Origin of the sequence: Lysinibacillus sp. FSL M8-0216, from assembly GCF_038595555.1 — a bacterium.
In the GTDB taxonomy this organism is placed as follows: domain Bacteria; phylum Bacillota; class Bacilli; order Bacillales_A; family Planococcaceae; genus Lysinibacillus; species Lysinibacillus fusiformis.
Window position 1 is genome coordinate 3,343,650 of the sequence record NZ_CP152007.1, and the last position, 115,343, is coordinate 3,458,992.

Genomic DNA, 115,343 nt, shown 5'->3' on the forward strand with positions numbered 1-115,343 from the left:
TACTATCAGACTGTAATTATTGCTCTTCTAAGATGTTCGATTATTGTAATAGAAATGTTTAAACTTGATGGAAAGATTCTTTACTAAAACTAAAAAACTCCGAGTGGCTCCTAACCACTCAGAGTTCTTATAGTTCGTTTAATATATCTTCAACGTACACCCATTCTTCATCTGTTTCTATTGGTAATAGCTCTTCGATGGAACCGTCATTTCCAGCCAGATATTGAGCCGCGAAAATTTCACGCTCATCCATTGGCTCATCTGTTGCAGGCACATATAATACATACGATTTACCAAATTGCTCGGATGCAAAAGTATGAATTACCTCACAAACTTGATCCGTTCCATCTTCATTTGTCACGGTAATAAGCTGCGGATCTTCTTCAAATTCATCTAGAAGTGTTAATACCACCTCATTAATCATTTCCCATTCAGCATCCGTTTCGACAGGCTGTAGATTGGTCATTTCGCCATTGTTATCGTCATAATCGAAAGTCATCGCTGATAGATCTCCTGGAATTTCTTCACCATTGGCATCCAACAAAGAGAATAGCACATAGGATTTATCCTCTGCATCAAATGTAAAGACCACATGGCAACGTTGTTCCTTTCCATTTTCATCAATTATCATAAATTCTTGTGTTTCTTCATTCATTCGATTATCTCCTTCTGACAGTATAATGTCATATACTAAGTAGTTACTTCTACACGTACTAAATATCTTCGAGCAGATTCTCACCATTATTCGGATATTTACATACTTTCAATAAAAAAGGAACAAGGACTGCAAGCTGCGATCCTTGTTCCAAGCTTTAAGAAAGAAGATTATTCTTATTCTTCGTCTTCATCTTCTAAAGCGTTTAATACGTCTTCTACCATATCCCATTCTGCTTCCGTTTCGATAGGTGTTAGTTCACCATCTTCACCGTTATCAGACGGTACGAATGAAGAAACGAAAATTTCAACTGAGCCATCTTCATCCTCTTCTGCGCCTACCATTGAGTAAAATACGTATGATTTTCCAAACTCTGGAGATTCATGTACGTGAATCACTTCACAAAGCTGTTCATTTCCGTTTTCATCAATCACTGTAATGTGTTGAACGTGTAATTCTTCTTCATGGTTATGCTCGTTTGCCATGTATAGTCACCTCTTCAATTAATTTTTGCTATCTAAATAGCCTTGTAAAATCATCACAGCTGCCATTTTATCAATGACTTGCTTGCGCTTTTTGCGACTCACATCTGCTTCGATTAGCATACGTTCCGCTGCCATCGTTGTTAAACGTTCATCCCATAATTTAACCGGTAGTGAGAACGTTTCTTCCAATAACGTTTTATAGTTTTCAGAAGCCTCTCCACGCGGTCCAACCGTATTATTCATGTTTTTCGGGAAGCCTACAACAAATTCTGTTATTGCATATTCCTTTACTAGCTCAGCGATACGATCGATACCGAACTCGCCATTAGCCTCATCAATTTTTACGGTTTCAATACCTTGGGCAGTCCAGCCAAGTGCGTCACTGACAGCAACGCCAACGGTTTTCGACCCAACGTCTAATCCCATAATTCTCATTTCTAATCCTCGTTATTCTTTTTGATATAAAATTTAACAAGCTCTTCTAGAATTTCGTCACGCTCAAGCTTGCGAATTAAATTACGAGCATCCTGATGGCGAGGAATATACGCCGGATCACCAGAAAGTAAGTAACCAACAATCTGATTGATAGGGTTATATCCCTTTTCCTCTAATGAAGAATGAACTTTCAACATTACCTGCTTGACTTCCTGTTCCATTGATTCTTCTGGAAAATTAAATTTCATCGTTTGATCAAATGAACTCATGACCAGCACCTCGCTTTCAGAAATAAGGAGATGTGCGAACAAGCTCATCTCCAATTTCTCTTTATTATAACATGTTTTGGTGAATTAATTAAATGGATTTAACATAATCATACACAGAAAGTAGTGCTTCATCAAGTTTTGAAGCTTCTTTTGCTCCTGCCATCGCCATATCAGGACGACCGCCACCTTTACCACCACAAGCTTCTGCAACCATTTTCACGATATTTCCAGCATGGTAATTGCCACCAACTAATTCTTTGGATACTCCAGCACATAGCATAACCTTATCACCATCCACTGCTCCAAGAACGATAACAGCCTTTGACATTTTCACCTTCAAATCATCCATCATCTGACGCAGTTGGTTATTGTCTTTTGCTTCTACCTTTGTAGAAAGAACTGTGACATCTCCAATTGTTTGTGCTGCATCAACAATTGCCCCAGCCTGAGCATTGGCAATTTTTTGAGATAATGCTTCATTGTCACGTTGTAATTCTTTGTAGTCACCTTGTAAGGCTTGTACTTTTGTTACGATATCTTTAGGGTTTGCTTTTAACAATGCTGCCGCATCATTTAAAAGAGCTTCTTCTTCTTTGACTACTTCATAAGCCACTTTACCTGTAACTGCTTCAATACGACGAGTACCCGCACCAATTCCACCTTCTGAAACAATTTTAAAGAAACCAATTTCAGAAGAGCGTTTTACATGGATACCACCGCATAGCTCGATGGAATAGTCTCCGATTGAAACGACACGTACTACATCGCCATATTTTTCGCCGAATAACGCCATTGCACCCATTTCTTTCGCTTTATCGATAGCCATTTCTTCAATAACGACCTCTATATCATCCCACACTTTTTCATTTACAATACGTTCAATTTGCTGTAATTCCTCTTTAGTCACTTGACCAAAGTGAGAGAAGTCAAAGCGTAAACGATCAGGGCCTACATATGATCCAGCTTGGTTGACATGATCACCTAATACATCTTTTAACGCACGTTGCATAATATGTGTCGCTGTATGGTTTTTAATAATTAAATTGCGATCATCACGATTAACAATTGCTTGGACAGCATCTTCCACATGCATTTCACCTGATTCAACAACTACTGTATGGAGCGGCTGACCATTTGGTGCCTTTTGAACATCCTTTACTACAGCAGTGAAGCTATCATTAGAAATGATACCGCTATCGGCAATTTGACCACCCATTTCAGCATAGAATGGTGTTTGAGCTAAAATAACTAAAGCTTCTTGGCCTTCAGATGCTACTTTTTCTACTTGACCATTCACAATCATTGCAGCAATTTCAGTATTAGCTACTAATGTGTCAAAGCCAACAAATTCACTGGCAACCGTTAAGTTTGCTAATACTTCATTTTGTACTTGCATAGAGTCAACATCTTGACGAGCCGCACGCGCACGTTCACGTTGTTCCTCCATCGCCGTTTCGAAGCCTTCATGATCGACTTTCATTCCTACTTCTTCTGCATATTCTTCCGTTAACTCGATTGGGAAACCGTAAGTATCATATAAACGGAAAGCATCTGCTCCTGGGATAAAATCATGACCAGCCGCTTTTTGTGATTCTGCTACTTCATTAAAGATTGCAAGACCACCATCTAATGTTTCATGGAAACGAATTTCTTCATTCTTAATAACGCGTTGAATAAATTCACTTTTTTCCGTTACCTCTGGATAGAAGCCTTCCATGATTTTGCCCACTGTTGGGACCAATTTAAACATAAATGGTTTCTCAATACCAATTTGTTTTGCATAGCGTACAGCACGACGTAGTAAGCGGCGTAATACATAGCCACGGCCTTCGTTTGAAGGAAGGGCACCGTCACCAATAGCAAACGCTACCGTACGAATGTGGTCTGCAACAACTTTAAATGGCGTATTTATATCTTCTTCAGAGCCGAAGATTTCATTTAAATCTACTTCACTTGGGCGTTTGTATTTACGGTTGGCAAATTCCTCAATTTTTTCAATGATAGGCATGAATAAATCCGTATCGAAATTCGTTGGTACATTTTGAACCACGGAAACAATACGTTCTAGTCCCATACCAGTATCAATATTTTGCTTTGGTAGTGGTGTATACGTTCCATCAGGATTATGGTTGAATTGAGAGAACACTAGGTTCCAAATTTCTAGATAACGTTCATTTTCCCCGCCTGGATACATTTCTGGGTCATTTTCGTCAGAGCCATATTCTACGCCGCGGTCATAGAAAATCTCTGAGTTTGGACCAGATGGACCTTCTCCAATATCCCAAAAGTTCCCCTCTAAACGAATTAAACGTTCTTCAGGAATACCAATTTCTTGATGCCAAACATCATACGCTTCCTGATCTTCAGGATGGATTGTGATAGATAGTAATTCAGGATCAAAGCCCATCCACTTTTTATCCGTTAAAAATTCCCAAGCATAATGAATAGCTTCTTTTTTGAAGTAATCCCCAATAGAAAAGTTTCCTAGCATTTCAAAGAAAGTATGGTGACGCGCCGTTTTACCTACATTTTCAATATCGTTAGTACGAATTGATTTTTGTGCATTTGTAATTCGAGGATTGTCAGGAATAACACGACCGTCAAAATACGGTTTAAGTGTAGCAACACCTGAGTTAATCCAAAGTAGGGATGGATCATTGATTGGCACTAGAGGCGCAGACGGTTCATGGTGATGCCCCTTTTCTTTAAAAAATTCCAAATACATTTGACGAATATCTACTGCTTTCATTGGATAAATTCCTCCTAGTTTATATTGTAAAATCACGATATGAATCAGACCTTGACGCCCCATCTATTCCCTGCAAACAAACATTGGTACCAACCACTATAAATGGAATTATTTTACTAAATGAAAATAAAAAAGCCCTCATCCCCAAAAAGGGACGAGGACTTATCATCTGTCTCGCGGTACCACCCTAGTTGTAAGTAAAAATTCTTACTTACCTCTTTAGCACTTGTAACGTCAGTGAACGGCAGGGATTAACTGCACTCCGGAGTAGCTTTCGGTATTTGCACTGTGAGGATTTTTTCAGCCAAGAAATCCTTTTCTTCTACACGTGCAATTACGTACTTTTTCCATCGTCGTGTTTACTTTTTCTAACGAAATTATAAGAAAAATCTATTCACCTGTCAATTGGCACTAATACGACAAATCATAACTAAGCAATCATTCTTCTGAAGTATGCCCACATTCCCCAAGTAAATAACACTAAAAAGGCACTCAGTGCAATCGTTGTAATAGGTGAATCTTGATAAGGTAATGGTACATTCATGCCAAAGAAGCTAGTAATAACAGTTAAAGGCAACATAATTGTAGAAATAACGGTTAATAAGTTCAGCTTTTCAATAGACTTGCCACTAATAATCGAGTAATACGTATCTAATGTGCTATTAACTAAGTCTCGATACGTTTCAGTGGAGTCGACAATCCGTTCAAGATGATCATTTAAATCCTTATAGAAAGGGATATTTTCCTCTTGTATATCAAATTTCCATTGTCCATTAATTGTAGAAAAAATTCTTCGTTGCGGCATGATAGCCTGACGAATTAAAATAATTGTTCGTTTTAATGAAAGGAATTCTTCTGTAACTACTTTCGGTTGATAATCATAAACTTCTTCTTCTAGCTCATCAATCCGTGCCCGAATTCGCTCTAATACAGGGAAATACTCGTCTGTAATTCCATCAATGATCGTATGCAATAAAAAATCAGTGCCTTTTTCCAAATATTTCGCACTATTTAAACAAACTTTTTCTATATGGCCAAGCCATTGTAATTTTTGTTTATGGACGGTAACAATATAATTGGGTCCCATAAAAATATTTAACTCGACCGTTGTAATTTCATTGTTACTTTTTTCATTGTAGATAGGTGCATGGAAAACGAAAAATTTATAATCCCCATAACTATCCATTTTCGGGCGTGAGCCTTCATGTAAGCAATCTTCCACTGCTAGTGGATGAAAGCCAAATACATCTGCTATATTATTTAATTCATTATGACTATACGCATATAAATCCACCCATAATAAATCCTCGCTATGAATGGGAAGTCTTAAATCATTCATTTTGAAATCGTGTTGAACTGTTTTGCTATTGTGATTGAAATAGTGAATTTTAATCATGTTACTTCACCTCGTGTTTTATTATAAAAAGTAACAAAAGGTCATTGTTTAAAACCTTCTGTCGGTGCCGGCGATAAGAAACGACGGCTGTCTCCATAAATGCTGACTATCTACCCCATGCTTACTCGGTTCAGGACTACTATCCATTTCTCATCACCTTCCTTTCATAACAAAAACACGCCTTCTACGAATGAAGGCGTGTTGAATACACATATCAAAAAATAGCAAAAAAACTTTGCATTTTTGTTACCTTCAAACGTTGAGTTTTAGCACTATGCGGCATAGGAAATTATCCAGCTACGTTAAAAAACACCTTATTTCGATGATTTCTGTTGACCCATTGGCGTCTCTCGACATTTTTGGGTAGTAGCGTATCTCCACATAGGAGCCTCACCTAACGAAGGGAGTCTTATTTTTTTATTCCTGTACATAATAACGGATAGTTTCACAACTGTCAAACTTTTAATCAATCATTTTTCAAAAAGTCTTCTACTCTTTGTACTAAATGATCGCGCTTATACGATTGATAGAGTAGGCTTGACAGACGAACAGGATCGCCAAAGAAAAATCGTTCATATAGAGTTTGCCTTGTGCCAAAATTGCTCATCGTTAAATCCCAAGCTAAACGGAACTTTTTAACTCGTTCCTCCCCTTTATCTTGAAATGATTGCAGATAATGATCAAGATCTCCATTATCCGTTGCAAAAGCTTTTGCACTCGGGATGGACATTAATCCACTTGCTCCAAGTAACTGGATGATATCTGTAAAGGTAGGATATACTTTCGGAAAAATATGAATAGCAACCTGTAATGTCGATAGGTCTGGTCTTATAAAGCCAAAGGAATCCCTTTGTGCCTCAATCTCTGATTTTAATTGCAGTGCTTTCATCGTTTCTAATGCTACGATGACATCTACCACTTTTTGATGGACATGCTGGTAATCCCCGATATTTATGGTATCCACAATCGTTTGTACAATCCCTAGGATGAATTCGGTCTTAGCAATTTGACGTGACAGCACATGATGCAATGTATACGCTTGGAAGCCACTAACATTCATAAATTGATTGGCTACTTCAACATTTTCAAAATAAAATACACGCTCCCACGGAACAACTACATCATCAAAAACAACAATTGCATCCATTTCCTCAAAGCGTGCACTTAAAGGATGATCAAACTTAGAATCCCCTCCGACAAAAGATTGCCGACATAAAAACTTTAAGCCCTTTGTGTTACTCGGTATAGAAAAGCCAAAACCTTTTCCTTCATCATAGCCATTTGTTGATAGAACAAGAAGTTCATCCGTTATTCCTCCCTGTGTGGCTAGTAATCTAGCTCCTTTAATGACTAAGCCCTCGCCCGTTTTTGCAACAATTTTAGCAGCTATTGTTACTTCTTCATCCTCATAGTAATAACGCTTGCGGTTTACTTGCGGCTCTATAAAGGTATGTGTCATGGAAATATCATTTTCACGGGCATATTCATAAAACTTCAGCAAATGGTCTGGAAAACAATTTGGCTTATCTTTCAAAAAGTTCGATGCTGATGCCAAAGCCATCAATGTCGTATTCATGTAGTCAGGACTTCTTCCCATCAAACCGTTTGTTTGTAAAGCCCATTCTCTTGCGGCCATACGTCTTTTTACTAGATCCTCAGGACTCATGACTTGAAGGAAAGACATGCCGACTCTCTCTTTGCTAGTTGGCGATTCATATGTCATTTTTTCAAGATATGCTTCTTGATGTTGTAAATCAAAGAGCTTTGCTTGACTTTGCATGATTCCCTTAAATGCAGGATGTTCTGACACCTTGCCCGTCACAACTTCCCCATCAATCGAAATATACGTGTTTAAAGCATCGATACGTTCCATATACTGCTGTCCTGTCATTATTGGCATGTTGTCACTCCTAAACATTTCCTATGTTTTTGTACTTATGTAGTATATGAAATGTCAAAATATTAGGTGACGATACTGTTAATTAGAAAAACCCGATTAGCAACAAATCTAATCGGGTACAATCTTTACTTTTCCAAAAAATCATAGGGGGAGACATCATCCATACCAATCATTGGATGAATATAAGGAGCTGTTTCTACTGTTAATTTATGGTCCTCGATAGCCGCTTCTTGCACAATCTCTTGTTTTACTAGAACTGCCTCGACTTCAACAATGACTTCTTCGACATCCATTGGATTTAATCGAGCGCGCAACGAAGTAAAACGCTGTAAATCGTCTGTGCGCTGCAAGCCCTCTGCCAGGACATCTGGTTCCCCACATAAAATCAAAAAGTTTTTCGCTCTTGTAATCCCTGTGTATAAAAGATTACGCCGCAGCATTTTTGAATACCCTTTGACAACAGGCATAATGACGGTTTGAAACTCTGAACCTTGAGATTTATGAATGGAGCAACAATAAGCTAGGGTTAATTGATTGAGGTCACTTCGTTGATAGGTCACTTCAATGCCATCAAAGGAGACAATCAGTAAATCTTGTTTTTCTACTGTCTCTTTTGCCTTAATAATACTAATGACTTCTCCCATATCACCATTAAAAACATTACTTTCAGGTTGATTAACGAGCTGCAGAACTTTATCCTTTATTCGATATGTTACGTCCCCAAAGACAAGTTCCTTTCTTGTCCCTGTATCATTAGGATTAATAAGCTCTTGAATCATTTTATTTAAATTATCAATGCCAGCAGGACCTTTATACATCGGAGCTAATACTTGTATATTACGAATTTCTTGCCCCTTAGCAACAGCACTTTTTACTACCTGTGTCACAACATTTCCAACCTGATTGACGGATGATTTAATAAACGAGCGATCAGTAGTTTTCGATGTTAAATCTTTCGGAATGGTTCCTTTTTTGATTTGATGGGCTAGTTCAATAATTGTAGAGCCCTCTGCTTGTCGGTAAACATCTGTCAATTCCACCGTTGGAAGCTGCTTGGATGCTAATAAATCCTTTAACACCTGTCCTGGTCCTACAGGCGGTAATTGGTCCTGGTCCCCTACAAAGACAACCTGTACATCCTCATGTAAAGCTTTTAATAATTGATGAGCAAGCCACGTATCCACCATTGACATTTCATCTACAATAATAAGCTTACCTGTGACCTCTCGTTCAGTCTCTTCTTCTTTTTCTTGACCAGTAAAGCCGAGTAAACGATGAATAGTCATAGCTGGTAGTTCAGTCGATTCAGCTAAGCGCTTAGCAGCTCGACCAGTAGGTGCACAAAGGATAATAGGAAAAGGCTCCTCTTTTTGAGCATACTCTTTTGGATTTAATGATAAGCCATGAAGCTTCGCATAAACTTCAACAACCCCACGTACAACAGTCGTTTTACCCGTACCAGGGCCACCTGTTAAAATCATTACGGCTGAATTTAAAGCCTGTTCAATGGCATTTGCTTGTGTTTCAGCATAAGTCACTTGGAGTAGTTCCTCAGTTTCACCAATCGCTTTACGAATCTCATCTTTGCTAAAATGTTCAGCCTTGCTATTTCGTTCAACAAGCGTCAATATTTTGGAGGCAATTCCAACCTCTGAAAAATAAAGAGAGGGTAAATATAATCTTGTTTCTTCCCCACAAATTTTGCCTTCTTCTCGTAGCTCGATACATGCTTTTGAGATGTCTTCAAACGGAATTTCCTGACGTTGGCTTTGTTCAAGCATTTCCTTTACAAGTGGTAGAACATGCTCCGCATCTAGATAAACATGCCCGTCAGATAGTGCAGCCGTATTTAAAATATGGAAAATCGCTGCTTTAACACGATCAGGATGTTTTCCGGTAATGCCTAATTTGGCACCAAGCTCATCTGCTCGTAAGAACCCTACCCCTTCCACATCTTCTATCAAGCGATATGGGTTTTCGGTTAGTAATTCAATGGCTTCAGTTCGGTAGGTTTGATATATTTTCATTCCAAGCTGTGGACCAAAGCCCCATTCATTTAGCTGGATCATTACCCGTTCTAAACCAAGATTTTGCTCAATCGTGCGATGGATCACTTCTTTTTTTTCAGATGATAAACGTGGAACAGCATCCAGTGCACTTGGATCTTCTAATATAAGACGTAATGCATTAGCACCTAGTTTTTCAACAATGGTTTCAGCCGTTTTTTTCCCGATTCCTACAAATAAGTCACTAGATAAATAATGAATAATTCCTTGTTCAGTAGCGGGTACCTCTTTTGTAAATGTCTCGATTTGGAATTGTGCACCATATTTAGGATGCTGTTTTAATATACCTGTAAAACGGTATTGCTCATCCATTTGTAACGGTGGAAAATAGCCAACAACAATAATTTCTTTATCTTCATACTGTAAGTTTGTCTCTTGAATTTTTACTCGTATAATGGAATACATATTTTGTGTGTTATGAAAAATAGAGACAATCGGACGTCCGAGAATAAAAAATTTATTGAGTTCAAATAAATCGAGATGATCTGTCATATTCGGTCCGCCCTTTCTAATTGTTTTCAATCTTTTTATTTTACCATAGACCTTTCGAAATATCGTTGATAAAAATATTTCCTCTTTATTATTTTTACATTATTTCGACAAATGACAATTCTCAGCTTTTATCCATATTTCCATGCTATGATAAATAAGAATTAGTGGCACGGAAGGATCGTGAAGTTATTGGAATTTAGACCTTGCATCGATTTACATGAAGGCAAAGTAAAACAAATTGTCGGGAGTACTTTAGGTACTACCAATCAAACAGTCGTTGAGAATTTTATTTCTAGTTATGATTCTAGCTACTATGCACAAATGTTTGCACAGGATCACTTAACAGGTGGACACGTCATCATGCTTGGTCAGGGAAATGAAGATGCTGCCCTAGCTGCTTTAGCTACATTTCCACAAGGGTTACAAGTCGGTGGTGGCATTACTGCTGCAAATGCCCAAAAATATATTGATGCTGGTGCCTCACATGTGATTGTCACTTCCTATATCTTTCATGATGGCAAACTCGATTTAGAACGTTTACAACATTTAAACAAATTGATCGGTAAAGAACATCTTGTCATTGATCTCAGCTGCAAAATGCGAAATGGTAAGTGGTTTGTCATGACGGATAAATGGACAAAATTTAGTCACTTCGAAGTCAATGCGGCCTCTATTCAAGATATTGAAAATTATTGTGATGAACTGTTAATTCACGCAGTCGATGTGGAAGGAAAAAAAGGGGGGATGCAGGAAAGTTTGGTACGTGATCTTGCAGCCTGGACCTCCATCCCAACCACTTATGCAGGAGGCATTCGTTCAATAGAAGACTTAGAAAAGTTTAAACAATTAGCCAACGGAAAGCTTCATATCACAATCGGGAGTGCTCTCTCTATTTTTGGAGGAGAGTTGCCCTATACAGATGTCGTGAAATATTGTAAAAAAGGCGGGATTATGTGAACCTCATTTATAAAGATTATGTTTTTCCATTTCAAGAAACGAATTTAGAACGTATCATTGATGGCAAGTATTTCAAAGTAAATAAAAAAGATCATTCTCTTGCAATTCATGTTCAACTTGATAATGAACAAATGCTACTAGAGTTTTCTAAATCGTTAAAGGCAACTTGTGGTTTCCTACGCGATCAAGAAACAGAGCCCTATATAGGAACCTCTATTGACTTACAAATATTTGTGGATGAGTTTAATAAACGGTATAACTTAAATGCTGAAATTATTAGTTAACACAAAGGGGTAGTTTTCTCCCCTTTGTTTGCAACAATACTCCCCCTCCTTCACCTTTTACAATCCATTTTAGCCTTTTTGAAACCTTTTACCTCTTATGTGAGTTATATATGATGTAGAAAGGTTTTATCCTTATGAAAAACTATCCTAACATTTAAACCATGCCAATTCTTTGGCTGCTATTTTATTGAGATGAAGGACTATTCTACATAGAATGAGAAGTGGAACATAATTAAGTATCGACAGACATAAGGGAAAGGATTTTTTAAATATGAAAACCGAACTCGAAGTAAACTCTTTAAAATCATTTCAAACTGAGTTAACACGCTTCTTTTTAGCTTATAAATTTGCTTTACAGGAAGTGGAAACTAAAATTAATATTTTGCAAGAAGAATTTAAGCTTATTCATGAATATAATCCCATTGAGCATATTTCAACACGCGTAAAGTCACCAAAAAGCATTTTAACAAAGATGTTAAAAAAGGAACTTCCTCCTACGATGGAAGACGTACGCGAAAACATTCGTGACATTGCAGGTGCTCGCATTACTTGTTCATTTGTCGAGGATATTTATAAAGTTAGTGCCATGTTGCAGGCACAGCATGACATTGAGGTTGTACAGGTGAAGGACTATATTGCTAGTCCTAAAGACAATGGCTATCAAAGCTTACACCTTATTATAAAAATCCCTATTTTCATGTCAGATCATATGGAGAAGGTCTATACAGAGATTCAAATCAGGACCATTGCGATGGACTTTTGGGCCAGCCTGGAACATAAAATTTATTATAAATATAATAAAGAAGTGCCAGAACATATTCGTGTTGAATTAAAAGAAGCCGCACTACAAGCTGCTGAGTTAGATCGAAAAATGGAGCGACTCAATAAAGAGATTAATATATTAAAGGAAAATGAGGCCGAGCCCACTTTATTAGATAGTACACCTATATCACAGCTAGCTAAATATTTTGCACAACTTCCAAACCTGAATCATAATGATTAAATCCTCTTGAACAAAAAAATCCACCTTGCTTGGAAGCAAAGTGGATTTTCATTCATAATCAAGCCTTTTCTTTGGATTTCGTCACAATAAAGAAAGATAAAATAAGGGCACAAATGGCAAATACTAAAGTTGTTATATATACATAGCTTACACCATTCGCAATGGTTCCCTTTAAAAAGCTTATTTCTTCTAGACTAAAGCCACCTTTTGCAAACTCACCATTAAGCTGAATTTCTCCTTTGCCTAATGAAGCCATTTTTTCACTCGTCGCAAGGTTAAAAACCATACCAAATAGCGCTGCACCTACCGCTTGACTAAATGTATTGGTGAAGGAATTGAGGCCAATTGAAATACCAAGTTGCTTCGGATTAGCCACCTTTTGAATGGAAATCATCAACATTGGCATTATAAAGCCCATACCAAGCCCGATTAATGAAGAGCCAAGATACACGCTTAAATCACTAGAGCCTGAAGATAGTCTAGCCAGCATAATCGTTCCCGTAACTAATAAAATCGTCCCCATTTGGATAATTCGTTTATTCGTTAAACGTCCGATTAAATAGCCAGCTGCAATGGAATTCATCGTCCAGAAAATGGACATGGGAGTTAGAAGTAGGCCAGCTTGCGTGGCATTTTTTCCAAGAACACTTTGCGCATATATCGGAATATAGACCGTCACACCAATGACAATTGACATCGTACTTAATGTGAGTGAATTAATCACCATAAGACGACCATTTTTAAACAATGTTAACGGAATAATTGGCTCTTCTGCACGTAGCTCCACCCAAATAAAAACGCCTAAAAATACAGCTGCAACGGCATACATAATGAGCGATTGACTCGATAACCATGCTTGTGTCTTACTGTTTTCGATAATGACATATAAGAGCGAAACCATTCCGACCGTAAATAGGCCAGCACCTAAATAATCAATTTTCCGCTTCACTGCTTCAAGCTGTTCTTTGTAATGTTTAACAATTAGATAAATAGAAGCTAAACCAAATGGTACATTAATGAAAAAGATAAAGTGCCATGATACTTGGTCAACAATAAAACCTCCAAATAGTGGTCCAACTACGCCTGATACGCCCCATACCATGCTTAAATAGCTTTGTCCTTTAGCACGTGCTTTTTCAGTCGTAAATAGTTCACCAACCATCGTTAATGTAATTGGTAAAATCGAGCCTGCACCTATCCCTTGGATCGCACGAAAGACAATTAATTGTTCCATTGACTGTGCTAACCCACATAACATGGAACCTAATAAAAAAATAATAATACCCGTAATAATCATCCGTTTACGCCCAAATAAATCGGCTAGCTTACCAAAAATAATCGCAGCGATAGCAGAGGCTAATAAATAAGCGGAATAAATCCAGCTTATTAAGTCTACGCCTAACAAATCTGCCGTTATACTTGGAATAGCTGTACTAACAATCGTTCCTTCAATTGCCGCAAGCGCTGTTACAAGTAATAGTGCCATAAATACTTTATTCATCGTGTCACCTATTCCTTTCCTGCATGACATACACTAACAAATTTAACCTGAAAATAAAAGAGGATGGTTAATTTTTATAAAAAATATCGAATGATCATAAAAATTTGATCCACAATACATCGACACCCTACTATAGAACTGCATAAAAAAGCAGCAAGTTCATCCAATCACACTTGCTGCTTTTATCTATTAGTTAAATCGCTGAGCAATCATATCATAAATATAACGAGCTTGATCGTATTCTGGCTGTAAGGTAAAGGCCTGTTTTAAATGATACATCGCATCCTCTGTTTGCTCTGTAGACACTGCATACAGTACACCTAAATTATAGTGGGCATCTGCATTGTTCCAGTCCTGTTCAATTAAAAGATCCAGTTCCTTCTTCCCTTGCTCAAACATCTCTAATGCACATAGTACAATTGAATAGGCTAATCGAATCTGTGTATCTTCAGGAGCAATTTCCACGGCTCTTTGTAAATAAGGCAATGCTAATTTTGGATTCTCCATACGCTCAAAACATTTCCCCATCATATAGTACACATCTGCGCCTTCGATATGATGCTTGAGTGCTTGTTCATAAAGCTTTACAGCCTCAGCATAGCGTTCCGCATTGTAATAAAGGTTTGCTAAGCCATAATAAGCTGTAGCTGCTGTCTCATCTACCGTAATAGCCTTTTGGAAAAAACGCTCTGCACGTTCTGTATCCTCTAAGACTGCTAATAAATTGCCGAAGTTTACATAACCAATAGCATTTTCTGGCTCAGCTTCTATCGCCTTTGTAAATAGTTGTGCAGCCTCTTCATAACGCTTATCTTGAAATGCTTGAATGCCCTGTTCATTATAATTCATTATTTCTTCACCTCTATGTAGCGAAAGACTGCTTCCATGAAGCCATACGGCAATAAAAGCAGTCTTAGCGCAAGTTATCCAACATATGTTAGTTTTTCATTACTTTTAAAGACTTCATCAATCGTTCCGCCACCAATACATTCTTCTCCATCATAGAGAACAACTGCTTGTCCTGGAGTGATAGCACGGACAGGCTCTGCAAATGTAATATGAGTACGTCCATTTGCTAATATTTCAACTTCTACTGGTGTATCCGTTTGACGATAACGGAATTTCGCCGTACAAGAAAATTTCCCAGGCAATTTTTTTGTCGAAGTATAGTTCATTTTTACAGCAGATAATGAAGTAGAATATAAATGCTCATTGTCAAAACCTTGTCCAACAAGTAGAACATTACGCTCTAAGTCTTTCCCTAACACAAACCACGGCTCACCATCTCCACCAATACCAAGACCATGTCGTTGCCCAAGTGTATAATACATTAAACCGTCATGTTTTCCCATGACAACGCCATCCATTGTTTCCATATTGCCTGGTTGAGCTGGTAAAAATTGACTTAAAAATTCTTTGAAATTACGTTCCCCAATGAAACAAATCCCTGTAGAATCTTTTTTCTTCGCTGTTGCCAATCCTGCTTCTTCAGCAATTTTACGTACTTCTTTTTTCTCAATATCGCCAATCGGGAACATCACATGAGCCAATTGCTCCTGTGATAGTTGATTTAAAAAGTATGTTTGGTCTTTGTTATTATCCACACCGCGTAACATTTGCACTTCTCCATCACCGCTACGATCGATACGTGCATAATGACCTGTTGCTAAATAATCAGCGCCAAGGCTCATCGCATGCTCTAAAAACGCTTTAAATTTAATCTCTTTGTTGCACATTACATCAGGATTTGGTGTACGTCCTGCTTTATATTCTTCTAAAAAGTATGTGAAAACTTTATCCCAGTATTGCTTCTCAAAATTCACAGCATAATAGGGGATGCCGATTTGATTACATACTTTTATGACATCATCATAATCTTCTGTTGCTGTACAAACACCATTTTCGTCAGTATCATCCCAGTTTTTCATAAAGATCCCGATTACTTCATACCCTTGTTGTTTTAACAAATACGCAGCCACCGACGAATCTACCCCACCAGACATGCCGACAACAACGCGAATTTGAGAGGGGTCACGTGTTTCTTTCATTGTGGTCACCTTTTCTTTTATCTATTTACAGTTAATGCTTCATAAATTGTAGAAACCTAACATGTTCTTCACAAATTATCTTTTAGCTAGTTTTTTCACGATTTGTGCTGTTTTTTCAGCTGCGTCACGTATATCTTTTTCCGTTAAATCCTGACCAAAGCTAAATCGGATCGAGTTTCGTAATTCCTCTGTACCTTGCCCAAACATCGCTACTAACACATGTGATGGATCAATCGACCCAGCGGTACATGCAGAACCACTAGATACACAGATTCCTGCCATATCAAGATTCACTAAAAATGATTCTACTTCCATGCCCTCAAAGCTAATATTTAAAACATGTGGCAATGACTGCTCTTCATCACCATTAACATGGAACGCTAATTTTTCCTGTGAAAATACATCCAGCATAATTTGCTTAAAGTGATTGTATAGTGAACGCTTTTCTTCACGCAACTTATTTGCAACTTGTATAGCCGTCGCAAAGCCAATAATTGCTGGTATATTTTCAGTTCCTGCACGACGTTTTTTTTCTTGTGCACCGCCTAATGCATAAGTAGCTAAAGGTGTTCCAGCCTTTTGGAAAAGGAACCCAACTCCTTTAGGCCCATTAATTTTATGAGCGGACACACTCAATAAATCTACTTTTAATTGAGCCACATCAATTTGTTCTAAACCATATGCTTGAACGGCATCTGTATGGAAGGTAGCTTGATGTCCTTGTAATAGCTCACCAATTTCTGCAATAGGCTGAATAGTACCCACTTCATTGTTCCCATACATAATTGTCACTAAAATCGTATCATCACGAAGTGCTTTTTGGACATCCTCTACAGCTACACGCCCTGCCTTATCCACGGGTAAATAAGTCACATCAAAGCCATCTCGTTCAAGTTTCTCACATGTATGTAACACCGCATGATGCTCTACTTGTGTTGTAATGATGTGCTTTCCCTCTTTAGCTCGTGCATAGACAGTCCCCAGAATGGCCGTATTATCAGCTTCAGTACCACCACTTGTAAAGATTATTTCTCCCGCATGAGCACCAATAGACTTGGCTAAAATGTCGCGAGCATCATCAAGATATTTGCGCGCCTCTCGACCTGCCCCATGGATACTGGATGCGTTGCCAAATACGTGTTGCATAGCAGACGTCATCGCTTCTATAACTTGGCCATTCATCGGTGATGTGGCAGCATGATCGAGATAGATATATGAATTCATGTTGAAAACTCCTTTTTAATAAAAAACGCTGGAACCCACATTATTTATCATAATTTTATGAAAAACATTCAGCATGAAATTCAATACAAACAGCTAAGTGTTTGATTTCACCGTTTATTTTTCAACTCAACTATGATACGTATGGGGAGCAGCGCTTTAGCTTAAACATTTTAAATATAGAACATATAGCCTTCCGCTACATTTTCTTCTGTGTATTGTGCTAAATCTTCAATTGTTGTTGTATCTAACACATTTTTTACTGCGTCACGAATGCGCAACCATAACTCACGTTGTGGTGCTTCCTCGTTTTCAATACCCTCTACTGGCTGAATTGGCCCTTCTAGTACACTAATAACATGGGCTGCAGAAATTTCGCTCGGTGGATTTGCTAGCATATAACCACCATAAGCGCCACGTACACTTTTTACTAAGCCTGAATTACGAAGCGGTGACACTAATTGCTCTAAATACGCCTCTGAAAGCTCCTTTTCGGCAGCAATTTTACGTAAAGGGATAGGACCCTCTCCGTAATGCTTTGCTAATTCAATCATAATCGTAAGCCCGTAACGGCCCTTTGTTGAAATTTTCATTTTATCACCCTCAATTAGTCTAGTCAAAATTACTACCAACAGTATATCATAATCTCCTCTTGATGAACTCGGAAATACACCTAGAAGGATATGATATACTAAATAATGCGATTCAACATTGTTCAACGATCCACTAGTAGCGCTGAATTTTAGTGCAAAAAAATGGATAAATAAAAAATGACAACGACTGAAAGGGGGATTTATTTTGCACAATGAACCACTTGCTTTTCGAATGCGTCCTTTAACACTTGATGAAATTGTAGGTCATCAAGATTTTATTGGTCCAAACACAGCTCTATATAAAATGATTCAAAATGAACATGTCCCTTCCATGTTGCTCTACGGAGAACCCGGCATCGGCAAAACCTCTATTGCAAATGCAATTGCAGGAAGCTCTCAGCTCCCTTTCTTTGCACTCAACGCGACACGAGCTGGCAAAAAAGATGTGGAAGATATTGTCCAAGAAGCTAGAATCTCAGGAAAAGTTCTACTTTTTTTAGATGAAATTCATCGCTTCAATAAATTACAGCAAGACACTTTGCTACCACATGTGGAAAATGGCTCGATTGTCTTAATCGGTGCAACAACTGAAAATCCTTACCACGATGTCAATCCAGCGATTCGCTCTCGCTGTGGTGAGATTTATCAACTTAAACGATTAACGAAGGAAAATCTAATGGAGCTTGTAGAAAAAGCACTTGCAGATGAAAAACGAGGTTTAGGTAAATATCATTTTGTCTTAACACCTTCACAAATTGAGCATATTGCAGAGGCAGCTAACGGAGATGCCCGAAAGGCATTAACGTTACTTGAATCCATTTACTACGCAAGTGATGAAGTAGAGGGGCAAACGATTGCAGCTGACCATATTATTGATCACTTAATTAGTCGAATTGGTGTTTATGGTGATAAAAAGGGCTCACATTTTTATAATTTACTTTCTGCCTTGCAGAAGTCTGTCCGTGGCAGTGATACGAATGCCGCGCTATATTATTTAGCACATTTATTAGAAACGGGTGATTTAGTGGCTGTCAGCAGACGTTTACTTGTCATGGCGTATGAAGATATTGGCCTTGCCAACCCTGAGGTGGGTTCTCATATGCTCGCCGCGATACAGGCAGCAGAACGTCTTGGATTACCAGAGGCACGCATCCCACTTGCAAGTGCAGTTATTGAAATGTGTTTAGCATCAAAATCTAATTCAGCTATCCTGGCAATCGATGACGCGATAAAGGCGATTCATGATGGTAAAACGGGTGATATACCTCATCATTTGCGTGATGCTCACTACGCTGGGGCAACAGATTTAGGTCATGTTGGATATCAATATCCTCATAACACACCAATCGGGACATTTGGCGGCTGGGTAGATCAGCAATACTTACCTGATGAGCTGGTAGGAACCGAGTTTTATAAACCCGTTATTGCTGGTGAGGAAAAACGTATGGCTAGTATCTATGAAAAACTTAAATCTTTTCATCAAAATATAAAGTAGTTTTCCTAGAGCAAAGTCATTACTTCTACCATTAGAAGAGACTTTGCTTTTTTTAGCGATACCATAAAAAAGAACCCACGAAACTTTAATGGGCAAATACATCCACTTTCCAACACTTACCACGGTTGAAAAACTAGAAATAATTACAAAAGTTCACGTAGATTCCTATTGTATAGTCTATTTTCAGACAATAGAGTGTCTTCCACTGTCTAGACTTTCATTTCATGATCAACAAATAATTTAAACTGTTGAAGACATTGCTTCACATCACCCTTTTGTACAAGCACTTCATTGCGCAACGTAGTCACTTTTTCTTTATCCTCTACGACTTCAGACATGAGGGCAAAAATATCTGTTAATAATTGCTCATTTTCCTCTTGATCGATACTAGGTAAAGAAGTAGCAGCAATATGTAATAACTTCTCGATTTTGTCTGGCGTCTTTTGTAAAGCATTAGATGAATAGAACGTTGAAGCCGCTAAAAAATAACATAACTTGGCACTACAGTCGATAAACAAATGCCAATACGTATTTGCACTAGGAATCTCCCCTGCCCGATGATCGATATATTCCTTATAAAAAGTTGTTACTTGTATATATAAAGGATTTAATTCTCGCATCGCTTTCGGATAATTATCAGATGTGTCTAAGTAATCAAATACAATGGCATTCATTTTCTCTTGAAGCTTGACAATATCTAAATGATCTCGAATAATTTGAATTTCCATTTTCCCACTCTCCCATTTGTCATTTGTTGATTCCGCACTTAATGGCTATTTTTGATTAGCTCAAAGCATCCCAAACAAACTGATCGATTATCTATTGGAATTATTCAAATTATAGCAATAAACCAATTAGAGTAGTGGAGACATGAAAAAAATAAGACAATTTCGTGAATTAATAGCATTTTATGCACATAAGAAGAACTATTTTGGTAAAATTATACCCTTTGTACATAATCGTCAAATAACGCTTGTTCCATAGTTCGATCAACAATTTCCACAATGCTTCCCTGGACATATTTTTTAATACGCTTATTAGGGATATAAAAATAAGCATTGTTTTTTATTAACCATTCACTTAATGTTAGGTCGCTATCAGCTTGTTGATTCGTTAATATGTTCTTATGCCGCAAAATATCGGCCATTTTATAAAAGCCATCTGACAATTCATAGGCAGATACATCAAAATTAAAAATGGGGCTTACAACCTGTCCAATATCATAAATATGTATCGTTTGCTTTTCTTCATCTATAGCTAACTCGACAGTGCTTATTTCATCGAAAAGGTTTAAACCTCTATACTCCATTTGATAAATTTTATCCATCTGTATACGCCTCCTTTTTATAACGGTCTTATTGTAACATAGAAAAAGTAGCCCCCCTACAAACAATAAAGGCGGCTACTTCTATGAATTTGATTCATTATGCTGTTTTGTGAAATCCTATAGACTAATAACCTTGTACGCGTGTGATTTTCACATCTTTTAAAATCGTATTAACAACCCAGCTTGCTGCAATTAATCCAGCTACTGATGGCACAAAGGCATTGGAAGAAGGCGGCATCTTCGCTTTACGAATTGCAGCATCCGGCTTCCCTACATGTTCAACAACATCTGGACGTACAACAATCGGACTTTCATCTGAAAACACAACCGTCACACCTTTATGAATGCCTTCTTTACGTAACTTTGTACGAATAATTTTTGCTAGTGGATCTGTATGTGTTTTAGAAATATCTGCTATTTGGAAGCGAGTAGGGTCCATCTTATTCGCTGCACCCATACTAGCAATAATAGGAATATTACGCTTTAAGCATTCCTTCATAATATGAATTTTATACATGACTGTATCACTTGCATCGATTACATAATCAATGCCTTGTGCAAAAAATTCTTCATACGTTTCTTCCGTATAAAACATATGCATATCAATGACTTCACAGTCAGGATTAATATCTGCAATGCGCTCTTTCATAATAGCTGATTTAGATTGTCCAACTGTAGATAGATACGCCACTAATTGTCTGTTCACATTAGTAATATCTACATTATCCTTATCGACTAATATAATTCGGCCGATACCACTTCGTGCACATGCTTCAGCAGCAAATGAACCGACGCCACCTACACCAAGAATAGCAACCGTTGTATTTTTTAATTTTTCGAGACCCTCTGTTCCTATAGCGAGCTCGTTACGTGAAAATTGATGTAACATCCTGACACTCTCCATCTATGAAATTTTATTAGTAAACCTAGTTAAATACTAAGATAAAATCAAAACCTATATTACATTTTATCATGTTATTCATCAAGTGAAAATTATAAAGAAAAAAATAGAGCAATTGAATCGATTCAATTGCTCTATGCTTCATTATACATAATTTTTTTGAAAGGTCTCTACAAAAGAACTACTAAATTGGACGTTCATTTGTTGAAGTGCCGCAATAACAGCTCCTCCTATTGGGGGTAATACAGGGGTCTTAAAACGGAACGGTAATGTTTCCTCCCTTGCCATCGCTTGAAGCCTTGGAACAAAATAATTTTCATTCGTAAACACGCCCCCACATAGGACGACAGGCACTTTTTCCTGCCCCCACACCATTCTTAAATAACATGCTTTAATGGCCTTAAAATAGTTTTTACAGGCTTCTTCAATGATTCTCTTAGCTACTAGATCACCATCCTCAGCCGCTGCAACAATATAGGCACTCAATGGCGCGATAATTGTGCGTGGATGCTCTTCTCCATAAACAGAGGCGATTAATTGTGGCACATGTTCTACAGAGAAATGTTTCAGCACAGCTTCTGTCAATATAGTACTTGGTGCTCTGCCATCATAGCTTTGTAGCACAGCCTTTAGTAGCTGAACGCCTAAATCATAGCCGCTTCCTTCATCATCAAAAAGATACCCCCAGCCACCTACTCGATGAAAATGCTGCTGCTTATCATATCCCATCGTTATAGCGCCTGTCCCCGCGATTTGCACAATTCCTGCCTTTCCAAGTGTACCCGCATAAAGAGCGATCAACGCATCATTATCGACTGTAATGGACGCGGAGCTACATACATATTGCCGCAATATAGATTCCACAATGCTCTCGGCTTGAAGCTCCTTGACACCCGCCATACCCGCAAAGCAGCTAGTAATCTCTGCCACTATTTGATGGTTTTGTTGCTGCAAGCTTTGCATGATTGAATGGATAGTTGCTTCGAAATATGGTTGATCCATAGCTGTAGGGTTACTGCGAGTCGTTTCGATTTGGGCAAAACATTGACCTTTTTCATCACAAATAACCGCCGCCGTTTTTGTGCCACCACCATCAATGGCTAAAACATACATAACACCATATCCTTTCTCATAAAGAAAAAGAGATTGATGACTCAATCCCTTCCTCTCTTATTTTCATTTCGTAAACCCAAATGACGACCACGGTTGAATGTGTGCTAGTAAAAACTGTTCTTCTTCCACAACACTTGCAACAACATTACTTGACCCAGCATTCGGGATTTCCTTTCGTACAATTTGTAGCTCTCCTTTATAACGAACATCCAAATTATTATCGATCGTGACATCGCCCACCTTTAATGGTCGTGTATCATGTACAGGAAAGTCCCCATTTTTATATTTCACGCGAGATTGTGTACTCCGAATCACATATTCAGATACATCCCCTCGATTAAAATGTGGTTCCTTATAAAGGATTGTTTCCTCTAAAATACTCGTGTCAGCTGACTGAACAAGTTTTAATTCAAGCTTATGGCGATTTAATTGTCCTAAAGCTCGTATTTCTTCCTCCGATGCATACATATTACCAATGATGCAATCATCGATTAACCCCGTGTGCCATAAATCTTTTGCTTGCACCGTAATAGAAAGGTGACGGTGCTCCTCCAATGTTGGTAAACCTTGTTCCGTTACTTCCCATGGTCCAAACTTTCCATACTGTGAGGAAATCATTGCAGCCGTTCGAATATTGTTTGCTTTAAACTGTCGAGAGGTTTGTAAAAAATGCTGACGAGATAAGCCTGTAAATTGTCTTGGATAAAAATTATGACAGCCGATAATATTTTCTTTATTTGGACGGTAGGATAAAATGTTGTCTACATATTTCGTACCATTGCTTATATTTAATTCAATTTTTAGATTACTTTCATCAAGTGACATGAATGCTTCTTCCTGACCTGAGAAACCCATGTCTAAACGTAATGCTGCCAAATGATAATGCTCTTTCAAATACCCTATATCTCTATAGGTTAAATTTAGCTCTTGAAAAACGGCTGGCGCAATATCGGCAGAGATGTCAAACCCTAACTGCTGTGCGAATTGATTAATTTGCTGTAATTTCTGCCGTTCTTCTTCCTGCTTTAATGACATCAAACATGTAAAAATACGATCAAAACCGTTGTCATGAGCTAGCTGAACATAGCGCTTCATTTCGTCTAATGTACTATGCTGTGGATACAGCGAAATACCTAATCTCTTCACTTCAAACCCTCCGTTAGTAAACGCTTATACTTCTACCTTTTGACCTTCTGATTGGGCTACAGTTGATTGTTCATTCTGTGCCGCTAAAGCAGCTTTTTGCTCGTTTTGCTTCGCCATGCGATTTGCCATAGACAGGAATGGCAGGTAAATGCATATAGCTACTAAGATTAATACGATACTCAATACTGCTCCACGCCAAGATTGTGTTACTAAGAAACCATTAATAATCGGTGGTGTCGTCCATGGGACCGCAATTGTTGCTGCAGGCACAAACCCCCATTTTGTTGCAAAGAATGCAATCGTCACATTGACCATTGGTGTTAAAATAAATGGTACAAATAAAACTGGATTTAATACAATTGGTAAACCAAATAATAATGGCTCGTTAATATTAAATAATCCAGGAGCAGCTGATAGCTTACCTACTGTATTGTACTGTTTGTTTTTACGAGCAATAATGAAGATGGCAATAATTAAGGCAATCGTTGTACCTGAACCACCCATATTAATAAATGCATCAAAGAACGGTTTATTAATAATATACGGTGCTACTTTGCCAGCAGAAATAGCTGCAACATTCGCATCGATTGCTTGAAGATTAATGGATTGCATAAATGGCTCGATAATATTTGCGCCATGTATACCAAATGACCATAAAAACGTAGGAATGAAAGCTAAAATAAGACCAGCTACCCATGTATTTGTTAAGCCCATAAATGGCTCTTGAATTGATGAATAAAACGATCCAATAATATCTGGTACATCAAAGCCAGCCGAAATGATCGTCCGAACTAATGCAAATAATCCAATCGTAATAATTGCAGGCAGTAAAGCAGCAAAAGATTTGGATACAGCCGATGGTACACCTGCAGGCATTTTAATCAATAGTTTAGAGTTGCCAGATAATCGTGAGAACAGCTCCGCGGAAATTAAGGCCGTTATGAGGGCAACAAATATTCCTCCCGTACCTGTCGTTAATCCCGTTAAACCACCTTCCCCAAACGTACCAAATGTCATATAACCGGCAAGTCCGATAACCCCTCCGGATAATGCATCCTTGTCATAACTTTTTGTCAAATGGTAGGCAACGGAAAACGCTAATAATAGTGAGATGATTCCAAATGTTGCGCCCCAGACATTGCCTCCAAACTGTGTCCATGTCTCATGTTTCCAAATGGCATCGAGTGCATTTTGATAAAATTTGATAGGCAAATTATTAATAAGTACAGCCAGTGATCCTACAATCGTCAAAGGCATGATCGTAATAAATCCATCACGAATGGCAACTAAATGACGCTGATTCCCAACCTTAGCAGCAACCGGTACAAATTTTTCTTCTAAAAAACGGAACATTCTCATACACTCCCTTTGCTTTTTATTGTGACATCAAAATTTGATGTTACTCCCCTTTGATTCGTTCATATAATTCGATCATTTCCTGCGCTAGATCACGAAATGTAATAGCGTTCATTAAATGATCTTGCGCATGAATTAATAACATCGATACTTCGACTTTTTCTCCCCTTGCTTCCTGCGATAATAAACCTGTTTGAGAATGGTGTGCTTCGATTAATGCCTCATTCGCTAATTTAATTTTTTCCTTTGCTGCGTCTATCTGTCCCTTTTTTGCCAATTGTAGAGCTTCCATGCATTCACTTTTTGTATGTCCACTATGAACGATAAGCCCCATAATGGATTCCATTAATGCAGTTTCTTCCATCCCCCTTGAGCCTCCTTTAACCTATTAATTGTAATGCTTGCTGTAAGACTTTTTCGCCATTCATCATGCCGTAATCTGCCATATTAATAACATCGATTGGGAAATCCATGTCCTTGAATTTTGTTTCAAATGAGCCCTTTAAATAGCGTACTTGAGGACCTAATAACAGCACATCAGCTTTTTTAGTCGCTAGTACTTTTTCAACCTCGCCTTCTGCAATTGCATAAATATCTGCCTCAATATTTTGCTCCTGTGCAGCTTTTTGCATCTTGGATACTAATAAACTAGTACTCATACCAGCTACACACACTAACATAATATTTTTCATTTCAAACACTCCTTTTTTTCATTTTCCAACAGTGTAATCGCTTACTTAATCTGAGAATAGCACCTATTGGTATATACCACAATATATTTTTTACAGTAATTTTCTCCTTATGAAAGTGTTTACAAAATTGGGCTATTGCACTTTTATAGAAAAATAAACGATTCTACTTAACTGGTATAGTCCACAAAAGAATTCAAAAAAATTTTAATTTTCCTGACTATTCATTCCTTAAAAATACTCATAAAACGCTGGTTTTTCAGTAGGTAATGCCCACTGCCATTGCTGGATAATCTTCTCTTCTATAGGTTGATTGGCATATATAACAGCATCTTTTACTGACAGATAGCCAACCATCATTGCAGAAAAAAGATTAATAGGTAATGTTAACATATGCATGTCACTGATCGAATTTGTCTCAATTATTGAGACATGGCCACTTTTATTTATTTGATAGATCTGTTCATTCCAAGGACAATACTTATCTTCAATACAGACATACAATGTTTCTTGAATATCCTTCCATGGATATTGCTTCATAAATGCATGAGCATCTACTACTCTGACCATCACATCCTGTTTAACTTCCTTTTTAAATTGTGGCTCTTCGAAATAAAAGCCAAATGGCCTATGATTGGAAGTAACCCCTTTCATACTACTGACACTCGCTGCATGAGATGTCATGTAACGCCACATAGCTTGTTCTGCTGAATAATTTGCTACGATAAAATCTTGAATGTCAAACGTACCCTGCTGGATCGTATAACGGATATATCCCTCTAAATGACCCTCGTTAAAATAGGCAGCAAAATGACTATCAGGGTTCCTTCTTTCAATTCTTTTCCACCATGCATCATCACGAATCATACCACCATTTTGAGCAATAGCCATTGCCTGATGAAATTCCTTGATCTTTTCGAAAAGCTCGGAGTCTGGCCATTCAAAGCTCATACGTTTGACGACATCTAATTGCTTCCCAAATGAAGGGAACATCGATTGTGGTATTGTGTAATATAATTTCTCAAAGAACAACTCCCATCCGAAATGACGATAGAAGGACACAGAAAATGGTGCTAACACAGAAATGATTTGCCCATTTTCACGCATATTTTGTAGAGCTTCTGTCATCAATTTTTTTATAATTCCCTGCTGACGATACTCAGGATAGGTAGCGACAAACCCTATGCCTCCCATCTTGTAGCTAATACCATGCACGGTCATATTGAGTGGTAGAATTAATAGCTGCCCCACTACCTTTTTGGCATCATAGGCACCTAGTGTTGCACTATGCTCAATCCAATAGTGAAAATCCTCTCTACGTGGCCCAGTGTATTTATTTGGAAAACAATAATCTCGTAATTGATGGATCTGCCCATAATCGTTCGGTGAGACGATACGAATGTCCATATAACCACCCCTTTTAGAACTGAATATTCTTATAATTAAATAGCTAAAAATCTGTTAAAGGAGATTCAACTGCAGTGGTTTGTAAATCAACCACTGCTAGAATCCTTAAAGCATTTCCCCTATTTCCTTGGATACCATAATATCTGTTATAGTTTGAAATACTTTTTCAACATCTGGTCCATCCGCTGATATTTCCACTACACTTCCTGGTTTAACCCCTAATGACATAACACCCATAATAGACTTTAAATTTACGGCCTTCTCTTGAAAAGTTAAGGTAATATCACTTTCGAATGGTGTAACCGCAGTGACTAGTAATGCAGCGGGTCTTGCATGTATTCCTTCGGGTGTAGTAATTTTATATATTTTCTTCATTCATAATGCCTCCATTTTCATGTAAAATCTATTCGATCTTGATAATTGGCAATCATTATCTCATTATGTGACCAATCGGAGTCTACATTATTGCTAACAAAAATGGGCAGCTCGGTTGAAGTCTTGGCAATTTCCTCAATAACTTCGCTGAATAAAGCATTCAATAGCAGCGAACCGATCACTGTCGATGCAGGTGCATATTGCATGTTTTGAGCATGTGCATGTAGAACTCCATCACCAATAGGTATATGAGTGTTAATAACTAGATCTACCACTTCTTCCAGTCGTAGTCCACAATGATGACGTGTTGCCTGCTCCCTATAATCAAGTGATTGGAGAGATAGGACAAATACGTTTGCATGTTTGGCTAATAAAGCTGCATCAATCGGTGCTGCATTTCTACCAGAAGTTGAAATCACAATACAAATATCATTTTCACGAAAGTCAAATTGCTCTTTATGTTGTTCAATAATTGCTGGGTCCTTTTCGTTAATAGAAGAGGCTATAGCTCCTGCATGTAATGCTAGAGGTTCAATAAAAATCGGACGTACAGGTACTAAACCACCCGCACGATAAAATGCCTCCTGTGCTAATAGCTGTGAATGACCACAACCGAATAATTGGATAATCCCACCTTTTTGAAGGCGTTGCACAATAATTTGTGCCGCTTCCTTTATACAAGCAGACTCCTGCTCCTTCACAACCTGGATCAGCTTTTCAATTTCAGAAAAATATGCATCCATATAATCACCTTTTTATTTCACTTATAAATTTGTAACGATCCGCACGATACGTACTACGTACAAGCTCAAATGGCCGACCGTCAGATAGATAACTCGTACGTTTAATAATTAAAACAGGCGCTGTTTGATTAATTTGCAAAAACTTTCCATCCTCTTTCGACACAATCGCTGCTTCCATTTGTTGGACGGCATTACCAATTTTCTGATGGAATTTTGCTTCGATTAATGCATATAACGAGCCCATTATTTGCTTCTCATCCAACTCTGGATATACTTTCACAGGTATATACGTTTTTTCAATCGCCATTGGCTTGGAATCAGCATTTCTTATTCGCACGACAAAAAACACTTCTTCTCCGGGCTCCATCATTAAATCCCTTGCAATATCCACTGGCGGTATAATTTTTTCAAAACGTAATACTTTACTACTCGGTTCCATTCCTCTTGCTCGCATATCCTCAGTAAAACTTGTTAAGCCTTTTAACGGTTGCTCTAATTTTGGATTGGCAACATAAGTACCTCTTCCTTTTTCACGATATAGCAAACCGCTATTCACTAGATTGGTAATGGATTGACGAACAGTCATTCTACTAACATCAAACTGTGCAGAAAGCTCTCGTTCTGAAGGTATTGTTTCTCCAATTTTGTATTCTTCTAAATAAATTCGTTGTTTAATAATCTCTTCTATTTGTATATAGATAGGTATATGAGAATTTTTCTCTAACAATTCTTGCACCTTCCTTATCGCCTCATTTATGATTTCTCAAATACAACTTTACCTCGACAAATAGTTTTTTGCACATTTAATTTTTGATCAAGCAATACAAAATCTGCATCAAAACCTTCTTTGATTCGCCCCTTCTTGGACAACCTTAACTGCTCCGCAGCATTTGTAGAGGACATGGCGACTATTTCTTGAAGTGAACAATTTGTAACAGCCTTCATATTTTTTACTGCCTGTTCCATCGTTAAAATACTGCCAGCTAATGCACCATTTGCTAAATGAGCACCTTTTTCACTCACAGACACTGTTTGCCCGCCTAAATCATATTCGCCATACTGTAATCCTTTCGCGCGCATCGCATCCGTAATAAGAATAATGCCCTTTGCACCTTTCAAACGATAAGCCAACATGACTGATTGAGGATGACTATGCACAAAATCGACAATGAGTTCAACTTTAATCTTTTCATCTAGTAAAGCCCCACCGACAACACCAGGGTCACGATGATGAAAAGGCCGCATTTGATTATATAAATGAGTGGCCTGATTTACTCCTAAAGCTACTGCTTTATGGACTTCATCTATTGAAGCGTCAGAGTGACCAATAGATGGAATGACCTGAAAGTCTCTTAGTGCTTCAAGAAATGTAAAGCCACCCTCTATTTCTGGTGCTATCGTGATTTGTCTTATTTGATGGTTACTAATATTTTGCCAATGGGCAAATTGCTCTATCGTAGGCTAATCATGTAAGCTACTGGCTGGGCACCAGCGCGAATTTTCGAAACAAATGGACCTTCCACATGTATACCCAATACATTGGCTTCTCCTTCATGACATTGGAATTCCGCTATATTCAATAAAGCGCTTTCAATTTTACTGACGGATTGTGTCATTGTCGTAGCAAGAAAACTTGTAACACCTTCTTGCACTAAAGAGCGAGCCATCGCATGTAAAGACTGTTGAGTAGCATCCATCGTATCATGGCCTGCTGATCCATGAATATGCATATCAATATAACCTGGAAGCAAAAACCAATCCTGATCTGTACCTTCTATATAGTGAGCTGCCTCGATATTTAAGTTACGGCCTATTTGAGCAATTTCTCCGTCCTGAATAAAGAGATCACCCTCAAATGGTTTCCCCTCAGGATTAATCATTGTGACATGGGAGATTAATAGCGTATCCTTCAAAATTTCACCTCCAGCTAAATTTTTAAAGCTTTGAGGAATTTTCACCATTTCTTATAAGGTATAGTTGTCTATACCAATTATATGCTCATTTACCAAAAATAAAAAGCTATTTTTTCTATTTTCTAAATTTTTCATACATTATTTTGTCCTTTGAAATAGTTCTGAATAAAAAAGCTAAAACACGTGAGGGGTTGGTATATATTCATTTGCACATAAAAAAGGAGCTTTTTTTATAAGCTCCTTTTCACTCCTATGTATAGGACGAATCCCAATTGTGCCGTAATGCCAAGAAACATTCGTTTTGAACCCGCAATTTGCAGGGGGGTGCCTGCTTTGCAGCTTTAAACGTCCCGCTCCGCTAGGGGCATGTTTGCGACCACAAAATGAAGGCTCCCGATTCGATAGTGTTCGGTCAAAACTGTGAAGTAGAATTAGCAGTTAGACAAACACATCAGGATTCGTATTACAGTTATCATAGCACCACTTTTCTGATAATTCAAACGATTTTATCTAATAATCTATAATTTCTTGAGAAAACGCAAAAAATACCTAGATTCCCAACAATTTTTGCTAGGAAATCCAGGTATTTTGCATTATAAATTATTTTCTAAAAGGTTTAATTGCCAAGCTTAATTCGCTAAGTTGCTCAGTAGATACTTCACTTGGTGCTTCTGTCATTAAGCAGCTTGCACTTGCTGTTTTCGGGAATGCAATTGTATCACGTAAATTGTGACGACCTGCTAATAGCATCACAAAGCGATCAAGACCAAATGCAAGTCCAGCATGTGGTGGCACACCATATTCAAATGCTTCTAATAAGAAACCGAATTGGGCTTGAGCTTCTTCTTCGGAGAAACCAAGTAATTCAAACATTTTTTCTTGTAGGTCACGTTCATAAATACGTAGTGAACCACCACCAAGCTCATAGCCGTTTAATACGATATCATATGCCTGTGCACGAACAGCTCCTGGATCTGTATCCATTAACGGAATATCCTCGTCAAACGGACGTGTAAATGGATGGTGAGCTGCATAATAACGACCGTCCTCCTCAGAGTATTCAAATAATGGCCAGTCTGTAATCCATAGGAATGCAAATTGTGATTCGTCGATTAATTCTAAGTCTTGACCTAATTTCGAACGAAGTGCCCCTAAAGAAGCCGCTACAACAGATGCTTTATCCGCAACGAATACTAGAATATCGCCAACTTCTGCACCCATTCGTTCGATTAATGCTGCCGCTAACGCTTCATCGAAGAATTTTGCGATTGGGCCATTTAAGCCTTCCTCTGTTACCTTTAACCAAGCAAGTCCTTTAGCGCCGTAAATACCAACGAACTTAGTTAGTTCATCCATGTCTTTACGAGAGTATTTGTCAGCCGCACCTTTAATATTGATACTTTTAACTTGTTTTCCTTGTGCCACTGTATCAGCGAACACTTTGAAACCACAGCCTTCAAAAACTTCATTTAAAGCTACTAATTCTAATCCAAAGCGTACATCTGGTTTATCAGAACCATAACGATCCATTGCTTCCTGATACTTCATACGTTGGAATGGTGCAGGAATATCAATCCCTTTTACTTCTTTCATGACTGCTTGGATTAATCGCTCGTTCATTTCTAAAACTTCTTCTTGTGTTAAGAAGCTTGTTTCAATGTCCACCTGTGTAAACTCAGGTTGACGGTCAGCACGTAAGTCTTCATCACGGAAGCAACGTGCAATTTGGAAATACTTCTCAAAGCCAGCAACCATTAATAATTGTTTAAATAGCTGAGGTGATTGAGGTAAAGCATAAAATTCACCTTCATGGACACGTGATGGTACTAAATAGTCACGAGCACCCTCTGGCGTTGATTTTGTTAAAATCGGAGTTTCAACCTCTAAAAAGCCTTCGTTTTGTAAGAAGTTACGGATTGTACGCGTAACGTCCGAACGCATTTTGAACGTATCGAACATAACTGGACGACGTAGGTCAAGATAACGGTATTTTAAACGTAGATCTTCTGATACGTCAGTGCGATCTTCAATTTGGAATGGTGTAGTTTTTGCTGTATTAATGACGACTAAATTCGTCGCCTCCACCTCGATTTTACCATTTGGTACATTCGGGTTGATTTGGTCCTCTGTACGTAGAATAACTGTTCCTTCTATTTCAATTACGTACTCACTACGCACTTTATCCGCCAATGCATGCGCTTCTGCAACGTCTGGACTAAAGACTACTTGTGTAATCCCTGTACGGTCACGTAAATCAATGAAAATTAATCCACCTAGGTCACGACGACGCTGTACCCATCCTTTTAATACGACTTTTTCGCCTTGTAACGTTTCTGAAAGCTCGTTACTAGCATGTGTTCTTGTAGCCATTGTTAAATTCCTCCAAAATATATTCAATTTATGTAGCATTTAACGAGAAATGCCATATCTTTGTTTAGGATTGTTGTGATAAATGATTGACTAACTCTGAAAATGCAACCTTGTGCTGCTCACCAGATTCCATATGCTTTACGGCAGCTGCTTGCTCTTCAAGCTCTGTTTCACCAAGGACAATTGTATACTTGGCCCCTAGACGGTCGGCTGATTTCATTTGGGCTTTCATTTTACGATCTAAATAATCCATCTCTGTTGCAAGGCCCTTTGCACGGAAAGTACTAGTTAACTCTACCGCCTTTTGCTTTGCATCATCGCCCATGGCAATAATATAAACGTCTAATCCAGAAGCCGTATCTAATTCAACACCTTCTGCTTCAAGCGCTAATAACAAACGTTCAATACTTAAAGCGAAACCAATACCAGGAACATCTGGACCGCCTATTTCTTGCACTAGACCATTGTATCGTCCACCACCACAAAGTGTTGTAATAGCTCCGAAGCCAGATGCCGTTGACATAATTTCGAAGGTCGTATGGTTGTAATAATCCAGTCCTCTTACAAGGTTTGGATCAACCTCATACGTAATGCCAAGAGTATCTAAATATGATTTCACTTGGGCAAAATAAGCAGCCGATTCCTCTGTAAGGAACTCTGTTAATGCAGGAGCTGTTTTCATTAGTGGGTGCTCACGATCCACCTTACAATCTAAAATACGCAATGGGTTCTTTTGTAAACGATTTTGGCAATCTGAGCAAAATTCATGAATATTTGGCTCAAAATGTTGTAATAAAGCTGTACGGTGCGTATCACGTGTTTCTTTATCACCTAGTGAATTGATCACTAATTTTAAATCCTTTAAGCCCGCTGATTCATAGACATCCATTGCAAGTGCAATGACTTCTGCATCAATTGCAGGATCTGCTGAACCAATTGCCTCTACACCAAATTGAACAAATTGGCGATAGCGACCAGCTTGTTGACGCTCATAGCGGAACATAGGCCCTAGATATGAGAGCTTAACAGGTTGATCTGGAGCGCCAAACATTTTATGTTCCACATATGCACGTACAACACCAGCTGTATTTTCAGGACGTAGTGTTAGTGAGCGACCGCCACGATCCTCAAATGTATACATTTCTTTTTGAACAACATCCGTTGTTTCCCCTACACCACGTGCAAATAAATCAGTCTGCTCGAAAATCGGTGTGCGAATTTCGTTGTAGCGATAGACGCGACAAATATCACGAATAATCGCTTCAACCTTCTGCCATTTTTCAGATTGACCTGGCAAAATATCTTGTGTCCCTCTTGGCACTTTAAAACTCATGTAATTCCCTCCTATATTGATTGCCTATGATTGAGCCATTTTCATCGAGACTAAGTGGGTTCTACTTATGTTGAGCGAGGTTCCATCTGACCCTCCTCCAACGTAAGTGGCGGACATCCTCATATTAAGTAAGCTGCCTCACTACTAGCATTCCATGTTTTTGACAACACAAAAAAGCTCCCGTCACCTTGCCTATGCAAGGGACGAGAGCTATATAAGCTTCCGCGGTTCCACCCTAGTTGACACAAATTTTTACATGTGTCCTCCTCGTAATCGGATAACGGCCGATTCCGTTTTTTCCTACTAAGCACTGCTTTTCAGAAAAAAGCCTCTCAAGTGTTATTCACGTTATACATTTTTGTAGGAAAGATTGCAGCCTAAGTCTTTCCTTCTCTGTTCCAATAGAGGTACACGCTACTTGCTTGGTCATAAGCGATTAATCATTTTTCGATTACCCTTTATGTTAGTCACTAGCTAACCCAATGTCAACTATTTTTGTATTTTTCATAAGAGAGTAACGAAAATAACAAATTCCATTACCTTTTTACCACGAATTTTAATACAAAAGCATGGTAAAATAGCACAAGGAATAGGAGGAATCTGATGAGGACAAAAATTTTACATAGTATTATCATCTTCGTACTAATAGTAACAATTGCGATTCCAAATAAGAACTTTATTCAATATGCTTCCGCTGATACGAGTGATCTAAAAGTATCTGGTACGATTCTTCATTTACGTGAGGGTCCTGGATTGTCTTATCCAATTATTACGACTTTAGATGAAGGTGATCCTTTAACTTCAATCGCTCGTGAAGGTGATTGGATACAGGTAAAAGCAGGTAGCTATGAAGGCTGGGTAGCATCCTGGTTAACTACCTCTACAAGCACTCAAAAAACCATTGATAAAACTGTTATTTCACAGGTTGACCGTTTAAATATTCGCACTGATCCAGATATATCTTCTGCTGTTCTTGGACAGCTTTCTACGGGCAACCAAGCAAACCTCCTGGAGGAAAATAATGAATGGGCTAAAATTGATTGGAACGGATTATCTGGTTGGGTTTCTAAGGATTATGTAACGATTAATGACAGTCCTAAAAAAGAAAAAGAGCCAAAAGAGGATTCTGTAGAAGTATCTACAACTACTACACCTGTTAATAAAGATACTACTTTTACGATATTGGTGGATGCATTGAATGTTCGTAAAAAACCTGATTTGAATGCCAAAAAAATTGGCACAGTGACAAAGGGAAAGGCTTACAAGGTCCTTGCACATGAGCACAATTGGGTACAAATTCAGTATAATGATAAAAAAGCTGGATGGGTTTATAGTTTTTACGGTACTTTTTCAAATAAAGTAAAGAGCACATCTAAATCGTCCTCTTCAAAAGATTTAGAATCCGTTACTATTATTTATAATGGGACAAACTTACGAACTGATGCGTCAACTGCTGCTGAAGTTGTGGAGCGAGTAGACGCTGGTAAAACCTATCCTATTGTCGGCGTAAAAAATGATTTTTACGAAATTCAACTAGACAAAGAAACAGCGTTTGTTGCGAATTGGGTTGTTACAACGAGCTCCAATAAAACTTCTATCCCACAAAAGGATCAACAAGAGCCTCGTAAAAAGGGAACATTAAATGGATTAACCATTGTTGTAGATGCTGGGCATGGAGGCAATGACCATGGAACAACAGGTCAACGTGGAACAGAAGAAAAAGGGATTACTTTGAAAACAGCTACTCTCCTTGCTTCTAAGCTAAGTGCAGCGGGTGCCAATGTTGTTATGACAAGAGAGTCTGACGAATATGTGGCATTGCGGAAGCGTGTCTCGATTGCCCACCAGTATGAGGCAGACGCTTTTATTAGTCTTCATTATGACGCTACCGATGATAGCTCTATTAACGGCTTCACATCCTATTATATGAATAGTAATCAAAAAGGGCTTGCGGAGGCAATACATGATGGACTTTCGAGTAAAATTGATTTGAGAGATCGTGGAACCCAACAAGGCAACTATTTAGTACTACGTGAGAATCGACAAAGAGCCGTGCTTATTGAGCTGGGTTACTTAAGTAATGCTAGTGAAGAGCGGGCCATCACCACGGCTAAATTCCGTGAACAGGCTACTCTTGGTATTTATCAAGGCATCTTAAATTACTTTAATGCGAATGAAGAATAATACAAAAAAGCTGTGGAATGATCATCATTTTCCACAGCTCTTTTCATGTTTTAAGAAATACCTAATGCTACTGCAGCTATTAATGCTACACATGCAATCAATGCCCAGCCAAGAATCATCTTCCAAATGAATTTAATCCACTTTTCATATGGAATACCTGCTACGGCTAAATACGCCATTAATGCAGATGAAGTAGGAATAATGGAGTTTGTTAATGAATCTCCGTACTGGAATGCTAAGACTGCTACTTGTCGTTCTAATCCTAATAAATCAGTAATCGGAATCATAATTGGCATGGTTGCTGCCGCCTGTCCACTACCAGATGAAATAAATAAATTTAAAAGGGCTTGAATAAACAGCATACCGATTGCACTAATAGCATGCGGTAAATGTCCGATTGTCTCTGATGCTGCATAAACAATTGTATCTATGATTTTCCCTTGCTCTAAAACGACTGTAATAGCACGTGCAAAACCTACGATGAGAGCACCGAATGTTACAGCCTTTGCCCCATCAATAAAGGAGTCGAAAATAGTGCCAGGTTTTAAACCGCCAATTAGGCCTGCAAGTAAGCCCATAATTAAAAATGAAGCCGTTAATTGTGTTAAAAACCAATCCCAATTAAAAACACCATAAATATTAAATCCAATGCCACATGCCATTACAATAAATACTAGCTTATGTTTTCCTGTTAATGAAGGAATGTCAATCGCAGATACATTGGATTTAGCCTGTTGTTCAATTTCATAAATCACACTTGCCTGCGGGTTCTTTTTCACCTTAAAAGCATAGCGAGACACATAGAAGATAGCAAAACTTAATACAAAAATATAGACAACTGCACGGAAACCAATCCCTGAGAATAAAGGTACATCTGCTAATGATTGAGCAACGCCAACCGTAAAGGGATTAAGCATCCCCCCAAAAAATCCACTAGCTGCTCCTAGTGTAATCATGGCAGTTCCTGTAACCGCATCAAAGCCCATAGCACGAGCGATTGCTACGCCAATTGGTACGAAAATAATCGTTTCTTCCGCCATCCCCATTGTAAAACCACCAACAGAGAATAGAATCATAGATAGTGGAATTAAGAGCTTTTCTCTACCCTCTAATGCTTTCACACCTTTATAAACACCAGCTTCGATAGCACCTGTCGAACGAATAATACCAAATACACCACTAACTAAGAAAATATAGAAGATAATTTGAGCACCTTTTTCAAGGCCCATCGGTACTGCTGTAAACATTTCAAAAATGGAAACTGGATTACTGTCAATATGATGATAGCTTCCATCCACAACGAGCATACGTCCTTCTGGATCTTCTACTCGGTCAAACTCACCTGCTGGAATAATATAGCTTGCAATACCTGCTAGAAAAATAATAGCAAAAATAATCGTATATGTATGAGGTACTTTCAGCCAACTCTTCTTTTTTACACGCTGTTCATTTTCCAAAATATCACCAACCTATTGATAGATTTTGACACTAGCAAACTCTATCAAAGCCCCCTTCCTACTTTGTCGCTATATGTCGTTAATTGAAAATAAATATACATTAGTTCAAATTTATTGTAAAGTATTAATTTTCTATTATTTCAGATTTCCCATTTTGTCGTTGCCTTATAAAGCTTCCTAGGACGGCCCTGATGATAAGGGTGCTCCTCCCCTGCAAACGTAAAATAGTTCTGTTCAATTAAACGATTAATAATGCGCTCAGCAGATCTACGTGACAGATTCATATAGTCTGCTAATTCAGCAGCGGAAAAAGGACGATTATTGGTTACCAACATGAATTGCTTCATAACGTTAATATTTTTAGCACTCATTTTCACTTTTTCAGCAATCTCTAAAATATGTTTATTATTGCTACTTAAAGCTACTTTATTATTATTTTCAAATAATGGTCCATATAATCGATTCTGTTCATCCACCAAGCACATTACCGTAGAAGTCTCGCTATATTTGGTTGTAAAAAACAAAGCCTGTGATGAATGTGCCTCCGCCTCATGTAAAGAATAGCCATAGCCAACACCCACTCTGAAAATAGTACCAAATTGCTGTTCATACTGTTCTTTTAGGGAACGTAAATAAGAAGGTTCAAGCTTTTCAATTACCCCTCTTGTTGAAATAATTAAATAAGGCTCCTGCTGTGCTGGCATGACCTTTGCATGCAAACGATCGCTTAATGTTTCTAAAGTACTTAGAAATACTGGATGAAGGTGTGATAAATTTTCTTGGCAATGAATGGAGACAACGGCAATTTGCGAGGACGCCAATAATTGATGATGATACGCATCTAAGGCTCTAGTAACCGCCGCTGCAAACGTTTGTTTGCTTTCAACCATATACTTCGCAGGTATCCCTAATTGTTCAAGCTCTATAAAAACAGCATGAAGGCTAGTAAGAGCTACTTTAGTCTTTCCAGCTTCGTATAACTCCTTATGATAATGAACATAATCAGCCATATTTAAATTTGCTATTTTTTCAGGTTTTTCATGGACCCATGCATAATCTTTTACATACACATCTGTAGATGCAATTCCTGCCTCCTTCATCACTTGATAAAAGCTATTCATTTTAGGCAAATCTATCGATAATTCGCTCAATCCTACTCGTTCATGATGGTGTAGGGATAATAGCGAAAGGGCTAAAGTCAATTCATCAAAAGGGAGATATGTCGCTTGTATAGATAATGCCTTTATTTTTTCGTAGCAATAGTAATAGGGAATGGAGCCAGCAAATAATACAATATCCGATTGAGATGCGGCTTCTTCAATAAAATCCACACACTGTTCAGGATGCGTATATGGAAAATGAATAAATTGTACGTGAGGAAATACTGCGAAATGCTCCTTTATATTATTCCAAAAAAACAAAGAACCTAAAATTGCTATTGTTTGCATAATTTTCAACCTCTCTAATAAATCAAATATTCTAATAATTAAGTTCATTCATTATAACGTAAATATATAAAAAAAGAACCTTCCATCATCGAAGGTTCACACATACTCATTTTTTGGTTGTTTCCAATGTAACCCACACAATTTCCTCCAACTGTATGAAGAATGGTGTACGACTAATCTCTAAAATAATATGGTCAGGTAATATTGATAATAAAATACCTTGTTGAATATTTTTTTCTGTTTGCACTACAATAGCCTGACCAACCATCAATTTAAGAGTTTCGTATAAATATGGATTGGATATACTTCCTATCTGCGCCATGTTCTTGACACTCCCTCCTATAAAACTAACCATACTCTTAAGTATATGAAGGAATGATAGGAAATGTACCATTTATTTTGACTCTAGAAGTATTGTTACTGGCCCATCATTAATGAGTGCAACATCCATCATTGCACCAAAAATGCCTGTCTCCACATGTAAACCGTGTTCCCGTAATGCTTGATTAAAAGCTTCCCACAGCGGCTCTGCTACTTCTGGTCTTGCAGCACTTGTGAAACTTGGACGATTCCCTTTTTTTGCATCCCCATATAACGTAAATTGCGAGACGGATAAAATAGCGCCACCTTGCTCCAAAATAGAATGATTCATTTTTCCATCAGCATCTTCCCAAAGGCGTAAATTGGCTACTTTTTTCGCTAAGTATTCGACATCTTCCTGCGTATCTTCATGTGTAATACCAACTAGAAGAACATAGCCACTATCGATGGCTCCTGTAACAGTTCCGTCAACTGTTACAGAAGCTGTTTTACTACGCTGTAATACTACCTTCATACGTCAATAACCCCAATTCTAACTATTGCTTAATTGATAACTCGTTGCACCGAATAAATATCAGGTGTTTGTTTAATTCGCTCCACAACCTTATGCAAATGCGAAATATTCGAAATAGAGATTGTTAAATGAATTGTGGCCATTTTATCACGATCAGCACGGCCACTTACCGCTAAAATATTTGTTTTAGTTTCACTAACAATTTGCATAATCTCATTTAAAATACCAGGTCGATCAAAAGCAGAAACCTCAATATCCACTGGGTATTCCTTTTTCTCAGGGATGACACCATGCTCCCACTCGACTTCAATTAAACGCTCCTGCTCATCCTCAATTTGAATATTAGGACAGTCTGCACGATGCACGGATACACCACGACCCTTTGTAATAAAGCCAACAATGTCATCTCCTGGAACAGGCGTACAGCAGCGCGAAAGTCGAATGAGCATATTATCAATGCCCTTCACAATGACACCTGATTCCGTACGTTTTTGTGGGATCGGATTTTTCATTTTTTGTTCGATTTTTTCTAAGGCTTCTTCCTGTTCACGCTCTTTTCGGCGTTTTTCAGCTAAACGATTCACAACTTGTTGTGCCGTTATTCCGCTCACACCAACAGCTGCATATAAGTCCTCTTCATTCGTATAATTAAACTTATCGCATACTCGTTTTAGATTTTCAGCTGACATTGTTTCCTTTAAATCGAAATCCTGTGCACGGATTTCTTTTTCAATCATCTCTTTACCTTTGACAATATTTTCCTCACGTAAATGACGTTTGAAAAATTGCTTTATTTTATTTTTTGCCTGTGAGGATTGTGCTATTTTCAGCCAATCTCGGCTTGGTCCAAAGGATTGCTTAGATGTTAAAATTTCAATGATGTCGCCCGTTTTCAGCGGTGTATCAAGCGGCACCATTTTGCCATTAATTTTCGCCCCTATTGTACGATTTCCGACCTCAGAATGGACACGATAGGCGAAATCAATCGGGACTGAACCAGCAGGTAATTCAATGACGTCACCTTCAGGGGTAAAGACGTACACCATATCTGAAAACAGATCAAATTTTAAGGATTCCATAAACTCTTCCGCGTTGGAAGACTCATTTTGGAATTCTAATATTTCACGGAACCATGTTAATTTTTGGTCGACATTTTGCTTTTGATGGTCAACCTTCCTACCCTCTTTATACGCCCAGTGTGCCGCAATCCCGTACTCAGCAATCTTATGCATTTCCTTTGTACGAATCTGTACCTCTAATGGATCTCCATACGGACCAATAACGGTTGTGTGTAAGGATTGATATAGATTTTGTTTTGGCATAGCAATATAATCTTTAAAACGTCCTGGCATTGGCTTCCACAACGTATGCACAATCCCTAATACGGCATAGCAATCTTTAATACTATCGACCAATACACGAATGGCTAACAAATCATAAATTTCATTAAACTGTTTCTTTTGTAGCACCATTTTTCGATAAATACTGTAAATATGCTTTGGACGTCCATATACATCTGCATCAATTTCAACTTCATTCAGCTGTGATTTCATTTCAGCCATAACATTGTCTAGATATGCCTCACGCTCATCTCGCTTTTTCTTCATCAAACTGACAATACGATAATATTGCTGTGGGTTTAAATAGCGAAGTGCTGTATCTTCAAGCTCCCATTTGACAGTCGATATTCCAAGACGATGTGCAAGCGGTGCAAAAATTTCTAAAGTTTCTTTCGAAATACGTCTCTGCTTTTCGGCAGGCAAATGCTTTAGCGTACGCATATTGTGAAGACGGTCTGCTAGCTTTATTAAAATGACACGGATGTCCTGCGCCATGGCTACAAACATTTTTCGATGATTTTCTGCTTGCTGCGCCTCTTTTGATAAATACTTAATTTTCCCTAATTTTGTAACTCCGTCCACGAGTACTGCTACTTCTTCGCCAAATTCCCGTACCAAATCATCCCGCGTAAAATCTGTATCTTCGACAACATCATGTAAAAAACCTGCCGCTACAGTTTCTGGGTCCATTTGTAATTCAGCTAGAATACCCGCTACTTGTACTGGGTGAATAATATACGGTTCACCAGAGCTACGGAATTGCTCAATATGGGCATCCCTTGCTAATTCATATGCTTTTTTCACGAATGCGACATTTTCATCATTCATGTAGGATTTGACTAACTCAAAAACGTCCTCAGGAGTCAAAATTTGCTCTTTCGCCATAACATGTCCACCTTGCTCGTCAAATTTTTCAGATTAGATATAAACTTAATTGTATAAAATTTTGTAGCCTATTGTAAAGAGACTGTGTCATTTAGTTTAGTTAATCTCGTGAACAGCATTAAAAATGGAAAAAATATTCTTCTTTTTAATAAAAAAGACCCTCTGCGACGTTATGTCACAAAGAGTCTTTGTTTCGACAAGAGAATTAGTGTAATTGATTGAAAGCTACAGCAATTTTCGCGCCCACTACTGCATTGTTTTTCACTAATGCAATGTTGGCATCAAGGCTTTTACCTTCTGTTAATTCTTTTACTTTACCTAGTAAGAATGGTGTCACGTTTTTACCTTGAATACCATTTTCTTCAGCTTCAGCTAAAGCTTTTTCAATTATATTCGTAATAAACGCATGCTCTAAAGCTTCAGCTTCAGGGATTGGGTTAGCAATAACAGCTCCACCTTTTAAACCTAATGCCCATTTCGCACTTAGCATTTCTGCAATTTCTTGTGGTGTATCAAGCTGGAAGTTTACATCGAATCCACTTTGACGTGTGTAGAATGCTGGTAATTCATCCGTACCATAACCAACTACAGGTACACCTTTTGTTTCAAGATATTCTAATGTAAGGCCGATATCTAAAATAGATTTTGCACCAGCACAAATGACAGCAACATTTGTTTGTGCTAATTCTTCTAAGTCAGCAGAGACATCCATTGTCGTTTCAGCACCACGGTGAACGCCACCAATACCACCTGTTACAAAGATTTCAATACCTGCTAGCTCTGCACAGATCATTGTAGCTGCAACTGTTGTCGCTCCAAGTTTTTTTGTAGCAAGTAAGTAGCCTAGGTCACGGCGTGAAGCTTTAGCAACACCTTGTGCATTACCGAACATTTCAAGCTCTTCATCTGATAAACCAATTTTAATTTTCCCATCAATTAATGCAATTGTTGCAGGTACCGCACCATTATCGCGAATAATTTGCTCAACCTCGCGAGCAGTTTGTACGTTTTGTGGGTATGGCATCCCGTGTGAAATAATCGTTGATTCTAAAGCCACGATTGGTAAGCCCTTTGCTTGTCCTGCTTTTACTTCTTCTGATAATACGATGAATTCTTTCATGTTGTTATTCCTCCATTTCACTTTTTAACAAATCTACAGATAATTCAGGTCTCACTGTATAAGGAGATGCTAAGGTATTTTTTGCATTGGTTAACCCTGCATCAAGACATGACGCAAAGGATTGTCCTGTCAGCCAGCCGTGAATAACGGCACTGACAAAGGCATCTCCAGCACCTGTCACATCTTCAATCTTATCAATTACTTTGGCAGCAAAATGACTAGGCGCAATTGTTGTTGAAGCCGCATATACGCCCTTACTGCCAGCTGTGATAATTACATGCTCAGCACCTAATTGTAGGAGCTGTTGTAATGCTTTTTCATAATGACTCACGTTTTCAATTGTATGTCCTACAATTGTTTCTGCTTCATCCGTGTTACAAATAAACCATGTTACGCCTTGTAATGTTTCAGGTAGTCGATTCATTTTAGGCGAGGATACTGGCACAATAACCAGTGGAATTTCACGAGCAATAGCTACTTGCTGGATATAAGCCACTGTTTCTTTCGGACAGTTTAAGTCCAAAATAAAGCAGCCAGCGTTCACAAGCATCGTCTCATGCTTTTTTAACAAATTAGGCAATAATAAGTCATATACTTCCATATTGGCTACAGCTAGTGCTAGCTCGCCCTGCTCATCCATAATGGCTGTATAAGAACCAGTTGAAGCTTCAGGTAACTGCTCCACATATCGTAGATTCATAAACGATTCTGAAGCATCTTGGATCACTTGCCAATCCGCATCTTTACCAGCTGTTGTGAGCAATGTCACTTGATGGTTTAATCGGCCTAAGTTTTCAGCAATGTTTCGACCGACACCACCTACACTAAAGGAAGAACTAGCAGGGTTAGATGTTCCAAATTGAACATTGCCCTTCACGTGGAATTTTCGGTCTAAGTTAGCTCCACCGATACAAATAATTTCATTTGCCTCGGGTAAAATATAAGCACGACCTACTATTTTTCCTTCCTTCGTTAAACTAGACACTAAATTAGCAAGTACGGGACGAGATAAATTCATGGCATCCGCCATCTCTTGCTGAGACATAAACGGATTTTGGCGAATTAAAGCAAGCACCGCCTGTTCTCTTTCATTCATAGCATCACCTTTTATTATATTTGTTTACATTATAAACTTTTGTTTGAGTTTTGTCAAAAAAAAGTTGAACCTTTCATACAGAGGTTCAACTTTTCATGTTTAGTTCGTTTGTGCTTCTGGAGAAGCTTGTTTTTTGACGATGATAACGAATAGGCTCGCCAATGCACAAAAAGCCCCTGCAAGAAAAAAAGCCCATGTATAGGAATTGAAAAATTTATAAATCAACCCACCACCATATGCAGCGACTGCCGCTCCCGCTTGATGAGAGGCAAAAATCCATCCGTAAATAATACTACTCTTTTGTACGCCAAAAGTTTGTCGGGCAATACTAATCGTAGGTGGCACTGTTGCAATCCAATCAAGGCCATAAAAGATAGTAAAAATAGTTAATAAAACAAAGGAGCCCTGTGCCAAAGCATATGGGAGTAACAGGAGGGAAGCTCCTCTTAACAGATAATACCAAAATAATAACCAACGATTATCAAAGCGATCTGATAGCCAACCAGATGCAGTAGTACCTAGTAAATTAAATACACCCATAAAAGAAAGGAGCGATGCAGCGGTTACTAATGGAATACCAAAGCTAATGCAATAAGAGACAAAATGAGTACCGATTAAACCACTCGTTGAAAGACCGCAAATGAAAAAGCTCCCTGCTAACAGCCAAAAAGTTTTGACTTTAACCGCTTCTAATAAGCCATTGAAGGCCATACTAATTGGATTTTTCTTGAGCTGCACATGGGGATTTTCAAATATCTCATCCTGTCCATAAGGCGTTAAGCCCAAATCCTGCGGTTTGTTTTTGATAAAAATAGCAATTATGATTAACATCACTATACTCAAAAGTAGAATAAAGCCGATTGCCCATCTCCATGAATAGTGGTCAATGATAATAGCAAGCACTGGCAATAAAATAAGCTGACCCGTGGCTGTACTAGCCGTTAAAATCCCTACTGCCAGCCCTCTTCTTTTGACGAACCAATGATTGGCTACATAAGGACTGAGCACCGTTAAAAAGAGGCTTGCGCCGAGACCAATGATTCCACCCCAAATAATGATTAATTGCCATGATTGATTCATGAAAAATGTTAAAGACATTCCTAACACTAATGTAGACATAGCACTTATCATCATCTTTTTTAAACCTATCACTTCAAGCAAAGCTGCCATAAATGGTCCAGAGATGCCATATAAAAATAAGCTGACGGCAAATGCTAGCGCAATCGTCGATCGATCCCATTGAAACTCCCTTTCTAAAGGTTCAATAAACACACCAGATGATGACATTGTAATTCCAGCAACAATAATGGAGAAAAACGTGACCACTAAAATAAACCAACTGTAATGAATCCGCTTCATTATTCCACCTACTTTTCTTGTCAAAGTCACTCTAAAAGCATGTATATACATGTTTTAGAGTATATTCGTTCATTTATATGTATATACATGTATAATGATAGTAACCATTCCATTAGATAGCTGTCAATAAGTATTTTTTAGCGCTTAGGTGTATACTTAAAATTAGTAGAATCCCTCAAAGGAGTACTGACCATGAAAAATCAACAGAATACTATCGATTACACACAAATATGTGTTTGTGCAAACCTTCGAAAAAAAACAAGGGTCGTGACGCAGTTATATGATAAATTACTTCAGCCTACCGGTTTAAAAGTGACTCAATATTCTATGCTGGCACATATCGACCTCCAACAAGCTGTTTCCATTAGTCGTTTAGGTGAAATTTTATTGCTTGACCAAACGACCGTGACACGTAATATCAATCTATTAAAGCAATATGGCTACGTCGAGTTAAAGCGTGATCCCCATGACGCTCGCACTAAAAATATAATGCTCACTGAAAAAGGGTTAGAGAAGCTGCATGAGGCTGCACCCATTTGGAAAACGATTCAAGATAAAATCGTTGATGATATTGGTGTCGAAAAATATGCTGATTTCTATGATACTTTGCGAACAATGCAAAAGATCATTCAGTCCTACGATGAACAATAAAAAAGCGCCCATGTGATGGCGCTTTTTTTCAATGCTCTTAATATTGAATAAGAGTTTTAATATTTAAGTCGCCCAGCTTGTCACGACCATTTAATTCTAAAAGTTCAATTAAGAAGGCACAACCCACTACTTGACCACCTAATTGTTCCACTAGACGAACAGTGGCTTCTACCGTACCGCCTGTTGCTAGTAAATCATCACAGATTAGTACCTTTTGACCAGGCTTAATGGCATCATTATGCATAGTTAATGTATCTTTGCCATATTCAAGACCATAGTCTGCACTAATAACCTCGCGTGGTAATTTACCCGGTTTGCGAACAGGTGCAAAGCCGATTTCAAGGGCATAGGCAACTGGGCACCCAATAATAAAACCACGTGCTTCAGGACCCACTACAATTTCTGCACCTAGTTCTTTTGCATATTCTACAATTTGATCTGTTGCATATTTGTATGCCGGTCCATGATCCATAATTGTAGTTATATCTCTGAATGTAATACCCTCTTTCGGCCAGTTTTCAACCGTTGTAACGTATTGCTTTAAATCCATTTTATTGCTCCTCCTACGAAACGTATTCGTCTAGTCATGTATTCGTTCATCAAACCATTGTTTTAATTCTATATAAGGAGCATAGACAAGCATTTGCTCCATTTCAATCTGTTCTGAACGTTGTTTGTACGACGGTGCCTCGGTCAATGCTTGTTTTGGAGCATCCACGTTGACAGTCGTCAGTCCACTCTCCATTTTAACAAAATCAAGCTCAAAAAACACCTGTGTCATAAATTTTAATGTTTCTAATGGCCATCCAGTATGCTTAGCTATGTCCGCTACATGCATATCAAGTGGAAATGCTGGTCGATTTTTCAAGAATTTATAATACCATGCAAATTGCTCTCGGGTAGGTAAAACATTAAAGTATTGTGAATCTGGCATATAAAAATGCGCATAGATGCGTGAAGGGGCTGTCTTCTGTAAAACCTCTTCTAGCTTTTGAATGTTTTCAGGCAAATCTAAAAGAACAATATATTCACTTTGTCCGATGTTTGAAAGAGTTGGATCAACGACTATTATAGGAACATCAATTAACGATTGATAATAGGTCAGTGTTGTTGGACGAAAGGCTATAAATGTCGCCTCTTCCTTTGGCACTGTATTGAGCCAGCGAGCCGTTTGACGAATACCACGAATATCAAAAAGCTGCCATTCAGTGGTTTGAACATCTTCAATCATAAATTGAGCTTTTTTACGACCCTGCCACTCGTTAATTTGCAAATCACCAATAAAGGACACTTTTATGCCATACGTTAATTCATCATGTAAATGGCCCTTATGGAAACCAACACTATCTAATTTGTCATAGCCATTCGTTAATTCCATTTTTATATGGTTCTCAGCTGCTCCAATTTTTCGCATCGAAGATATTTCAACGTCCTCAAGCACATAAACTGGCTTCGGAAAATCGGTACCATACGGGCCAAGTGTTGATATTTCTTCAATAGCATCTGCAGAAATTTCATCTAGGCTTAGAGGGATATCGATGTGTACCACAGGTGTTAACTGCTCTTCTGTTAAACATGCTCTTGCCTGTGTATCCAAGCGTGACCGTAGTTCATCCACATGCTCAATTGATAAAGTCATCCCCGCTGCCATCGGATGGCCCCCAAAATGAGGTAAAATATCACGATTTTTGGCCAATTCATTATATAAATGGAAGCCTTCAATACTGCGTGCAGAGCCTTTTGCTGTGCCTTTATCAGGGTCAAGTGAAAGGACAATCGTCGGACGATAATATTGTTCAACAAGACGTGAAGCAACGATTCCTACAACCCCTGCATTCCAGCCTTCTCCTGCTACAACAAGGACTAAAGAATCGCTAATTTTCTTCTCTGCTTCAATTAGGGCAATGGCTTCATCCGTTATACTTTTGACAATATCCTTACGCTCGGTATTGCAGGCATTTAGCTGTTTGGCCAATGCTGTTGCCTTTGCGCTATCCTCTGCCATTAATAATTCGACACCTGGCGATGCATCACCGAGACGCCCCACTGCATTAAAGCGTGGACCAAAATAAAAGCCAATCGTTTCCTCATTAATTTTTGCTTGCTCCGTACTCGCAATATCACACATGGCTTGTACCCATGGACTAAGAGAACGACGCATTTCCTCTATCCCTCGTTTAACGAGATAACGATTTTCATCCACTAATGGCACCAAATCAGCCACCGTGCCAATCGCAACATATTCTAATAAATGAGTTGGTAGTTCTCCGTATAGAGCATGTGCAAGCTTAAAAGCTACACCTACACCAGCAAGCTCTCCAAAAGGATAATGCCCTTCAGGTATACGTGGATGTAAAATGATATCTGCTGGTGGTAATTCCTCCCCTGGTTCATGGTGATCGGTCACAATGACATCCAGCCCAAGCTCCTTCGCTACACGAATAGGTTCAATCCCCGAAATCCCATTATCCACAGTGATAATTAACTGCACACCCTCCTCATATGCTTCCCTGAAAAGAGCCTCATGTGGCCCATAACCATGAATAAAACGATTCGGTATTTTAAACGATACATCAGCACCAAGATTTAATAGAACATTTAGCATGACCGTCGTACTTGTCACACCATCGGCATCATAATCGCCGTAGACTAAAATTTTCTCTCCATTATCAAGAGCTTGCTCAATTCGTGCCACCGCTTCCGTCATACCGTGCATGAGAAAAGGGTCATGGACATTCGCTTCTGTCATATTTAATAAGCTTTCTGCATCAGCTGTTGTTTCACAGCCTCGCGCTGCTAAAATTTTTGCTGCAATCGCAGAAAGTTGTAAGTCATTTTGTAATGCTTGTACAAGATTTACGTCTGGGCGCTCCACTTGCCATCTTTTTTTCGATAGAATCATCTTCTCACTTCCTTACGAAAGCTATTATACCGAAATTCTACACGATACGCACTATCCGTAAGATTGATAGTTTTATCCAAGTAAGGCTATGTCTCTGTTTCAGCATGCTATCCATCACTTTGCTCCTGCTATCCGTCACTTCCCCCTTGCTATCCGTCACTTTGCTCCTTCTATCCGTCACTTTCCCCTTGCTATCCGTCACTTTGACCCTTCTATCCATCACTCCCCCCCACGCTATCCACTACACAGCAAAAAAGCCCACTCTAGTAAAGAGTAGACTTTTCATAAATGCCTTTTGAAGCGGCTATTAATGCTTCTATTGCTTCCATCCTGCCTTCATGTAAGGCTGTCACAACGGCACTTCCAACGATGACCCCATCTCCCAACATTCCCATACTTTTCACTTGCTCTGGCGTTGAAATGCCAAATCCCGCTAGTACTGGGATTGGACTTGCCTGACGCAAGCTTGCAAAATGTTGTTCTAAATTAGTAGCAAAATTGGATCGTTCCCCTGTAATTCCATTTACAGTGACTGCGTAAACAAATCCTTGGCTTGCAGCAGCAATACGAGTAATGCGTTCAGGAGGACTTGTTAATGATATAAGCTGGATGACATCAATGCTATGTGGATTTAAGGCCTCTCGTAAAATCCCACTTTCCTCTAATGGCACATCGGGTACGATTATTCCTTTGACTCCTCCAGCTACACAAGCTTGAGCAAAAGCCTCCAAGCCATATGCTAATACGGGATTAAAATAAGTCATGATGACTAATGGGACAGTTATTTCCTCTTTAAATGAAGCGAGAGCTTGTAATACTTTCCTCAACGTTACACCCGCTACTAATGCTCGTTCTCCAGCCCGTTCAATTGTTGGACCATCTGCAACAGGGTCTGTAAAGGGAATGCCTACTTCAATAGCTGTTACACCCAGCTGCTGTAGCTTTAAGATCGTTGGCTTGACTGTTTCTAATCCCCCATCGCCTGCCATCATATACGGTATAAAAGCCTTATGTCCTGCAAGCTTTGTCTGGTCAATCGCCTGTTGTAAAGTCGTCATTTCAGATCCCCCCCTAGTGCCGCACGAACCGTGTGTACATCTTTATCCCCTCGGCCAGATAAGCACACCACAATAATGCTGTCATTCGGCATAGTTTTAGCAAGCTTTGCTGTATAAGCAATAGCGTGGGAACTTTCCAGTGCGGGAAGTATGCCCTCTGTTCGACTTAATAATTGTAAGCCTTCTAATGCTTCAGCATCTGTGATAGAGTCAAATTGCGCTCGACCCATCTCATGTAAATAACAATGTTCCGGCCCTTTTCCTGGATAGTCTAATCCTGCTGAAATAGAGTGTGCTTCTTGAACAAAGCCATTTTCATCTTGTAATAAATACATGTAAGCACCATGTAATACACCCAATTGTCCACCTGCAATGGCTGCAGCATGCCGCCCCGTTTCAAGACCACTTCCTGCTGCCTCTACACCATATAAGGCAACTGATTCATCGTCAACGAATGGATGAAACATGCCAATTGCATTACTACCTCCACCAATACAAGCTACAACTGCATCTGGTAAACGACCTTCCTTTTGCAAAATTTGTGTCCTTGTTTCTACCCCGATAATACGCTGAAAGTCCCGGACAATTTTTGGAAATGGGTGTGGGCCTAACGCAGAGCCTAAAATATAATGCGTATCCTCCACATTTGTTACCCAGTAGCGCAAAGCAGCATTTACAGCATCCTTTAAAGTTTTTGACCCGCTTTCCACCGACTGAACCTTCGTTCCAAGTAGCTCCATACGAAAAACATTTAACTGCTGACGTTTGATGTCTTCAGCGCCCATAAAAACTACACATTCAAGATTTAATAAGGCACAAGCGGTAGCCGTTGCTACTCCATGTTGCCCAGCTCCTGTCTCCGCAACAATTTTCTTTTTCCCCATTCGTTTGGCAAGGAGGGCCTGGCCGATCGCGTTATTAATTTTATGAGCACCTGTATGATTTAAATCTTCACGCTTTAAATAGATTTTCGCTCCACCAAGCTTCTTTGTTAAATTTTCTGCGAAATAAAGCGGGGTTTCACGTCCCACATAGTCCTTTAAATAATAGGATAGCTCCTCTGTAAACGCTGCATCTTTTATCGCTTCCTCATAAGCAGTCTCTAATTCTAGCAAGGCTGTCATTAATGTTTCAGGTACAAACCGCCCACCAAATTGGCCGAACCGCCCATCCTTTGTTGGTACACTATTGGCTATCGAAACTGTCATTATCTATGCCCCCTCTTTGCCATTTGTAAAAATGTCCGTATTTTTTTATGATCCTTTATGCCATTTGTTTCTACACCACTGGATACATCCACCATGTGAGGGTCTACATCTGTAATGGCTCCTTCAATATTCTCCGCCTTCAATCCACCAGCAAGTATTAATCTTTCTCGTGGAATTCCCACTTCATCAAGTAAATTCCAGTCAAAAGTTCGACCACTTCCACCCTTAAAATCAGTCCCAGGGGCATCGAATAAATAATAGTCCACCTGATAATTAGCAGCGGCTTGCACATCCTCTTTTGTCCGTATAGATAATGCTTTTATAGCCGGATAACCTTGTTCAGCAATGAATGCTGCTGTTTCCTCTCCATGGTATTGCACGTAATCTAAAGGCACTCGCTCAACCGCTTCCTGTAATTCAGCAGGAGTTGGATTGACAAAGACACCAATTTTCAAAATACCTTGTGGCACTTGCTTTGCTAACAGCTGTGCTTGTTCAATGGATACACGACGTTTACTTGGTGCAAAAACAAAGCCCACAGCATCTGCACCAGCATGAATTGCTGTTTGGATATGTTCTAATTTTTGTAATCCACAAATTTTAACCTTTGTCATACTGACGTCTCCTCGGTTTGAACTTGTAAACGTCTGAGTGCTAGCCCTACATCTCCGCTCCGCATTAATGCTTCTCCAACAAGAACGCCACTAGCGCCCATAGCCGCCACTTGTTTCGCATCGTCCTGCGACCAAATACCACTTTCACTAATTAATAGATGTTCCTCATCAAACGGAAAGGCTTCTGCAATCTCCTTTGTTCGCTGTAAATTGACTTCAAAAGTGCGTAAATCTCGATTATTAACGCCAATCAATTTCGCATCGACTGCAAGGGCACGTTCGAGCTCCTCACTATCATGCACTTCCACTAAAACCTCTAAGCCTAAGCTCGTTGCGTAGCTATATAAATCACGTAAAGCTTCATCCGTTAATGCTGCCACGATCAATAAAATTATTGATGCGCCTGCTGCCTTCGCAAATCGAATTTGCACTCGATCCACCATAAAATCTTTACAAAGAAGTGGCGTATCCACAGTACGAGCAACTGCAGCTAAATCTTCAAAGGAACCTTTAAAAAATTCCTTGTCCGTTAATACAGAAATAGCTGCTGCTCCTGCCTGAGCATAAACTTTTGCTTGGGCAACTGGGTCTGCCCCACCAGCAATTAACCCTTTGGAAGGTGAAGCACGTTTCATTTCAGCAATCACTTGCAATGTGTTTGCTTGCCGTAATGATTGGAATAACGAAGGGCGTTGCTGTTCTGAAAAATTCGCTAAAGGATCAGGCTGCTCTAATAATGCTCCTACCTCTATCCTCTTTTGCTGAAGTATTTTTTGAAGAATATTCATTGTCCAACCTTCACTCCTTTTAATTGCTCACTATAAGCTACAACCCTTGCTAATTTTTGTAGGGCTCGCCCACTGCTAATACTGTCTTTCGCCATAGCCACACCCTCTTTAATCGTTTCTGCCTGACCATAACCGAATAATCCAATTCCGGCATTTAACAATACCGTATTTAAGTAGGCACTCTGCTCCCCAGCCAATAATTTTTTCATTATTACCGCATTTTCATCAGCATTGCCACCACGAATGGCCTCTAATGGTGCCGAGCGAAGACCGACATCCTCTGCGGTCAATGAGAATGGAATCAAATCTCCTTTATCTAGTAAAACCAATGTATTTTGCCCTGCTAAGGAAGCTTCGTCTAGCCCTTGAGGACCTGATACTACAATGGCACGCTCCCGTCCTAGCATTTGTAGAACAGAAGCATACTCCATGACAAAATGGGGACGATTAATGCCTGTAAATTGTGTTGAAAGGGTTACAGGATTTGTTAAAGGGCCAACTAGATTAAAGATGGTTGGTCGACCTAGTGCACGTCGCACCTCCCCAATCCTTCTTAGTTTAGGATGGATATTCGGTGCATATAAAAAAGCAATGCCTTCTTTCTCCAATAAATCTACCGTTTGTGGAATTGTCATATCTGTATGAATGCCTAATGCCTCTAAAACGTCCGAGCTGCCAGAGGAAGACGAAATTTTACGATTTCCATGCTTGGCGATTTTAACACCAGCTCCCGCTAGCACGAATGCAGAGGCAGTACTGATATTAAATGTATGAAGACCATCACCACCAGTACCGCAATTATCCATGTAATCCCCTTCTTTTACCGGGACATCACGGGCAAATGACCGCATAGTTGTTGCTAATGCCGCTACTTCATGAGCCGTCTCCCCCTTTATAGATAGGGCTGTTAAAAAGCTTGCGATTTCATCTTTAGGGGTGTCATCCTGAAATATCCATTGCGCCACCTCCAGCATTTCTTCATACATTAAATGCTCTCCTTGCAACACTTTCCGCTGTAAATGCTTCATTCGTTTTGCCCTCCATTATTCGCCAATAACTGTAAATATACTCGTTCTTCCTCTTCCACCTGCTGTAAAACTCTTAATACGTCCGTATATTTTGTAACCGCAATGGTCGATTGCAAATGCATCATTGTCTGTTTCACCACAATGGATTGCCCAGCTAAAGCAAAATCCAACTGCCCATTAAAATCAATGAAGCCGAGAGCTCCGCCAAAAATACCCGCATTATGATGCCATTTTTCCAAATAATAGGTTTCCTGTTCCTTAGGTATCCCTGTAGTTGAATATGGTGGTAGCATTGCTGCTAATACATCAAGGGCATGAAGCATTGGCAACAGACGTCCCTCTATTCTAGAAGTCATGTGTAAAGCTTGCTTCGATCTCTCAATACGCATAGCATCAATCACCTGAAGGGAATCCCGAAAACAAACTGACTGTAGCTCTTTCTGCACTGCGCTCACAAGGAGGGCATGTGATTTTCTAATCTCTAGATGATTACATAGTTTTCGTTCATTTTCTAAGTCGTCGCTTTTCGTTCCTCCTCGTGGGTATGTTCCCTCTGTCGGGGTTGCAATTACTCGTTCTCCTGTCACTCGTATTAGACTTTCAGGAGATGTTCCTAAAACTACATAATCTTCAAATTCTACATAATACATATAGGCAGCTGGCTTTTTTTTACGGAGCTGTCTATATAACGAAAAAGCGTCTCCTTGAAACTTTGCCATATAGCGCTTCGGTAATACGACTCTTGTCATTTCCCCTTGTAAATTACGTTGAATGTTTTGTAGAGCATTTGTAAATTGATCCTGTGTAGAAGTATCAAGCGTTTGATAGATGTAAGTTGCTTCTTCACTTGCATGCCCCTGTAACAACTGTTGGGCTAAATCCTCCAAGTCAGGCTCTTGTTTTTCCACATCTATATTTGTATGAATCAGTGTCACTTCATCCGTTACATGGTCAAACATAATGATTGTTTCATAGACATGAAAATGAACATCTGGGAGATCCTTTTCATCGGTTGGCAGCATCGATGTTCCTCCATGACCTATATAACCAACGGCACCACCAGAGAACGGAAATTCAGTCGTATGGGAAATGCGTGGCATGAGTCTTTTCAGTAGAGCAAAGAGCTCACCTTTATGGACATAGGTTTTTCCTGTTTGATAGGAATACTCCTGAATTTCTTGCCCGACACCTTTATATGTTTTTCTTGGATTCGCACCGATAAAGGAAAACCTTCCCGCACCCTCATGCTGGGCTGAACTTTCCAGCAGAAATTTATGCTTACCTTGTAAACGTCTAAAAATTAAAATCGGTGTTAAAGAATCGCCATTGATGGTTTTCATTTTTGTTCTTGAACTCATTGTTTGCATAGCTTTCAATCTCCTTCTCCAAAGATTTCCTTTAGCTAATGTCTAGTCGAATGAAGAAAAATTGCACTGTTGAATGAAAATAAAAAAATCCCCTGCAAAAAGGATTATTCCTAATTGCAGAGGACGATCATGACCGCGTTGCCACCTCATATTAGAGCATATTGCTCTCACTTTAATGCCTGCTCCTGCTACGTCCATAGCTAATCAGTTAGATAGCTATAGCCATATATCGTTCAAGCATTCCCTATAACGTGGGGATTCACGTTCGCTTTTTTAAAGGCGACTCTCATAAGTCCATTCACATAAGCTACAAATCAGTTCTCACCAGCCACTGACTCTCTATATTGCACACCTATGCTACTACTCTTATTCAACAATTTCTCAGCTATTCTCATCTAAACTCAGCTCATCTGTTCTTAGGCTGACCACGCTCCCGTAGCCTTCTACCTTGACCGAACAAAAAGTTAGCCTTAATTCTATGACAAACAAATACAATTGTCAATCAATTTTGAAGAACCAAGTGGTTGACATGGATTTCAGAAGCTTTTTATATAGGTATATAACCCTTTTGAAATTCCTTAAAAAGGAAATACCACTCCTGCTATTGAAAATTTTCTGAGTATTGACCTTGTAAAAATATCAAGCTATAGTAATTTCAGAACATTTATTTTTTCTATATAACAAAAGAAGGTAGGAACGTCTATGTCCGTTCGTAAAAAACTAAATCTGGGCTTCATTTCATTAACATGTTTACTCTTCATTTCAAGCATTGTGAGCTTTCTTCAATTTAAAGCTACGCAAAATGATCTAGAAGAAGTGCTGCAACATCGTATAGTTCAAATGCAATTAACAGTGAAAATTCAGCAAGAACTCGCATCGCAAGGTTTATTTTTACGTTCCTATATTTTAAATCAAAATGATGAGACAGCTAAAGCTAATTTAGAGCGCTATGAAAAGCTATTACCAGAATCGGTGAATGAACTTTCTACGCTTGTTCGTTCTGATTACACAAAAAATATCATGCAGCAAATCACAGCACTACAAAAAGATTTACTTACTCATTCCGAAGAGGCGGTCCAAGCCTTCAATAATGGGAATGTAGATTTAGCACTCTCTTACATAAATAATGATGTGACAAAAGATAATAAGGAAATCTTCCAATTGACGAAGGAAATGTTAGAGTATCATAATGAACAGCTTCAAAAGGTTGATGCTGAAGTTAATCAAACGGTTGCACGAGCAATTATTATTTCCATCACGCTACTATTGGCTAGTGTCGTTATTGGCGTATACTTTATGTTTTTTGTTAAAAGATCGATTGTCCAGCCATTGCGTCAGGCTATTGGAGCGGCTGATACATTAGCACAAGGAGATTTAACGATTGATGAGCTGACTCACCAATCAAAAGATGAAATTGGTACACTAGCCGTGGCTGTCAATACGTTAAAGCACAATCTAACAGGATTAATGTCAAACATCCAAGATAGTGCCTCCCACCTATCAGCTGTCTCTGAAGAGCTATCTGCTAGCACGGAGGAAGTGACGGCGACTTCTGATGATATTGCCCAACGAATTCAAGAAAACTCAACACATATCGTTTCATCCGCTAGTGCTTCACAGCAAAGTGCTGTAGCAATGGATGAAACAGCAGCCGGTGTCCAACGCATTGCAGAAGCGACACAAAGCCTTCATTCCAATGCAGAAAGTATGACTGAGCTCGCACAAACAGGAGGAACAACTATTTCCATAGCGAAAGAACAAATGTCTATCATTTCTGTGGCTACCTCTGAAATTGCTACATTAACCGAAAAGTTAAGTAAACAATCAGAAGAAATTGGACAAATTACAACCGTTATCACAGCCATTTCAGAGCAAACAAATTTACTGGCATTAAATGCGGCAATTGAAGCGGCAAGAGCTGGGGAACACGGTAAGGGCTTTGCAGTAGTAGCTGATGAAGTACGTAAACTTGCTGAGGAATCTAATCAGTCTGCCAATCAAATAGTTGCCATTACAAAAGAAATTCTGACAGATACACGCAATGTTGCAGTTGCCGTCGATCATGGACTAGCGTCTGTAAAAGATGGCGTAAATAAAATTCACGAGGCAGGGGATGCTTTCTACTCCATCACATCAGCCGTGACTGCATTTACTGAGCAAATTGAAGAAATATCTGCTACATCTGAGGAAATTTCCGCCAGTGCTGAACAGGTTGCAGCCTCTGTCACGGAAATAGCTAGTGTATCAAATCAATCAGCCAGCAATTCACAAATAATTGGTGAGTCTGTTGATGAACAAGTCGCAACAATGCAGCAAGTGAACGCGGTCGCTGAGGAGTTAAGTCAACATGCCCAGCAGCTACAAACATTACTTCAACAATTTAAAATATAAGAAAGAAAATCTGCTGCTTTTTAGAAAGCCAGCAGATTTTTTTGCATCATAAAAGCAGGGTATAGAAAACAATTTGTTTTCTACCCCTGCCCATTTAAATTATACAGTAGGTTCGTCTGTACCCCATTGTTTTTTCTCTTTCTTGTGTAGCTGCCCATCTGATTTTTTCATTTCACGAATTTTTAATGAATACCAGATTTGAGCTGCGATACAGATGGAAGAATACATACCTGTAATTAAACCAATCAATAACGCGATCGAGAAGTTTTGAATAGATGGTGCACCAAAAATTAATAAAGCTATAACAACAATAATAACTGTTAGGACTGTATTAACAGAACGTCCCATTGTTTGGCGTAATGATTTATTTACAATGTTCGCCAATACTTCACGGTCATTAATTGTATCATAACGATCTAAGTTTTCACGCATACGGTCAAAGGTAACAATCGTATCATTAATGGAGTAACCAACAATGGTTAACACAGCCGCAATAAATGTAATATCTACCTCTAAACGCATGAAGCTAAAGACGGCAACGATTAAGAATACATCATGCAATAATGAAACAATTGCACCGATGCCCATGCGCCATTCAAAACGAATTGCTACATAAATGATGATTCCTAGTGCTGAAAGTGCCAATGCTTTAATAGCATTTTTCACCAATTCCTTACCAACTGTTGGCGATACCGTACTTACAGTAGGTTTATGACCATATTTATCAGTTGTTTCTTTTTGGAATTTTAAAATATCTGCTTGTGATAAATCGGATTTATAACGTACAACTGCAGATGTACTCTTTTCTCCTGAAAGGACAATATCCTCCGAAGGGAAACCAATGCTATCAACGAATTTTGCTACTTCTTCTTGTGTTAACGTTTGTTCTGCTTCAATTTGAATACGTGTACCACTAGAGAAATCAATACCAAGGTTTAGACGGAAAATACCCATAACCACTATCCCAGCCACTAAAATGGCTAAAGAGAATGTATAAAATTTCTTACGGTTGTGAACAAAATCGAAACGATCAAATTTCGTTGATAAATCTAATGTGCCAATGTTTTCATCTAAACTATGTTGTTTTGATTTGGCAATACCATACCATGCTGGATTATTGAAATAGCCACTGTTAACAAGGACTCCTAATAGAACGCGAGAACCCCAAACTGCTGTTAAGAAGCTCAATAAAATACTAATAATTAATGTAGTTGCGAATCCTTTGACAGAGCTTGTCCCGAAGTAAAATAGAATGCCCGCTGCTAATAGAGTCGTCAACTGTGCATCGACAATCGCTGATAAAGATTGTTTAGACCCAATTTGGAACGCCTGTTTAGCAGAATACCCTACTCGAAGCTCTTCTCGTATACGTTCTGCTGCTAGAATGTTGGCGTCCACAGCCATCCCTATACCGAGTACAATAGCAGCAATACCCGGAAGCGTTAATACGGCGTTTATCCAATCAAATACAACCAAGACTAAGAAAGTGAATACAACAAGTGTAATGATGGAAATAAAGCCTGGTAAACGATAGTAAAATAACATGAATAAGAAAATAATTACTACGCCGACAATACCTGCAAAAATGGTACTTTTCAGTGCTTCATCACCAAACTGAGCACCAACAGAAGTGGAGTAAATTTCATCAAGCTTAACAGGTAGTGCCCCTGCATTTAAAATTCCTGATAAATTTTTTGTTTCATCAACAGAGAAATTACCACTTATCATAACGTCTGTAGTATTTAACGTTTGACTAACTGTTGCTGCTGATGAATAGCGAGGCTTCGCTTTTTGTGATTCCGCTTTATAGGAATCAACACCCTCTTCAAAGTCTAACCATACAACTAATAAATTTTGTCCTACAGGTTTCGCAGCAATTTTACTTGTTACATCTGCAAATTTTTTCGCATCTTTTAATTTTAAAGATACGATTGGGCGATTTTGCTGGTCAAAGGAAGCACTAGCTCCATTTTCCGCTAAATCATTCCCATCTAATAATAAATTATCATCCACATCACGGAATGTTAAATTCGCAGAAGTAGATAGTAACTTACGTGCAGATTCCTGATCTTCAACACCAGCTAATTGCACACGGATACGGTTTTCTCCCTCAACCTGAATGCTTGGTTCACTAACACCAATCGCATTGACACGGTTACCAAGGGCTGTTGCCGTAGCAGCCACAACTTCCGGCGTGATTTTTTGTCCTTCTTTTAATTCATTTACCTCGTAAAGAACCTCAAACCCGCCTTGTAAGTCAAGACCAAGCTTAATGTCCTTTAAGACGCCGTTTACAGTCGTACTAATTCCTGCTACCAAAAGCACAAGAATTAATAGGAATGCAACTATACGACTTTTTAGTTTCATTGAAAATCCTCCTCGAAATGGTGTAAGGGTTGTCCTTACACGCCAAACAAGTAACTAGCAATACCTTTTGAAACGATTAATCCTCCTTTTTCTTAGAATCATGTTACCTGTGTCTCAAAAAGGTAGCTTCACTTATTTCATTCGTTCATAACGCGCAAGTTTATCTTTGTATTATTAGGTACTAACCTTCCTAATGCAAGTAACATCGCATGGGCGGTTTATGTAAGTAAACAGTTTTTCAAAATAAAAAAAGCGCAACACACTTATTATGAAACAGGTTGCGCTTGGTGTCAATTCAACACATATAGGTTTCTTTGAATTCTTGCAAAATTTGACACATCGTCATTTATGTTCTGACTGGACCAAGCAGTAATTGTAATTCTTCTGTATTCAGTTCTTCAAACCAATTATCACTTTGTAAAAACTCTACTTGATTAAATGAGACGATATCAGATGGTGATACCGAGAATATGGTCGCAATCACCTCATATAAGCGTAGTTGATCTACTTTCTTTTTCCGCCATTTTTTTTCAACACAGTACCGCCAAAGCTCTTCTGCCGTTATAGCATCATAATGAAAATACTTGAACTCTGCTATCTTACTATCAATTGCAGGACGAATTTTTTCAAATAGTTGCTCATATTGCATACTCATTTTGAATCATCTCCAATCAAAGTCGTAACGTAAGACATGCTTGCATACAAATAGTGTAAATGAATTTTTGCGGCTTGAGAAGGGACGGATGGCATGAGTTCTTTTGTACGGGGTACTTTATTTTTAATGTTTGTCATTTTTTTATCTAAACTTTTTGGCTTCTTTTATAGAATGCAATTTATGCGAATTGCTGGTGAAGAGGCAGTCGGCATTTATATGACCGTCTATCCAGCTTTTATTTTCTTCATCTCACTCATTCAACTTGGACTACCTATTGCTGTAGCTAAAATTGTGGCAGAATTACTAGCAAAAAATAAACGCGAAAGCATATTTGGCGTCATGCGTACTGCTATTCTTTGGTCATTTATTGGCATGATCGTTTTTATGCCACTCGTTGCACTTACTATACCATATATTTCTACGACACTCTTACATAATGAACATACAACTTTCACCTTATGGATTGCACTCTTTGCCGTACCAGTATCAGTAGGATCTGGTTTATTACGCGCTTATTTACAGGGAATCGCTAAAATTACACCGACCGCCTGGTCACAAATGATTGAACAAGTGGTGCGTATTAGCTTTATTACACTAATGCTTCCATATGTGGCTAACTATAATAATGCTGCTGTGACGGCAGCTGCTGCAATGGGTATTACGCTTGCTGCAGAGGTAGTAGCATTTCTCTATTTATGGCTGCACTATATAATTTCAAAAAAGAAACTAATTCCGCGCAAAACAAAAATCGAAGGGTATCCTTCATCGCCAATGCTCCGTATAGCACTACCTTCCGCAGGCAGTAAGCTTTTTGGTTCTTTCACTTGGTTTTTAGAACCAATCATCTTTTTGAAAGCTTTAACAGTGGCAGGATTAACGGCATCTGCAGCTACCATTCTATACGGTGTCATCTCAGGTGTGTTAGTGCCATTACTGCTATTTCCTGCGTTTGTGTCAACAGCTTTATCGATTGTTCTTATTCCAGCGGTCAGTGATGCCGTCGCTCGTCAGCACACTTCTTTGCTACAGGAGCGGATTTCGGTTTCCTTACGATTATCTTCTTTAGTGGGCTGTTTTGCCGCTACATATTTCTTTGTACATGGTGATGAATTGGCTATGAAGCTTTTCCATTTAGAAGAAAATCGTGGTTACGTAAAAATTTTAGCCCCCATTTTTTATTTTTATTATATTCAAAGCCCTTTACACTCCATCCTTCAGGCAATTGGAGAAGCTCGGGCTGCGATGATGAACTCTATCTATGGTGGCCTAGGAAAATTATTTGTTATGTTTGTACTTGCCTCTCAGCCCGGTATTCAAGAAAAAGGGGCTGTGGTAGCTATTGGCTTTGGCGTTTTAATGACGTCTTTCTTGCATATAGCAACTGTTAGACAACGGAAAAACTTACGAGCAGGCTTTAGAATGTTTGTCGTACCTTATAGTTGCTTTATTGCCGTTTGTATCGCCCAGTACTTCCTTATGCCATTACTATCACTACCATTTATTTTAAATAGCTGTGTCACATTATTTTTACTATTTACGAGTTTATTATTTACCAATCAATTACGTATAACGGATTTCCGCTATATCCGTAAATTAGCAAAGAAAGTTTAGCTTTCTTTTAATTGGATATACAGTCGCTCGTCTTCCCAAATACAAAAAAACACTGTCTCACTATCTGTAATATTATTTTTAGCTAGTTCATTCTTCAACCATTCCACATCTTTATGCATCGTTAATAAATGTCTTTCTTGAATATCTCCGTCAATAATCAATGGATAAACAAATGGTTTTTCATCTTTTTTGTAAACGGAAAGATTGCCCGAAGGTTCTAAATAGGCAAATGCAACATCGGAGACAGAGGCGATACCACTTTCTCGTAATTGCTGACATAAATCATCTAAATTATAACGGTGTTTCCGCATTTCACTCTCTAAAATCACACCGTCTTTTACTAGTAATGCTGGATCACCGTCAACTAGGTCGCGGATTCCCTTGAATTTCAACGATAAATAAGCACTTAATATTTGTATACAAAGCAAAATAATAATGGGTAGAATAGCATTAAAAAGAGGATTTTTATAATCATCTAATGCAAAGGCAGCCACTTCTGCAATTAAAACAAATACAACTAAATCGATGACAGATAGCTCACCCACTTCTCGTTTACCCATCAATCGAAAGACGATGATAATAAACACATATAAAAAACAGGTTCTAAAAATAATATGGAAATATTCTTCCATTAGCATACACCCCCATACTATCAAGGTGACCTTATTTTTGTTTTTTATACAGAATGATGGTGTCATATTGCTGAAAAATGATTTTATTCAAGGAATAGTCTTTAGTTGTTCGTACAAAATATAAAGAACGACATACTTTAAACTATAAACAGCAAATAAGGTGAGAAAATGATTAGGAAAATTATTGCTTTCGTTGTTGTTTATATCGTTCTGTTCACGTATCCATTCCTTACTTATGGATACGAAGAACAGACTATACCCGTTCTTATGTACCACCATTTAGCGGACAATATAAACAATAATACGGTTATTTCACCCACTAATTTTGATAAACAGATGAGAGCACTTAAGGAAGAAGGGTATCATGCGATTTCGGTCAAAGAATTACACGATTACTTAACAAGCCAAATCAAATTACCTGAAAAGCCTGTATTGATTACTTTTGATGATGGCTATCTCAGCAATTACGAAATGGCTTATCCGATTTTGAAAAAATATGACCTACATGCAGAAATCTTTGTTATTGCAAGCCGAATAGTCGATACAAGTAAGGGTATTGCCTATCCACATGAAATTGCTAAAATGAATTGGGAACAATTAAAAGAAATGCAAGATTATATAACGATCCAAAGCCATACTTGGGACTCGCATTATAAATTACCTTCAAAATATGGCAGACAAAATGGGGCCATTTACGGTCCAAGCTATTTGAATGGACAATTAGAAAGTCAAGAGCAGTACGAAGCAAGGGTCAAAGATGATTTTATTCACTCCAGAAACATAATTAAAGAAAAATTAGGCTATGAGCCCATCGCCATTAGCTATCCATATGGTATTCAATCTGCCGCCACCATTAAATTAGCACAGGAGGCTGGTTTTAAAATGGGCTTTGTCATTCAAAATAAATATGTTAAAAAGGGTGATGGATTATTTGCACTGAGTAGAATCATTGTAAATGGCAATGATTCAGGTGCCGACTTAATTCATAAAATAAATACACTGAAATAAGAAGCAGTAGGAAGTTATCCATTCTGCTTCAACATCATAAGAAAAGGCTTACAATATAGCTATTGCCTATTGTAAGCCTTTTTCCTTTTAATGATTACATGTCCTTCTCAACTCGGCCGATTGCTTGTCGGTCAAATTTCACACGTACATTATCAGCGATCTTTAATGTTACTGAAGTGTCCTCAATTGCATCAATGACACCATGCATGCCACCGATTGTAATGACTTTATCTCCACGTTGCAAACTACCTTGCATATTTTGTGTTTCCTGCTGTCTTTTTTTAGCTGGACGGATTAAGATAAACCACATAGCAACGAACATTAATAATATTGGTGCTAAGCCTAATAATTGATCCATAATACTTCTTGCCCCCTTTCCAAATCTCACTTTTTTAGTATAGACTATTCCACCATTAAAAAGCGATGGACAAGCCCAAAAATTTTCTCATTTACTAATATTTTTTCTATGATTGACAATATTTTGCTAGAAATATTCACTTTTTACAAAGTTTTGAATGATATTGCCATACTATGGCTATTCATTTAGGACATTAGAGGATTTCTAATGCCCTTTTTTATGAAAAACTCGTCCACTTTATTATCCTTACAAAAGTAATTGGTTAAAAGTTTTTCGCATCTGGTCCATTAAAGCCATATTTCTCGAAAAACTCTTCTCGGAAATCACCAAGACGATCTTGACGAATTGCCTCACGTACTTGTTCCATTAGCTTTAATAGGAAATGTAAATTATGATAAGACGTTAAACGAATACCGAATGTCTCTTCTGTGCGAATCAAGTGACGAATATAAGCACGTGAATAGTTTTTACATGTATAGCAATCACAGTTCGGATCAATTGGCCCAAAATCACGAGCATATTTTGCATTCTTAACGACTAAACGACCTTCTGATGTCATCAGTGTACCATTACGCGCAATACGTGTTGGCAGAACACAGTCAAACATATCAACACCACGAATGGCACCATCGATTAATGAATCTGGTGAACCCACTCCCATTAAATATCGAGGTTTATTTGCTGGCATTAACGGTGTTGTGAACTCAAGAACACGGTTCATAATATCTTTCGGTTCTCCAACAGATAATCCGCCTATAGCGTAGCCTGGGAAATCTAACTCGACTAATGCTTCTGCAGAACGACGGCGTAGATCCTCGTATTCACCGCCTTGAATAATTCCGAATAACCCTTGTTCTTCCGGACGATTATGAGCTTCTTTGCATCTTTTTGCCCAACGTGTTGTACGATCTACTGATTGCAGCATATATTCATGTGTTGCAGGATACGGTGGACATTCATCGAAGGCCATCATGATATCCGAGCCTAAGTCATTTTGAATTTCCATCGCTTTTTCTGGACTTAGGAATAATTTATCCCCATTAAGATGATTACGGAAATGAACGCCTTCCTCTTCAATTTTACGGAACTGACTTAGCGAGAATACTTGGAAACCGCCTGAATCTGTTAAAATTGGTCGATCCCAGTTCATAAATTTATGCAGTCCGCCTGCTTCCTTGACGATATCATTGCCTGGACGAAGCCATAAATGATACGTGTTAGATAAGATAATACCGGCATTCATTTCTTTTAATTCCTCAGGAGACATTGTTTTAACCGTTGCTTGTGTCCCAACTGGCATAAATGCTGGCGTTTCAAAAGAGCCATGTGGTGTATGCACGATACCAAGACGTGCTCCTGTTTGTTTACATGTATGAAGTAATTCATAGCGAATTGCTGGTTGTGTCATAAAAATAAAAACCCTCTCTGATCTGAAGTAAAAACAGTACTCCGATTATTTCTTTTTTATTCTTTTGGTCGAATAAACATAGCATCACCAAAACTAAAGAAGCGATATTTTTCTTCTACAGCTTGCTGATAGGCACTTAAAATAGTTTCTCTAGTGGCTAGCGTACTCACTAGCATAACAAGTGTTGACTTTGGCAAATGGAAGTTTGTAATTAAACCATCCACCACAGAAAACGTATAGCCTGGATAGATGAAAATAGATGTCCAACCTTGCTCTGGTCGTACCTCACCACCATATTTAGAGCCAATTGTCTCTAATGTACGTGTGGAGGTTGTCCCAACAGCTATTACCTTACCGCCATTACGCTTTACACGATTAATCGTGTCTGCCGCTTCGTCCGTCACACTATAAAATTCGGCATGCATTTCATGGTTTTCAATGGAATCCACACTAACAGGACGGAATGTACCAAGTCCGACATGAAGAGTAATAAAGACAACCTCTACCCCTTTTGCCTTTACTTGTTCTAATAATTCTTCTGTAAAATGTAGACCCGCCGTTGGAGCAGCAGCTGAGCCACGTTCTTTCGCATAGACCGTTTGATAGCGATCTTTGTCTTCTAATTTTTCTCGAATATAAGGCGGTAATGGCATTTCACCAAGCTGCTCTAATATTTCATAAAAGATTCCATCGTAATGAAATTCAAATGTTCGTCCACCATGGTCAAGCTCACCTGTACAAGTAGCTGTCAGCAACCCATCTCCAAATGTGATAACTGTTCCTACTTTTACGCGTTTTGCTGGTTTTACAAGGGTTTCCCACTCGTCTGAACCTGCCAATTGCTTCAGTAATAATACCTCAATATGGGCGCCTGTCTCCTCTTTTACACCCATTAAGCGAGCCGGTAAGACCCTTGTATCATTTAACACAAGACAATCTCCCGCACGTAGCTCATCTAAGACATGTGCAAAATGGTGATGCTCAACTTCAATTGAGCCAGGTGTCACAACCATTAATCGACTAGCTGTACGATCTACTAATGGTGTTTGGGCAATAAGCTCCTCTGGTAATTCAAAATCAAAATCTTCTACACGCATGAAAAAAACTTCCTTCTTTATGTTTGTTGGGGATACTCATATCCAAAATGTTCGTAGGCTAAATGTGTCGCCACTCTTCCTCGTGGTGTGCGTTGAATAAGCCCAATTTGCATGAGATAGGGTTCATATACATCTTCTATCGTCACCCGTTCCTCACCAATTGATGCCGCAAGCGTATCTAAGCCTACAGGACCTCCTCGAAAGCGCTCAATCATGTTCGTGACAAGTTTATGGTCAATATGATCAAGCCCTCTTGGATCCACTTGTAACAGCTCTAAAGCTTGCTTTGCAAGACCCTCCGTTATCATACCATCTCCAAGCACCTGTGCATAATCACGTACTCGTTTCAATAGGCGATTGGCAATTCGAGGTGTACCACGAGAACGTCTCGCCATCTCCATTGCTGCTATTTGCTCAATTTCTACCTCAAATAAATGGGCACTGCGAGCAACAATTTCAGCAAGAGAAATATCATCATAGTACTCTAAGCGTAATAATACACCAAAGCGATCTCTCAGAGGGGCTGATAAGGCGCCAGCTCTTGTGGTAGCACCTACAAGGGTAAAGGGAGGTAAGTCAAGTCGTACAGAACGTGCTTCAGGACCTTTTCCCACCACAATATCTAAACAGAAGTCCTCCATTGCTGGATATAACACTTCTTCAATAGCACGAGGTAGTCGATGAATCTCATCAATAAATAAAACATCGCCAGGCTCTAGTGAGCTTAAAATCGCAGCTAAATCTCCTGGACGTTCAATTGCAGGACCACTTGTCATGCGCACATTGACACTCATCTCATTTGCTATAACAGCAGCCAATGTCGTTTTACCAAGCCCTGGTGGTCCATATAACAACACATGATCTAAACTTTCCTGCCGAAGTTTTGCTGCCTCAATGAAAATTTGTAAATTTTCCTTTACTTTATGCTGCCCTATGTATTGGGCTAACCTTTGTGGGCGTAAAGATAATTCAAACTGTTCATCATAGCCACTTGCCTCACTAGCCATCATACGTTCAGACATGCCTCTTCCCTCCTTTCCTTATTTTAATTTTAATAATAGTTGTAACGCTTGTTTCATAAAGGCATCTGTCGTTTCAAGCTTGTCGTTATCCTCAAGCTGCGGGCGAATTTTTTCGAGCTCCTTTTCAGAATAACCAAGTGCCATTAAAGCAAGTATCGCTTCTTCTAATTCGTGTTTATAAGCATTAACGCCAAACAATGGCAGTTCATCTTCTGTACTCGGCAGTTCAATTGTCTCTAATAAAGAGCCTAGCTTCCCTTTTAAATCTAATATCATCTGACGTGCGGTTTTTTTACCTACTCCAGGGAACTTCACTAAAAACGCTTCATCTTCCCGTTCAATCGCACTGATAACCTGCTGTGGGTTGCCAGTCGCTAAAATAGCTAGTGCCCCCTTTGGACCTATTCCAGATACTAAAATTAACTTACGAAACAGCTCACGTTGATCTAGATTCGGGAAACCGTAAAGCATTTGTGCGTCCTCTCGTACATGTAAATGAACATAAATTTGTTGTTCAAGCGCTGATGTTCGAAATGCAAACGGATTGGGTGTATTCAATTGCCAGCCAATCCCCTGTTGTTCTAGCACAATATATTCTGGTGTAATACGAGTAATTAGTCCTTTTAAATAATCATACATCTATATTCCCTCACAATCATCGTCTTCGATTATAGCATATAGCGAACGAATGCTCGACAGAAAGTAGTATCCAAAACGCTGTTCAAGACAAAAATGACCGCCAAATGACGGTCATTTCTTCACAAATCTATCAATATCGTACCACAGTTTTGGCCAATAGGTGAGGGCTCGTTTAGTAAATGGTACTAAATAATCTAAAAATACTAGTTGCTGATCAAGTGGCAAATCCACAGCAAAAAGCCATTCTCGCAACAGTTCATTCGGATATTTTAAACGATGAAGCTTTCTTTTATCAAGTCGTTTCAGCTCTGGTAACTCCGCAAAGACTTTAGCTAAATCATAATCGACTGCAGGTAGTACCCGATGCAACCATAAAATATATTCGTCATCGGCTTCTCCAAGATGCGCCAAATCAAAATCAATTAAACGCAATTGTCCGTCCGTGCACCATAAAAAATTATGATGTACAACATCCCCGTGCAATAGTGTAATTTCTTTTTCAGCTACATCCTCTAGGGCAATTAACTGCAGCGATTTATCACTATAATGCAAAATTTGGTCGATTTCTTCTTTCGTTAAGAAAGCCCGAAACTCATTTCTTCTGCTTTTAAAACGCATATGACGCATTTGCCATTTTAAAAGTTGTGAATAGGTATGCAAGCCAGGCAAGCGTTGCCAAGCGATTTTTTTATATGTGTCATGTAAAGCTATTAGTAGTTGAAGAGATTCCTTCCGATCCTTTTTATGAGCAAAATTGGCACCATGGCTTCCTTCTTGCCATTCTTGCACTATGAGCTGCTCATCATCACTCCGGACTAATGGTAGGATAAGGTTAGGTTCAATTCGACCTAGCTGGCGATGAATTGTTCTTACCTTCTCTGCAATCTCTAGTTGTTTTGCTCGTTTGACAAAATAAGTATTCGATCGATATCTATATTTCCAAATATTTGATTTTACCTCTTCGACAATATACGCTTTTTCACCATCGATAAGGCGTCATCCCGCCTGGGAAATAATGCGGTGACATCCAAGGTCCTACTGATGACGGGCACGGCGGTGGACAATGCGTTGGGCATGGTGGTGGTGGACAATGACATGGATCCATTTGCCATGCAGGCATTGGCATCGGCATCGGTTGTGATTGACAGCCACAAGGTTGTGCATCACAGCCACATGATTTGCCCATGCTCATTTCAGGCATCATATTAAATTGTGGCTGCATTTGTTGATTAGGCGTGTGGAAAAATGGTGATGTGGACTCCAAGAAGTCTTCCATCCCGCCCACTTTATTTTCTGGCATCTCAAAGGACATCGGCTGCTGCGGCATCATATACTGCTCGGCCTGTGGCTGCATTGGCATTGGCCACCACATTTGATGATGATAAATTGGTTGATGGCAGCTTGAGCAATGTGGTACAGCAGGCATATGTGGCATGATATGCATTGGCGGTGGTGCTGGCTGTGGCATTGGATGTGGCATTGGCTTCGCTACAGGTGGTGGTGGCGGTGGCGCTGGTTGTATTTGTACTGGTGGTGGTGTTGTGACTGTTTGCTCTATTTGTGGCATGACTAATTGTTGGTGCCAATTCATTTCTACAGGCTGTGGAACCCACATCGGTTGTTGTGGCATCTGCATTGGCATAGGCATTGGTATAGGTATTGGAATCATTTGTGGCTCTGGCATTGGCATTGGAGCTGGCGGTACAATTGGTGGTGGTGGAGGCATTGGCCTCTGTACCTCTTTTTTCGGAACTTCCTTAGGTGTCTCCTTATGCATTTGTGATTCCTTTTTTGGCATTTCTTTATGTGACTCTCTATGTGGCTCTTTGTTTATTTTTTCAGGCAAAATAATTTCCATGCCCGGGACAATATAATCTGGGTTGGCAAGATGGACATTGAGCCGCTTCAAATCTTCAAACGAAATGCCGTACTCTTTCGCAATCTTCCACAATGTGTCTCCCTTTTGAACAATATGAATACGCAATTTTTTCCTCCCTTCCTCTCTACGTATCATATGTTCAATGTTCCATTTGGATACAAAAATTTCAACAAGTTAGAAATGCTTCATGGTACACTAACCTATAGGGAATACTGTTTCCATTATTACGGGCAGAGGTGATCTCTTATGAAAAAAATGTTAGGCGAGGAACGCCGACTGCAGCTATTAGCGCAATTACAAAAAAGTAAAGCACCTATAACAGGGACAGACTTAGCTAAATTCGCCAATGTTTCTAGGCAAGTTATTGTCAATGATATGACTTTATTGAAGGCGAGAAACGAACCTATTATCGCTACGAGTCAGGGTTATCTTTATATGCATCAGGAGCAATTACAGCAAACTGTTGAACGCACATTACCATGCATACACACATCTGAGCAAACAGAAGATGAGCTAATGACGATTGTAGATTGTGGGGGAACCGTCAAAAATGTTATGGTTGAACATCCTATTTATGGCGAACTAACGGCCTCTATCATGGTGTCAAACCGTCATGAGGTAAAACAATTTATTGAACGAGTTAATGCCACTCAGGCTAATTATTTATCTGCACTAACAGGAGGCATTCATCTTCATGTCATTACAGCCCCCTCTGTGGAAGTATTAACATTAATTGAACAAGCCTTACACAAAAAGGGCTATTTGGTGACAGACCAATAAAAAAAGCACAGTATTTTCTCATACTGTGCTTTATTATTTCATTCGATGATGACTCGTTCCACTCCCCCAATCTATTAGGAGAGAAATCGTTGTCTTTGTGAGGGGGTAGGTAAAAGGCATTCCTTTTTGGTGCCAAATAAACGATAGCGGTGCTTCGCAAACCGTCTATATAACAAATTGCGAATAATTGGGGGTACCAGAATGAACAGATAATAGCAAGGCCAAACCTTCTCCAAATTTTTGGCTATTTTTAAAGCTGCCGTCGACTCAACATATACTTTCCCATCTTCAATGAGGATCACACTATCTATTTTTTCGGATATATTAAACTGTCGGAGTAATGCTTGACCGACATCACTTTGTAATGACGCAAATTGAAAATAACCTGCTTGATCATGTTTGATAATAAATTGAACGGTGCTATCACAAAAGTTACAGATACCATCAAATAAAATGATCCCACGCATTATATTTCCCCCTTAGAGCTATTATGCTTCGTCAGATGTAAGATACGTAAAGTATGTACCTAATGACTTTACTTTGCAACCTAGTGCAGCAAGTTCTTCCATTGCACCGCGCATCATTGGTACTTTTTCATCCGCTAGCACATCTATCATGAAGAAATAATCACCTAGTCCTGTCTTTAATGGACGCGATTCGATTTTACTTAAATTCAGTTGACGCCATGCAAAGACAGAAAGCACTTGATGTAATGCCCCTGAACGGTCAGTTGGCAATGTAATCATTAAAGTTGTTTTCGCTTGCCCCTCGGATAATTCTTGTGGCAAACGTTGATTTTTCTTAGACAGAACAAAGAAACGAGTATGGTTAAAATGGAAATCATGGATATCGGACTCTACTATTTCAAGGCCATATTTTTCTGCGGCAGCTGCATTTCCAACCGCTGCTATACATTGCTCTGGGTTTTCGGATACATATTTAGCGGCAGCTGCTGTTGAAGTTGTTTGTTGAAGGGGCACATGACTGAAACGATAAAATAAATATTTATGGCATTGCGCTAGAGCATGTGGATGGGAATAGACCCCTTCGATAGACTGCCAATTATCCATTTGCGCTTTATTGACCATTAAATGCTGCTGTATTTTCAGTAATAATTCACCTGTTACATATAGTGATGCTTCATGGAATAAGTAATCAAGTGTAAGCGTAACTGAACCTTCTAAGGCATTTTCTAATGGTACAACGGCTAAATCTACCTTTCCCTCTGCTACTGCCTCAATACATTCAGGAATCGTTGCACAAGGTACAAGCCACTCATTTGGAAAAGTAGCCTTTGTTGCTAAGTATGTAAATGATGCTTCCGGTCCTAAATATGCGATTCGATTTTCCCATTGTTGCTTTGTCATTGCAAAAACCTCCTTTATGTAATAAGGAGCAGTCCCTAGCGATTGATGTATCACTGAGGGACAGCTCCTTATTTGAGCTTTGGTATCGTATTATTACTCCAGTGCTTCAAGAGCATATGGATTATTAAACACGATAATTGTCATTTTTGTCAAAAATTAAAGGATCGAACACCTTACTATGATTATAAAGCACCAGAACTAATGACTTCCGCTGACTCAACAAAATCTAACCGTTTTAATTGCTGAATTAGGTCATCAAGATCACATGTCATACTTGTTACATCTAGTGATAATGTAACATTGGCACGCCCCTGAATAGGGATTGTTTGATGAATCGTCAATACGTTACAATGTGTAATTGTCACAGTTTCTAGAAGCTTAGCAAGTGTTCCTTTTCTATCTTGAAGCTGTAAAAAGACTGTTAAAATGCGTTCCTGCACGATTGAATGAAAAGGAAAAACCGCATCACGATATTTGTAAAACGCACTTCGCGATAAATCCACCTGCTTTACCGCATCCCATATGGAAGATACTGAACCACTTGATAATAAGTGTTTCGCCTCCAAAGTTTTTTGCATTGCATCCGTTAAAACATCCTCACGAACTAAATAATATCGCTGATTCGCAACATTCTTCATACGCTTCCCCCTAAAACTCATGTCTTAATCGACAAATTCAAATTCAAACTCTTGTAGGCGAACTGTATCGCCATCCTGTGCTCCACGTTCACGTAGAGCCTCGTCCACACCCATTGCACGCAATTGACGAGCAAAACGACGTATACCATCTTCACGGCTAAAGTCCGTCATTTTAAATAAGCGCTCAATAGCATAGCCACTAATAATAAATGTACCGTCATCGTCACGAGTGATTTCGAAATCTTCACCTTTTGCCTCATGCTTGTACATAACCGTTGCGTCTGATTGTTCCTCTACTTCATCATACAGTGGGAATTCAGACGTTACTTCTAATAGATCCGCAATAGCAAACAACAGCTCTTTTAACCCTTGACGTGAAACAGCAGAAATTGGGAAAATTTGAACGTCTTCTCCTACCTTTTGGCGGAATGCTGTTAAGTTTTCCTCTGCATCAGGCATATCCATTTTATTGGCCACAATAATTTGTGGACGCTCTGTTAAACGAAGATTATATTGTTTTAGCTCATCATTAATTGTTAAATAATCTTCATAAGGATCGCGACCTTCCATTCCTGACATATCAATCACATGGACGATAACGCGTGTACGTTCAATATGTCGTAAAAATTGGTGGCCTAATCCTACCCCTTCATGAGCTCCTTCAATTAGCCCTGGTAAATCTGCCATTGCAAAGCTTCGGTGATCATCCGTTTCAATCATGCCTAAATTCGGTACAATTGTCGTGAAATGATAAGCACCAATTTTTGGCTTAGCAGCAGAAACAACCGATAAAAGTGTTGATTTGCCAACACTTGGGAAACCAACTAACCCTACATCTGCTAAAACTTTTAACTCTAATATAACATTTAATTCTTGTCCTGGCTCACCTTTTTCAGAAAGTTCTGGCGCTGGGTTGGCAGGTGTAGCAAAGCGAGAATTCCCACGTCCACCACGTCCTGCTTTCGCAATAACGGCTCTTTGCCCATGCTCGACTAAGTCAGCAATAACGGCATTTGTTTCTTCATTCATAACCACTGTACCTGGTGGAACTTTAACAATTAAATCTTCCGCATTTTTACCGTGCATGCCTTTACTCATACCATGCTCGCCACGCGGTGCTTTAAAATGGCGTTTATAGCGGAAATCCATTAACGTACGTAAGCCTTCCTCTACTTCAAATACGACATTACCGCCATGTCCACCATCTCCACCAGCTGGACCACCGTTCGGTACATATTTTTCTCGACGAAAGGCAACCATGCCATCTCCGCCGTCGCCACCTTTAACATAAATCTTTACGTGATCGACAAACATTTAGTTCACTCCCTATTTGCACTCAAGACATATTGCCAGCGTGTATTTGTCTGCTCAATTGTTTGAATGTCGAATTGTTTCAAACCTTTTTCGGTGAATGCATCAGCACTCCATAGCCCATTTAGCGTGAATGTCACGGCAAATGTATGATCGTCAACACGTACATCAAGCGTGAGGATCTGCTCTGTAAATGGATCTAATGTATCATAAACATGCATAACTGTTTTGTTTAAGTAATCTACAATTTCCTGATCAATCTTATTGGTCACGGGCTTTTTTATGTCGCCGTTTATTTTCCAAGCTAAGGAAGGGAAACGCCATCCTGCTGTTTGGAGCCATTCGATTGTTTGTGGTAATTGTAGTCGATTGAGGATAGAAAACACTCTTAACTGTTCTGAAAAATGCTGAATAAGTTCCTTTGATTCATCAACTCTACCTAAATCTAAATTCATGCGAATCAATTGCAATTGATTCACAAAATCATGATTTGCAAAACGTAATACTTCACTAATGGTTAGTGATTGATTGTTCATCCCATTCACTCCAATAAAGTTATCTTTACTAGTATAACAAGTTTTGCTGTATTTTTCCCTTAATTCTTTATTCAATTATGCCCAGGCATAATTGCGTCTGAAATCGCTCTATTTTGGGCCAACGAGAAGTTGGTTAGTCGTTGCTACAGGACATGGCGACCATAGTCAGAATTTCTTTATTTCAGTGGCTTTTGACGCTACTAAACAAATGAAAACCGCCTATATTTCATCACGTACCTGCTGTTGCTACAGGTTTGATTAAAAGCCATCTGTTGAAAGTGGCTGAAATTTAGCCAAAAAAAGGACTGCAATAAATGCAGTCCTCCGCTTTATGATATCTTTTAAAAGATTAAGCTTCTTGTGGTGCTGGGTATACAGATACTTGTTTGCGATCGCGACCTAAACGTTCGAATTTAACAACGCCGTCCACTTTAGCAAATAGTGTATCGTCACCACCACGACCTACGTTTGTACCTGGGTAAATTTTTGTACCGCGTTGACGGTAAAGAATTGAACCACCAGTTACGAATTGGCCATCAGCACGTTTTGCACCAAGTCGTTTAGACTCAGAGTCACGTCCGTTTTTAGTAGAACCTACACCCTTTTTCGATGCGAAAAGTTGAAGGTCTAATGCTAATAATAATTTCATCGAGTTCCACCTCCTACTTGGTTGTAGTTGATTTGGATGTATTGTCCGTAATTCTGCACCATAGAATACACTTGGGCAGTCATTACTTGAACAATTAACTGTAGTTTTGCATCTACTTCAGGCTCTATATCTGATGGTAGATCTACCTTAAGATAGCCTCCACCTTCAGCAGCTTGTTCGACTTCTGGCTGGATTTGTAGTAATGCATAAATAGCATTTACCGTACCAATGGCAATGGTAGATGCTCCCGCACATACTAAATCTTTCCCAGATTCATCGTACCCAGCATGTCCTGAAAATTCGAATGCTGACACATGTCTATTTTCATCGTGATGAATCGTAACTTGTATCATTCGCTACACCTCACTATTAAGCGTTGATTGCTTCAACAACTAATTTTGTGTAAGGTTGACGGTGACCTTGTTTACGACGGTAGTTCTTTTTAGCTTTCAATTTGAAAACAACGATTTTTTTCGCACGGCCTTCTTTAACAACTTTCGCTGTTACAGTAGCACCATCTACGAATGGAGCACCAACTTTAACGTTTTCGCCACCTACGAATAAAACTTTATCAAAAGTTACAACCTCGTCAGCTTCTACGCCTAATTTTTCAATGTAGATTTCTTGACCAGCTTCTACTTTGATTTGTTTACCACCAGTTTCAATAATTGCGTACATTTTACTGCACCTCCTCTTAGACTCAGACTCGCCTGTTTATAAAGGTGATCTTATAGCAAGATACTTATACCTTCTCAGAGCGGTTGTAGTAGCACGGGTGCTACAAACAATAACATTAAAATATTACCACATGGCTTTATTTAAGTCAATCTATTCATAACATATTTTTCAAAAGCTATACGATATTTTCGATAACGCCATTCTTTTAAAACTTGAAGCCAAATGAATAAACAAATGATTGCTAAAAAAATAGATTGGGGTAAGAAATTTAAAGTTATCAGAAATAACGTCGTGGCAACCATGAACGACAGCCAATAATACAATTCCACCACTCGAGCTTTTGGATTATATAAAAATAACCACGCTAACAATATCCTGCCACCATCTAATGGTAGGATAGGGATCATATTCACAAATAATAGCACAAGTTGAACGCTTATTAGCTTACCTGCGATTAGTTCGGGCATAAAAAAAGTGAGGCCAATCCCTAAAATAGTAGCGATTGGTCCTCCTAATGCAATCCACAGGAGTGACGATGCTTGCACAACCGCTGGATTTTCAAATTGAATTTCCCCCCCGTAAGGTGCAATAACACATGATTTCACTCTTACGCCGCACAGTAGGGCTGCTAATAAGTGACCTGCTTCATGCCACATTAGCGAGAAAAAAATAATAGCGTAATAAGCAAGTTGTCCACTAAAAATCATGACAAATACGAGAGGAATACAGAGAAGATGTAATTTAATCTTCATGGGTCTCCATCGTTTCCAACCATTGTACAATTTGCTCTAAATCGTAATGAGCATCTCCCTTTTCAATAGAAAGATAAAGTTGCCCAGCTTCTTTCATACCAATCAAATCATTTGCCTGTATGGATGTATAAGGTAGCTGCGCTAAACTATCTAGCATGCCATAGGAGACAGTTGTACCATCATCATAGCTAATGGTCATGGTCTTACCAGTATATTTTGTATGGCCCGTGAACACGACTAAACCGTTCTGTCCAGCATAAACTGGTAAGCCAACATCATACTGCAATAAATATCCCTCTTTAAAAACCTGGGCATTAGCAAAAGTTAAAAGGTCTGCTTGCCCCACATCACTAGAAACTGTAATGGTCTCATTTTCTTTATCAAACCAACTTTGCCCCAGCTCACTTAAGTACGTTAAATCTGCCGAAGTTGTGACCATCTTTCGAACAGGCGTATCAACTACACCCTGATCTTCTAAACGAATTACAAGCATAGTTGCTGCCACAAGTAGTATTGTGAAAAACCATTTCCATTTTTTAAACAAGCCCTCATCCTTTTTTCCACACTATATGTGATTGCATGTCCAAACATGCACAAAAAAGCCTTCTCGCACAAATGCACGAAAAGGTTTTAAATTATCTTGAAAATAATGATTTAAGTTTTGAAAACATACCTCTTTGCTCATCTTGAATAGCCATTAATGGAACCGACTCACCCAAAATACGACGAGCAATATTTCGATAGCCCAAAGATGCTTTATTAGAAGGGTCCATAACGATTGGTTCTCCTTTATTGGAGGATGAAATAACACCTTCACTATCAACAATAATTCCTAATAGATCAATAGACAAATGAGTTGTAATTTCATTCACATCCAAAGTGTCGCCGCTCTTCATCATATGTTGTCGAATACGGTTGATGATGAGCTTCGGAGCAGTTATGTCTTCCTGTTCTAATAAACCAATAATTCGATCTGCATCTCGAACAGCAGAAATTTCAGGTGTTGTGACAACAATCGCATGATCTGCACCTGCAACGGCATTTCTATAGCCTTGTTCAATACCTGCAGGACAATCTATTAATACATAATCATAGTCTCTTTTTAATTCCTCTATTAAGCTCTTCATTTGCTCAGGGGTAACAGCATTTTTATCTGTCGTTTGAGCAGCAGGTAATAAAAATAGTTTATCATCCACGCGCTTATCTTTAATCAATGCCTGATGTATTTTACAGCGCCCTTCCACTACATCGACTAGATCATAAATAATACGATTTTCTAGGCCCAAAATAACATCTAAATTACGCAGGCCAATATCTGTATCAACTAAACATACTTTTTTACCTTGTAGAGCCAATGCAGTCCCAAGGTTAGCCGATGTCGTTGTTTTTCCGACACCACCTTTACCCGAAGTTATGACGATCGCTTCTCCCACACTAGCTTCCTCCCTTAGACACATTTAACAATGGTCGAATATTTTTTAAGGCGTGAATTTGATCGTACGTAATGCGTCCATCGTAACCAATAAATGCACAAGTCATTTCTGCTTGATCGATTTCTTTCACATGCTCATCTGACATTGCTTCCACCTGATCAGCAATCATAATATGTGTAGCCTCAAATCGAGAGGCGGCAATGATAGCCTCTTTATTGCCCTGCACACCAGCATGTACTATCCCTTTTAGTTTACCTAAGACATACACATTACCACCAGCCTCAACCCGACCGTTTGGATTGACATTTCCTACAATGATAATGTCCCCTGATGAACGTAGAATCTGCCCTGATCTGACCACACCTAAATATGTATCCTGTTGACTTTCAATCATTTTCTGGTTGCTTTCATGGACAGTCAGTACTTCGCTTTGTACATTCGCTACAATGAGTTGCTCTGTTTCCTGCACAATATGAATAAGTTCATCGATCTGTTCATCAGTACAGTATCGATAGCCTAAGTATAATTGTACATCTACTTTACCATCGATACCGCCTTCTAACACTTTTTTCTTTAATTCTTCTACCAAATCGCTATAAGCACATTGGTCGTCAAGACGCAGTACAAATCCGTCCTTCGTTCCCTTCATATTAACTAATTGTTTTTTCATGAATGCCTCACCTCACGTTGTTCTTTGTTAAGAAACCTCACGTGCTCTCTGTAAGACACGCGCATTAATTAGATACTTGAAGGCCCAACCAAGAATCATTAAAAATAAAGCATTTGCAATGATTGTTGGCAATAGTCGTGAACGTAAGAAATCCGCTAAAGGTATTGCTGTGAAATCGATCAAGAAGAAAAATTGATAGAGTATAAATTCTAAAATGGCTACTAACACAACTGAAATAGTTGTTGTTACGACTAAGTGCTGATGTATAACTTTCACGATAGACCCTGCTAAAAAACATATAAGTGGATATAGAACTGAATATAATCCAATAATATCAATGTAAAACACATCATACAAGACACCAAAAAAAAGTCCATACATTACCGCGCGTTGACGGCTGTAATAGATGGAGATAAAAATGAGATATAAGATTAAAAAACGCGGTACTAGAAAATACACTTCTCCCTTAATTTCAATTGGAGAAAGCATCGCAAACTCTGGTTCTAGTAAGAATAGTAAAACCGCCACAGAAGGAATGAGAAAACGAACCATCATTCCGCCTCCTCTTCATTCGTATCTTGCGGGTTTGTTAAATCTTCGTTCGTTGAGCTGCCATCTGAACCATCAATGACTGTAGATGTACGTTTGGCAATAACAACATGCTCTAAAATCGAAAAATCAGCAGATGGTCTGACATACGCCATTTTTGTTAAGCCATGATCATCTGTACTAACCTCTGTAATTTCTCCGATAGGGACACCTTTAGGGAAAATACCTCCGAGTCCTGAAGAAACTACCTGCTCGCCTTCTTTAACCTTCAAACTAGAATCGATTCGCTTCATAATGAGTTCATTACGTTCTTCATCAAAGCCCTCGATTAAACCGTATGCTTCTTTTTCACCTAACACCATTGCAGAAACACGATAGTTAGGATTATTTGTATTTAAAAGCTCTACCTCAGAAGTGAAAGGCGTAACTAGTGTAATTTTCCCAACTAGCCCCTTCGCCGTCATAACTGCCATGTTTTTTTGAACTCCATGAGAAGATCCTTTGTCTAAAATGATTTTCTCTTCCCATTGGTCAGGATTTCTAGCAATCACTGTTGCTTGAATAGGATTATATGCCTTTAAGCTTTCAGCTTTATCCAAAAGCTCACGAAGCTTTGCATTCTCTGATTTTAAATCCGTAGCCTCAGCTTGTACAACTGCAAAATCTTCTAGGCGTGCTTTTAAACGTTTATTTTCTTCGTACGTGTTTAAGAGGGAGTCAATACTATTAAAAATACCATTAACATAATTCGCCGGCTTCGCAACAAGCGATTGTGCGACGCCGACAGTATCTTTAATAATTTGCTCTGGTAAAGTAGCATTCGTCCGATCACGTAATGAGAAGCTAATCAATGCCACAAGAAAAACCATGCCTACGAGCAGCAAAATTACTTTCTTATTGAAAAAAAAATGTGGCATTGCCTAAACCTCCTTACCCTTTAACCTGTTGTTGACGAATTAAGTCCATATGATCTAAAGCTTTACCCGTACCAATTGCAACACAGTCTAAAGGATCTTCTGCGATAAATACTGGCATATTTGTTTCTTTACTAATCACTTTATCTAAGTTCGTTAATAGTGCGCCACCGCCAGTTAATACGATACCGCGCTCCATAACGTCCGCAGATAATTCGGGAGGTGTCTGTTCTAATGTTTTTCGAACGCCATCAATAATTGATGAAACTGCTTCGCGTAATGACTCAGAAATTTCTTGTGAAGAGATTTCAATTGTTTTTGGTAAACCTGTTAGAAGGTCACGACCTCTAATTTCCATCTTTTCTTCTGGTCCTTCAGCTAATGCCGTACCAATTTCCATTTTTACTGCTTCTGCAGTACGTTCACCGATTGTTAAATTATACGTTTTACGGATATATGAAATGATAGATTGATCCATAGCATCCCCACCAACACGTACGGACTCACTTGTTACAATACCGCCTAGAGAAATAACAGCTACTTCTGTTGTACCACCACCGATGTCAACTACCATTGACCCTGTTGGATCCCAAACTGGTAAATTTGATCCGATCGCCGCTGCAAATGGCTCTTCGATTGTGAAAGCCTCTTTTGCGCCCGCTTGTCGAGCAGCATCAATAACCGCACGTTGTTCCACTGAAGTAATACCATAAGGCACGCAAATCATAACATTCGGTTTTTTCCAATTGCCGCCACTATTTTTAGAGGCTTCTCTTAAATAGTACTGAATCATTGCTGTTGTAATATCGAAATCAGCGATAACGCCATCTTTCATTGGGCGAATTGCTACGATTGAGCCAGGTGTACGACCAATCATATTTTTAGCATCATTACCAACGGCAACGATATCTCCTGTTTTCGTATTTTTTGCTACTACTGAAGGTTCGCGTAAAACGATTCCCTTTCCTTTAATAAACACTAATGTATTCGCTGTGCCGAGGTCAATCCCGACATCTTTGCTTCCTAGTCCAAACAAATTGTGTACTCCCTTTCTATTTAAGCCATACTTTCGTTGACATCCATTATCTTTGACAGTCATGTACAGGAAATTGAATTGTATAAAAATACAATTGACTCCTCCTCAAAACCCATAGCACTCCGTCAAAGTTTTTATCTTCATCAGTTAGTGTTTCACACCTTGAAAAAAATACACACTTATTTAGCTCACCACCAATTTCGATGGGAGTCTTTCCTGAATCAAGATAAAATTCATACCGTTCATTATAACGGAAAAGCGCAAGAATTTGTAGTGTCACATACTTTATCTCACAGAAAAGATACTATTTTAATTCCCTCTTAAACTAAAAATAGTACGTATAGATTAGCATATAATTTTTATTCACATAAGACAATGTGTATCAGGCTACCAATTTTTGTGAAGATAATATCAGTTTCTAGAATACATTAACGATTTGAATCGAAAAAGGTTCGCCATTAAACCACAAAAAAATACAAAAATTTTAGGAATATGCCACTAATGTCATAGCGCTAAAATATTTAGAGTTTGTTCGTAATGCTTCTCTAAGACATCTGCTCAAGATAAAAAAACTCTGCAAATTTCTTGCAGAGTTAAAAATATCCTTTTTCCTTCAAACTGATAAATTGATGATCGCCGATAATTACATGATCAATTAATTCAATCCCCATAATATAACCAGCCTCTTCAATTCGCTTTGTGACATCAATGTCCTCCGCACTAGGAGTTGGTACTCCACTAGGATGATTGTGTGCACAAATAATTGATGCAGCAGATCGCTTCACGGCCTCTCGAAAAATTTCCCTAGGGTGCACGATGGAGGCATTTAAACTACCTATGAAAATCGTTTGTCTGTGAATAATTTGGTTTTTAATATTTAAAAAAAGAACAACAAAATGTTCCTGATTAAGTGAAGTCATATCAGGCATTAAATAAGCAGCAGCATCTTGTGGAGAACGAATAGTAAATTTCTCATCATTCTGCTTTTGAGCCAATCGTCGGCCAAGTTCAATGGCGGCTAATATTTGAATAGCCTTCACCTCACCGATCCCTTTAATAGCGACCATTTCTTCAATGGTTGCGTGTTTTAAATGATGGAGACGTTCAAAAACAGTTAATACTCGATTCGCGAGGACAAGAACCGATTCTTCTTTTGTGCCTGTCCTCAATAAAATAGCAAGTAGCTCTTGATTGGATAGACTTTCCGCCCCTTGTCGTATCAGTCTTTCACGAGGGCGATCTTCCAAATGAACATCACGTAACATCAACGTAGGCAAAGCCTTATCTAGCAAAAATGCTCACTCCTTCGCAAATTGGACAATTTGTAGGTTTACCAATTGCGAAAACAACGCTGCAAGTGGTAAGCCTACAACATTGTTGTAATCTCCTTCAATTCGTTTCACTAAAAGTGTGCCTATCGTCTGGATACCATAACCTCCTGCTTTGTCGAAAGGGTCTCCAGAATCGACATAGGCTTCTATCAATTCCTTGGATAGAGAATGAAAAACAACCGTGGTTTCTTCCACAAAGATGTTTTCTTTCCCACTAGGTTCAATAATAGCGACCGCTGTCATCACAACATGTTCGCGATTAGATAACCGTAATAAATGGGCAATAGCTTCCTCCCGAGATTTTGGTTTATGTAGCAGCTCATCATTGTCGACTACGATTGTATCAGCACCAATGATTGTTGCATTGGTTGCTTTTTTCGCTACATCCCGTGTTTTTAAGAGAGCTACTCCTTTTACATATTCCTGCATTGAACTGGCTTGTACACTTGTTTCTTCAACTTCACTTGCCAGAACCTCAAACGGAAGTGCTAGCATACCCAGCAATTCCTTTCGTCTTGGTGAAGCAGAGGCAAGTATAAGTTTATGGTTTGTTTTTAACATGATATGATCCGACCATCCTTCCTTATCCTCATGATACCGAAGAATGTTCAATTTGAAAATTTTCTAAAAATCAAGATAATAATGATTTTACTATCTTTTACTTTTAAAATTTCACTTGAAGACATGTATTTTTAGCCTGATAATGAGCAAAAACTTGCAAACGGATGACGCTGACATCGTTGGAAATAGTAGAAGCAGCTGCTCCAATTGTCTGCCAATCCTCAGGTAAAGTTGAATCCTTCCCTTTCTCCTTAAAATTTAATTTTGTAGCATTTTTGTCTGCTAATGCAGTTGTCACCTCCGCAAGGGTTGGCTCCTTACAGCTATCACCACTGACACTAAATGCTTTTTTAAAGGTTGCGGGTTCCTGTAAAAATTTAAGCTGACTTTCTTCAATCTCCATGCTTGTCCAAACATAAAACTTGCCATCAACCTCAACAATTGCGCTCTCTTTTAATGCAGGGTATTCGGCAACAAATGCACTTGCACTCTCATAGTTTGAATACACGCCTGCTTGACTAGCATAAAACATAGGTGCATTTGATGTACTAGTGTTCTCACCGGCAGTAGGAATGGTTTCTGATTGTGATTGATTAGTGGCCACATCACTGCCATTATTCTTTATCGGTAACTGGGTACTGGCTTGTAAAACACCTAAAAAAATGGCAACACCTAACAAACCTACAAATCCACCAATAATCATTGCCCGAAATATTTGTTTTTTCATTACATGACTTACAATTTTCATCCATCTATCACCTCATCCTTCCACCTATCCGTACACGTTTCAATAAAAACGAGATTTCAATATATAAAAGTATATGTAGAATTAGAAGTGTAAATGCGAATTTATTGAGATTTGATTCATAACAAAAACGGCATACATTCATAAAAAAACTAGGACTTCCAAATAGGAGTCCTAGTCATTTCATATTTTCAAGCTATTTCTTACTGCTGTTAATAAATATAATGAGCCCGATACGATCGTTCTTTGTTTGTTGTCTGATTGCACCTGTAAAAATTGTGCATAATCCACTAAGATATTTTTAGATGTCGCTTTGGAAAGCTCCAGCAAATTTTGCGCAGCCATCGCTCGTGGATTATCAAAATCAACGAAATAAAATTCATCACTAACTTGCTCTAACAGTCGAAGAATTTGTTGAACGTCTTTGTCTGCTAATATACCCACAACAAATGTGATTCGTTCCCCAGGAAACTCACCCTTAATCGTTTCTACTAATTTTTCAGCACTTGCCGGGTTATGCGCCCCATCGACAATCACAAATGGTATGATTTCTTCAAAACGACCTAAAATGGCGGCTTGTTTCACAGCTTTCTGAATTGCAGTTGGATTCACAGACACATTAAGAAATGCTGCTACTTCTAGGAATGCTGTAATAGCAAGTGCCATGTTATCGCCCTGATGAGCCCCTTTCATTGAACGGGTTAGATGAGAGAATTGGACATGTTGTTCGTCATTTCTATAACAGTCTCCTTCAGCAAATGAGTGTAATGAAAAATGATTACCTATTTCTAAAACTGCAGCTTTTTTATGAGATGCCTCTTCATAAACAACACGTTTCGCATCTTCTGGCAAATTACTGATAATGACAGGACGATTTTGTTTAATAATACCTGCTTTATGACGCGCAATACTGTCGATTGTATCGCCTAGAAATTTTGTATGCTCTAGAGCGATGCTTGGGATAATGGATACGATGGGTGTTACTACATTTGTACTATCCAATAATCCTCCCATACCCGCTTCAATTAAAGAAATATCAACTTCTTTATTCACAAAATATAAAAATGCTACTACAGTCAAAAGTTCAAAATCAGTTAGTTTCCCGCTTAATCCAGCCGCATGCATTTGACGAAAAACAGCATCCATATCAGCCTCGGTAATAGGTTGACCATCTATTTGAATTTGGTCGTGCACATCGACTATACAGGGTGACATAAATTTGCCCACACGTAATTCATGCTCTTTGGCGATAGCCTCAAGGAAGGTTAATGTGGAGCCCTTCCCATTTGTGCCAGCCAAGTGTACGACATGTAGGGCTTGCTGAGGGTTTCCAGCTAATAGCAAAGCCTCCTCCATCGCCACAAGACCAGGTTTTATGACATCATCACTGTGGACAGCCCACTTCTTTTTATAATGATCAAATCCTGGTATCATCGTCCTTCCTCCTGTAGCCACTGGCGAACACCCGCAATGAAGTATAAAGAGCCTGTAATCACCACAATATCCTCTTCAGCTCTTTCACGTAGTACAGTTTGTACCGATTCCAGCCAATCCTCATAGTACGATTTATCGGCATTTGTTGATAACACGACTAAGTCTTCAGCAGGCATTGCATTAGGCAGATTGATTTGTGTAAAAGCAATCGACGTTGCAACATCATCCATTAGTGCAATGCTATTGGCATGATCCTTATCTGCTAATGCTGCATACACAAAACGATAATGGCTTTTTGGAAATACATTTTTGAGTGTTTGGATAAGTGCAGCCGTCCCTTCAGAATTATGGGCGCCATCTAAAACAATTTTTTGAGGCCATTGTTCGAAGCGGCCAGCCCAATGTGCATATCGAAGTCCATACCGAATGGATGAGTCTGATATAGTAATAACTGCCCCTTCACGTAATGCAAGGATTGCTGTAATGGCCAGACTTGCATTGTTGATTTGATGGGGACCTGCCATTTTTAAAGCCATATCAGTCATCACAATATTTCCTTTTTCATAGGTGAATTGCTGAACGTCTGTACCTTGTAATATATCTGAAACAGTAAAATCTTGTCCTAAAATGAAGCATGGTGCCTGCTGTGCATCCGCCGTTTCTTTAATAACAGCTAATGCTTCTTCATTGCTAACCCCTATAACAACTGGAACACCCCTTTTTATGATGCCTGCCTTTTCAGAGGCAATCTTGGCAAATGTATCACCTAAAAAGGCCGTATGCTCAAGTGAAATGGTTGTAATAATGGCAAGTAGTGGCGTCACGACATTGGTCGCATCTAAACGCCCTCCAAGCCCCGTTTCAATAAGCGCAAAATCAATTTCCTGATCGGCAAAAAACTGAAACATTATGAGTGTGACTACTTCAAAAAAGCTTGGAAAATCACCATTATATTGTTCTTCTATAATCTTAGCTAGTTTATTGAAATAGTATAAAAATTGTTCATCCGTAATCGGCTCACCATTAATAGTCATTCGTTCATTGACTCGCTCTAAATGTGGGGAAGTAAATGCCCCTACTTGGTGCCCAGTGTGCTGTAGCATTTCTCTAAGGGCATTCACTGTAGAACCTTTCCCATTTGAACCAGCCACATGAATTACGCGTAGTTTATTGTGAGGATTCTCTAAATGTGCTAGTACTTCTTTCATTAGTACAAGCGGTGCACGTTTATGATCAACGGCTTTTAGTGTAAAAATAAATTCCGTACATTCGTTCATTGTGTTAAACAAAAGAAACACTCCCTCTTACTGCAATATCTCTATTTTAGTACAAGTAACGTTTAATAACATAGATTAATTACAAAACAATAGAAAAAACACACAGCTAGCCACTGCGTGTTTGATAAGTATTTTTGTTATGTACTTGGTGAGCCCCTAGCAATGCACCCATATTGTCCAAAATGATTTTTGCATCATTGTTTAATAAAGGCATAACATCTGAACGTTGTACTAATTCAAAGGAGTTTTTTAATGTTCTTTTCAACATTGCAATATCAAAATTTGAGCAATACTCATTTATTTTATTGATGGTTAACATATCTGCCCGTGAGAGTTTTGTACATTCCTGTTGAGTTTGCCTATTTGCTAATACATGTTTAATAAGCACACGCGCACTTGTGTTTAATAAACGATAATATTTCGCATCTGATAATTTCAATAGATTTGTTTCAATCAATACCCTTGCACTAACAAAATCTAAGTCATCACATGCTTTATTGACTTTCGTAATATACGTTGTCATATTACCTGTCATTTCACATCTCCATTCATACCATAAACCCGAAAAAAAGCCATTGCTTTGGTATAGCGATTCCATTAAAGACCATTTCTTTTCCGTCAACATAATATTGCGTTAGGTTTTGTTTCCTACTATAATAATAATTCACCTAACCTATTAGACTAATTATTCTAAATGGTACTACATACATTTACCCATTTCAATGCATAACTTTTTCTCTACATAAAAAAAGCAATGGATAACTTTATCGTCATCCATTGCTCTACTATTACATATTTTTTAATTCCTCTAAACGTTTTAATACAACCGCGTGCTTATTTTCATAATCCGCTAATTTTTCACGTTCTACATTTACTAATGCCTCAGGTGCTTTCGATACGAACTTTTCATTTGAAAGCTTACCTGTCACTAACTTCACTTCTTTTGCCCATTTCTCTAACTCTTTTTCAAGACGAGCGATTTCTTCCTCTAAGTTAATAAGCCCAACAAGCGGTAGGAAAACTTGAGCACCTGTAATAACTGCTGTCATCGATTGACCAGGTGCCTCTAAGCCTTCACCAATTGTTAACGTATCTGGGTTACAGAATTTCTCTAAATAGGCTTTATTCGCTTCAAGTACTGCCACTGTTGCAGCATCTTTCGCAGAGATAAATAACGGTACTTTTTTGCTCATTGGCGTGTTTACTTCCGCACGAATATTACGTACTGAACGTATAATATCCATTAGGAGCTTCATATTATCTGCTTCGTCAGCAAAATGAAGATCCGTGCGTACTGTTGGCCATGCAGCCACTGTAATCGATTCACCATCATGAGGTAAGTGTTGCCAGATTTCCTCTGTAATGAATGGCATAAATGGATGCAATAGACGCATCGTTTGATCGAGTACGTACGCTAAAATAGAACGAGTTGTCTTTTTAGCAGTTTCATCCTCACCGTATAATGGTAATTTTGCCATTTCAATATACCAAGAACAGAAATCATCCCAAATGAAATTATAAAGTTCGCGACCAACTTCACCAAATTCATAGCGCTCTGCCAAAGATGTTACACGTTCAATCGTCTCATTTAAGCGTGTTAAAATCCATTTGTCAGCAACCGATTTTTCACCTGTTAAGTCGATTTCATCATATGTCATTCCATCCATATTCATAAGGGCAAAACGGGATGCATTCCAAATCTTATTAGAGAAATTCCATACAGCCTCTACCTTCTCAGTAGTATAACGTAAATCTTGACCAGGTGATGAACCTGTTGCTAAGAAGTAGCGTAATGAGTCTGCACCGTATTGCTCAATAACATCCATTGGATCTACACCATTGCCAAGTGACTTACTCATTTTACGCCCTTCACCATCACGAACTAAACCATGAATTAACACATCTTTGAATGGACGTTGCTCTGTAAATTCAAGACCTTGGAAAATCATTCGAGATACCCAGAAGAAAATAATATCATAGCCTGTTACGAGTGTATTTGTTGGGTAGTAACGTTTATATTCTTCATTTGCCTCGTCTGGCCAGCCCATTGTAGAAAACGGCCATAGCGCTGAAGAGAACCATGTATCTAGTACATCCTCATCTTGTGTCCAATTGTCTGCATCAGCCGGTGCTTCTTTTCCTACGTAAATTTCACCTGTTTCATTATGGTACCAAGCCGGGATTTGATGGCCCCACCATAATTGGCGAGAAATACACCAATCACGAATATTCTCCATCCAGCGAGAATAAGTATTTTCAAAACGAGCCGGAACAAAGTTCACTTTACCTTCTTGGTCTTTTTGAAGCTCTAATGAAGAATCTGCAAGTGGTTGCATTTTAACGAACCATTGTGCTGAAAGATATGGCTCTACAACAGCACCAGAACGTTCAGAATGCCCTACTGAATGCATATGTTCTTCAATGCGTATTAACACACCCGCTTCTTGTAAATCAGCAACAATTTGCTTACGACATTCAAAACGATCCATACCGTTGTATTTGCCAGCAAGTTCGTTCATTGTGCCATCTTCATTCATCACGAGGATACGCTCAAGATTGTGACGATTACCAACTTCAAAGTCATTTGGATCATGGGCAGGTGTCATTTTTACAACCCCTGTTCCAAATTCCATATCAACATAGTCATCTGCTACAATCGGAATTTCGCGACCTACAATCGGTAAAATAACCGTTTTACCAATTAAATGCTGATAACGTTCATCTTTCGGGTGAACAGCTACGCCAGAGTCACCAAGCATCGTTTCAGGACGTGTTGTCGCAACTTCTACATATCCTGAGCCATCAGCTAAAGGATATTTCATATGATAGAAGGCACCTTGCACATCTTGGTAAATAACCTCGATATCAGACAATGCTGTTTTAGCAGCTGGATCCCAGTTAATAATGCGTTCACCACGATAGATTAGGCCTTTTTCATATAATTGAACAAAAACTGTATTAACTGCCTCCGAAAGACCTTTATCAAGTGTGAAACGCTCACGTGTGTAGTCTAATCCAAGGCCAAGCTTTGCCCATTGATCACGGATATGCCCAGCATATTCTTCTTTCCATTCCCATGTTTTCTCGAGGAATTTTTCACGTCCTAAATCATAACGTGTAATATTATCCTCACGTAGCTTTGCTTCTACTTTTGCCTGTGTAGCAATACCTGCATGGTCCATACCTGGTAACCAAAGTGCATCATATCCTTGCATACGTTTCATACGAATGAGGATATCTTGTAAAGTTGTATCCCATGCATGACCAAGGTGCAATTTACCTGTTACGTTCGGTGGTGGAATAACGATTGAATAAGGTTCTTTCCCACTTTCTGGCTGTGCCTCAAAAAATTTCCCTTGCAACCACCATTCGTAGCGACCGGCTTCAATGGACTGTGGGTCATATTTAGTTGGCATTGAAATGTTTTCTGTCATATTGACTCCTCCTAATATTTGAAGACTATTGATAAAGCAATCACTTCACCAAATAAAAAAAACTCCTCTCGTCTAAAAGGACGAAGGAGTTTTAGTTCGCGGTACCACCTTTAATTCCAGCAGCGGTTAAGGAAATGATCATCGAATACATTTCTCAGCCTTATCTACTGGCTCTTAATTCGGTAACGGTGTTTAACCGGCTTTAACTACTGTTAGTTCACTAAAGCTGCTCAAGGGCTACCTTCAATTAAGTACAAATAGAAACTTCTCAGCTACCGTTTCCTCTCTGAAAATGTAACATAATTTACTCTTCCCTATCATAGCATCTGTATTTGATTTTCCTTATTGTACCGCAGAAACGTGTAATTTTTCAAGTGATTTAGTCATCTTTTAATAAGAGTAAAGTAAATAGAAAAGGAAGTGAATATTCAAATGCGTCGACGCAAGTATAACCCCTGGCTTTTACCACCTTGGATAAGGCAAGTTCGTTTTTACTGTAGAACGATTATCGTGCCGATTTGTGGTTTTCAATTTATCCGTGTCATTATTGTTCCAACATCCGGTGATTTAATTTTCTTATTACTCTTGCTACTTCTCAGCTATTTACTTTTGAAAGACATCATTTGATACACGAACTTTAAGCGGTGTATATTCTTCAGTTAGATCCCAAATCATGGAAGGCACTTCATGCCAAGTGCTGGACTCACGTACAACAATATGACTTGAGGATTCTCTCAAACTTGTTTTTTGGTCAACTGTTGGAGTCTTCACTTGGTGTGAAGCTGCTACTACTGCGGTAGTTTGTTTTTTCACTTGCATGCTTTCTTCTGGCACAGTAAGTATCTCTTCATGTTCATAGGCACTGGCAGTAAAGGACTGATCTTCTAATACATGGTCATTTTCAACAACTGGCTCGTATTCGTTAAAGATGCTTGTGACTGTCCATTCAAGCTGACATTTCTGATTCGTCAAGCTTGGGCGAATATCTTTGACCATTATATCCTTAAGGTTTGATTCCTTTGGTAAATCGACATGTAATGGCACAGCATACTCAAAATAACCTGTATCTCCTTGGACATCTAGGGCATCAATTGAAATTAATTCTTCATCGCCTGTAAAAGCTTGCATATTTTGAAAATCGAAGCGTACATGTGCGGTGATATGATAGATGCCTACTAGTCGAAGTGAATCCTCTAACTGCATTGCCTGCCACTGTGGCTTAATTTGCACAGCTGCTATTTCTGTTGGGCAGCCGTACCCAGGAAAACAAAATGTTTCACTCATATTCCAAGTTTTGTGTTCGATAATAATCCCTCCCTTTGCATCATATGACTTATGAGGGGATAGTATGCTAGAAAGCTTCCTATTCAACCGTATAAAAAAAGAAGAAATTCATATAAAAATGGCATGCTAGAACATTACTTCTAGCATGCCATTTTTATGAATGTACTTACATCCATTAAACATGTACTAATTTGATTTTATTTGCTACACGATCTGTTAACATTTGCGTTGCCTTTGGTACAATCGGTTTGAAAATTGGGTTTAAAACAGGACCAGCTAATCCACCAGCAATAACCTCTAAGAAGCCTGTCATTTTTGTGTTTTCAGCATCCATGCTTTCTGCAAGGAAATAGCCATTTCCTGTGAAATTATCCGAAAGACCTTTAAGTTCAAATGTCACTTTGGACGGGGATACCCACTCTAAAATAATAATTTCTACTTCAACTGTTTTTTTCAGAACTCCCACATTTCCTTTAAAAGTCCATGTTGAATGTTTGTCATCAATCATTTCATGTGCGTTATAACCTGGGACTAGCTTTGCCCATTTCTCCATATCACTGACGAAATCCCATACATGTTCAATTCCTACGGGTACTTCGACCGTATGTGTGCCTGTTGCCATATCAATTCACTACTTTCTTTTATGAATAGCTATATTATAAACGATATCGTCCACATTTTGGCTATGCTGAAAGATATAATTTTGACAAAAGCAGGTCCTTCATCCAGTATAGATGATTGTCCTTACTAGTTAATATATGCTATATTTTCTCTTTTGTTCTTTTATTGCTCAAGTACTACAATGACTTCTAACTTATGTATACAAAAGGGCATGCTAGATTTTTTTCTAGCATGCCCTATCAATTACTTAGCTAATTGTGCAAATACTTTATGGAAGGCATCAACCGTTTTTGCGATATGCTCCTCTGTATGTGCAGTAGAGATAAACAACCCTTCAAACTGAGACGGTGGTAGGAAAATTCCTTCCTCAGCCATCAAACGGAAGTATTCAGCAAATAAGGCTAAATCCGATGATTTAGCAGTTGCAAAATCAATGACCTCTTCATTCGTAAAGAAGAAGCCAATCATAGAACCTGCACGATTAACAGTGTGAGGAATTTTGTACTTCGTCGCCGCTTCACGGAAACCAGCCTCTAGCTGATCGCCTAGTTGTTTAAAGTATTCATAAGTACTGTGATCTAAACGTGATAGCGTTTCATAGCCCGCTGTCATAGCTAATGGATTCCCTGAAAGTGTACCTGCTTGATAAATTGGTCCAGCTGGTGCTACTTGCTCCATAATTTTTTTAGTACCAGCAAACGCACCCACTGGAAGGCCTCCGCCAATTACTTTCCCTAACGTCGTAATATCAGGTGTAACTCCGAAGTAACCTTGTGCACAACCATAATCAACACGGAAGCCCGTCATAACCTCATCAAAGATTAATAACGCACCATGTGAAGTTGTTAATTCGCGTAAGCCCTCTAAGAAACCTGATTGTGGTGGTACAACACCCATATTCCCTGCAACTGGCTCTACAATAACTGCTGCTAACTCTGCTCCAAATTTTTCGAAAACAGCTTTAGCGCCTTCTAAATCATTATAGGCTACAGTTAACGTATTACGAGCGATATCTGCAGGTACGCCAGGGCTATCAGGAAGACCCAATGTAGCAACTCCAGATCCTGCTTTAATTAATAATGAATCACCATGGCCATGATAAGAGCCTTCAAATTTTAAAATCTTATCACGACCTGTAACACCGCGTGCTACACGTAATGCAGACATAGTAGCTTCTGTTCCCGAAGAAACGAAGCGAATCATTTCCATGCCTGGAAGACGATCTAACACTAATTGAGCTAAACGATTTTCTGTATAGCTTGGTGCACCAAAGGAAGAGCCTTTTGCTGCAGTTTCAGCAATTGCTTTGACAACCTCTGGATGTGTATGTCCTAAAATGAGTGGGCCCCAAGATAATACATAATCTATATATTCATTACCATCAATATCTTTAATGATAGCCCCATGGCCTGATTCCATGAAAATTGGGTCCATATTTACTGATTTGAATGCACGAACGGGGCTGTTGACACCACCTGGCATTAACTGAACAGCTTCAGCATAGGCTTGCTTTGATTTTTCGTAAGAACGTGTCATTTATTTCTCCTCCAACCAACGTGCAACATCTTTTGCATGATACGTAATAATTAAATCAGAACCTGCACGTTTCATGCCTAATAATGTTTCAAGCACAACTTTTTTCTCTTCAATCCACCCATTAATAGCAGCTGCTTTAATCATCGCATACTCCCCTGAGACATTATACGCAACAAGTGGTAATGGATAATTATTTTTCATATCTCGAATAATATCTAAATAACTTAGGGCTGGCTTAACAATTAAGAAATCCGCACCCTCTTCGATATCAGATTCTGCCTCACGGAATGCCTCTAAACGGTTTGATGGGTCCATTTGATAGGATTTACGATCACCAAATTGTGGAGCACCATCTGCCGCGTCACGGAATGGGCCATAGTAACTTGACGCATATTTCACAGCATATGACATGATTGGAATATGCTCAAAGCCCGCTTCATCAAGACCAGCACGAATGGCTGCAACAAAACCATCCATCATATTAGATGGAGCAATTATATCTGCGCCTGCCTTTGCTTGTGATACTGCTGTACGAGCTAAAACATCTAAGGAAGGGTCATTTAAAATTTGATCGCCTTCAATTAAGCCACAATGACCATGATCCGTAAACTCACATAAGCATGTATCCGCAATGACTAAAAGCTCAGGATGACGCGTTTTAATTAAGCGAGTCGCCTCTTGGACAATACCATGATCATGGAATGCACCAGTTCCAACAGCATCTTTTTCAGCCGGTAAACCAAATAAAATTACAGCTGGGATTCCTAATGCAACAACCTCATCAATTTCTGCTTCTAGCTTATCTAATGAAAATTGAAAAACACCAGGCATAGATAGTACTTCATTTTTAATATTTTCGCCCTCTATTACAAAAATAGGATAAATCAGGTCCTCTTTATGTAAGTATGTTTCTTTTACCATTGATCGCATCGTTGCATTGGCACGCAAACGACGATGTCTTTGAAATTGTAGTTTTGTCATGATTTGTCCCCTACTTTCATTAATTCTTCGATGACTGCTTGCATTGTATATACACTTGGCATAATATCCACAGTTGCACCGTATTGTTCAAGAGCTGCTTCCGTAATATGGCCGATGGCTGCAACCCTAGTTGCTTGCCATCCAACATGTACTGCTACACTTTTTGCATATACATCAACAGCTGAAGGACTAGCAAAAATCACTGTGACGTCCTCATTGTGATGGATGCAATTAATAATAGCTGATATTTGATCATGTCGTTCTACCGTTTCATAAACTGTCCATTCTTTCAAATTAAAGGGCAGTCCATCCTTCAATGTACTTTTCGCCTTTTCTCCACGAATAAACAGACAACTTGGATGGTCGCCAGCTATACTTGGAAATTCCTTGACGAAAATATCAGCACTAAATACGGAAGGCATAAAGCTCACTTGAAATCCTAGATTTTCTAACGCTGTAGTTGTTTTTGTCCCAATGGAAGCAATTTTCGCTTGAAAATTTTTGGCACTTAATTGATGCCGCTCCATCTTATTAGCAAATGCATCTACAGCATTTTGACTCGTAAAGATAACCCAGTCAAATTGAAGCGCACTATTCAACAGTTTTGCATCATCGTTGTCCATACGTTCGCATGTTTCAATTAATGGGGCAATTACTGCATGGCCACCTAAAGCTGCAATATCATCTACAATAGCTGTTGTTTTAGATGTACCTGTTAAAAGTACCGTTTTACCTCTTAAAGGTAAATCATTTTGCATCTTGCTCTGCCTTCACACGTTGAATTAAATCGAAAGCTCCTTGTTTCGTTAAAATAGTAGCCAGCTCTTCCCCTATTTTTTGTGCGTCTGAACCAACTACTGTTTCTTTATATACAACTGATGCATCAGGTGCAGCAACAAGACCAGTTAAAGTAATTTCATCCCCATTTGATGTAGCATAGCCAGCGATTGGTACTTGGCACCCGCCATCCATGGCCGCCAAGAATGCTCGTTCAGCATGTGCCTCTTGCCATGTTAATTGGTCTGTTAATTTAGCTAACTCGGCTAATAGCTCAGTATCATCTCCACGGCATTCAATACCAAGAGAACCTTGTGCTACGGCTGGCAAACAATCTTCTACTGATAAAAATTCAGTGACAACATCTTCACTCCAACCAAGTCGTTTTAAACCGGCTGCTGCTAAAATAATCGCGTCGTATTCTTCGGTCTCAAGCTTAGCTAAACGTGTATCAACGTTTCCTCTAATCCATTTAATTTCAAGATCCGGACGTACTGTTAGTAGCTGTGCACTACGACGTAAAGAACTTGTCCCGACTACAGCTCCTGCAGGAAGATCAGCAAATTTAACATGTCCCTTCGAAATAAATGCGTCACGTGCATCTTCACGTGGAGGAATACAGCCAATTACTAAACCTTCCGGCAATACAGCAGGCATATCTTTCATAGAATGGACAGCAAAATCAATCTCTTTATCGTAAAGGGCTTGTTCAATTTCTTTAACGAACAATCCTTTTCCCCCTACCTTTGAAAGCTGTACATCTAAAATTTGATCACCTTTTGTCACGATTTCTTTTACTTCAAATTCAAATGGAGCACCAGCAGCCTTTAATTCATTAATGAACCAATTTGTTTGCGTTAGTGCTAGCTTACTTCTCCTAGAACCTACAATAATTTTTCTCAACAGTCTCCAACCTTTCCTCTAATACCATAAATGAAATCGCGATAAACTACTTCCTAAGAAGAAGTTCACAACAACTAATAGATAGGCATAAATATGTACCCATGCATAAGTTGTACCTATCAGCTTGCTTTTGCGATTCACATATAAGATAAAGCAATACAAAATTAAAATAATGAAGGATCCTATGATCTTCGCATCGAAAATCGAAAGACTCTCTAATGTTAATAATGCCCATTCAAACCCTAATATTAAACTTATAAATAGCATTGGGATTCCAATAAAGAATGATACATTCATCCAGTTGCTCGTTTGCTGTAAAGATGGCAGTCTTGTCCAAAGATGCGACCACTTTTTCTTCTTCAGTAATCGATATAAAACTAGATATAAAATGGCAAACACAAATGTTAATGTGAATGCTGCATATGACAATATCGCAAATGATATATGAATAAAAAGCATTTCCGAAATTAATGTATCTCCGACAGTTCCCGTAGGACGTTTAGGCATAAATGTAAATATACTAGCAAACAAAAATCCTAATATATTTATAATAAATACCGGTAAGTCTACTCTTGCAATGCAATGCAGGATAATGGATAACGTCACAAGTAACCAGGAGTAAAATAGAATCCCCTCTGACAATGATAAGATCGGAAAGCGTTTTGTTTCCACAAACGTTAAAATAATAATGGCACTTTGAATCATCCATACAAATGAAACAAGCCAGAAAGCAATGCGCCTTGCTCGTACTTGCTTATAAAAATAATCAGTAAAGTAAAAAACTAGACTGATCGCATACAAGACGATCATCACCTCATATAGCCTTGTCATGGTCAAATCAGCCAATAGACATCCCTTCTTTGTAGTGAAATTGTAAAGCTATAAATAAGAAAACAAAAAACGTTTTCGTATCCTAAGTTTACCATACAGATACGAAAACGCCTCATGTAATATCAGTAGAGAATCCAATAGCGCAACACCACTTCATACAACTTCAGTGTACAAAACGCATTAGATTATTTAGAAAGAATACTTTGGTTCAGCAGAAGTTTGAGTTGCCTGTGCGCGTTCTTTACGCTCAAGCTCTTGCTTCGTCATCTCTTGAACTTCAGCTTCCACAGCTTCTTCTATACCAAAAATTTGTTGGAATAAACGTAACTGTTCATTTGCTTTTGGTGAATTAGCCATTTCTTTAGCCTGTAAGATTGGCTCTTTTAACAATTGATTAATAATTGATTTTGTATGTTTACTTAAAATTTTACGTTCACGTTCCGTTAAATCTGACATTTTATTCTCGATACTAGTCATGGTCTCTTCTTGAATACGATTTGCTTTTTTCCGTAATGCAGAAATCACAGGTACGACACCAAGCGTAGACACCCAATCTTTAAATTGGAGCACTTCATGCCCAATCATATCCGTAATATCAGCAGCAGCACGTTCGCGTTCCGCTAAATTGGCTTCGACAATACCTTGTAAATCATCAATATCATATAAGAAAACATTTGGTAAATCGCCAACACGTGGATCGATATCACGAGGAACAGCGATATCTACCATAAATAATGGTTTCCCTTTACGTAAACGTTCCACGAATTGCATGAGCTCATAATCAATGACATAATCAGTTGCACCAGTCGATGTAATTAAAATATCTGCTTCTAATAAGGAGCACTGTAATTCCTTCATTGATTTAGCTTGACCATGGAATTTTGCAGCTAGACTTTCCGCCTTTTCAAACGTACGGTTAATTACTGTTACTTTTCCTACTCCACTGCCGTAGAGGTTTTCAATCGCAAGCTCCCCCATTTTCCCTGCACCTAGAATAGCTACATGCTTGCGTTGTAAAGAGCCAAAAATTTTCTTTGCTAATTCTACTGCTGCATAAGAAACTGATACCGCATTCTCGCCGATAGCTGTTTCATTATGTGCTCGCTTTGCAAATGTTACCGCTTGTTTAAATAGTTGATTGTAAACCGTTCCTGTCGTGCCAATCTCTTGTCCACTTAAAAAGCTTTTTTTTACTTGCCCTAAAATTTGCGTTTCACCTAGAACCATTGAATCGATCCCAGCTGTCACTTTAAATAAATGTTCGACTGCCTCATCCTCTTCACGAATTGTTAAATACGAAGAAAATGTCTCCACAGGCAAGTCAAACCAATCAGCTAAAAATTGTTTCACAAAATGACGTCCAGTATGCAATTGATCCACAACAGCATAAATTTCTGTACGGTTACATGTCGAAACAATAACGTTTTCTAAAATACTTTTCTGCTTTTGCAGCGCTTCCATTGCCTGAGGTAGTTCACTCTCAATGAATGATAACTTCTCTCTTATTTCAACAGGCGCTGTTTTATAATTCAAGCCTACTACGATGGTATGCATGAATAACACCTCACACGTTCTAATTCACAAATTTCATTATAGCACAGTTCGACAATAGTTCATCTATAATTTGTGAACATGTCATGAAGAACTGCATTTCGTCATCTACATTAGAATTATTATAAACTAAGTGTAACAAATTATACGTTTTGTTTCAAATTAAAAAACTGCCCCGCAATAGGAGGCAGTTTTCATCATTAATTTGTTATAGAAATAGTTTTCATTGAAATAATATTTCCATCTTTATCATATGCGATCAAATCAATTTCATTATTAACTTTAAAGTCCTGCATAGTTTGTACTGTTTTCGTTAACATAAACACATGATCACTACGTTTTAGCAACTCGAATTGTACATCACCACTAATCGATTTATAACGTACATTAATCTTCGCAACGTTTGGACAATTACCATCAATACGAGCACTCATTGTAAGATAGCCTTTTCGTAATGATACATTTGCATCTTCAAATAAATCATCCGGGTTGATACAGCTTGATGCCGGAGTTTTACATAAAATCGCATCAATTAACTTTTGGAACACCTGATGCAATTGTAAATTATCAAGCGCGTGATAATAAGCTCCGCCAGTTTCTGTAGACACTTGCATTAAAGTAGCATCATTTATTTGTGATTTCTTGCCCATACTTACTGTGTATATTTTCACACCTTGCTTTTTCGCTTCATTGATCACTTTTGTCATTTTTGATTTACTTGTTTTCCCATCAGATACAACCACAATAGCTTTAGCCGTTTTTGTATCGTTTGAGAATTTCGTTAATGCAATATCAATACCTGCAAAAATATCCGTAGCACCTTTCTCTTTAGACGCTTTATAAAGGTCTTTCTTCAATACAGCATCTGTTGTACCCTCACCAAGAATTGTTGCCTTTGTGTTTGTTTCGATGACGATGTTATTTTTCGCCTTCAATTGATTGATAAATTCAATCATTTTCTTGCCACGATAATTAGTTGGATCAACAGCCTTCATAGAAGAAGAATAATCCACTACATAAGCAACTTCTGTTGCTAATGAGCATGAATTTTTACTGAAGTACGGATTAGTAAAAATATCTTTGCTTACTGTTTTATCTTTTAAACCCTTCAAAATCGTTGCATAACGAGGGTCTATCGGATTGACAAGGGTTGCTTCTACTTTGGATTTTCCATAGATGATAGAGTCAAAGTATGCAACAGCTGTACCTGGACTGCCTGTATTGTTTAATGGATCTGAAGTATTCGTAATAAATGAAGCTGTTTTTTCCACTCCATCATACTTGATTTTGACTGTTCCTTGATAATCCGTAACTGGTTCTCCACCAGGACGAACTAACGTCACCATGACTTTTGTATAGCGATCCTTGCCTGATGGTCTAGAGGCAGCATCAGCACTTTCTTTCAATGCCTCTACTCGTTTTTTATAAGCCTCTACTTGTCCAAGTAGCTTCCCGCCTTGATATTTTAATAACACCGTACGATCATAGTTACTTAAGTTTGTAAAAATAGAATAAATTTTCATGACACTATCATAATGTTCAAGTGTCAATTTTTTTTCTTCTGGCATATGGTTCATAAGCTGGATGATAGCTCCAACTGGATTAATGTTTTCTACCTGAGAGGCGATTTCATCATCAATCCCTTGAACACGATAAATCGGACGGCCATCTTCAGAAATCATATACATAATTTCAGTTTTAGCTGGCGATGTGACAGAATTATCTAAACGACGATTTAACAGTTCCTCAAAAAGGTAAACAGAAATATTGTAGTTTTCAAATTGTAAAATAGCATTTTCATACCCTAGTGCTGGATATCTAGGGTCTGAGCCTCCGTAACGTAAATAAACATTTTGAACATTGCCCAAGGCGTCTGTTACATTAGTTTGCTGCCCAATACTAAATAGCTTTTTATCCCCATCATACTTCAATGGAATTGGTGAATACACATCAATTATGTTTTGTGTGAAGAACTCTGGCAACTTCTCATATGGAATATACGGTGGTGTCACATTCCCATTATCATCATCTGTATTAGTAGGATCATAGACTTGGTAATCTATACGCAATTCAGGTTGTGGTGAATAACGCACCTCTGCTTTTAATTTTTGCCCCACAAGACACTTCATTGCTGGATCTGTGTTATTAACCAATTCAAAGGAAATGGTATCACGAGCAGATTTTGTTAATTTTGGCGCTACAACAATAGCTGATACAGTCGAACCATCAGATTGGACGGTTCTAACCGCTTCGCCGGAAGTATCGATAATCGTACCGTAAGTTGACGTCACACGGAATGTATAAGATTTATCATCGGCAATAGGGTCTCCATTACAAGCCTTTAAAGATACAGTCACAAGTGTTGAATCCACTTCATTCGCAATTAAATCTGGTTTTTCCACTACAATGCTTTGCAATGCATTATTTACATAATCAGGTCCAGTAAAATCATTGGAGTTATCCTTTGGTTCTTCAAAATCCGCACTATTGGAGCCCATGAATCCTGGAGGTAATGTAATACTTTCATTATCACGACCAGCTGCACTTCGCGTTAATCCTTGTACGGCAAAGTTACCATTTTGGACTGCTCTATATAAGAATGTCGCTACATCACCACGCGTTAATTTTGTTGATGGATTAAAGCTTGCAAATGTTTTTTTACCTGAACTACTTGTCGATAAATTGTTTGAATATAAATATTGAACAGCTTGTGGTTCATCTAAATCCAATCCTTTAAAAGCGGCATAAATTTGTGCAAATTGACCACGAGTAATCGCTTTTGATCGATTGGCATTTACATGTGTTCCATTAAACGGTAAATAAAAATCACTATAAAAGTTATAAGCCACACTATCAATATAAGATAATGGATAGTTACGATCTAGCTTCGCAAACATGAGGACAAGCTCTCGATCTGTCACTTGCTCACTCGGTAAAAAGTTATTGGCATTGTTCAAAGACATCAATTCATTGTCAACCGCCCAAGAAATGGCTTTGTAATTACTACTATTCGTCGGAACATCTCTAATTGTTGTAGCTGCTTGCGTAACAACAGGTGTTGCTGTCATCAAAAGCAGCATGAAGCACAGCATAGTAAGCAATGCTTTTTTTACATATGTCATGGTTGTTCAGTCCTTTCTTTAGTTAAAGAACAATATGTCATCACGATAATTTTGTTTCAAGTCATCTTCTAAATATTTCAAGAAACGTTCTAGAACAACGGAAGCTTCTGCTCGAGACAGTGGTTTATTTGGATTAAAACGTCCAGCAGAATCGCCAATCATCAATCCAAGCTCATTGGCAATATAGATACCATCTCTTGCATAGTTTGGAATTTGGTTGTCATCCGTAAATTTCGTTAAAAAGCCAGGATTCGGCGCTCTATTTTCCAGGCCTAAGGCACGAACAAAGATAGTTGCCGCCTGTGCTCTTGTGATAGCACCATCAGGCATGAAGTAATCCGCTGAAACCCCTTTAATGATCCCTTTATTTAAAGCTGATTCAATATAGAAATAGTCTTTAGTAGATCGTTTTAAATCCTTAAAGACACTTGTAGTAGGAGCTTTTCTTGATTTCTTTTCTTCAAACACGCGTAGGTCAACCGCTTTACCAATGGCTGTAGTAAAATCAATGCGTTTCATTGGTGTTTTAGGAGAGAAGAAATTACTTGAATCTGAATAAATACCTAGAGAATACAGTTTCTCAATTGCTTCTTTCGCATAATGATTTGTTAAGTCCCGAAATTTAGGAATAATAAGACGTTCAATAGTTGGCATATATTCTGTATCTAAATCCAGTGTACCTTTTTGTCCAGAAGCTAAATTATAAGTGTACTCCGATATAACGTCCTTTTCACTGACAACGGCATAGCCACCTTCGAAGCTACCTAAAGTACCTAGGTTCTCCTCGTAATTCAGGATACGTGATTTACTAGTAGATACGCGATTTTTTACATGGCTTGTCTTACCATCACTGAATGAATATACAGACTCTGTGATTTGTGTTTCAGTTGCTCCCCAAAAGTTTTCATAGCCTGCATGTCTGCTATCAGTTTCAATCGTTATGGTGTTTTGAACCGCATTTTTCCCTTTGCCAGTTTCATAGGCATAGGTCTTTCTTGAAATTACATTTCCCGAGTAATAATCAGAAGCTGCCCGATTATCTGTAACAGTTCCTTGGGAAAATTGATAATCGACTAAAGAATAAGTAATCGATCCGATTGTAATTTTTTCAGTATATTTCTTAACCTCTCCATTAGAAGTTTTTTGACCAATACTTGCATAATCCACAACATCTGACTCGTAGGCAATGTTTCTTGTTAATGTTGCGCCATTGTTGCCAGTTAACTTCATACTATACGTTTCAGTTAATTTGCCCTTCGATTCTTTTTGTGTAATTTTAATATCTTTACTTGTTCCTTTGAAAATGACGGGTGATCCTGAAAGAAATACCGCTTCCTCATATGTATATTCATTTTTCACGGCACCTGTTGTTTCTAATGAAGCAGCTGATGCATGGAATGGTGTAATCGAATTAATTACAAAAATAGCCAGAATGACTAACACTAATTTTGACCAATTTTTTGGCATGCGCTTATCCTCTCTTTCACTGTACATAAAGTGAATCATGATGCTAGCTTTAAAAATTTCTAAAGCAAAAATCTGCTTATCTTTCGAAAGTATTGACAATTTAGCCCATAAGCCGAAGCGAAGATTCCTTTTTTAGATTATGAATACATCGCCTTTTTGCTAATACTATTCGCATTAGACTCGCAGATTTTAGTTTGTTATTGACATTAATCTACTAAAATAAAATGTCCCTTTACAAATCGATCCGATAGTACAACTAAACGATCCGATGGCTGTAAATCAGATGCCTGAATCACTTTACCTGCTTTTATCAGTGTCGCTTGATCAATATTCATATTAATCATCTCACCTGCTTCATACCAATGGCCATTTTGCCATTGACTAACACTCTTGACGTTTATAACAGCAGGATACGTAGATTTCACAGATTGTAACTTCCCTGTAAGCATTAATGGTGCAACGGGTTTGGCATTATCTAACATATGAAGGGCCTGTACATGACCATCCTTCACATAGAAGTAACCATAATCCCCTTCAGATAAATAAAGTTCAATATCAGGCATGACATTATATGTTCTACTTCCGTCATCTACCTTTGCCTTTGTTGAATTACTAACCGACAGAACTGTACGATCTGTTTTCTTGAAAACATTGGATTCTATTTTCATAGCATCGTCAATTTCAATAAGGTATCCATCAGCTTGAGATAATCGTCCATAATATAATTCATGACCAGCTAAGTTTGGAGACATAAAGCTATCACTCGTCACTTGCACTACTTGTGCATAGTGATCACGAGCAGCACCATCTGTAATTACAAATGCTGTACCATAAGCCATAAGCCCCGTCGGTTCAATTAAACGCCCATTACGAATTAAAATAGTTCCATTATGGAAATACATTGAGCCTGCTGTTTTAAGTTTTAACAGTTTGTAATCTGTATCAACAGATAGCATTGGTTCATAATAAGTTCGTTCATTATTTTTCAATACTACAATTTTCTCAATAACTTCTTTCCCAAATTGTTTTACAGTCGCGTAGTAAGCTTCACTACCAATATAATTTTTCAGTTGACCTTTCTCTACCTTAGTATTTCCCACATATATCGGTACCTTGGAAGTAAAAGGCATTGTTGAAAGGTCTGCAGTTATTTGAGAGCCAAATTGCCAGTTAACAAAAGCATGCTGGTTTTTGACAGTTAATTTATTGGCATTAGGATTAACTGCTTGTATTTCCCCTTTATATAGGTTTTCTACAAGCGTACCCGTTTCACTTATTGCTATTTTTGTAACAATAGAAGTATTTTTATTTTTCAAGCTCAATTTAATTCGATCTCCAACATATAGTGCACTGATATCCGTTGCAGATGAGCTTTTTTGATAAACGGTTTCTTTATTAATATAGTAAGTAGTCTCTGCACCAACATCTGGCTTAACCATAATAAATAATCCATTAGGATCGATACTTGTTACGACACCAGCAATTGTGGTACTGTTGCCTCCAGTTGATGGAACATTCGTTTCTGTTGGTAAATTAGATTTACCTCGTAGTTCCACAACACTTCTTAAAGAAATGTCAGCTTCCACTTCCATGCCCATTTTAAAACCTTCTATAGTTGTGGACGTATTATTAATAAATAAGCGTGTGTTCTTACTAATATTGTAGGTTACAGAACGGCCTCGATCATTTTGCAATGTCACTTTACTCAGTTGCTTTTCTATCGTGCCATCTGGCTTGGTATATTCTGAATATGTTACATCAACAAAGGTACCAGTTACTAATTGGGCAGCCTTAGCTGTTTGGTTAAAGGAAAAAACTAGAACCATCAGTAACATAATCGATAGTATGTATGATATCTTTTTCAAAAATTCTGCCTCCTTGCTAAATTTTAGTCATGAATAGTATATCGTATTATTGGTAGTTTTTCTCATTCAAAAAGTTACAATTTCTATCTTAACCGATAACTTTAAAAGTAAAGGTAGCTTTCAATTAAAGCTACCTTGCCTGCTCAGACCTGAACATCAATTGTATGTCCAGCTGTCGGATGTGGAGCATCTAACATTTCAACTAATTGTTCTGTGTTTTGCTGTTGCATATCCATCGCTTGTTTTGTTACAGCCAAGGATACGTTTTGCATAAGTGTCGCTTGATTCATTGCTATCGATAAAGCCGCTATATCCATACAGTCCACCTCCTATCTACCTTATCGGCAAATTTTTTTATTTCTCAAGCATATTCTCCAAGTTTCTCCATACTTCATTAGTAAAAATAAAAAGCATCTACAGTCCTAATTCATTAGAACCAATAGATGCTTTTTTTTACATTCTATTTTCGATAGTACGCCAAGCCTCTTCAAAACCAAGGCCTGTTTCTGAAGAAAAGACAATAAGTGGATCATTTTTTTCCATCTCCAATGTCTCTTTGACAATTTTTTTATGCTTATCCCATTTACCTTTTGGAATTTTATCTGCCTTCGTTGCAATCACAATGCAAGGAATATTATAATGCTTTAAAAAATCATACATCATGCGATCATCCGCTGTTGGAGGATGACGCAAATCAATAATTTGTACAACTGCTTTTAATTCTTGACGCCCTGTAAAGTAACGCTCAATCATTTTTCCCCACGCTTCACGCTCTGATTTCGAAACCTTTGCATAACCATAGCCCGGAACATCTACAAAAAATAATTGTTCTTCAATTTTATAAAAGTTCAGGGTTTGTGTTTTACCAGGTTTAGACGAAATACGCGCTAAAGCTTTACGTCCGATCATTCGATTAATGAAGGAAGATTTCCCTACATTTGAACGACCAGCTAATGCAAATTCTGGCAGTCCATCTTCTGGATATTGGTCTGGTCTTACCGCACTAATGACCATTTCGACATTATGGACTTTCATTTTTCTAAATACCTCCGTCCAGTGCATAGGCTAATACTTCATCTGCCGATGACACTAGTTTAAATGTAAGTTGCTCACGGACACTGTCAGGAATATCTTCTATATCGCGTTCATTATCCTGTGGACAAATAATAGTTGTTAATCCTGCACGGTGAGCACTTAATGTTTTTTCTTTCAAACCACCAATTGGTAGTACTCGACCACGTAATGTGATCTCACCTGTCATCCCCACTTCTCTGCGAATCGGTCGGTTTAGAATAGCAGAGACAATAGCTGTCGCCATTGTAATACCTGCAGATGGCCCGTCTTTAGGGACAGCACCTTCTGGAACGTGAATATGGATATCATGTGTATCAAAATATTCTGGATCTACTTGAAGTTTCTCCATTTTTGTTCGAACATAGGATAAGGCTGTTTGAGCTGATTCTTTCATGACATCTCCCAGCTTACCTGTTAGTTGCAATTTCCCTTTTCCAGGTGTTAAGGATACTTCAATTTGTAATGTGTCGCCACCAACTGTTGTGTAAGCAAGACCAGTTGCAACACCTACTTGATTTTCCTTTTCAGCCTGTCCGTAACGGAAACGATGTTTACCAAGCAATTCTTGGATTGATTTCGAGTTAACCGTTACCCGTTTTTTCTCACCCGAGACAATTATCTTGGCAATTTTACGACAAAGCGTAGCAATTTGACGTTCTAAACCACGTACTCCAGCCTCACGTGTATAATAACGGATAATATCAATTACGGCTTCATCCTTAATAATAACTTGTGACTTTTTCAAACCATGTTCTTTCAATTGCTTCGGAATTAAATGATTATTCGTAATCTGCGCTTTTTCAATTTCTGTATAGCCTGCTATAGAAATTACTTCCATACGGTCTAACAATGGTCCTGGGATGCTACTCAAATCATTGGCAGTGGCAATAAATAGGACATTTGATAAATCATATGTTTCCTCAATATAGTGATCACTAAATGTATTGTTTTGCGCAGGATCTAAAACTTCTAGCATCGCTGCAGCAGGATCTCCTCTAAAGTCATTAGACATTTTATCAATTTCATCTAATAAAAATACCGGATTAATGGTACCAGCCTTTTTCATTCCTTGGATAATACGACCTGGCATAGCTCCTACATACGTACGACGGTGCCCACGAATTTCAGATTCATCACGAACCCCACCTAATGAAATACGAATAAATTTGCGGTCTAAGCTTTCCGCGATAGAGCGAGCTAATGATGTTTTCCCCACACCTGGAGGTCCCGCTAAGCAAAGTATCGGTCCACGAAGTGAATTTTTCAGCTGACGGACAGCTAAATATTCAAGAACCCGTTCTTTAACTTTTTCTAATCCATCATGATCCCGATTCAAAATGTTCTCAGCATGATCAATATTCATGCGATCCTCAGTTGCTTTTGTCCAAGGTAATGAAATGAGCCAATCGATGTAATTTCGGATAACGCCACTTTCAGCACTAGCACCTGGAATTTTTTCATATCTATCTAATTCCTTCAGTGCCACTTCTTTTGTTGACTCAGGCATCCCTGACGCATCAATTGATTTACGTAACTCTGCTACTTCACCCGTTTTTCCTTCACGGTCCCCAAGCTCGGTTTGGATAGCCTTCATCTGTTCACGTAAATAGTATTCTTTTTGCGTACGCTCCATCGATTGCTTCACTTTTGAATTGATCTTCTTTTCCAGATCGAGTACTTCTTGTTCATCGTGCAAACGAATAATTAAGTGATCTAGTCGTTTCTTCACATTCAGCATTTCCAACACTTCTTGCTTATCTGCAATTTTAAATGGTAAATGTGATGCAATAATGTCTGCTAATCGTCCTGGTTCCTCAATATCTGCTACAGTGTTGATGGTCTCGGCTGTTATTTTATTAGAGGATTTAGCATATTTTTCAAAATACGTTAATAGTGTACGCATTAAAGCTTGCGTTTCTACATCCTTACCTAACAAATCCTCTTTTACGTCGATATCAACAAATGTAAAATTTTCTAAGGCACGATAGTTTTTCCAAGATGCACGCGCGACTCCCTCAACTAAAATTCGCAATGTGCCATTTGGTAATTTTAACATTTGTTTGACATAAGCCATTGTACCAATCGCGTATAAATCTTGTTCTTCTGGCTGTTCATCGTGCATTTCCTTTTGTGTTACCAATAAAATCATCTGGTCCTCTAACATTGCCTGTTCTAGCGCTGCTACAGAACGATTTCTACCCACATCAATATGTAACACCATCGATGGGAATACTAAAAGTCCACGTAAAGGTAATAATGGTACATTTGTTGTTTTTTGTATAGTTACCATGCGGGTATTCACCTCCGTCAAAATTTTCATGTTCAATTCCCGCGCTACTAGTATGTGTTTAAAAAACTGATTCACACTAGTTATTGAAACGAGCCAAAAATTTCTACAAGTCAGTTGGCCAATATGTAAGAATGAATAAAAAGCTGACTGTCGATATGTGCGAACATTGCACAATCGAAGTCAGCTAATTACTCTTTATCTCATAACGGTAGACAGCCAAATCTATACGCTATGCTGAAGTTTTTGTGTCGCTACCTTCATCGAGTTCAGTGCCATCTTCAAGAAGCAATTTCGGTTTTTCTTTATCCGTAATTGTTTTTGCAGTAATGATACATTTTTTTACGTCTTCACGTGAAGGCAGTTCGTACATTACATCAAGCATCGTTGACTCAATTATTGAACGAAGACCACGTGCACCTGTTTTACGCTCAATTGCTTCCTTCGCAATTTCCGCAAGTGCACCTTCATCAAACTCAAGCTCAACACCGTCTAGTTCAAGCATTTTCTGATATTGCTTAGCTAACGCATTTTTAGGCTCTGTCAAAATTTGTACTAGTGCAGCTTCATTTAATTGCTCTAGGCTAGCAAGTACTGGTAATCGACCAATGAACTCTGGAATTAGACCAAATTTCAGTAAATCCTCAGGAATCAGCTTAGACATGATAGAACCTTCATCTACGTCCACTATATTCGGATCTGAACCAAATCCAATTATTTTTTCACCTTGGCGACGTTTAATGATGGATTCAATGCCATCAAACGCTCCACCAACAATGAATAAAATATTGGTTGTATCGATTTGTAAAAACTCTTGATGAGGATGTTTTCGGCCACCTTGTGGTGGAACACTTGCAACAGTTCCTTCTAAAATCTTTAGAAGTGCCTGCTGAACACCTTCGCCAGAAACATCGCGTGTAATGGATGGGTTTTCTGACTTACGTGCAACTTTATCGATTTCATCAATATAGATAATACCTTTTTCAGCGCGTTCGATATCATAATCTGCTGATTGGATTAGCTTTAATAAAATATTTTCAACGTCCTCACCCACATATCCTGCTTCAGTTAATGAAGTAGCATCCGCAATCGCGAATGGAACATTTAATATACGTGCTAACGTTTGAGCTAATAATGTTTTACCGCTACCAGTCGGGCCGATTAACACAATGTTCGATTTTGCCAGTTCAACATCATCAATTTTACTGTTTGTATTGATGCGTTTATAGTGATTATAAACCGCAACTGCTAATGCTTTTTTAGCACGCTCTTGTCCAATTACATACTCATCTAAAATCGTTAGAATCTCTTTTGGTTTCGGGATATCTTGGAATTCGATTTCCTCTTCTACACCTAGTTCCTCTACAACGATTTCTGAACAAAGCTCAATACACTCATCACAAATATACACACCAGGACCTGCTACTAATTTACGCACTTGTTCTTGTGGTTTTCCACAGAATGAGCATTTTAAATTGCCTTTTTCATCATTAAATTTGAACAATATGTTTCACCCCTATTCAAGCAACAATCTTACAAGATTATTGAACCTTTATCAAATAAATTGTCTGCATCATTTATGCCTTCGCATTCATGCAAGTAGATTATAACATCATGTTGTTTACTTCATTCGCCGTCTGCAGCATATTTTTCAGGAACCCATTTGCGCGACCTTTCGTTTCTAAGGTCTCGGTTCTTCACTACTGACATATAAGATTCAAGCTGTCATCAACTACTGATATCTTGATCAGCTACATAGCTTTTTATTTATAAATCTACTACATTCATCTACCAAGGCTTTTTTCATTCGAAGAAATGTTGATTGTTAATGTCTTTATTATGATCTTACAGAATGAAGTAAAATGAGCATCGTGTAAAAATAAAAACAATACTATGTATAAGTGAAGTGTAAAGTGAGTCGTACTAAACTTTAAGGGGACTGATTTTTAGTTGATGTGATAAAACAAGGCACGGTTTAATGCCGTACCTTGTTTTTTTTAGCTATCTAATTACACAAAATCTTATTCAGTAATTTTAGCGTTTTCTACTAAAAATTCAACTGTTTTTTGGATTTTGATGTCGTTTTCAAGTACTGCTGTACCACCTAAAGCACCTGTAATTTGCTCTTTTGTCATGTTGAATTGAGCAGCCATTTTTTCTAATTCTGCTTCAATATCAGCTTCAGTTGCTTCAATTTTTTCAGCTTCAGCAATCGCTTCTAGTGTTAAAGATACACGTACACGGCTTTCTGCTTCTTCTTTCATTTGACCACGTAAATCTTCTTCAGATTGGCCAGAGAATTGGTAGTATAGATCTAAGTTCATACCTTGTGTTTGTAGACGTTGACCAAACTCTTGCAACATACGATCAGTTTCAGAGTTAATCATTCCTGCTGGTACTTCAAACTCAGCATTTTCAGAAGCTTTTTCTACTAGCTCATCACGAAGAGATGCATCAGATTCTGCTACTTTTTGTGCTTCTGTTTGTTCTTTAATTTTAGCGCGTAAAGCTTCTACGCTTTCTACTTCTGAATCTAATTCTTTTGCGAATTCATCATTTAATTCAGGAAGAACTTTTGTTTTAACTTCTTTCACTGTTACTTTGAAAGTAGCTTCTTTGCCTGCTAATTCAGCAGCATGGTATTCTTCTGGGAATGTAACAACTACATCTTTAGATTCGCCAGCTTTCACACCTGTTAATTGCTCTTCAAAACCAGGAATGAAAGAACCAGAACCGATTTCTAGTGGATAGTCTTCACCTTTACCACCTTCAAAAGCTTCTTCACCAACGAAACCTTCGAAATCGATTACTGCTGTATCGCCTTCAACGATTGCTTCGTCTTCTTTAATTTCAAGTTCAGCTTTACGAGCTAATTGGTCTTGAATTTGAGCGTCTACTTCTTCATCAGTTACTTCAACTGGAAGTTTAGCTACTTCTAGACCTTTGTAGTCACCAAGTTTTGGTTCTGGTTTAACTGTTACTTGTGCAGTGAATGAGAAATCTTGACCATGTACAAAGTTTTCTGTACCAGAGATTTCTGGGTAATCAACTGGCATAATTCCAGCTTCATCGATTGCCTTTGCATAAGAATCAGGAACGATAATTTCTAATGCATCTTGGTATAAAGATTCGATACCGAAACGTTGTTCGAACATTTTACGAGGCATTTTACCTTTACGGAAACCTGGTACGTTAATTTGTTTTACAACTTTTTTGAACGCTTGGTCCATTGCTGCATCTACTTCTGCAGCTGGTACTTCAATTGTAAGAGTACCGATATTACCTTCTTGTTTTTCCCATTTTGCTGACATGTATAAATACCTCCAAATAAATAATCAAGTTTAGGATGTTAGACAATTCATTCGTAACTACGATTTTGACAACCATTTTAGTATAACATAGATGTGTATAGTTTCAACTTTTTTCATACCTAATGTAGTTCTGTTAGCTTTTCTAACATTTGTAAAAAGTCTACGATTTCATAGTCCATTTCTTTCACATTCCCTAGCATTGATGATACAAAATCTATATAACTATAGGCAACATCTTCCGCCTCAAATGGATGCCATTCAAAGGGAAATGTGACAATGGCATGTTTCGCCATTAAGTATTGTACCATTTCCAACGTCGTTGGGTCTTGTGTCAACTTACTTTCAACTATATTTTTTATTTCACCATATTGTGGTAATTGATTAGGTAAAGATAGTTGTGCGGGGTTTATCGTTTTTGAATGCCCCAATTTTGAAACCGTAATATCAATTGAAACTTCCTGTTCAACTAATAGGATTAAAGCCAAGCTTTGGACAAAAGGATGGACGGTTGTACTTTCAATAATTGCTTGCAATGCCGTTTTTAACTGTCTTACATTGGTATCCATCAGACGATGTAATTTGATAGATTGCTCATTCGCAGCTAGTGCACTAAATTTTTCAAGCTCATACTCCTGCTCTTCTATAAACCGTTGCGCATTTTCTTTTTTTTCAAGATTTTTGGATACTTCTCTATTAAGACTTTTTAATCGTTCAAATTTCTCCACTTGATCACTTGGCAGTACACTTTCCTCTAGGAGGGTCGTGATCAACGTCTCTACTTGATGATATTCCTTCAACTGCATGCAAATTGTAATATACAATTCCATGACTTCCACATACATTGTTGTCCCCATTGTAAAAAGCTGTTCACAAACTCCTTTTGCCTTGTCATAATCCTTTAATTCGTATAAAGCAAAGGCATAGGCGCTAAGCGCAAATTCATCACCCGTTTCATATATAAAGGCCTTTTCAAAACTTGCAACAGCTTTCTCGTATTGATAATTTTCAGCAAACATATGCCCTTCACGTATTAATGTTTGGACAGCGCCTGGAAAAACAATAATATTGTCATGTTTAATAACATGACGCTTACGTTTTGTCAATTCCCTCACCTCCTCTGTTCTATTTTTCATTTCGATTATTTACTAAAAAATCCACAATTTTCTTATTTTTTACAAAAAATAATTGCTTTTACATTCATATTTTGTAATAAAATGTATTATAATTAGAATAGTCTAAAATTTATTACAATTCGCAGACTATTCCTAGTTATCTGCATACAGAAAATCAAGTTCTTAATAAGGAGTGGAATACATGCAATTACTAGATACAATCACTGAATTTGACCATTGTATCTCACCTGCATTCGAGGCATTATCGATTAAAGTCATTTCATTTTCTACAGCGGACGGACCTATTCAAGATAATCCGATCGAATTTGAATTTTTAACACGTACAAAAATTGATGTGTATACGCAAGAAGCTAGCACTTATCTTTTACGTATTCTTGGAACAATTCCTGGTTCTATTGCACTTGGGCATCAAAATGAATCTCTTTCCATTATTCCTCAAAAAGTAAACATCGAATGTAATGACAAGCTGTTACATGTGGACAAAAAAGATATGCATCAAATTTTACAACATCCTGAGCCGAATCGTCATTACAGCGAATGGCTTATTGATGCTATAAAAAATACCAATATTCTCGTTGAGCTGAAGACAAACCAGCATTCACTGATTGAATGGCCAATCGGTATAAAATCTGCAGCCATAATATAGGTAGAGATAGACATACTTCATCGTATGTCTTTTTTTGTTACTCTTATTTAAGCCTTTCCATTTTATTGCGTTTCTATCATAACAACTTTCTATAGTTTCTGGAAATAATATTATAACAGCCACAAACATTAAAGTGTTTGTATTGTCGATTCAAATAGTAAGTGTCTTTCCGTCCTGCATCAGGATTGCAAATTGGTCGATTTGCTTGAAAAAGGAGCTATAATAATAGAACAAACCTTATGATGGAGGCACATAAATATGAATGTAAAAGAAACACTACAATCTTTTTCTACTATGACACTGCATGAACGTCAGTCAGTGATGAAGGACAACGGAGAATGGCTCTTACAGGAGATGTTAACGCACATTGGCTCAACTGATGCTGAATTGCGTGATCATTTAATTTATCGTACGTTTGTTGATTTACTGAGTGATAATTTATTAAGCACACAACAATTACAATTATTATTTGAGACAGCAACAAGTGAGGAATTTTTATATGTACATATCGGACAAGCACCAACAGACAGTGTCTTTACTAGATCATTCTCTGCACTGCTTATTGCAGGTATACTTGCAAAGGATGCCGAGATGCTTGTTTTAAAAGATGAGGAGTTGCAGCCGTTCTTTAAAAAAATTGGACGTTATCTATTATTAGAACAAGATACAAGAGGTTACGTAAAGGATAAAGGATGGGCTCATAGCATTTCACATGGGGCTGATTTAGCCTCCATGACTATTAAACACCCAAAATTCGATTTGCAATATGCTCCATCCATTTTACATGCACTTAAGCTTGTCACGTGGAAAGGCACTGTCTATGTCAATGATGAAGAAGAGCGATTAATCAACATAGTAGATGCTTTATTACAACAAAACTACTCGGAGGAAGCTTTGATCGAATTTGTTGAACAAGCCTTTGATAAGTTTGAAATGCATTTAATGACGCACGGTTATAATGATAGCTTTTTTAGTGGGCGCACTTGTACATTAAACTTCATGAAGACATTATATTTTTCTTTAAAAATGAATAATAAAGCCCCCAAACTACAAAATACAATCTATGGGCAAGTAGCCAAATGGCTCAAGCTTGGTGACTGACTAAAAAATGCTGATTCGTTACGTATCTTTCTCACAAACATAAAAAATTTCTACCATTTTAGCAAACTAAGAATTTACTTAGTTTGCTTTTTGTTTTTCAAATAGAATATAAATATGTAAATTTATGTA

106 protein-coding genes, 1 other RNA gene, 1 riboswitch and 5 other annotated features are annotated in these 115,343 nt (G+C 38.4%); of the genes, 12 read left to right on the forward strand and 95 right to left on the reverse strand.

All coding sequences use genetic code 11. From position 1 onward, the window contains the following. Positions 1-127: 127 nt before the first annotated feature. The 8 genes from MKX57_RS16480 to MKX57_RS16515 all read right to left on the reverse strand — a co-directional run bounded on the left by MKX57_RS16480 (position 128) and on the right by MKX57_RS16515 (position 10,447). A complete protein-coding gene (locus tag MKX57_RS16480) occupies positions 128-655 on the reverse strand; it encodes a DUF1292 domain-containing protein (protein WP_008180953.1) in 528 nt (175 codons plus the stop codon). 176 nt (positions 656-831) lie between these two features. After that, complete coding sequence (locus MKX57_RS16485) at positions 832-1,140, reverse strand: DUF1292 domain-containing protein (RefSeq protein WP_008180955.1); 309 nt, start codon at positions 1,138-1,140, stop codon at positions 832-834. 18 nt (positions 1,141-1,158) lie between these two features. Beyond that, positions 1,159-1,575, reverse strand: a complete 417-nt coding sequence (gene ruvX, locus MKX57_RS16490) for a Holliday junction resolvase RuvX (RefSeq protein WP_008180957.1) — start codon at positions 1,573-1,575, stop codon at positions 1,159-1,161. A 2-nt stretch (positions 1,576-1,577) separates the two neighbouring features. Then, a complete protein-coding gene (locus tag MKX57_RS16495) occupies positions 1,578-1,844 on the reverse strand; it encodes an IreB family regulatory phosphoprotein (protein WP_004226839.1) in 267 nt (88 codons plus the stop codon). An 88-nt stretch (positions 1,845-1,932) separates the two neighbouring features. Beyond that, positions 1,933-4,593: an alanine--tRNA ligase gene (alaS, locus tag MKX57_RS16500; RefSeq protein WP_089986661.1), complete on the reverse strand. Its 2,661-nt coding sequence runs from the start codon at positions 4,591-4,593 to the stop codon at positions 1,933-1,935. Between the two features lie 147 nt (positions 4,594-4,740). Beyond that, positions 4,741-4,956 (reverse strand) — a binding site (T-box leader). Positions 4,957-5,023: 67 nt separating this feature from the next. Further along, complete coding sequence (corA, locus tag MKX57_RS16505) at positions 5,024-5,989, reverse strand: magnesium/cobalt transporter CorA (RefSeq protein ID WP_008181522.1); 966 nt, start codon at positions 5,987-5,989, stop codon at positions 5,024-5,026. A gap of 244 nt (positions 5,990-6,233) precedes the next feature. Beyond that, positions 6,234-6,398: riboswitch (M-box (ykoK) riboswitch) on the reverse strand. Positions 6,399-6,455: 57 nt separating this feature from the next. Further along, positions 6,456-7,889 carry a 4-hydroxyphenylacetate 3-monooxygenase, oxygenase component gene (hpaB, locus tag MKX57_RS16510; RefSeq protein ID WP_342550422.1) on the reverse strand — a complete coding sequence of 478 codons (1,434 nt, stop codon included), beginning with the start codon at positions 7,887-7,889 and terminating at the stop codon, positions 6,456-6,458. Positions 7,890-8,014: 125 nt separating this feature from the next. Further along, entirely contained in the window at positions 8,015-10,447 is a 2,433-nt protein-coding gene (locus MKX57_RS16515; RefSeq protein WP_089986664.1) for an ATP-dependent RecD-like DNA helicase, read from the reverse strand. 189 nt (positions 10,448-10,636) lie between these two features. Between MKX57_RS16515 and hisA the strand changes: the two genes are divergently transcribed. The 3 genes from hisA (at position 10,637) to MKX57_RS16530 (ending at position 12,691) form a co-directional block, all read left to right on the forward strand. Continuing rightward, positions 10,637-11,404, forward strand: coding sequence for a phosphoribosylformimino-5-aminoimidazole carboxamide ribotide isomerase (gene hisA / locus MKX57_RS16520; RefSeq protein WP_089986665.1), 768 nt, complete (start codon positions 10,637-10,639; stop codon positions 11,402-11,404). Continuing rightward, positions 11,401-11,688, forward strand: a complete 288-nt coding sequence (locus MKX57_RS16525; protein ID WP_008181526.1) for a hypothetical protein — start codon at positions 11,401-11,403, stop codon at positions 11,686-11,688. The genes hisA and MKX57_RS16525 overlap by 4 nt, the downstream gene beginning before the upstream one ends. 271 nt (positions 11,689-11,959) lie before the next feature. After that, positions 11,960-12,691: a GTP pyrophosphokinase family protein gene (locus MKX57_RS16530; RefSeq protein WP_089986666.1), complete on the forward strand. Its 732-nt coding sequence runs from the start codon at positions 11,960-11,962 to the stop codon at positions 12,689-12,691. A 58-nt stretch (positions 12,692-12,749) separates the two neighbouring features. On the opposite strand, the gene MKX57_RS16535 is transcribed toward MKX57_RS16530, so the two are convergent. The 5 genes from MKX57_RS16535 to MKX57_RS16555 form a co-directional block, all read right to left on the reverse strand. Continuing rightward, entirely contained in the window at positions 12,750-14,192 is a 1,443-nt protein-coding gene (locus MKX57_RS16535) for an MDR family MFS transporter (RefSeq protein ID WP_089986667.1), read from the reverse strand. A gap of 189 nt (positions 14,193-14,381) precedes the next feature. Beyond that, entirely contained in the window at positions 14,382-15,041 is a 660-nt protein-coding gene (locus MKX57_RS16540; protein ID WP_008181529.1) for a tetratricopeptide repeat protein, read from the reverse strand. 74 nt (positions 15,042-15,115) lie between these two features. Beyond that, positions 15,116-16,240 carry a tRNA 2-thiouridine(34) synthase MnmA gene (gene mnmA, locus MKX57_RS16545; RefSeq protein WP_342550423.1) on the reverse strand — a complete coding sequence of 375 codons (1,125 nt, stop codon included), beginning with the start codon at positions 16,238-16,240 and terminating at the stop codon, positions 15,116-15,118. A 75-nt stretch (positions 16,241-16,315) separates the two neighbouring features. Next, positions 16,316-17,464 (reverse strand): cysteine desulfurase family protein, encoded by a 1,149-nt coding sequence (locus MKX57_RS16550; RefSeq protein WP_089986669.1) that lies wholly within the window; start codon positions 17,462-17,464, stop codon positions 16,316-16,318. A 170-nt stretch (positions 17,465-17,634) separates the two neighbouring features. Continuing rightward, positions 17,635-18,054, reverse strand: coding sequence for an Rrf2 family transcriptional regulator (locus MKX57_RS16555; protein ID WP_008181126.1), 420 nt, complete (start codon positions 18,052-18,054; stop codon positions 17,635-17,637). A gap of 205 nt (positions 18,055-18,259) precedes the next feature. Here MKX57_RS16555 and MKX57_RS16560 point away from each other — a divergent pair, with 205 nt between their 5' ends. Further along, complete coding sequence (locus MKX57_RS16560; RefSeq protein ID WP_043990780.1) at positions 18,260-19,549, forward strand: replication-associated recombination protein A; 1,290 nt, start codon at positions 18,260-18,262, stop codon at positions 19,547-19,549. 209 nt (positions 19,550-19,758) lie between these two features. Here the strand turns inward: MKX57_RS16560 and MKX57_RS16565 are convergent, their stop codons facing one another. From MKX57_RS16565 to hisS, 17 genes are all read right to left on the reverse strand, one after another. Beyond that, positions 19,759-20,277, reverse strand: coding sequence for a hypothetical protein (locus MKX57_RS16565; protein ID WP_090002912.1), 519 nt, complete (start codon positions 20,275-20,277; stop codon positions 19,759-19,761). Between the two features lie 212 nt (positions 20,278-20,489). Then, positions 20,490-20,876, reverse strand: coding sequence for a hypothetical protein (locus MKX57_RS16570; protein WP_008181131.1), 387 nt, complete (start codon positions 20,874-20,876; stop codon positions 20,490-20,492). Positions 20,877-21,000: 124 nt separating this feature from the next. Next, the gene (locus MKX57_RS16575) at positions 21,001-21,765 is read right to left on the reverse strand and encodes a tRNA threonylcarbamoyladenosine dehydratase (RefSeq protein WP_008181132.1); all 765 of its coding nucleotides are present in this window, start codon (positions 21,763-21,765) and stop codon (positions 21,001-21,003) included. 156 nt (positions 21,766-21,921) lie between these two features. Then, positions 21,922-22,935 carry an ROK family protein gene (locus MKX57_RS16580; RefSeq protein ID WP_237068795.1) on the reverse strand — a complete coding sequence of 338 codons (1,014 nt, stop codon included), beginning with the start codon at positions 22,933-22,935 and terminating at the stop codon, positions 21,922-21,924. 18 nt (positions 22,936-22,953) lie between these two features. Further along, positions 22,954-24,036 (reverse strand): MupG family TIM beta-alpha barrel fold protein, encoded by a 1,083-nt coding sequence (locus tag MKX57_RS16585; RefSeq protein WP_008181136.1) that lies wholly within the window; start codon positions 24,034-24,036, stop codon positions 22,954-22,956. Between the two features lie 24 nt (positions 24,037-24,060). Beyond that, the gene (locus tag MKX57_RS16590) at positions 24,061-25,395 is read right to left on the reverse strand and encodes a PTS sugar transporter subunit IIC (protein WP_043990782.1); all 1,335 of its coding nucleotides are present in this window, start codon (positions 25,393-25,395) and stop codon (positions 24,061-24,063) included. 40 nt (positions 25,396-25,435) lie between these two features. Next, positions 25,436-25,756 (reverse strand): PTS lactose/cellobiose transporter subunit IIA, encoded by a 321-nt coding sequence (locus MKX57_RS16595; RefSeq protein ID WP_008181140.1) that lies wholly within the window; start codon positions 25,754-25,756, stop codon positions 25,436-25,438. A 16-nt stretch (positions 25,757-25,772) separates the two neighbouring features. Further along, on the reverse strand, positions 25,773-26,084 hold the full coding sequence (locus tag MKX57_RS16600; protein WP_029986797.1) for a PTS sugar transporter subunit IIB: 312 nt from the start codon (positions 26,082-26,084) through the stop codon (positions 25,773-25,775). Between the two features lie 228 nt (positions 26,085-26,312). Further along, positions 26,313-27,488: a GNAT family N-acetyltransferase gene (locus tag MKX57_RS16605; RefSeq protein ID WP_089986671.1), complete on the reverse strand. Its 1,176-nt coding sequence runs from the start codon at positions 27,486-27,488 to the stop codon at positions 26,313-26,315. 105 nt (positions 27,489-27,593) lie between these two features. After that, entirely contained in the window at positions 27,594-27,863 is a 270-nt protein-coding gene (locus MKX57_RS16610) for an HPr family phosphocarrier protein (RefSeq protein ID WP_008181145.1), read from the reverse strand. Between the two features lie 17 nt (positions 27,864-27,880). Then, positions 27,881-28,606, reverse strand: coding sequence for an SIS domain-containing protein (locus tag MKX57_RS16615; RefSeq protein WP_008181147.1), 726 nt, complete (start codon positions 28,604-28,606; stop codon positions 27,881-27,883). A gap of 4 nt (positions 28,607-28,610) precedes the next feature. Then, complete coding sequence (locus MKX57_RS16620) at positions 28,611-29,333, reverse strand: GntR family transcriptional regulator (protein WP_025114380.1); 723 nt, start codon at positions 29,331-29,333, stop codon at positions 28,611-28,613. 26 nt (positions 29,334-29,359) lie between these two features. Continuing rightward, positions 29,360-30,061 (reverse strand): amidohydrolase family protein, encoded by a 702-nt coding sequence (locus tag MKX57_RS16625; protein ID WP_342551133.1) that lies wholly within the window; start codon positions 30,059-30,061, stop codon positions 29,360-29,362. Continuing rightward, on the reverse strand, positions 30,058-30,519 hold the full coding sequence (locus tag MKX57_RS16630; protein WP_342550424.1) for an amidohydrolase family protein: 462 nt from the start codon (positions 30,517-30,519) through the stop codon (positions 30,058-30,060). The genes MKX57_RS16625 and MKX57_RS16630 overlap by 4 nt, the downstream gene beginning before the upstream one ends. 261 nt (positions 30,520-30,780) lie before the next feature. Next, a non-coding RNA gene (gene ssrS / locus MKX57_RS16635) (6S RNA) lies at positions 30,781-30,980 on the reverse strand. 139 nt (positions 30,981-31,119) lie between these two features. Then, positions 31,120-32,889: an aspartate--tRNA ligase gene (gene aspS / locus MKX57_RS16640; protein ID WP_107922059.1), complete on the reverse strand. Its 1,770-nt coding sequence runs from the start codon at positions 32,887-32,889 to the stop codon at positions 31,120-31,122. Between the two features lie 64 nt (positions 32,890-32,953). Beyond that, positions 32,954-34,222, reverse strand: coding sequence for a histidine--tRNA ligase (hisS, locus tag MKX57_RS16645; RefSeq protein WP_025114383.1), 1,269 nt, complete (start codon positions 34,220-34,222; stop codon positions 32,954-32,956). Positions 34,223-34,418: 196 nt separating this feature from the next. Beyond that, positions 34,419-34,661 (reverse strand) — a binding site (T-box leader). Positions 34,662-34,825: 164 nt separating this feature from the next. Here hisS and MKX57_RS16650 point away from each other — a divergent pair. Then, positions 34,826-36,406, forward strand: coding sequence for an SH3 domain-containing protein (locus MKX57_RS16650; RefSeq protein WP_089986674.1), 1,581 nt, complete (start codon positions 34,826-34,828; stop codon positions 36,404-36,406). A gap of 50 nt (positions 36,407-36,456) precedes the next feature. Here the strand turns inward: MKX57_RS16650 and MKX57_RS16655 are convergent, their stop codons facing one another. From MKX57_RS16655 to MKX57_RS16690, 8 genes are all read right to left on the reverse strand, one after another. Continuing rightward, positions 36,457-37,863: an AbgT family transporter gene (locus tag MKX57_RS16655; RefSeq protein ID WP_008181082.1), complete on the reverse strand. Its 1,407-nt coding sequence runs from the start codon at positions 37,861-37,863 to the stop codon at positions 36,457-36,459. A 140-nt stretch (positions 37,864-38,003) separates the two neighbouring features. Then, complete coding sequence (locus MKX57_RS16660) at positions 38,004-39,311, reverse strand: MarR family transcriptional regulator (protein ID WP_237068793.1); 1,308 nt, start codon at positions 39,309-39,311, stop codon at positions 38,004-38,006. 106 nt (positions 39,312-39,417) lie between these two features. After that, positions 39,418-39,633: a DUF2642 domain-containing protein gene (locus MKX57_RS16665; RefSeq protein WP_107922058.1), complete on the reverse strand. Its 216-nt coding sequence runs from the start codon at positions 39,631-39,633 to the stop codon at positions 39,418-39,420. 72 nt (positions 39,634-39,705) lie between these two features. Further along, positions 39,706-40,146 (reverse strand): D-aminoacyl-tRNA deacylase, encoded by a 441-nt coding sequence (gene dtd, locus MKX57_RS16670; RefSeq protein ID WP_008181087.1) that lies wholly within the window; start codon positions 40,144-40,146, stop codon positions 39,706-39,708. A gap of 29 nt (positions 40,147-40,175) precedes the next feature. Then, positions 40,176-42,371, reverse strand: a complete 2,196-nt coding sequence (locus tag MKX57_RS16675; protein ID WP_008181090.1) for a bifunctional (p)ppGpp synthetase/guanosine-3',5'-bis(diphosphate) 3'-pyrophosphohydrolase — start codon at positions 42,369-42,371, stop codon at positions 40,176-40,178. A gap of 205 nt (positions 42,372-42,576) precedes the next feature. Beyond that, entirely contained in the window at positions 42,577-43,491 is a 915-nt protein-coding gene (locus MKX57_RS16680) for a pseudouridine-5'-phosphate glycosidase (RefSeq protein WP_025114648.1), read from the reverse strand. 4 nt (positions 43,492-43,495) lie between these two features. After that, positions 43,496-44,587: a carbohydrate kinase gene (locus MKX57_RS16685; protein WP_342550425.1), complete on the reverse strand. Its 1,092-nt coding sequence runs from the start codon at positions 44,585-44,587 to the stop codon at positions 43,496-43,498. 99 nt (positions 44,588-44,686) lie between these two features. After that, positions 44,687-45,946, reverse strand: coding sequence for an MFS transporter (locus MKX57_RS16690; protein ID WP_342550426.1), 1,260 nt, complete (start codon positions 45,944-45,946; stop codon positions 44,687-44,689). 192 nt (positions 45,947-46,138) lie between these two features. Between MKX57_RS16690 and MKX57_RS16695 the strand changes: the two genes are divergently transcribed. Beyond that, positions 46,139-46,597, forward strand: coding sequence for a MarR family winged helix-turn-helix transcriptional regulator (locus tag MKX57_RS16695; protein WP_008181096.1), 459 nt, complete (start codon positions 46,139-46,141; stop codon positions 46,595-46,597). Positions 46,598-46,634: 37 nt separating this feature from the next. Here MKX57_RS16695 and MKX57_RS16700 read toward each other — a convergent pair whose 3' ends face one another. The 8 genes from MKX57_RS16700 to MKX57_RS16735 all read right to left on the reverse strand — a co-directional run bounded on the left by MKX57_RS16700 (position 46,635) and on the right by MKX57_RS16735 (position 55,562). Next, positions 46,635-47,147 (reverse strand): adenine phosphoribosyltransferase, encoded by a 513-nt coding sequence (locus MKX57_RS16700; RefSeq protein ID WP_008181098.1) that lies wholly within the window; start codon positions 47,145-47,147, stop codon positions 46,635-46,637. A gap of 30 nt (positions 47,148-47,177) precedes the next feature. After that, positions 47,178-49,499: a single-stranded-DNA-specific exonuclease RecJ gene (gene recJ, locus MKX57_RS16705; protein WP_342550427.1), complete on the reverse strand. Its 2,322-nt coding sequence runs from the start codon at positions 49,497-49,499 to the stop codon at positions 47,178-47,180. 263 nt (positions 49,500-49,762) lie between these two features. Then, positions 49,763-50,557, reverse strand: a complete 795-nt coding sequence (gene trpA / locus MKX57_RS16710) for a tryptophan synthase subunit alpha (RefSeq protein WP_090002906.1) — start codon at positions 50,555-50,557, stop codon at positions 49,763-49,765. Next, positions 50,554-51,765 (reverse strand): tryptophan synthase subunit beta, encoded by a 1,212-nt coding sequence (trpB, locus tag MKX57_RS16715; protein WP_008181105.1) that lies wholly within the window; start codon positions 51,763-51,765, stop codon positions 50,554-50,556. The genes trpA and trpB overlap by 4 nt, the downstream gene beginning before the upstream one ends. Further along, on the reverse strand, positions 51,765-52,379 hold the full coding sequence (locus MKX57_RS16720) for a phosphoribosylanthranilate isomerase (RefSeq protein ID WP_090002904.1): 615 nt from the start codon (positions 52,377-52,379) through the stop codon (positions 51,765-51,767). The genes trpB and MKX57_RS16720 overlap by 1 nt, the downstream gene beginning before the upstream one ends. Further along, positions 52,376-53,167: an indole-3-glycerol phosphate synthase TrpC gene (gene trpC, locus MKX57_RS16725; protein WP_008181109.1), complete on the reverse strand. Its 792-nt coding sequence runs from the start codon at positions 53,165-53,167 to the stop codon at positions 52,376-52,378. The genes MKX57_RS16720 and trpC overlap by 4 nt, the downstream gene beginning before the upstream one ends. Continuing rightward, positions 53,164-54,195 carry an anthranilate phosphoribosyltransferase gene (trpD, locus tag MKX57_RS16730; RefSeq protein ID WP_090002903.1) on the reverse strand — a complete coding sequence of 344 codons (1,032 nt, stop codon included), beginning with the start codon at positions 54,193-54,195 and terminating at the stop codon, positions 53,164-53,166. The genes trpC and trpD overlap by 4 nt, the downstream gene beginning before the upstream one ends. Further along, positions 54,192-55,562, reverse strand: coding sequence for a chorismate-binding protein (locus MKX57_RS16735; RefSeq protein ID WP_342550428.1), 1,371 nt, complete (start codon positions 55,560-55,562; stop codon positions 54,192-54,194). Before MKX57_RS16735 ends, trpD begins: the two co-directional genes overlap by 4 nt. Positions 55,563-55,678: 116 nt before the next feature. Beyond that, positions 55,679-55,945: a binding site (T-box leader), on the reverse strand. A 319-nt stretch (positions 55,946-56,264) separates the two neighbouring features. Between MKX57_RS16735 and MKX57_RS16740 the strand changes: the two genes are divergently transcribed. Continuing rightward, the gene (locus tag MKX57_RS16740; protein WP_342550429.1) at positions 56,265-57,953 is read left to right on the forward strand and encodes a HAMP domain-containing methyl-accepting chemotaxis protein; all 1,689 of its coding nucleotides are present in this window, start codon (positions 56,265-56,267) and stop codon (positions 57,951-57,953) included. Positions 57,954-58,052: 99 nt separating this feature from the next. On the opposite strand, the gene secDF is transcribed toward MKX57_RS16740, so the two are convergent. Together secDF and MKX57_RS16750 are read right to left on the reverse strand one after the other, a co-directional pair. Beyond that, positions 58,053-60,320 (reverse strand): protein translocase subunit SecDF, encoded by a 2,268-nt coding sequence (gene secDF, locus MKX57_RS16745; protein ID WP_107922051.1) that lies wholly within the window; start codon positions 60,318-60,320, stop codon positions 58,053-58,055. A gap of 346 nt (positions 60,321-60,666) precedes the next feature. Next, positions 60,667-60,975 carry a post-transcriptional regulator gene (locus MKX57_RS16750; RefSeq protein ID WP_008181166.1) on the reverse strand — a complete coding sequence of 103 codons (309 nt, stop codon included), beginning with the start codon at positions 60,973-60,975 and terminating at the stop codon, positions 60,667-60,669. Positions 60,976-61,068: 93 nt separating this feature from the next. Between MKX57_RS16750 and MKX57_RS16755 the strand changes: the two genes are divergently transcribed. Continuing rightward, positions 61,069-62,586 carry an oligosaccharide flippase family protein gene (locus MKX57_RS16755; protein ID WP_089986682.1) on the forward strand — a complete coding sequence of 506 codons (1,518 nt, stop codon included), beginning with the start codon at positions 61,069-61,071 and terminating at the stop codon, positions 62,584-62,586. Here MKX57_RS16755 and MKX57_RS16760 read toward each other — a convergent pair. Continuing rightward, on the reverse strand, positions 62,583-63,218 hold the full coding sequence (locus MKX57_RS16760; protein ID WP_043990784.1) for a DUF421 domain-containing protein: 636 nt from the start codon (positions 63,216-63,218) through the stop codon (positions 62,583-62,585). The genes MKX57_RS16755 and MKX57_RS16760 overlap by 4 nt on opposite strands. Positions 63,219-63,386: 168 nt before the next feature. On the opposite strand from MKX57_RS16760, the gene MKX57_RS16765 reads away from it, so the two are divergent. After that, positions 63,387-64,226 (forward strand): polysaccharide deacetylase family protein, encoded by an 840-nt coding sequence (locus MKX57_RS16765; RefSeq protein ID WP_089986683.1) that lies wholly within the window; start codon positions 63,387-63,389, stop codon positions 64,224-64,226. Between the two features lie 94 nt (positions 64,227-64,320). Here the strand turns inward: MKX57_RS16765 and yajC are convergent, their stop codons facing one another. From yajC to MKX57_RS16800, 7 genes are all read right to left on the reverse strand, one after another. Further along, positions 64,321-64,584 carry a preprotein translocase subunit YajC gene (gene yajC, locus MKX57_RS16770; protein WP_008181179.1) on the reverse strand — a complete coding sequence of 88 codons (264 nt, stop codon included), beginning with the start codon at positions 64,582-64,584 and terminating at the stop codon, positions 64,321-64,323. 262 nt (positions 64,585-64,846) lie between these two features. After that, a complete protein-coding gene (gene tgt / locus MKX57_RS16775; RefSeq protein WP_008181181.1) occupies positions 64,847-65,992 on the reverse strand; it encodes a tRNA guanosine(34) transglycosylase Tgt in 1,146 nt (381 codons plus the stop codon). 56 nt (positions 65,993-66,048) lie between these two features. Continuing rightward, positions 66,049-67,089, reverse strand: coding sequence for a tRNA preQ1(34) S-adenosylmethionine ribosyltransferase-isomerase QueA (gene queA, locus MKX57_RS16780; RefSeq protein WP_008181183.1), 1,041 nt, complete (start codon positions 67,087-67,089; stop codon positions 66,049-66,051). 17 nt (positions 67,090-67,106) lie between these two features. Continuing rightward, the gene (gene ruvB / locus MKX57_RS16785; RefSeq protein ID WP_008181185.1) at positions 67,107-68,111 is read right to left on the reverse strand and encodes a Holliday junction branch migration DNA helicase RuvB; all 1,005 of its coding nucleotides are present in this window, start codon (positions 68,109-68,111) and stop codon (positions 67,107-67,109) included. An 18-nt stretch (positions 68,112-68,129) separates the two neighbouring features. Beyond that, positions 68,130-68,750, reverse strand: a complete 621-nt coding sequence (ruvA, locus tag MKX57_RS16790) for a Holliday junction branch migration protein RuvA (RefSeq protein WP_008181187.1) — start codon at positions 68,748-68,750, stop codon at positions 68,130-68,132. A 111-nt stretch (positions 68,751-68,861) separates the two neighbouring features. Beyond that, positions 68,862-69,740 (reverse strand): phosphotransferase, encoded by an 879-nt coding sequence (locus tag MKX57_RS16795; protein ID WP_321172016.1) that lies wholly within the window; start codon positions 69,738-69,740, stop codon positions 68,862-68,864. Further along, on the reverse strand, positions 69,730-70,734 hold the full coding sequence (locus MKX57_RS16800; RefSeq protein WP_342550430.1) for a LysM domain-containing protein: 1,005 nt from the start codon (positions 70,732-70,734) through the stop codon (positions 69,730-69,732). The genes MKX57_RS16795 and MKX57_RS16800 overlap by 11 nt, the downstream gene beginning before the upstream one ends. Positions 70,735-70,875: 141 nt before the next feature. Between MKX57_RS16800 and MKX57_RS16805 the strand changes: the two genes are divergently transcribed. Next, complete coding sequence (locus MKX57_RS16805) at positions 70,876-71,409, forward strand: transcription repressor NadR (protein ID WP_089986686.1); 534 nt, start codon at positions 70,876-70,878, stop codon at positions 71,407-71,409. A 74-nt stretch (positions 71,410-71,483) separates the two neighbouring features. On the opposite strand, the gene MKX57_RS16810 is transcribed toward MKX57_RS16805, so the two are convergent. From MKX57_RS16810 to MKX57_RS17000, 39 genes are all read right to left on the reverse strand, one after another. After that, a complete protein-coding gene (locus tag MKX57_RS16810) occupies positions 71,484-71,876 on the reverse strand; it encodes a thiol-disulfide oxidoreductase DCC family protein (RefSeq protein WP_008181193.1) in 393 nt (130 codons plus the stop codon). A 21-nt stretch (positions 71,877-71,897) separates the two neighbouring features. Further along, positions 71,898-72,776 (reverse strand): prephenate dehydratase, encoded by an 879-nt coding sequence (gene pheA, locus MKX57_RS16815; RefSeq protein ID WP_089986687.1) that lies wholly within the window; start codon positions 72,774-72,776, stop codon positions 71,898-71,900. Between the two features lie 182 nt (positions 72,777-72,958). Next, positions 72,959-73,414, reverse strand: coding sequence for an ACT domain-containing protein (locus MKX57_RS16820; RefSeq protein ID WP_004226679.1), 456 nt, complete (start codon positions 73,412-73,414; stop codon positions 72,959-72,961). A gap of 24 nt (positions 73,415-73,438) precedes the next feature. Next, the gene (gene obgE, locus MKX57_RS16825) at positions 73,439-74,728 is read right to left on the reverse strand and encodes a GTPase ObgE (RefSeq protein ID WP_090002897.1); all 1,290 of its coding nucleotides are present in this window, start codon (positions 74,726-74,728) and stop codon (positions 73,439-73,441) included. A 5-nt stretch (positions 74,729-74,733) separates the two neighbouring features. Further along, positions 74,734-75,261, reverse strand: a complete 528-nt coding sequence (locus tag MKX57_RS16830; protein WP_089986688.1) for a Spo0B domain-containing protein — start codon at positions 75,259-75,261, stop codon at positions 74,734-74,736. A 349-nt stretch (positions 75,262-75,610) separates the two neighbouring features. Then, complete coding sequence (rpmA, locus tag MKX57_RS16835) at positions 75,611-75,910, reverse strand: 50S ribosomal protein L27 (RefSeq protein WP_004226673.1); 300 nt, start codon at positions 75,908-75,910, stop codon at positions 75,611-75,613. Continuing rightward, a complete protein-coding gene (locus MKX57_RS16840) occupies positions 75,907-76,263 on the reverse strand; it encodes a ribosomal-processing cysteine protease Prp (protein ID WP_089986689.1) in 357 nt (118 codons plus the stop codon). The genes rpmA and MKX57_RS16840 overlap by 4 nt, the downstream gene beginning before the upstream one ends. 16 nt (positions 76,264-76,279) lie before the next feature. Then, on the reverse strand, positions 76,280-76,588 hold the full coding sequence (rplU, locus tag MKX57_RS16845) for a 50S ribosomal protein L21 (RefSeq protein ID WP_025114620.1): 309 nt from the start codon (positions 76,586-76,588) through the stop codon (positions 76,280-76,282). Between the two features lie 14 nt (positions 76,589-76,602). After that, positions 76,603-76,683: a sequence feature (ribosomal protein L21 leader region), on the reverse strand. Between the two features lie 45 nt (positions 76,684-76,728). Beyond that, entirely contained in the window at positions 76,729-77,340 is a 612-nt protein-coding gene (locus MKX57_RS16850; RefSeq protein ID WP_008180707.1) for a hypothetical protein, read from the reverse strand. Beyond that, on the reverse strand, positions 77,330-77,884 hold the full coding sequence (locus MKX57_RS16855; protein WP_008180705.1) for a M23 family metallopeptidase: 555 nt from the start codon (positions 77,882-77,884) through the stop codon (positions 77,330-77,332). Before MKX57_RS16855 ends, MKX57_RS16850 begins: the two co-directional genes overlap by 11 nt. 91 nt (positions 77,885-77,975) lie before the next feature. Then, complete coding sequence (gene minD, locus MKX57_RS16860; protein WP_008180704.1) at positions 77,976-78,773, reverse strand: septum site-determining protein MinD; 798 nt, start codon at positions 78,771-78,773, stop codon at positions 77,976-77,978. Between the two features lies 1 nt (position 78,774). Next, positions 78,775-79,443 (reverse strand): septum site-determining protein MinC, encoded by a 669-nt coding sequence (gene minC, locus MKX57_RS16865; protein ID WP_008180702.1) that lies wholly within the window; start codon positions 79,441-79,443, stop codon positions 78,775-78,777. Between the two features lie 27 nt (positions 79,444-79,470). Beyond that, positions 79,471-79,995: a rod shape-determining protein MreD gene (mreD, locus tag MKX57_RS16870; protein WP_004226656.1), complete on the reverse strand. Its 525-nt coding sequence runs from the start codon at positions 79,993-79,995 to the stop codon at positions 79,471-79,473. Next, positions 79,995-80,909: a rod shape-determining protein MreC gene (gene mreC, locus MKX57_RS16875; protein ID WP_008180698.1), complete on the reverse strand. Its 915-nt coding sequence runs from the start codon at positions 80,907-80,909 to the stop codon at positions 79,995-79,997. The genes mreD and mreC overlap by 1 nt, the downstream gene beginning before the upstream one ends. A 13-nt stretch (positions 80,910-80,922) precedes the next feature. Then, positions 80,923-81,942, reverse strand: a complete 1,020-nt coding sequence (locus MKX57_RS16880; protein WP_008180696.1) for a rod shape-determining protein — start codon at positions 81,940-81,942, stop codon at positions 80,923-80,925. A gap of 593 nt (positions 81,943-82,535) precedes the next feature. Then, positions 82,536-83,234, reverse strand: a complete 699-nt coding sequence (gene radC / locus MKX57_RS16885) for a DNA repair protein RadC (RefSeq protein ID WP_043990751.1) — start codon at positions 83,232-83,234, stop codon at positions 82,536-82,538. 6 nt (positions 83,235-83,240) lie between these two features. Continuing rightward, positions 83,241-83,834: a Maf family protein gene (locus MKX57_RS16890; RefSeq protein ID WP_107922047.1), complete on the reverse strand. Its 594-nt coding sequence runs from the start codon at positions 83,832-83,834 to the stop codon at positions 83,241-83,243. 103 nt (positions 83,835-83,937) lie between these two features. Then, on the reverse strand, positions 83,938-84,582 hold the full coding sequence (locus MKX57_RS16895) for a hypothetical protein (protein WP_008180689.1): 645 nt from the start codon (positions 84,580-84,582) through the stop codon (positions 83,938-83,940). Positions 84,583-84,762: 180 nt separating this feature from the next. After that, positions 84,763-86,013 (reverse strand): folylpolyglutamate synthase/dihydrofolate synthase family protein, encoded by a 1,251-nt coding sequence (locus tag MKX57_RS16900; protein WP_342550431.1) that lies wholly within the window; start codon positions 86,011-86,013, stop codon positions 84,763-84,765. Then, on the reverse strand, positions 86,010-87,290 hold the full coding sequence (locus tag MKX57_RS16905) for a folylpolyglutamate synthase/dihydrofolate synthase family protein (RefSeq protein ID WP_342551134.1): 1,281 nt from the start codon (positions 87,288-87,290) through the stop codon (positions 86,010-86,012). Before MKX57_RS16905 ends, MKX57_RS16900 begins: the two co-directional genes overlap by 4 nt. Before the next feature lie 106 nt (positions 87,291-87,396). Further along, positions 87,397-87,825: a hypothetical protein gene (locus MKX57_RS16910; RefSeq protein ID WP_089986692.1), complete on the reverse strand. Its 429-nt coding sequence runs from the start codon at positions 87,823-87,825 to the stop codon at positions 87,397-87,399. A gap of 253 nt (positions 87,826-88,078) precedes the next feature. Continuing rightward, complete coding sequence (locus tag MKX57_RS16915; protein WP_089986693.1) at positions 88,079-90,724, reverse strand: valine--tRNA ligase; 2,646 nt, start codon at positions 90,722-90,724, stop codon at positions 88,079-88,081. A gap of 73 nt (positions 90,725-90,797) precedes the next feature. Then, positions 90,798-91,054 (reverse strand) — a binding site (T-box leader). A gap of 273 nt (positions 91,055-91,327) precedes the next feature. Further along, complete coding sequence (locus tag MKX57_RS16920; RefSeq protein ID WP_008180676.1) at positions 91,328-92,008, reverse strand: hypothetical protein; 681 nt, start codon at positions 92,006-92,008, stop codon at positions 91,328-91,330. Between the two features lie 175 nt (positions 92,009-92,183). Continuing rightward, positions 92,184-92,630, reverse strand: coding sequence for an SRPBCC family protein (locus MKX57_RS16925; protein WP_008180674.1), 447 nt, complete (start codon positions 92,628-92,630; stop codon positions 92,184-92,186). A gap of 242 nt (positions 92,631-92,872) precedes the next feature. Continuing rightward, entirely contained in the window at positions 92,873-94,165 is a 1,293-nt protein-coding gene (gene hemL / locus MKX57_RS16930; RefSeq protein ID WP_008180672.1) for a glutamate-1-semialdehyde 2,1-aminomutase, read from the reverse strand. Continuing rightward, positions 94,166-95,146, reverse strand: a complete 981-nt coding sequence (gene hemB, locus MKX57_RS16935; protein ID WP_008180670.1) for a porphobilinogen synthase — start codon at positions 95,144-95,146, stop codon at positions 94,166-94,168. It lies immediately after the preceding gene. Beyond that, positions 95,143-95,904, reverse strand: a complete 762-nt coding sequence (locus MKX57_RS16940) for a uroporphyrinogen-III synthase (RefSeq protein ID WP_008180668.1) — start codon at positions 95,902-95,904, stop codon at positions 95,143-95,145. The genes hemB and MKX57_RS16940 overlap by 4 nt, the downstream gene beginning before the upstream one ends. Next, the gene (gene hemC / locus MKX57_RS16945; protein WP_008180666.1) at positions 95,894-96,826 is read right to left on the reverse strand and encodes a hydroxymethylbilane synthase; all 933 of its coding nucleotides are present in this window, start codon (positions 96,824-96,826) and stop codon (positions 95,894-95,896) included. The genes MKX57_RS16940 and hemC overlap by 11 nt, the downstream gene beginning before the upstream one ends. An 18-nt stretch (positions 96,827-96,844) precedes the next feature. Then, positions 96,845-97,672, reverse strand: a complete 828-nt coding sequence (ccsA, locus tag MKX57_RS16950; RefSeq protein WP_036119291.1) for a cytochrome c biogenesis protein CcsA — start codon at positions 97,670-97,672, stop codon at positions 96,845-96,847. Positions 97,673-97,846: 174 nt separating this feature from the next. After that, positions 97,847-99,211 (reverse strand): glutamyl-tRNA reductase, encoded by a 1,365-nt coding sequence (gene hemA / locus MKX57_RS16955; protein WP_342550432.1) that lies wholly within the window; start codon positions 99,209-99,211, stop codon positions 97,847-97,849. A 197-nt stretch (positions 99,212-99,408) separates the two neighbouring features. Next, complete coding sequence (locus tag MKX57_RS16960; protein ID WP_342550433.1) at positions 99,409-102,330, reverse strand: VWA domain-containing protein; 2,922 nt, start codon at positions 102,328-102,330, stop codon at positions 99,409-99,411. 18 nt (positions 102,331-102,348) lie between these two features. Then, positions 102,349-103,797 carry an S-layer homology domain-containing protein gene (locus MKX57_RS16965; RefSeq protein WP_043990748.1) on the reverse strand — a complete coding sequence of 483 codons (1,449 nt, stop codon included), beginning with the start codon at positions 103,795-103,797 and terminating at the stop codon, positions 102,349-102,351. 206 nt (positions 103,798-104,003) lie between these two features. Then, entirely contained in the window at positions 104,004-105,662 is a 1,659-nt protein-coding gene (locus tag MKX57_RS16970; RefSeq protein ID WP_043990747.1) for a DUF5666 domain-containing protein, read from the reverse strand. Between the two features lie 143 nt (positions 105,663-105,805). After that, the gene (locus MKX57_RS16975; RefSeq protein WP_008180656.1) at positions 105,806-105,979 is read right to left on the reverse strand and encodes a YjfB family protein; all 174 of its coding nucleotides are present in this window, start codon (positions 105,977-105,979) and stop codon (positions 105,806-105,808) included. A gap of 136 nt (positions 105,980-106,115) precedes the next feature. After that, positions 106,116-106,697 carry a ribosome biogenesis GTP-binding protein YihA/YsxC gene (yihA, locus tag MKX57_RS16980; RefSeq protein ID WP_008180654.1) on the reverse strand — a complete coding sequence of 194 codons (582 nt, stop codon included), beginning with the start codon at positions 106,695-106,697 and terminating at the stop codon, positions 106,116-106,118. Between the two features lie 4 nt (positions 106,698-106,701). Further along, a complete protein-coding gene (gene lon, locus MKX57_RS16985) occupies positions 106,702-109,026 on the reverse strand; it encodes an endopeptidase La (RefSeq protein ID WP_043990746.1) in 2,325 nt (774 codons plus the stop codon). 229 nt (positions 109,027-109,255) lie between these two features. Next, positions 109,256-110,527: an ATP-dependent protease ATP-binding subunit ClpX gene (gene clpX, locus MKX57_RS16990; protein ID WP_008180649.1), complete on the reverse strand. Its 1,272-nt coding sequence runs from the start codon at positions 110,525-110,527 to the stop codon at positions 109,256-109,258. Positions 110,528-111,044: 517 nt separating this feature from the next. Then, on the reverse strand, positions 111,045-112,334 hold the full coding sequence (gene tig / locus MKX57_RS16995) for a trigger factor (RefSeq protein WP_036119311.1): 1,290 nt from the start codon (positions 112,332-112,334) through the stop codon (positions 111,045-111,047). A 119-nt stretch (positions 112,335-112,453) separates the two neighbouring features. Beyond that, positions 112,454-113,437, reverse strand: coding sequence for a DUF3196 family protein (locus MKX57_RS17000; protein ID WP_043990763.1), 984 nt, complete (start codon positions 113,435-113,437; stop codon positions 112,454-112,456). 211 nt (positions 113,438-113,648) lie between these two features. Between MKX57_RS17000 and MKX57_RS17005 the strand changes: the two genes are divergently transcribed. Together MKX57_RS17005 and MKX57_RS17010 are read left to right on the forward strand one after the other, a co-directional pair. Then, complete coding sequence (locus tag MKX57_RS17005; protein WP_089986695.1) at positions 113,649-114,113, forward strand: hypothetical protein; 465 nt, start codon at positions 113,649-113,651, stop codon at positions 114,111-114,113. A 258-nt stretch (positions 114,114-114,371) separates the two neighbouring features. Then, positions 114,372-115,214 (forward strand): DUF2785 domain-containing protein, encoded by an 843-nt coding sequence (locus tag MKX57_RS17010; protein ID WP_171365518.1) that lies wholly within the window; start codon positions 114,372-114,374, stop codon positions 115,212-115,214. Positions 115,215-115,343: the final 129 nt, after the last annotated feature.

Excerpts from the sequence above, each read along its gene's own strand:
- MKX57_RS16480 (WP_008180953.1), bottom strand. The coding sequence starts at position 655 with ATGAATGAAGAAACACAAGAATTTATGATAATTGATGAAAATGGAAAG.
- MKX57_RS16485 (WP_008180955.1), bottom strand. The coding sequence starts at position 1,140 with ATGGCAAACGAGCATAACCATGAAGAAGAATTACACGTTCAACACATT.
- ruvX (WP_008180957.1), bottom strand. The coding sequence starts at position 1,575 with ATGAGAATTATGGGATTAGACGTTGGGTCGAAAACCGTTGGCGTTGCT.
- MKX57_RS16495 (WP_004226839.1), bottom strand. The coding sequence starts at position 1,844 with ATGAGTTCATTTGATCAAACGATGAAATTTAATTTTCCAGAAGAATCA.
- alaS (WP_089986661.1), bottom strand. The coding sequence starts at position 4,593 with ATGAAAGCAGTAGATATTCGTCAAATGTATTTGGAATTTTTTAAAGAA.
- corA (WP_008181522.1), bottom strand. The coding sequence starts at position 5,989 with ATGATTAAAATTCACTATTTCAATCACAATAGCAAAACAGTTCAACAC.
- hpaB (WP_342550422.1), bottom strand. The coding sequence starts at position 7,889 with ATGCCAATAATGACAGGACAGCAGTATATGGAACGTATCGATGCTTTA.
- MKX57_RS16515 (WP_089986664.1), bottom strand. The coding sequence starts at position 10,447 with ATGACAGATCATCTCGATTTATTTGAACTCAATAAATTTTTTATTCTC.
- MKX57_RS16530 (WP_089986666.1), top strand. The coding sequence starts at position 11,960 with ATGAAAACCGAACTCGAAGTAAACTCTTTAAAATCATTTCAAACTGAG.
- MKX57_RS16535 (WP_089986667.1), bottom strand. The coding sequence starts at position 14,192 with ATGAATAAAGTATTTATGGCACTATTACTTGTAACAGCGCTTGCGGCA.
- MKX57_RS16540 (WP_008181529.1), bottom strand. The coding sequence starts at position 15,041 with ATGAATTATAATGAACAGGGCATTCAAGCATTTCAAGATAAGCGTTAT.
- mnmA (WP_342550423.1), bottom strand. The coding sequence starts at position 16,240 with ATGAAAGAAACACGTGACCCCTCTCAAATTCGCGTTGTTGTCGGCATG.
- MKX57_RS16550 (WP_089986669.1), bottom strand. The coding sequence starts at position 17,464 with ATGAATTCATATATCTATCTCGATCATGCTGCCACATCACCGATGAAT.
- MKX57_RS16555 (WP_008181126.1), bottom strand. The coding sequence starts at position 18,054 with ATGAAAATTTCAACAAAGGGCCGTTACGGGCTTACGATTATGATTGAA.
- MKX57_RS16565 (WP_090002912.1), bottom strand. The coding sequence starts at position 20,277 with ATGGAAATTCAAATTATTCGAGATCATTTAGATATTGTCAAGCTTCAA.
- MKX57_RS16570 (WP_008181131.1), bottom strand. The coding sequence starts at position 20,876 with ATGGATAAAATTTATCAAATGGAGTATAGAGGTTTAAACCTTTTCGAT.
- MKX57_RS16575 (WP_008181132.1), bottom strand. The coding sequence starts at position 21,765 with ATGTTACATCAATTTTCACGTAACGAGCTCGCTATAGGAACAGAGGGT.
- MKX57_RS16590 (WP_043990782.1), bottom strand. The coding sequence starts at position 25,395 with ATGAGAATGTTCCGTTTTTTAGAAGAAAAATTTGTACCGGTTGCTGCT.
- MKX57_RS16595 (WP_008181140.1), bottom strand. The coding sequence starts at position 25,756 with ATGGAAGAAACTGCATTAATGGAATCCATTATGGGGCTTATCGTTCAT.
- MKX57_RS16600 (WP_029986797.1), bottom strand. The coding sequence starts at position 26,084 with ATGAAAAATATTATGTTAGTGTGTGTAGCTGGTATGAGTACTAGTTTA.
- MKX57_RS16605 (WP_089986671.1), bottom strand. The coding sequence starts at position 27,488 with ATGGACATTCGTATCGTCTCACCGAACGATTATGGGCAGATCCATCAA.
- MKX57_RS16610 (WP_008181145.1), bottom strand. The coding sequence starts at position 27,863 with ATGAAGAAAATATATAAAATTACTACACCCGAAGGAATACATGCAAGA.
- MKX57_RS16615 (WP_008181147.1), bottom strand. The coding sequence starts at position 28,606 with ATGGATGCATATTTTTCTGAAATTGAAAAGCTGATCCAGGTTGTGAAG.
- aspS (WP_107922059.1), bottom strand. The coding sequence starts at position 32,889 with ATGGCTACAAGAACACATGCTAGTAACGAGCTTTCAGAAACGTTACAA.
- hisS (WP_025114383.1), bottom strand. The coding sequence starts at position 34,222 with ATGAGTTTTAAAGTGCCAAGAGGGACACAAGATATTTTGCCAGGTCAA.
- MKX57_RS16650 (WP_089986674.1), top strand. The coding sequence starts at position 34,826 with ATGAGGACAAAAATTTTACATAGTATTATCATCTTCGTACTAATAGTA.
- MKX57_RS16660 (WP_237068793.1), bottom strand. The coding sequence starts at position 39,311 with ATGCAAACAATAGCAATTTTAGGTTCTTTGTTTTTTTGGAATAATATA.
- MKX57_RS16665 (WP_107922058.1), bottom strand. The coding sequence starts at position 39,633 with ATGGCGCAGATAGGAAGTATATCCAATCCATATTTATACGAAACTCTT.
- dtd (WP_008181087.1), bottom strand. The coding sequence starts at position 40,146 with ATGAAGGTAGTATTACAGCGTAGTAAAACAGCTTCTGTAACAGTTGAC.
- MKX57_RS16675 (WP_008181090.1), bottom strand. The coding sequence starts at position 42,371 with ATGGCGAAAGAGCAAATTTTGACTCCTGAGGACGTTTTTGAGTTAGTC.
- MKX57_RS16680 (WP_025114648.1), bottom strand. The coding sequence starts at position 43,491 with ATGAAAGAATTCATCGTATTATCAGAAGAAGTAAAAGCAGGACAAGCA.
- MKX57_RS16685 (WP_342550425.1), bottom strand. The coding sequence starts at position 44,587 with ATGAATGAAAGAGAACAGGCGGTGCTTGCTTTAATTCGCCAAAATCCG.
- MKX57_RS16690 (WP_342550426.1), bottom strand. The coding sequence starts at position 45,946 with ATGAAGCGGATTCATTACAGTTGGTTTATTTTAGTGGTCACGTTTTTC.
- MKX57_RS16695 (WP_008181096.1), top strand. The coding sequence starts at position 46,139 with ATGAAAAATCAACAGAATACTATCGATTACACACAAATATGTGTTTGT.
- MKX57_RS16700 (WP_008181098.1), bottom strand. The coding sequence starts at position 47,147 with ATGGATTTAAAGCAATACGTTACAACGGTTGAAAACTGGCCGAAAGAG.
- recJ (WP_342550427.1), bottom strand. The coding sequence starts at position 49,499 with ATGATTCTATCGAAAAAAAGATGGCAAGTGGAGCGCCCAGACGTAAAT.
- trpA (WP_090002906.1), bottom strand. The coding sequence starts at position 50,557 with ATGACGACTTTACAACAGGCGATTGACCAGACAAAGCTTGCAGGACAT.
- trpB (WP_008181105.1), bottom strand. The coding sequence starts at position 51,765 with ATGACAGTTTCGATAGCCAATAGTGTACCAACAAAGGATGGGCGGTTC.
- MKX57_RS16720 (WP_090002904.1), bottom strand. The coding sequence starts at position 52,379 with ATGACAAAGGTTAAAATTTGTGGATTACAAAAATTAGAACATATCCAA.
- trpC (WP_008181109.1), bottom strand. The coding sequence starts at position 53,167 with ATGAATATTCTTCAAAAAATACTTCAGCAAAAGAGGATAGAGGTAGGA.
- trpD (WP_090002903.1), bottom strand. The coding sequence starts at position 54,195 with ATGAAGCATTTACAGCGGAAAGTGTTGCAAGGAGAGCATTTAATGTAT.
- MKX57_RS16735 (WP_342550428.1), bottom strand. The coding sequence starts at position 55,562 with ATGCAAACAATGAGTTCAAGAACAAAAATGAAAACCATCAATGGCGAT.
- MKX57_RS16740 (WP_342550429.1), top strand. The coding sequence starts at position 56,265 with ATGTCCGTTCGTAAAAAACTAAATCTGGGCTTCATTTCATTAACATGT.
- secDF (WP_107922051.1), bottom strand. The coding sequence starts at position 60,320 with ATGAAACTAAAAAGTCGTATAGTTGCATTCCTATTAATTCTTGTGCTT.
- MKX57_RS16750 (WP_008181166.1), bottom strand. The coding sequence starts at position 60,975 with ATGAGTATGCAATATGAGCAACTATTTGAAAAAATTCGTCCTGCAATT.
- MKX57_RS16755 (WP_089986682.1), top strand. The coding sequence starts at position 61,069 with ATGAGTTCTTTTGTACGGGGTACTTTATTTTTAATGTTTGTCATTTTT.
- MKX57_RS16760 (WP_043990784.1), bottom strand. The coding sequence starts at position 63,218 with ATGGAAGAATATTTCCATATTATTTTTAGAACCTGTTTTTTATATGTG.
- MKX57_RS16765 (WP_089986683.1), top strand. The coding sequence starts at position 63,387 with ATGATTAGGAAAATTATTGCTTTCGTTGTTGTTTATATCGTTCTGTTC.
- yajC (WP_008181179.1), bottom strand. The coding sequence starts at position 64,584 with ATGGATCAATTATTAGGCTTAGCACCAATATTATTAATGTTCGTTGCT.
- tgt (WP_008181181.1), bottom strand. The coding sequence starts at position 65,992 with ATGACACAACCAGCAATTCGCTATGAATTACTTCATACATGTAAACAA.
- queA (WP_008181183.1), bottom strand. The coding sequence starts at position 67,089 with ATGCGTGTAGAAGATTTTGATTTTGAATTACCAGAGGAGCTTATTGCC.
- ruvB (WP_008181185.1), bottom strand. The coding sequence starts at position 68,111 with ATGTCTGAACGTATGATGGCTAGTGAGGCAAGTGGCTATGATGAACAG.
- ruvA (WP_008181187.1), bottom strand. The coding sequence starts at position 68,750 with ATGTATGATTATTTAAAAGGACTAATTACTCGTATTACACCAGAATAT.
- MKX57_RS16805 (WP_089986686.1), top strand. The coding sequence starts at position 70,876 with ATGAAAAAAATGTTAGGCGAGGAACGCCGACTGCAGCTATTAGCGCAA.
- MKX57_RS16810 (WP_008181193.1), bottom strand. The coding sequence starts at position 71,876 with ATGCGTGGGATCATTTTATTTGATGGTATCTGTAACTTTTGTGATAGC.
- pheA (WP_089986687.1), bottom strand. The coding sequence starts at position 72,776 with ATGACAAAGCAACAATGGGAAAATCGAATCGCATATTTAGGACCGGAA.
- MKX57_RS16820 (WP_004226679.1), bottom strand. The coding sequence starts at position 73,414 with ATGAAGAATGTTGCGAATCAGCGATATTATTTAGTTCGTGAGGATGTT.
- obgE (WP_090002897.1), bottom strand. The coding sequence starts at position 74,728 with ATGTTTGTCGATCACGTAAAGATTTATGTTAAAGGTGGCGACGGCGGA.
- MKX57_RS16830 (WP_089986688.1), bottom strand. The coding sequence starts at position 75,261 with ATGAACAATCAATCACTAACCATTAGTGAAGTATTACGTTTTGCAAAT.
- rpmA (WP_004226673.1), bottom strand. The coding sequence starts at position 75,910 with ATGAAATTATTATTAGCATTAGACCTTCAACTTTTCGCATCGAAAAAG.
- MKX57_RS16840 (WP_089986689.1), bottom strand. The coding sequence starts at position 76,263 with ATGATACAAGTTACGATTCATCACGATGAAAATAGACATGTGTCAGCA.
- rplU (WP_025114620.1), bottom strand. The coding sequence starts at position 76,588 with ATGTACGCAATTATTGAAACTGGTGGTAAACAAATCAAAGTAGAAGCT.
- MKX57_RS16850 (WP_008180707.1), bottom strand. The coding sequence starts at position 77,340 with ATGAAGATTAAATTACATCTTCTCTGTATTCCTCTCGTATTTGTCATG.
- minC (WP_008180702.1), bottom strand. The coding sequence starts at position 79,443 with ATGAAAAAACAATTAGTTAATATGAAGGGAACGAAGGACGGATTTGTA.
- mreD (WP_004226656.1), bottom strand. The coding sequence starts at position 79,995 with ATGGTTCGTTTTCTCATTCCTTCTGTGGCGGTTTTACTATTCTTACTA.
- mreC (WP_008180698.1), bottom strand. The coding sequence starts at position 80,909 with ATGCCACATTTTTTTTTCAATAAGAAAGTAATTTTGCTGCTCGTAGGC.
- MKX57_RS16890 (WP_107922047.1), bottom strand. The coding sequence starts at position 83,834 with ATGTTAAAAACAAACCATAAACTTATACTTGCCTCTGCTTCACCAAGA.
- MKX57_RS16895 (WP_008180689.1), bottom strand. The coding sequence starts at position 84,582 with ATGAAAATTGTAAGTCATGTAATGAAAAAACAAATATTTCGGGCAATG.
- MKX57_RS16900 (WP_342550431.1), bottom strand. The coding sequence starts at position 86,013 with ATGATACCAGGATTTGATCATTATAAAAAGAAGTGGGCTGTCCACAGT.
- MKX57_RS16905 (WP_342551134.1), bottom strand. The coding sequence starts at position 87,290 with ATGAACGAATGTACGGAATTTATTTTTACACTAAAAGCCGTTGATCAT.
- MKX57_RS16910 (WP_089986692.1), bottom strand. The coding sequence starts at position 87,825 with ATGACAGGTAATATGACAACGTATATTACGAAAGTCAATAAAGCATGT.
- MKX57_RS16915 (WP_089986693.1), bottom strand. The coding sequence starts at position 90,724 with ATGACAGAAAACATTTCAATGCCAACTAAATATGACCCACAGTCCATT.
- MKX57_RS16920 (WP_008180676.1), bottom strand. The coding sequence starts at position 92,008 with ATGAGTGAAACATTTTGTTTTCCTGGGTACGGCTGCCCAACAGAAATA.
- MKX57_RS16925 (WP_008180674.1), bottom strand. The coding sequence starts at position 92,630 with ATGGCAACAGGCACACATACGGTCGAAGTACCCGTAGGAATTGAACAT.
- hemL (WP_008180672.1), bottom strand. The coding sequence starts at position 94,165 with ATGACACGTTCTTACGAAAAATCAAAGCAAGCCTATGCTGAAGCTGTT.
- hemB (WP_008180670.1), bottom strand. The coding sequence starts at position 95,146 with ATGACAAAACTACAATTTCAAAGACATCGTCGTTTGCGTGCCAATGCA.
- MKX57_RS16940 (WP_008180668.1), bottom strand. The coding sequence starts at position 95,904 with ATGCAAAATGATTTACCTTTAAGAGGTAAAACGGTACTTTTAACAGGT.
- hemA (WP_342550432.1), bottom strand. The coding sequence starts at position 99,211 with ATGCATACCATCGTAGTAGGCTTGAATTATAAAACAGCGCCTGTTGAA.
- MKX57_RS16960 (WP_342550433.1), bottom strand. The coding sequence starts at position 102,330 with ATGACATATGTAAAAAAAGCATTGCTTACTATGCTGTGCTTCATGCTG.
- MKX57_RS16965 (WP_043990748.1), bottom strand. The coding sequence starts at position 103,797 with ATGCCAAAAAATTGGTCAAAATTAGTGTTAGTCATTCTGGCTATTTTT.
- MKX57_RS16975 (WP_008180656.1), bottom strand. The coding sequence starts at position 105,979 with ATGGATATAGCGGCTTTATCGATAGCAATGAATCAAGCGACACTTATG.
- yihA (WP_008180654.1), bottom strand. The coding sequence starts at position 106,697 with ATGAAAGTCCATAATGTCGAAATGGTCATTAGTGCGGTAAGACCAGAC.
- lon (WP_043990746.1), bottom strand. The coding sequence starts at position 109,026 with ATGGTAACTATACAAAAAACAACAAATGTACCATTATTACCTTTACGT.
- tig (WP_036119311.1), bottom strand. The coding sequence starts at position 112,334 with ATGTCAGCAAAATGGGAAAAACAAGAAGGTAATATCGGTACTCTTACA.
- MKX57_RS17005 (WP_089986695.1), top strand. The coding sequence starts at position 113,649 with ATGCAATTACTAGATACAATCACTGAATTTGACCATTGTATCTCACCT.
- MKX57_RS17010 (WP_171365518.1), top strand. The coding sequence starts at position 114,372 with ATGAATGTAAAAGAAACACTACAATCTTTTTCTACTATGACACTGCAT.